General features: G+C 64.1%; 103 protein-coding genes, 5 tRNA genes and 2 pseudogenes (1 of these 110 only partly in view). 58 read left to right on the top strand and 52 right to left on the bottom strand.

Features of this window, described 5'->3' with window-relative positions:
• Both BUE39_RS02615 and BUE39_RS02610 read left to right on the top strand, forming a co-directional pair.
• Nucleotides 1–11: transfer RNA gene (locus BUE39_RS02615), tRNA-Arg, on the top strand; it begins 66 nt to the left of the window's first position.
• 89 nt (nt 12–100) lie between these two features.
• Nucleotides 101–177: transfer RNA gene (locus BUE39_RS02610), tRNA-Arg, on the top strand.
• A 135-nt stretch (nt 178–312) separates the two neighbouring features.
• Here BUE39_RS02610 and BUE39_RS02605 read toward each other — a convergent pair.
• The 5 genes from BUE39_RS02605 to BUE39_RS02585 all read right to left on the bottom strand — a co-directional run bounded on the left by BUE39_RS02605 (nt 313) and on the right by BUE39_RS02585 (nt 5259).
• Nucleotides 313–801, bottom strand: coding sequence for a phage protein NinX family protein (locus tag BUE39_RS02605; protein ID WP_073427088.1), 489 nt, complete (start codon nt 799–801; stop codon nt 313–315).
• Between the two features lie 118 nt (nt 802–919).
• A complete protein-coding gene (locus BUE39_RS02600) occupies nt 920–3277 on the bottom strand; it encodes a RelA/SpoT family protein (RefSeq protein ID WP_073427087.1) in 2358 nt (785 codons plus the stop codon).
• A gap of 95 nt (nt 3278–3372) precedes the next feature.
• Entirely contained in the window at nt 3373–3576 is a 204-nt protein-coding gene (gene rpoZ / locus BUE39_RS02595) for a DNA-directed RNA polymerase subunit omega (protein WP_073427086.1), read from the bottom strand.
• 60 nt (nt 3577–3636) lie between these two features.
• Nucleotides 3637–4317, bottom strand: coding sequence for a guanylate kinase (gene gmk / locus BUE39_RS02590; protein WP_073427085.1), 681 nt, complete (start codon nt 4315–4317; stop codon nt 3637–3639).
• Nucleotides 4318–4335: 18 nt separating this feature from the next.
• Nucleotides 4336–5259, bottom strand: coding sequence for a YicC/YloC family endoribonuclease (locus BUE39_RS02585; protein ID WP_073427084.1), 924 nt, complete (start codon nt 5257–5259; stop codon nt 4336–4338).
• A gap of 209 nt (nt 5260–5468) precedes the next feature.
• On the opposite strand from BUE39_RS02585, the gene rph reads away from it, so the two are divergent.
• From rph to BUE39_RS02565, 4 genes are all read left to right on the top strand, one after another.
• Nucleotides 5469–6209 carry a ribonuclease PH gene (rph, locus tag BUE39_RS02580; RefSeq protein WP_073427083.1) on the top strand — a complete coding sequence of 247 codons (741 nt, stop codon included), beginning with the start codon at nt 5469–5471 and terminating at the stop codon, nt 6207–6209.
• Nucleotides 6202–6849 (top strand): RdgB/HAM1 family non-canonical purine NTP pyrophosphatase, encoded by a 648-nt coding sequence (rdgB, locus tag BUE39_RS02575; protein WP_073427082.1) that lies wholly within the window; start codon nt 6202–6204, stop codon nt 6847–6849. The genes rph and rdgB overlap by 8 nt, the downstream gene beginning before the upstream one ends.
• Nucleotides 6846–8075 (top strand): radical SAM family heme chaperone HemW, encoded by a 1230-nt coding sequence (hemW, locus tag BUE39_RS02570; protein WP_073427081.1) that lies wholly within the window; start codon nt 6846–6848, stop codon nt 8073–8075. Before rdgB ends, hemW begins: the two co-directional genes overlap by 4 nt.
• A gap of 55 nt (nt 8076–8130) precedes the next feature.
• A tRNA-Ser gene (locus BUE39_RS02565) sits at nt 8131–8220 on the top strand.
• A 149-nt stretch (nt 8221–8369) separates the two neighbouring features.
• Here the strand turns inward: BUE39_RS02565 and BUE39_RS02560 are convergent.
• From BUE39_RS02560 to BUE39_RS02550, 3 genes are all read right to left on the bottom strand, one after another.
• A complete protein-coding gene (locus BUE39_RS02560) occupies nt 8370–8774 on the bottom strand; it encodes a RidA family protein (RefSeq protein ID WP_073427080.1) in 405 nt (134 codons plus the stop codon).
• Nucleotides 8775–8999: 225 nt separating this feature from the next.
• On the bottom strand, nt 9000–9230 hold the full coding sequence (locus BUE39_RS02555) for a hypothetical protein (RefSeq protein WP_073427232.1): 231 nt from the start codon (nt 9228–9230) through the stop codon (nt 9000–9002).
• A gap of 117 nt (nt 9231–9347) precedes the next feature.
• Nucleotides 9348–10568 (bottom strand): Bcr/CflA family multidrug efflux MFS transporter, encoded by a 1221-nt coding sequence (locus BUE39_RS02550; protein WP_073427231.1) that lies wholly within the window; start codon nt 10566–10568, stop codon nt 9348–9350.
• Nucleotides 10569–10817: 249 nt separating this feature from the next.
• Between BUE39_RS02550 and BUE39_RS02545 the strand changes: the two genes are divergently transcribed.
• The 4 genes from BUE39_RS02545 to BUE39_RS02530 all read left to right on the top strand — a co-directional run bounded on the left by BUE39_RS02545 (nt 10818) and on the right by BUE39_RS02530 (nt 14820).
• A complete protein-coding gene (locus BUE39_RS02545; RefSeq protein ID WP_227470666.1) occupies nt 10818–11477 on the top strand; it encodes a hypothetical protein in 660 nt (219 codons plus the stop codon).
• Between the two features lie 160 nt (nt 11478–11637).
• Nucleotides 11638–12921: a glutamate-1-semialdehyde 2,1-aminomutase gene (hemL, locus tag BUE39_RS02540; protein ID WP_073427079.1), complete on the top strand. Its 1284-nt coding sequence runs from the start codon at nt 11638–11640 to the stop codon at nt 12919–12921.
• Between the two features lie 84 nt (nt 12922–13005).
• Complete coding sequence (gene ribD, locus BUE39_RS02535) at nt 13006–14175, top strand: bifunctional diaminohydroxyphosphoribosylaminopyrimidine deaminase/5-amino-6-(5-phosphoribosylamino)uracil reductase RibD (RefSeq protein ID WP_073427078.1); 1170 nt, start codon at nt 13006–13008, stop codon at nt 14173–14175.
• Nucleotides 14176–14190: 15 nt separating this feature from the next.
• On the top strand, nt 14191–14820 hold the full coding sequence (locus BUE39_RS02530; RefSeq protein WP_073427077.1) for a riboflavin synthase: 630 nt from the start codon (nt 14191–14193) through the stop codon (nt 14818–14820).
• 42 nt (nt 14821–14862) lie between these two features.
• Here BUE39_RS02530 and BUE39_RS02525 read toward each other — a convergent pair whose 3' ends face one another.
• Together BUE39_RS02525 and BUE39_RS02520 are read right to left on the bottom strand one after the other, a co-directional pair.
• A complete protein-coding gene (locus BUE39_RS02525; RefSeq protein WP_073427076.1) occupies nt 14863–15246 on the bottom strand; it encodes a type II toxin-antitoxin system death-on-curing family toxin in 384 nt (127 codons plus the stop codon).
• Nucleotides 15243–15470, bottom strand: coding sequence for an AbrB/MazE/SpoVT family DNA-binding domain-containing protein (locus tag BUE39_RS02520; RefSeq protein ID WP_009889671.1), 228 nt, complete (start codon nt 15468–15470; stop codon nt 15243–15245). The genes BUE39_RS02525 and BUE39_RS02520 overlap by 4 nt, the downstream gene beginning before the upstream one ends.
• 301 nt (nt 15471–15771) lie before the next feature.
• Here BUE39_RS02520 and ribBA point away from each other — a divergent pair, with 301 nt between their 5' ends.
• The 4 genes from ribBA (at nt 15772) to BUE39_RS02500 (ending at nt 19229) form a co-directional block, all read left to right on the top strand.
• Nucleotides 15772–16908 carry a bifunctional 3,4-dihydroxy-2-butanone-4-phosphate synthase/GTP cyclohydrolase II gene (ribBA, locus tag BUE39_RS02515; protein WP_073427075.1) on the top strand — a complete coding sequence of 379 codons (1137 nt, stop codon included), beginning with the start codon at nt 15772–15774 and terminating at the stop codon, nt 16906–16908.
• 49 nt (nt 16909–16957) lie between these two features.
• Nucleotides 16958–17464 carry a 6,7-dimethyl-8-ribityllumazine synthase gene (gene ribH, locus BUE39_RS02510; RefSeq protein WP_073427074.1) on the top strand — a complete coding sequence of 169 codons (507 nt, stop codon included), beginning with the start codon at nt 16958–16960 and terminating at the stop codon, nt 17462–17464.
• The gene (gene nusB, locus BUE39_RS02505) at nt 17461–17895 is read left to right on the top strand and encodes a transcription antitermination factor NusB (protein WP_073427073.1); all 435 of its coding nucleotides are present in this window, start codon (nt 17461–17463) and stop codon (nt 17893–17895) included. The genes ribH and nusB overlap by 4 nt, the downstream gene beginning before the upstream one ends.
• 137 nt (nt 17896–18032) lie before the next feature.
• Nucleotides 18033–19229 (top strand): pyridoxal phosphate-dependent aminotransferase, encoded by a 1197-nt coding sequence (locus BUE39_RS02500; protein ID WP_073427072.1) that lies wholly within the window; start codon nt 18033–18035, stop codon nt 19227–19229.
• Between the two features lie 214 nt (nt 19230–19443).
• On the opposite strand, the gene BUE39_RS02495 is transcribed toward BUE39_RS02500, so the two are convergent.
• Nucleotides 19444–20628 (bottom strand): lytic transglycosylase domain-containing protein, encoded by a 1185-nt coding sequence (locus BUE39_RS02495; protein ID WP_073427071.1) that lies wholly within the window; start codon nt 20626–20628, stop codon nt 19444–19446.
• A 608-nt stretch (nt 20629–21236) separates the two neighbouring features.
• Between BUE39_RS02495 and BUE39_RS02490 the strand changes: the two genes are divergently transcribed.
• Both BUE39_RS02490 and BUE39_RS02485 read left to right on the top strand, forming a co-directional pair.
• Entirely contained in the window at nt 21237–22805 is a 1569-nt protein-coding gene (locus BUE39_RS02490; protein WP_073427070.1) for a UbiD family decarboxylase, read from the top strand.
• Between the two features lie 52 nt (nt 22806–22857).
• On the top strand, nt 22858–23538 hold the full coding sequence (locus tag BUE39_RS02485) for a LysE family translocator (RefSeq protein ID WP_073427069.1): 681 nt from the start codon (nt 22858–22860) through the stop codon (nt 23536–23538).
• An 84-nt stretch (nt 23539–23622) separates the two neighbouring features.
• Here the strand turns inward: BUE39_RS02485 and BUE39_RS02480 are convergent, their stop codons facing one another.
• The 3 genes from BUE39_RS02480 to BUE39_RS35080 form a co-directional block, all read right to left on the bottom strand.
• The gene (locus tag BUE39_RS02480; RefSeq protein ID WP_073427068.1) at nt 23623–24588 is read right to left on the bottom strand and encodes a threo-3-hydroxy-L-aspartate ammonia-lyase; all 966 of its coding nucleotides are present in this window, start codon (nt 24586–24588) and stop codon (nt 23623–23625) included.
• 231 nt (nt 24589–24819) lie between these two features.
• Nucleotides 24820–25140, bottom strand: coding sequence for a hypothetical protein (locus tag BUE39_RS02475; RefSeq protein WP_073427067.1), 321 nt, complete (start codon nt 25138–25140; stop codon nt 24820–24822).
• Nucleotides 25141–25502: 362 nt separating this feature from the next.
• Nucleotides 25503–25664: a hypothetical protein gene (locus BUE39_RS35080; RefSeq protein ID WP_167363262.1), complete on the bottom strand. Its 162-nt coding sequence runs from the start codon at nt 25662–25664 to the stop codon at nt 25503–25505.
• A gap of 252 nt (nt 25665–25916) precedes the next feature.
• Here BUE39_RS35080 and BUE39_RS02470 point away from each other — a divergent pair, with 252 nt between their 5' ends.
• From BUE39_RS02470 to trmB, 5 genes are all read left to right on the top strand, one after another.
• Nucleotides 25917–26837, top strand: a complete 921-nt coding sequence (locus tag BUE39_RS02470) for a Rossmann-like and DUF2520 domain-containing protein (RefSeq protein ID WP_073427066.1) — start codon at nt 25917–25919, stop codon at nt 26835–26837.
• A 149-nt stretch (nt 26838–26986) separates the two neighbouring features.
• Nucleotides 26987–27307: an EthD family reductase gene (locus BUE39_RS02465; RefSeq protein ID WP_073427065.1), complete on the top strand. Its 321-nt coding sequence runs from the start codon at nt 26987–26989 to the stop codon at nt 27305–27307.
• A gap of 222 nt (nt 27308–27529) precedes the next feature.
• Nucleotides 27530–28093, top strand: coding sequence for a YggT family protein (locus BUE39_RS02460; protein WP_073427064.1), 564 nt, complete (start codon nt 27530–27532; stop codon nt 28091–28093).
• An 80-nt stretch (nt 28094–28173) separates the two neighbouring features.
• Nucleotides 28174–28247: transfer RNA gene (locus tag BUE39_RS02455), tRNA-Gly, on the top strand.
• Nucleotides 28248–28829: 582 nt separating this feature from the next.
• Entirely contained in the window at nt 28830–29609 is a 780-nt protein-coding gene (trmB, locus tag BUE39_RS02445) for a tRNA (guanosine(46)-N7)-methyltransferase TrmB (protein WP_073427063.1), read from the top strand.
• A gap of 100 nt (nt 29610–29709) precedes the next feature.
• Here trmB and BUE39_RS02440 read toward each other — a convergent pair whose 3' ends face one another.
• The 3 genes from BUE39_RS02440 to BUE39_RS33700 form a co-directional block, all read right to left on the bottom strand.
• Nucleotides 29710–30546 carry an undecaprenyl-diphosphate phosphatase gene (locus BUE39_RS02440; protein WP_073427062.1) on the bottom strand — a complete coding sequence of 279 codons (837 nt, stop codon included), beginning with the start codon at nt 30544–30546 and terminating at the stop codon, nt 29710–29712.
• A gap of 82 nt (nt 30547–30628) precedes the next feature.
• The gene (locus BUE39_RS02435) at nt 30629–31222 is read right to left on the bottom strand and encodes a DUF1439 domain-containing protein (RefSeq protein WP_073427061.1); all 594 of its coding nucleotides are present in this window, start codon (nt 31220–31222) and stop codon (nt 30629–30631) included.
• Between the two features lie 55 nt (nt 31223–31277).
• Complete coding sequence (locus tag BUE39_RS33700; RefSeq protein WP_084561348.1) at nt 31278–31613, bottom strand: YkgJ family cysteine cluster protein; 336 nt, start codon at nt 31611–31613, stop codon at nt 31278–31280.
• Nucleotides 31614–31865: 252 nt separating this feature from the next.
• Between BUE39_RS33700 and BUE39_RS02425 the strand changes: the two genes are divergently transcribed.
• A tRNA-Leu gene (locus BUE39_RS02425) sits at nt 31866–31950 on the top strand.
• Nucleotides 31951–32287: 337 nt separating this feature from the next.
• A complete protein-coding gene (locus BUE39_RS02420; RefSeq protein WP_073427230.1) occupies nt 32288–33916 on the top strand; it encodes a methyl-accepting chemotaxis protein in 1629 nt (542 codons plus the stop codon).
• A 229-nt stretch (nt 33917–34145) separates the two neighbouring features.
• Here BUE39_RS02420 and BUE39_RS02415 read toward each other — a convergent pair whose 3' ends face one another.
• The gene (locus BUE39_RS02415) at nt 34146–35531 is read right to left on the bottom strand and encodes an amino acid permease (RefSeq protein WP_073427229.1); all 1386 of its coding nucleotides are present in this window, start codon (nt 35529–35531) and stop codon (nt 34146–34148) included.
• 212 nt (nt 35532–35743) lie between these two features.
• Here BUE39_RS02415 and BUE39_RS02410 point away from each other — a divergent pair, with 212 nt between their 5' ends.
• Nucleotides 35744–36700, top strand: coding sequence for an alpha/beta fold hydrolase (locus tag BUE39_RS02410; RefSeq protein WP_073427059.1), 957 nt, complete (start codon nt 35744–35746; stop codon nt 36698–36700).
• A gap of 81 nt (nt 36701–36781) precedes the next feature.
• On the opposite strand, the gene BUE39_RS02405 is transcribed toward BUE39_RS02410, so the two are convergent.
• The 9 genes and pseudogenes from BUE39_RS02405 to BUE39_RS33985 form a co-directional block, all read right to left on the bottom strand.
• Nucleotides 36782–37615 (bottom strand): M55 family metallopeptidase, encoded by an 834-nt coding sequence (locus tag BUE39_RS02405; protein WP_073427058.1) that lies wholly within the window; start codon nt 37613–37615, stop codon nt 36782–36784.
• A complete protein-coding gene (locus BUE39_RS02400; RefSeq protein WP_073427057.1) occupies nt 37612–38760 on the bottom strand; it encodes a DmpA family aminopeptidase in 1149 nt (382 codons plus the stop codon). The genes BUE39_RS02405 and BUE39_RS02400 overlap by 4 nt, the downstream gene beginning before the upstream one ends.
• Nucleotides 38757–39662, bottom strand: coding sequence for a glutathione ABC transporter permease GsiD (gene gsiD / locus BUE39_RS02395; protein ID WP_073427056.1), 906 nt, complete (start codon nt 39660–39662; stop codon nt 38757–38759). Before gsiD ends, BUE39_RS02400 begins: the two co-directional genes overlap by 4 nt.
• A 7-nt stretch (nt 39663–39669) precedes the next feature.
• Nucleotides 39670–40590 carry a glutathione ABC transporter permease GsiC gene (gsiC, locus tag BUE39_RS02390; protein ID WP_073427228.1) on the bottom strand — a complete coding sequence of 307 codons (921 nt, stop codon included), beginning with the start codon at nt 40588–40590 and terminating at the stop codon, nt 39670–39672.
• Between the two features lie 125 nt (nt 40591–40715).
• Nucleotides 40716–42278: a glutathione ABC transporter substrate-binding protein GsiB gene (gsiB, locus tag BUE39_RS02385; protein ID WP_073427055.1), complete on the bottom strand. Its 1563-nt coding sequence runs from the start codon at nt 42276–42278 to the stop codon at nt 40716–40718.
• Nucleotides 42279–42378: 100 nt separating this feature from the next.
• Nucleotides 42379–44301 (bottom strand): dipeptide ABC transporter ATP-binding protein, encoded by a 1923-nt coding sequence (locus BUE39_RS02380; protein ID WP_073427227.1) that lies wholly within the window; start codon nt 44299–44301, stop codon nt 42379–42381.
• An 82-nt stretch (nt 44302–44383) separates the two neighbouring features.
• A complete protein-coding gene (locus tag BUE39_RS02375) occupies nt 44384–45376 on the bottom strand; it encodes an isoaspartyl peptidase/L-asparaginase family protein (RefSeq protein WP_073427054.1) in 993 nt (330 codons plus the stop codon).
• Complete coding sequence (locus BUE39_RS02370; protein WP_073427053.1) at nt 45373–46383, bottom strand: MurR/RpiR family transcriptional regulator; 1011 nt, start codon at nt 46381–46383, stop codon at nt 45373–45375. The genes BUE39_RS02375 and BUE39_RS02370 overlap by 4 nt, the downstream gene beginning before the upstream one ends.
• A gap of 132 nt (nt 46384–46515) precedes the next feature.
• Nucleotides 46516–46659, bottom strand: a pseudogene (locus tag BUE39_RS33985) (MFS transporter); the annotation flags it as partial.
• Nucleotides 46660–46752: 93 nt separating this feature from the next.
• Between BUE39_RS33985 and BUE39_RS02365 the strand changes: the two are divergent.
• Together BUE39_RS02365 and BUE39_RS02360 are read left to right on the top strand one after the other, a co-directional pair.
• Nucleotides 46753–47463: a pseudouridine synthase gene (locus tag BUE39_RS02365; RefSeq protein ID WP_073427052.1), complete on the top strand. Its 711-nt coding sequence runs from the start codon at nt 46753–46755 to the stop codon at nt 47461–47463.
• 167 nt (nt 47464–47630) lie between these two features.
• Nucleotides 47631–47819, top strand: coding sequence for a hypothetical protein (locus BUE39_RS02360; protein ID WP_073427051.1), 189 nt, complete (start codon nt 47631–47633; stop codon nt 47817–47819).
• 120 nt (nt 47820–47939) lie between these two features.
• On the opposite strand, the gene BUE39_RS02355 is transcribed toward BUE39_RS02360, so the two are convergent.
• A complete protein-coding gene (locus tag BUE39_RS02355) occupies nt 47940–48986 on the bottom strand; it encodes an NAD-dependent epimerase/dehydratase family protein (RefSeq protein ID WP_073427226.1) in 1047 nt (348 codons plus the stop codon).
• Nucleotides 48987–49109: 123 nt separating this feature from the next.
• On the opposite strand from BUE39_RS02355, the gene BUE39_RS02350 reads away from it, so the two are divergent.
• Nucleotides 49110–50141: a CDP-6-deoxy-delta-3,4-glucoseen reductase gene (locus tag BUE39_RS02350; protein ID WP_073427050.1), complete on the top strand. Its 1032-nt coding sequence runs from the start codon at nt 49110–49112 to the stop codon at nt 50139–50141.
• Here the strand turns inward: BUE39_RS02350 and BUE39_RS02345 are convergent.
• Complete coding sequence (locus BUE39_RS02345; RefSeq protein WP_073427049.1) at nt 50110–51042, bottom strand: hypothetical protein; 933 nt, start codon at nt 51040–51042, stop codon at nt 50110–50112. The genes BUE39_RS02350 and BUE39_RS02345 overlap by 32 nt on opposite strands.
• 530 nt (nt 51043–51572) lie before the next feature.
• On the opposite strand from BUE39_RS02345, the gene BUE39_RS02340 reads away from it, so the two are divergent.
• Nucleotides 51573–52757 (top strand): acetylornithine transaminase, encoded by a 1185-nt coding sequence (locus tag BUE39_RS02340; RefSeq protein WP_073427048.1) that lies wholly within the window; start codon nt 51573–51575, stop codon nt 52755–52757.
• Nucleotides 52758–52778: 21 nt separating this feature from the next.
• Nucleotides 52779–53249: a GNAT family acetyltransferase gene (locus BUE39_RS02335; RefSeq protein WP_073427047.1), complete on the top strand. Its 471-nt coding sequence runs from the start codon at nt 52779–52781 to the stop codon at nt 53247–53249.
• 95 nt (nt 53250–53344) lie between these two features.
• Here the strand turns inward: BUE39_RS02335 and BUE39_RS02330 are convergent, their stop codons facing one another.
• The 7 genes from BUE39_RS02330 to BUE39_RS02300 all read right to left on the bottom strand — a co-directional run bounded on the left by BUE39_RS02330 (nt 53345) and on the right by BUE39_RS02300 (nt 60391).
• On the bottom strand, nt 53345–54049 hold the full coding sequence (locus BUE39_RS02330) for an ABC transporter ATP-binding protein (protein ID WP_090518686.1): 705 nt from the start codon (nt 54047–54049) through the stop codon (nt 53345–53347).
• 17 nt (nt 54050–54066) lie between these two features.
• On the bottom strand, nt 54067–54840 hold the full coding sequence (locus BUE39_RS02325; protein ID WP_073427045.1) for an ABC transporter ATP-binding protein: 774 nt from the start codon (nt 54838–54840) through the stop codon (nt 54067–54069).
• Between the two features lie 19 nt (nt 54841–54859).
• Nucleotides 54860–56029, bottom strand: coding sequence for an ABC transporter permease subunit (locus tag BUE39_RS02320; RefSeq protein ID WP_073427044.1), 1170 nt, complete (start codon nt 56027–56029; stop codon nt 54860–54862).
• Between the two features lie 26 nt (nt 56030–56055).
• Entirely contained in the window at nt 56056–57006 is a 951-nt protein-coding gene (locus BUE39_RS02315; protein WP_073427043.1) for a branched-chain amino acid ABC transporter permease, read from the bottom strand.
• 229 nt (nt 57007–57235) lie between these two features.
• Nucleotides 57236–58435 (bottom strand): branched-chain amino acid ABC transporter substrate-binding protein, encoded by a 1200-nt coding sequence (locus tag BUE39_RS02310; RefSeq protein WP_073427042.1) that lies wholly within the window; start codon nt 58433–58435, stop codon nt 57236–57238.
• A gap of 538 nt (nt 58436–58973) precedes the next feature.
• Nucleotides 58974–59933, bottom strand: coding sequence for a 4-hydroxy-3-methylbut-2-enyl diphosphate reductase (gene ispH / locus BUE39_RS02305; protein ID WP_073427041.1), 960 nt, complete (start codon nt 59931–59933; stop codon nt 58974–58976).
• Nucleotides 59934–59935: 2 nt separating this feature from the next.
• On the bottom strand, nt 59936–60391 hold the full coding sequence (locus BUE39_RS02300; RefSeq protein ID WP_073427040.1) for an FKBP-type peptidyl-prolyl cis-trans isomerase: 456 nt from the start codon (nt 60389–60391) through the stop codon (nt 59936–59938).
• 201 nt (nt 60392–60592) lie between these two features.
• Here BUE39_RS02300 and radC point away from each other — a divergent pair, with 201 nt between their 5' ends.
• From radC to nadB, 4 genes are all read left to right on the top strand, one after another.
• Complete coding sequence (radC, locus tag BUE39_RS02295) at nt 60593–61375, top strand: RadC family protein (RefSeq protein ID WP_073427039.1); 783 nt, start codon at nt 60593–60595, stop codon at nt 61373–61375.
• A 239-nt stretch (nt 61376–61614) separates the two neighbouring features.
• Nucleotides 61615–61848: a 50S ribosomal protein L28 gene (rpmB, locus tag BUE39_RS02290; RefSeq protein WP_007180631.1), complete on the top strand. Its 234-nt coding sequence runs from the start codon at nt 61615–61617 to the stop codon at nt 61846–61848.
• 10 nt (nt 61849–61858) lie between these two features.
• On the top strand, nt 61859–62026 hold the full coding sequence (gene rpmG / locus BUE39_RS02285) for a 50S ribosomal protein L33 (RefSeq protein ID WP_008919555.1): 168 nt from the start codon (nt 61859–61861) through the stop codon (nt 62024–62026).
• 247 nt (nt 62027–62273) lie between these two features.
• Entirely contained in the window at nt 62274–63872 is a 1599-nt protein-coding gene (gene nadB, locus BUE39_RS02280) for an L-aspartate oxidase (RefSeq protein WP_073427038.1), read from the top strand.
• Between the two features lie 89 nt (nt 63873–63961).
• On the opposite strand, the gene nadC is transcribed toward nadB, so the two are convergent.
• The 6 genes from nadC to purN form a co-directional block, all read right to left on the bottom strand.
• The gene (gene nadC, locus BUE39_RS02275; RefSeq protein WP_073427037.1) at nt 63962–64861 is read right to left on the bottom strand and encodes a carboxylating nicotinate-nucleotide diphosphorylase; all 900 of its coding nucleotides are present in this window, start codon (nt 64859–64861) and stop codon (nt 63962–63964) included.
• Nucleotides 64861–66000 carry a quinolinate synthase NadA gene (gene nadA, locus BUE39_RS02270; RefSeq protein WP_073427036.1) on the bottom strand — a complete coding sequence of 380 codons (1140 nt, stop codon included), beginning with the start codon at nt 65998–66000 and terminating at the stop codon, nt 64861–64863. The genes nadC and nadA overlap by 1 nt, the downstream gene beginning before the upstream one ends.
• 130 nt (nt 66001–66130) lie before the next feature.
• On the bottom strand, nt 66131–67327 hold the full coding sequence (locus tag BUE39_RS02265) for a DesA family fatty acid desaturase (RefSeq protein WP_073427035.1): 1197 nt from the start codon (nt 67325–67327) through the stop codon (nt 66131–66133).
• A gap of 205 nt (nt 67328–67532) precedes the next feature.
• Nucleotides 67533–68888, bottom strand: a complete 1356-nt coding sequence (locus BUE39_RS02260; RefSeq protein WP_073427225.1) for a mechanosensitive ion channel family protein — start codon at nt 68886–68888, stop codon at nt 67533–67535.
• A 74-nt stretch (nt 68889–68962) separates the two neighbouring features.
• The gene (locus BUE39_RS02255) at nt 68963–70222 is read right to left on the bottom strand and encodes an RsmB/NOP family class I SAM-dependent RNA methyltransferase (RefSeq protein ID WP_073427034.1); all 1260 of its coding nucleotides are present in this window, start codon (nt 70220–70222) and stop codon (nt 68963–68965) included.
• Nucleotides 70219–70872, bottom strand: a complete 654-nt coding sequence (gene purN, locus BUE39_RS02250; protein WP_073427033.1) for a phosphoribosylglycinamide formyltransferase — start codon at nt 70870–70872, stop codon at nt 70219–70221. Before purN ends, BUE39_RS02255 begins: the two co-directional genes overlap by 4 nt.
• Nucleotides 70873–70988: 116 nt before the next feature.
• Between purN and BUE39_RS02245 the strand changes: the two genes are divergently transcribed.
• From BUE39_RS02245 to dut, 6 genes and pseudogenes are all read left to right on the top strand, one after another.
• Nucleotides 70989–71984, top strand: coding sequence for a bifunctional riboflavin kinase/FAD synthetase (locus tag BUE39_RS02245; protein ID WP_073427032.1), 996 nt, complete (start codon nt 70989–70991; stop codon nt 71982–71984).
• A 167-nt stretch (nt 71985–72151) separates the two neighbouring features.
• Entirely contained in the window at nt 72152–74989 is a 2838-nt protein-coding gene (ileS, locus tag BUE39_RS02240; RefSeq protein ID WP_073427031.1) for an isoleucine--tRNA ligase, read from the top strand.
• A complete protein-coding gene (gene lspA / locus BUE39_RS02235; RefSeq protein WP_073427030.1) occupies nt 74989–75495 on the top strand; it encodes a signal peptidase II in 507 nt (168 codons plus the stop codon). Before ileS ends, lspA begins: the two co-directional genes overlap by 1 nt.
• Before the next feature lie 130 nt (nt 75496–75625).
• Nucleotides 75626–76840 (top strand): bifunctional phosphopantothenoylcysteine decarboxylase/phosphopantothenate--cysteine ligase CoaBC, encoded by a 1215-nt coding sequence (gene coaBC / locus BUE39_RS02230; protein ID WP_073427029.1) that lies wholly within the window; start codon nt 75626–75628, stop codon nt 76838–76840.
• A 71-nt stretch (nt 76841–76911) separates the two neighbouring features.
• Nucleotides 76912–77930 (top strand): annotated as a pseudogene (locus BUE39_RS02225) (LLM class flavin-dependent oxidoreductase).
• A gap of 12 nt (nt 77931–77942) precedes the next feature.
• On the top strand, nt 77943–78389 hold the full coding sequence (dut, locus tag BUE39_RS02220; protein ID WP_073427028.1) for a dUTP diphosphatase: 447 nt from the start codon (nt 77943–77945) through the stop codon (nt 78387–78389).
• A gap of 97 nt (nt 78390–78486) precedes the next feature.
• Here dut and clpA read toward each other — a convergent pair whose 3' ends face one another.
• A complete protein-coding gene (clpA, locus tag BUE39_RS02215; RefSeq protein ID WP_073427027.1) occupies nt 78487–80784 on the bottom strand; it encodes an ATP-dependent Clp protease ATP-binding subunit ClpA in 2298 nt (765 codons plus the stop codon).
• Nucleotides 80781–81095, bottom strand: coding sequence for an ATP-dependent Clp protease adapter ClpS (gene clpS, locus BUE39_RS02210; protein ID WP_028197902.1), 315 nt, complete (start codon nt 81093–81095; stop codon nt 80781–80783). The genes clpA and clpS overlap by 4 nt, the downstream gene beginning before the upstream one ends.
• A 549-nt stretch (nt 81096–81644) precedes the next feature.
• Here clpS and BUE39_RS02205 point away from each other — a divergent pair.
• Nucleotides 81645–81851, top strand: coding sequence for a cold-shock protein (locus tag BUE39_RS02205; protein ID WP_007180614.1), 207 nt, complete (start codon nt 81645–81647; stop codon nt 81849–81851).
• Nucleotides 81852–82050: 199 nt separating this feature from the next.
• Here BUE39_RS02205 and icd read toward each other — a convergent pair whose 3' ends face one another.
• Nucleotides 82051–83307, bottom strand: a complete 1257-nt coding sequence (gene icd, locus BUE39_RS02200) for an NADP-dependent isocitrate dehydrogenase (protein ID WP_073427026.1) — start codon at nt 83305–83307, stop codon at nt 82051–82053.
• A gap of 334 nt (nt 83308–83641) precedes the next feature.
• Between icd and BUE39_RS02195 the strand changes: the two genes are divergently transcribed.
• The 11 genes from BUE39_RS02195 to BUE39_RS02145 all read left to right on the top strand — a co-directional run bounded on the left by BUE39_RS02195 (nt 83642) and on the right by BUE39_RS02145 (nt 96412).
• Complete coding sequence (locus BUE39_RS02195; RefSeq protein ID WP_073427025.1) at nt 83642–84211, top strand: pseudouridine synthase; 570 nt, start codon at nt 83642–83644, stop codon at nt 84209–84211.
• A gap of 469 nt (nt 84212–84680) precedes the next feature.
• On the top strand, nt 84681–84887 hold the full coding sequence (locus tag BUE39_RS02190) for a hypothetical protein (RefSeq protein ID WP_073427024.1): 207 nt from the start codon (nt 84681–84683) through the stop codon (nt 84885–84887).
• Between the two features lie 145 nt (nt 84888–85032).
• The gene (locus BUE39_RS02185) at nt 85033–85536 is read left to right on the top strand and encodes a DUF192 domain-containing protein (RefSeq protein WP_073427023.1); all 504 of its coding nucleotides are present in this window, start codon (nt 85033–85035) and stop codon (nt 85534–85536) included.
• A 301-nt stretch (nt 85537–85837) separates the two neighbouring features.
• Nucleotides 85838–87943: an elongation factor G gene (fusA, locus tag BUE39_RS02180; RefSeq protein ID WP_073427022.1), complete on the top strand. Its 2106-nt coding sequence runs from the start codon at nt 85838–85840 to the stop codon at nt 87941–87943.
• Between the two features lie 185 nt (nt 87944–88128).
• Nucleotides 88129–88644: a cupin domain-containing protein gene (locus BUE39_RS02175; protein WP_073427021.1), complete on the top strand. Its 516-nt coding sequence runs from the start codon at nt 88129–88131 to the stop codon at nt 88642–88644.
• A gap of 29 nt (nt 88645–88673) precedes the next feature.
• On the top strand, nt 88674–89693 hold the full coding sequence (locus BUE39_RS02170; RefSeq protein ID WP_073427020.1) for a HoxN/HupN/NixA family nickel/cobalt transporter: 1020 nt from the start codon (nt 88674–88676) through the stop codon (nt 89691–89693).
• A gap of 315 nt (nt 89694–90008) precedes the next feature.
• Nucleotides 90009–91691: an ABC transporter substrate-binding protein gene (locus BUE39_RS02165; RefSeq protein WP_073427224.1), complete on the top strand. Its 1683-nt coding sequence runs from the start codon at nt 90009–90011 to the stop codon at nt 91689–91691.
• A gap of 77 nt (nt 91692–91768) precedes the next feature.
• Nucleotides 91769–92779 carry an ABC transporter permease gene (locus BUE39_RS02160; RefSeq protein WP_073427019.1) on the top strand — a complete coding sequence of 337 codons (1011 nt, stop codon included), beginning with the start codon at nt 91769–91771 and terminating at the stop codon, nt 92777–92779.
• Complete coding sequence (locus BUE39_RS02155) at nt 92776–93645, top strand: ABC transporter permease (protein WP_073427018.1); 870 nt, start codon at nt 92776–92778, stop codon at nt 93643–93645. The genes BUE39_RS02160 and BUE39_RS02155 overlap by 4 nt, the downstream gene beginning before the upstream one ends.
• Nucleotides 93642–95828 carry an ABC transporter ATP-binding protein gene (locus BUE39_RS02150; protein ID WP_073427017.1) on the top strand — a complete coding sequence of 729 codons (2187 nt, stop codon included), beginning with the start codon at nt 93642–93644 and terminating at the stop codon, nt 95826–95828. The genes BUE39_RS02155 and BUE39_RS02150 overlap by 4 nt, the downstream gene beginning before the upstream one ends.
• A gap of 77 nt (nt 95829–95905) precedes the next feature.
• Nucleotides 95906–96412: a Rap1a/Tai family immunity protein gene (locus BUE39_RS02145; RefSeq protein WP_073427016.1), complete on the top strand. Its 507-nt coding sequence runs from the start codon at nt 95906–95908 to the stop codon at nt 96410–96412.
• 42 nt (nt 96413–96454) lie between these two features.
• Here the strand turns inward: BUE39_RS02145 and BUE39_RS02140 are convergent, their stop codons facing one another.
• On the bottom strand, nt 96455–97300 hold the full coding sequence (locus BUE39_RS02140; RefSeq protein WP_073427015.1) for an aldo/keto reductase: 846 nt from the start codon (nt 97298–97300) through the stop codon (nt 96455–96457).
• A gap of 223 nt (nt 97301–97523) precedes the next feature.
• Here BUE39_RS02140 and BUE39_RS02135 point away from each other — a divergent pair, with 223 nt between their 5' ends.
• A complete protein-coding gene (locus tag BUE39_RS02135; protein ID WP_073427014.1) occupies nt 97524–98270 on the top strand; it encodes a GntR family transcriptional regulator in 747 nt (248 codons plus the stop codon).
• 90 nt (nt 98271–98360) lie between these two features.
• Here the strand turns inward: BUE39_RS02135 and BUE39_RS02130 are convergent, their stop codons facing one another.
• Nucleotides 98361–99752 carry a CoA transferase gene (locus BUE39_RS02130; RefSeq protein WP_073427013.1) on the bottom strand — a complete coding sequence of 464 codons (1392 nt, stop codon included), beginning with the start codon at nt 99750–99752 and terminating at the stop codon, nt 98361–98363.
• Between the two features lie 115 nt (nt 99753–99867).
• On the opposite strand from BUE39_RS02130, the gene BUE39_RS02125 reads away from it, so the two are divergent.
• Nucleotides 99868–101097 (top strand): citrate synthase family protein, encoded by a 1230-nt coding sequence (locus BUE39_RS02125; RefSeq protein WP_073427012.1) that lies wholly within the window; start codon nt 99868–99870, stop codon nt 101095–101097.
• 32 nt (nt 101098–101129) lie between these two features.
• On the opposite strand, the gene BUE39_RS02120 is transcribed toward BUE39_RS02125, so the two are convergent.
• Nucleotides 101130–101435, bottom strand: a complete 306-nt coding sequence (locus BUE39_RS02120) for a DUF2917 domain-containing protein (RefSeq protein ID WP_073427011.1) — start codon at nt 101433–101435, stop codon at nt 101130–101132.
• Between the two features lie 198 nt (nt 101436–101633).
• Here BUE39_RS02120 and BUE39_RS02115 point away from each other — a divergent pair, with 198 nt between their 5' ends.
• From BUE39_RS02115 to BUE39_RS02105, 3 genes are all read left to right on the top strand, one after another.
• Entirely contained in the window at nt 101634–103055 is a 1422-nt protein-coding gene (locus BUE39_RS02115; RefSeq protein WP_073427010.1) for an aminotransferase-like domain-containing protein, read from the top strand.
• 95 nt (nt 103056–103150) lie between these two features.
• The gene (gene mdtD / locus BUE39_RS02110) at nt 103151–104602 is read left to right on the top strand and encodes a multidrug transporter subunit MdtD (RefSeq protein ID WP_073427009.1); all 1452 of its coding nucleotides are present in this window, start codon (nt 103151–103153) and stop codon (nt 104600–104602) included.
• A 410-nt stretch (nt 104603–105012) separates the two neighbouring features.
• Nucleotides 105013–106269, top strand: a complete 1257-nt coding sequence (locus BUE39_RS02105) for an EAL domain-containing protein (protein ID WP_073427223.1) — start codon at nt 105013–105015, stop codon at nt 106267–106269.
• Between the two features lie 105 nt (nt 106270–106374).
• On the opposite strand, the gene BUE39_RS02100 is transcribed toward BUE39_RS02105, so the two are convergent.
• Entirely contained in the window at nt 106375–107343 is a 969-nt protein-coding gene (locus tag BUE39_RS02100) for a sigma-70 family RNA polymerase sigma factor (protein ID WP_073427008.1), read from the bottom strand.
• Between the two features lie 270 nt (nt 107344–107613).
• Between BUE39_RS02100 and clpP the strand changes: the two genes are divergently transcribed.
• Nucleotides 107614–108261: an ATP-dependent Clp endopeptidase proteolytic subunit ClpP gene (clpP, locus tag BUE39_RS02095; RefSeq protein WP_073427007.1), complete on the top strand. Its 648-nt coding sequence runs from the start codon at nt 107614–107616 to the stop codon at nt 108259–108261.
• Between the two features lie 212 nt (nt 108262–108473).
• Nucleotides 108474–109916, top strand: a complete 1443-nt coding sequence (locus BUE39_RS02090; RefSeq protein WP_073427006.1) for an NYN domain-containing protein — start codon at nt 108474–108476, stop codon at nt 109914–109916.
• Nucleotides 109917–110047: 131 nt separating this feature from the next.
• Here the strand turns inward: BUE39_RS02090 and BUE39_RS02085 are convergent, their stop codons facing one another.
• From BUE39_RS02085 to xseA, 3 genes are all read right to left on the bottom strand, one after another.
• On the bottom strand, nt 110048–110620 hold the full coding sequence (locus BUE39_RS02085; protein ID WP_073427005.1) for a glycine zipper family protein: 573 nt from the start codon (nt 110618–110620) through the stop codon (nt 110048–110050).
• 416 nt (nt 110621–111036) lie between these two features.
• Nucleotides 111037–111615: a superoxide dismutase [Fe] gene (gene sodB, locus BUE39_RS02080; RefSeq protein WP_073427004.1), complete on the bottom strand. Its 579-nt coding sequence runs from the start codon at nt 111613–111615 to the stop codon at nt 111037–111039.
• 219 nt (nt 111616–111834) lie between these two features.
• Nucleotides 111835–113214: an exodeoxyribonuclease VII large subunit gene (gene xseA / locus BUE39_RS02075; protein ID WP_073427003.1), complete on the bottom strand. Its 1380-nt coding sequence runs from the start codon at nt 113212–113214 to the stop codon at nt 111835–111837.
• Between the last annotated feature and the right edge of the window lie 57 nt (nt 113215–113271).

The raw sequence follows: 113271 nt of genomic DNA, 5'->3' as shown, positions 1-113271 counted from the left end.
CAGCCGCACCACTTATTCGAGGGCCTCCCTCCGGGGAGGCCCTTAGTTTTACCCGGTTTCATCGCAGCATCATTGCGCGAGACGCTACCTGTTTTAGCGTGCGGCTGTAGCTCAGTTGGATAGAGTACTTGGCTACGAACCAAGGGGTCGTGGGTTCGAATCCTGCCAGCCGCACCATCCGCACATGCATAAGGGCCTTCCGATCGGAAGGCCCTTTGTTTTTGTCTGGACTTAATGTCCGGCGTCCGTGATTACGCTAGCTTGAGACCCCGCCACGCCCGGCAACCCCTGTGGCTGTCTATATTCACGCCGTTACCGCGGCGGCGACTTGATATCGCCTATCCGGCCATCCGGCGTCGGTACGTCCTCGGCGAAATCTTCCGCTGTTTGCTCGCCGATCGCATGCGCCCGCTCGCCCATCAGCGTCTGCGCCTGACGTATCACGTCGCCCACGCTATCGCCGAAACGGCTTTCGACGAAAGCCCGCAGCAGCGCAAACCGCAACGACTCGCCTCGCCCTTCCACGGCTCCTCGCCCGCCATCGAATTCGGCGACACAGTGCGCCACGCCGTGGTCGGTCCGCTCACGCACTTCCAGCCGTCGCACCCGGTCGAGGACCGCCGTGGCCGCCTCCCACGAGGTGGAGGGCGTGAAACGGCCGTCCCACGGACGACCGCGGTCATTGCCGATGATCGAAACGGTTTCGCCGCTGTCGGTGAACTGGATTTCGCGCACGAAGTCGTGCAGGCTGCGAGCGACCCAATAGTCGAGCGCAAAGCCGTTGAGGTCAGCTACTTTCATGAGCGTTCTCCCTGATTTTCAGATGAGACTCGCTGGTGGCAGGCGGGTTCAGAGTGGAACGAAGGAGGCCTGAAGCGCAGCGGGCCCAATCCAAAGGCGCCCTGGAGCAAGCCCTAGATCAGTAATCCGCCCGCTCGCGGTCGATCCGCATGCCGCCGTCGTGCCGATGATGCCCTTCCTCGCTCGGCCGTTCACGCGCTATACGCATCACGTCCGGGTTCGTGCGCACCCTGCGCATCACATTGGCGAGATGGACACGATCGCTCACCTGGATCACGAAGCGCAGCACCGTGGATTCCTGCGACAAATCCTCGTCCATCGCAATGTGAACGATGTTCGCGTCCGCCGACGTGATGTCGGCCGCCACGCGGGCAAACACGCCCTTGGTGTTCTTGACCAGCACCTTCACGGCAACGTCGAACAGACGTCCGGGCTGCGGCGCCCAGGCGACGTCGATCCAGCGGCCCGGATCGCGCCGGTGAATCCGCTGCGCGACCCGGCAATCCGTGGTGTGGATCGCCATGCCGAGGCCGATGCCGATATAGCCCATGATGTCGTCGCCCGGAATCGGACGGCAGCAGGCGGACAACTGCACCGACATACCCTCCGTGCCGGTGATGACGACCGGCGGCGCATGAGGCAACCCGGATTCGGAGCGCGAGCCGTCGTCGTCGGCATCGCGGCCGCTCATCAGCACCTCGATGCGTTTGGCCATGACCGCCGCGACACGCCGCCCGAGACCGATGTCCGCGAAGATTTCCTGACGGTTCTTGTTACCCGTCCACTGCACGAGCTTTTCCCACGCTTCCGGCGTCACGTCCGACAACGCGAGGCCGTAGCCCTTCAGCGCCTGATCGACCAGGCGCTCGCCGAGCTGCACGGATTCGTTCAGACGCATCGTCTTCAGATAGTGGCGGATCGCCGAACGCGCCTTGCCGGTGCGCACGAAACCCAGCCACGCCGGATTCGGCTTCGAATACGGCGCTGTAATCACCTCGACGATATCGCCGCTCTTCAACTCGGTACGCAGCGGCAGCAGTTCATTGTTGATCTTCACCGCGACGCACTGGTTACCCAGGTCGCTGTGGATCGAATAGGCGAAGTCGAGCGCGGTGGCGCCGCGCGGCAACGCCATGATCTTCGACTTCGGCGTAAACACGTAGACCGCATCCGGGAACAGATCGATCTTGACGTGCTCGAGGAATTCGCTCGAATCGCCCGCTTCGCTCTGAATGTCGAGCAGCGATTTCAACCATTGATGCGCACGCTTTTGCACGTCGTTCAGATCGGCACCGCCGTTCTTGTACAGCCAGTGCGCGGCCACGCCCGCTTCCGCGATCTCATGCATCTTGCGCGTGCGCACCTGAAACTCGATCGGCGCGCCAAACGGGCCGACCAGCGTGGTGTGCAGTGACTGATAGCCGTTCACCTTCGGAATCGCGATGTAATCCTTGAACTTGCCCGGCACCGGTTTGTAGAGCGCATGCAGCGCGCCGATGCACGTGTAGCATTCCAGTGCGCTGTCGACCACCACGCGAAAGCCGTACACGTCGAGCACCTGCGAGAACGACAGTTGCTTGTCGCGCATCTTCTTATAGATGCTGAAGATGGTCTTTTCGCGGCCGGTGACCTCCGCGTCGAGCTTCGCGTCCGCAATGGCGCGCTGCACCGACTCCAGGATCTTGCCGACCACCTCGCGCCGATTGCCGCGCGCGGCCTTGACGGCTTTTTCGAGCGTGGCGTACCGGTGCGGATTGAAGTTCGCGAAGCTGAGATCCTGCAACTCGCGATAGGTATTGTTCAGACCGAGCCGGTGCGCGATCGGCGCGTAGATATCGAGCGTTTCGCGCGCTACGCGGCGGCGCTTTTCATGCGGCACCGCACCGAGGGTGCGCATATTGTGCAACCGGTCGGCTAGCTTCACCAGAATCACGCGGACGTCGCGCGCCATCGCCAGCAGCATCTTGCGGAAATTTTCCGCCTGCGCCTCCTCGCGATTGCGAAACTCCATCTTGTCCAGCTTCGACAACCCGTCGACCAGTTCCGCGACCTTGGCGCCGAATCGCTCGGCGAGTTCCGCCTTGGTCACGCCCTGGTCTTCCATCACGTCATGCAGCAGCGCCGCCATGATCGCCTGGGCGTCAAGGTTCCAGCCGGCGCAGATTTCCGCGACGGCGACAGGATGCGTGATGTAGGGTTCGCCGCTCTGGCGATACTGGCCGAGGTGGGCTTCGTCGCTGAAATGGAAGGCCGCCTTGACCTCCTTGATCTCTTCCGGCTGCAGATAGCCGGACAAGGCGGACGTCAGCCTGGCAATGGATACGACATCATGCCGGCGCGGTTGCTCCGGCGTGGCGGTCGGCCCGAACAGATGGCGAAACGACTGTTCGAGGACCGCGTCGATGTACTTCCGTGCAGAAGAGGGCGAGTCGGCGTCGTGTTCCACATCCGTGGCGGTGGGCGGGGTAGCACTCATGGTCGCCTCCGTAGCGGTTAGGGTTGGACGCCGATCTGTACGTTGATGCGATTACATGCGGGAGATAAGCCGCGATCGGAACGGAACGGGGCGCCTTAAACCGGCACCTTCTTCAGCATTTCGACGCCGACCATTCCCGCCGCGATTTCACGCAAGGCGACGACCGTGGGCTTGTCGCGGCTCTCGATCTTCGGCGTGTGCCCTTGAGCGAGCTGACGCGCGCGATAGGTTGCGGCAAGCGCCAGTTCGAAACGATTCGGGATCTGTTTGAGGCAGTCTTCGACGGTAATGCGGGCCATGTTGGGTTCCTTCTCAGTATGTTGCTTATTCTACCTTATGTGCTCGACACACCACCGCGCTCACGCGTGCGGCAGGTGAATGCCGAGCTGCACGAAAAGCTGCGTATGACGCGCGTATTGCGAGCCGAAACGCGAACGCGTGGCGGCCACGAGGCACCGCAGTTCACCGAGCGCGCGATCGAAGTTGTCGTTGATCACGACATACTCCGCTTCGGCCGCGTGCGCCATCTCGCTACCCGCAGCGAGCAGGCGGCGCGTGATGACGTTCGGCTCGTCCTGGCCGCGTTTTTTCAGCCGCTCTTCGAGCGCTTCGAGCGACGGCGGCAGGATGAAGATTTCCACTGCATTGTGAAACTGCTTCTTCACCTGCTGCGCGCCTTGCCAGTCGATTTCGAGCAGCACGTCATGGCCGCTTTTCATCTGCTCCTCGATCCATACACGCGAAGTGCCGTAGTAGTTGCCGTGGACTTCCGCGCTTTCCAGAAACTCGCCCGCGTCGTGACGCCTCATGAAATCGTCGACGGTCGTGAAGTGATAGTGCTCGCCGTCCTGTTCCTTCGGGCGCGGCGGGCGCGTGGTGTACGAGATCGACAGACGGATCGCTTCGTCGCCGGCGAGCAGCGCGTTCACGAGCGTCGACTTGCCCGCGCCCGACGGCGCGACCACCATGAACAGGTTGCCCGGATAAGCGCCGGCGTAGGGATTGCGCGGTGCGCCGGTTTCGCGTGTAGGGTCGGTCATGTTCGTGTTGCTCCAGCCTTATTCCAGGTTTTGTACTTGCTCGCGCATCTGTTCGATGAGCAGCTTCAAGGTCATCGACGAATCCGCCAGTTCTTTCGCGGCCGCCTTCGAGCCGAGCGTGTTCGCCTCGCGATTGAGCTCCTGCATCATGAAGTCGAGCCGCTTGCCGACCTTGCCGCCCTTCTCGATCACATGACGCGTTTCGTTCAGGTGAGCCGTGAGGCGCGACAGTTCCTCGGCGATGTCGATGCGGATGCCGTACATCGTCACTTCCTGGCGAATCCGTTCGTTGATCTCCTCGCGCGAGACGATGGTCGCGGCCGTATCCGGCGCGGCGATGCCGAGCGCTTCCTGCAAACGTTCGACGATCTTCTGCTGGTGCCTGGCAATCAGCTCCGGCACGAGCGGCGTGATCTTCGTGACGATCGCTTCCATCTCGGTGACGTTGGCGAGCAGCATCGTCGCCAGTTGCGCGCCTTCGCGAGCGCGCACGTCGATCAGATCGGCAATCGCCTGCTTGCCGCAGGCGAGCACCGCGTCGCGCAGCACGTCCTGCGCCACGCCGGTTTCCGCGAGCACGCCCGGCCAGCGCAGAATCTCGCCGGCGCGCAGACGTTCCGCTTCCGGGAACGTGGAGAGCACCGTGCGCTCGAGCAACGCGAGTTGCGCCAGCGTGTCGTGACTGATCGACCCCGCGTTGGCGGACTGTTCGCTGCGCTGCAGGTTGATGCGGATATCCACCTTGCCGCGCGAAAGCTTGTTCATCAGCATCTCGCGCAGCGTCGGTTCGCACACGCGCACGTCTTCGGGCATGCGAAAGTTCAGATCGAGAAAGCGCGAGTTCACCGTGCGCAGTTCGACCGAGACGCTCACGCCGCCGGTGCCTGCCGCCGCGACGAGTTCGCGTGTCGCGCTCGCATAGCCAGTCATGCTGTAGATCATCGTATTTCTCGCGATTGTGGCCATGCGTTCGACGATGGCCGGAGAGTCGAATCGCCCGGCGTGTACGAGGCGCGGGGCGGGGAATTCGTATTATCCCATCTTTGGCGATAGAACCCCTTTGAGATGCCCGCTGCACGTGGGCAACCGGCCTGCCCGATCGGCTGTAAAATTGCGCTTTTCCTTCCGCCTTCCTCACGACCAAACCCACTATGACCGACACCACCCAACGCCCCAGCGGCCGCCAGGCCAACCAGCTGCGCGACGTGCGCATCACGCGCCACTACACGAAGCATGCGGAGGGCTCGGTGCTGGTCGAATTCGGCGACACCAAGGTGATCTGCACGGCGAGCATCGCGGAAACCGTGCCGTCGTTTTTGCGTGACCGTGGTCAAGGGTGGCTCACCGCCGAATACGGCATGCTGCCGCGCGCCACCCACACCCGCAGCGATCGCGAAGCGGCGCGCGGCAAGCAAACCGGCCGCACGCAGGAAATCCAGCGTCTGATCGGCCGCGCGCTGCGCTCGGTGTTCGATCTCGAGAAGCTCGGCGCGCGCACGCTGCACATCGATTGCGACGTAATCCAGGCCGACGGCGGCACGCGCACCGCCGGCATCACCGGCGCCTTCGTCGCCGCGCACGATGCGGTGACGAAGCTGCTCGCCACCGGCCGTATCGAAACCTCGCCGATCAGCGATTACGTCGCCGCGATTTCGGTCGGCGTGTACGACGGACTGCCGGTGCTCGACCTCGATTACGACGAGGACTCGCAATGCGACACCGACATGAACGTGGTGATGACGGGCGCGGGCGGCTTCGTCGAAGTTCAGGGCACGGCCGAAGGCGTGCCGTTCTCGCGCGCTGAAATGAATGCGCTGTTTGATCTGGCGAGCGACGGCATCAACACGCTGATCGCGAAGCAGAAAGAAGCGTTGGAGCACAAGGGTGAGTGAAGGTCGTCAAGGCAACGGCGCGATTGCATCAGGTTCGCCGTTGACAAAAGTCGTGCTGGCGTCGAACAACGCGGGCAAGCTGCGCGAATTCGCGGCGCTGCTCGGCGCGGCCGGCATCGAATTGATTCCGCAAGGCGAGTTGAACGTGCCGGAGGCGGAAGAGCCGCATCCGACTTTCGTCGAGAACGCGCTTGCCAAGGCGCGTCATGCGGCGAAGCTCACCGGCCTGCCCGCCCTCGCGGATGATTCCGGCCTGTGCGTGCGCGCGCTGCGCGGCGCGCCGGGCGTCTATTCGGCGCGTTACGCGCAACTGGCCGGCGGCGAGAAGAGCGATGCCGCGAATAACGCGCGCCTCGTCTCCCTGTTGAAGGGCGAAGCCGACCGGCGCGCGTATTACTACTGCGTGCTGGCGCTCGTGCGTCACGCGGACGATCCCGAGCCGTTGATCGCCGAAGGCCGCTGGCATGGCGAGATTCTGGACGCGCCGCGCGGCCGGCATGGCTTCGGCTACGACCCGTACTTCTTTTTGCCCTCGCTGAATGCCAGCGCCGCGGAACTGGAGCCGGCGGTGAAGAACGCCGGCAGCCATCGCGCAATGGCGTTGCGGCAACTGCTCGCGCGTTTGACGGAGGAAGCGTGATTCCGATCAGACCGGCGCCGACCGATATCGGCAATGGCGTCATCAAGGCATTCACGTCGCCGGGCAGCATTCGGCTGACGTCGCTGCCGCCGTTGTCGTTGTACGTGCATTTTCCGTGGTGCGTGCGCAAGTGTCCGTATTGCGATTTCAATTCGCACGAGTGGAAAGGCGAGACGTTTCCCGAGAACGACTATCTCGACGCCTTGCGCGCCGATCTGGAGATGGCGCTGCCGCTCGTCTGGGGACGCCAGGTGCATACGGTGTTCATTGGCGGCGGCACGCCCAGCCTGCTGTCGGCGGCCGGGCTCGACCGCATGCTCTCCGACGTGCGCGCGCTGCTGCCGCTCGACGCCGACGCGGAAATCACGCTTGAAGCCAACCCCGGCACCTTCGAGGCCGACAAGTTCGCGCAGTTTCGCGCGAGCGGCGTGAACCGCTTGTCGGTGGGCATCCAGAGTTTCAACGAAGCGCACCTGAAGGCGCTCGGCCGGATCCACGACTCGGCGCAAGCGCGTCACGCCGTCGAAGTCGCCGCGACCACGTTCGACAACTTCAACCTCGACCTCATGTTCGGCCTGCCGCGGCAGACGCTCGCCGAATGCCAGGCGGACGTCGAAACGGCGCTGTCGTTCGCGCCGCCGCACTTGTCGCTGTATCACCTGACGCTCGAACCGAACACGCTGTTTGCCAAATTCCCGCCCGCCTTGCCCGACGACGATGCCTCCGCCGATATGCAGGACTGGATTCACGAACGCACGGCGGCGGCCGGTTACGAGCGCTACGAGGTGTCGGCGTATGCGAGGCCGCATCGTCAGAGCAAGCACAATCTGAACTACTGGCGCTTCGGCGACTATGTCGGCATCGGCGCGGGCGCGCACACCAAGCTGTCGTTTCCGAATCGCGTGTTGCGTCAGGCGCGCTACAAGCATCCCACCACCTTCATCGAGCAGGCCAAGGCCGGCGCGGCAGTGCAGGAAGAGCACGAAGTCGGACCACGCGATCTGCCGTTCGAGTTCATGCTGAACGCGCTGCGGCTGGTGGAGGGGTTTCCGGTGCATCGGTTCATCGAACGCACGGGCATGTCGATGACGTCGATCGAACCGGCTTTACAGGAAGCGGAACAGCGCAAGCTGATTACGCGCGACCATGAAAAGATTGCGCCGACGCCGCTCGGCCAGGCGTTTCTGAACGATTTGCAAGCGCTGTTTCTGAAGGATTCGCAGTGATTGCGGGCTGGCCGGACGCCGCAACGAGGTTTTTTCAGGTTACAATTTGCGGCTTGGAGGTGTGGCCGAGCGGTTTAAGGCACCGGTCTTGAAAACCGGCGAAGGAGCAATCTTTCCGTGAGTTCGAATCTCACCGCCTCCGCCATATCATCAATGCAAAACGGACCGCGAGGTCCGTTTTGCGTTTCTACTGGGCGTGATAGCAATCAACGCGCAGAACGAGTCGGCTCGTCTAATCTGATCGACTTGTGGTCCGCTCCGGTCGCGCCCCTCGCTGTTTTTTGCCACCACCGCCTAAACCAGCGCGGTCGCCTCAACCTCGATCTTCAATCCGTAATGCAGTTGCGGAACCGGCACGACCGCACGCGCCGGCCGTGCGTCGCCGGCCCATTGCGCATAGATCTGATTGAAGCTCACCCAGTATTCGACATCCGCGATATAGACGCGCACCTGCACCAGTTGCGCGATGCTGCTGCCGGCGCCTTCCAATGCGGCCCGCAGATTGGCCAGCACCTGCTCCGCCTGAACCTCGAACGAGGCGCCGGAAAGCTTCTCGCCTTGCGCATTGATCGGCAACTGTCCCGACACGAAAACAAAACCGTTGGCGATCGCGACGTGACTGTAATGACCGCCCGGTTTCGCGAGGTTGACGGGGTTGTCTGTATGCGGCAAACGAAGGGCCTGCTGGCTATCAGCCATGAATCCGACTCCGAAGGTGGTGACCATGCTGCGCATGCCCGCGCATATGCGCCACATGAGCCGCATGCGGCTCGATCGTGCGACCGCAACGGCTTACGCGAAAGCATGAAGAACGCTCGCAGAGAGACAACGCGGCAAACCGACACCGCGCTATTTCGCGCGATCAACCATTCCAGCGAAAGAGCCGGTAAAGACCCGCCCGTCCCCCGCCCCGCGCGTCACACATCACACGCCAAGCGTCTCCAGCTTCTCGCGCGCATCGGCGCAACGGCGATTCAGATCGCGATGCATCAACTGGCTGTCGAGCAATGTCGATACGTCGGACAATCCGTAATCAAAGCGCAAGACGTATTCGATATCGGTGTAGTCGTGATACGCGCCGCTGTCCGCCAGCTTCTGCGCTTCGGCAAAAGCGGCATGCTGCCGTTCGCCATTCATCAAGTCTCTGATCGCCATGATTGCCGCTCCGAGGAACAGTGACACCATCATAGCAATGCAAATCAAACTGCACGGTCGCGCGCGCGCAACACCTGGTGTTTTCCGTAGCCGTCGCGCGGCGAGGTCAACTCGCCATCAAGCGGCGACAACGGGCACCTTCGTTCCATGCCACCGGACGACCAGAATCCGCCCGACGTAGCACAGCGAGCCCGCGACGCCAACGACAATGCCCATGCCCTTGGGCGAGCCGTCCTCCCAAAGTCCGACCGCGAGGCTCGACAACGCGCCCAGCGCCAACTGCATCGCGCCGAACACCGCGGCCGCGGCGCCGGCATTCGCCGGATAGCGGTGCATCAGATCGGTCGTGCAATTGGCGGATAACAGACCCACCACGCCGACCACGAAAAACAGACCGGCCACGATCGACCACAACCCGCCCCATCCCGTCAGCGACACGAGGCAGACGAACAGCGAAGCGATGCAACTGACGCTGGCCGAAAACGAAATGATCGGCAGCGACCCGAGCCGGCCGACGAGACGCGTGTTCATCAAGTTGCCGAGCATGATGCCGACGATATTCAGCGCGAACAGAAAGCCGTAGTGTTGCGCCGACACGTGGAAATATTCGATGTACACGAACGGCGTCGCGGTGATGTACGCGAACATGGAGGCGAACGCCATGCCGCCGCACATCATGTGCCCCCACGCGACCGGATCGCGCAGCAACTTGCCGTATGCGCCGAACGATTGCAGCAAGGCCGAATGCGCACGTTTCTCGCGCGGCCACGTTTCAGGCACCTTGAGGAACGCGGTCACCGCGCACACCGTCCCGAACAGCGTCAATACGACAAACACGACGCGCCAGCCGCCGAGCAGCAGCAACTGCCCGCCGATCAACGGCGCCAGCAACGGCCCGATCGAGGTGACGATGGCGAGCATCGACAGCACACGGGCGGCGTCGGTCGGCCCGTGCGCGTCGCGCGCAATCGCGCGCGCCAGCACCGAGGCCGCGCCCGCGCCCAGCGCCTGCACGAAGCGGAACACGATAAGCGATCCGATCGAGAACGACAGCGCGCACGCCACGCTGGCCACCGCATACATGACGATGCCGCCGAGCAACACGGGTCGGCGGCCATACGTGTCCGACAGCGGACCATAGAGCAGCATGCCGATCGAAAAACCGAACATGAAGCTGGTGAGCGTCGTTTGCGCGGCGCCGGTGCTGATGGCGAACGCCTGCGCGATGGTCGGCAGGCTCGGCAAATACATGTCGATGGAAATCGGTCCGCACGCGGCAAGCGCACCGAGCAACAGAATCAGCCGGCCATCGGGCCGGCGTCTGACGACGTGAGACATGGGAATCCAGATGAAGCGCCGCGCCGTGACCGGCAGCGAAGCGATGAAACCGGGAAAACAGCAGCTTGACGGCCTCGATTGTACGCGACGGTTAAAGCGCCGCCGCGTCGGATCGCGATCGGGCGCCACATGAGAATGCGCCTGCGGCAAGCGCGTCGCCGATCGGTTAAGCTGCCGCCTGAACCACGCGGACGCTACGCCTCGTGTGTCCGCCGTGCCCTTTGCCCACCGTTCCGCCTGGACCTTTCGATGACCGCATTCCTGCTGATCTGGAGCCCCAGGAAATGGCCGTGGCCCGAATTGCCCGACGTCGCAAAGCGTGTCGCCGCTGGTATCGCGGTGACTGACGTATGGGGATGCGGATTCGCTCGCGGCATCCTGCCGGGTGATCGCGTGTTCCTGCATCGCGTCGCCCAGGAGCCGAAGGGCATTTTCGGCTCCGGTTACGTGACGAGCGCGCCCTATGAGGTTCCCGACCCGGCGACCAAACGCGGCTACCGGCTGTGCATCGACTTCGTCTACGACTGGCTGGTCGATGCGCACGAGAGCCCGGTGATCCCACGCGAAGCGTTGCGCGTGCATCCGTTCTCGGTGCAGACATGGGATGCACAGAGTTCCGGCACCGTCATCAAGCCGATCGCCGAAGGTGCATTGGAAAAGCGTTGGGCCGAGCTCACCGGCAAGCGCAAACCGCCGGGATTCGATGCCGCGCCGGCGGGACCCACGCGCTCGAGCAAAGTCACCGCGCATGCGGCCGCTGCTGAAAAAAGCGCGGCGCAAAGTCGCACGGCGATCAAGTCGGACGCGTCGCCAACACCGTCGAACCAAAGCGCGGTTACGGGCGGGACCAAGGCGGCAACCAGGGCTGCGACGAAACCCACGGCAACGACACGCAAGCGGCGTCGATGAGCCACGCGCGCGATGACTGCGTGCAAAGCCCAGCCTGGCAGGGGCTACCGCAAAGCCTGTTCACGCTGACTCCGGTACAATTTCTCCACTCACCCCGGCGCCGCGCGAACCGGCTGCACGCCCCACGCGCCGCCGCGCTACCCCAATTCCATCCATCGTCATGTCCAAAAACGAAACCCTCTTCGACCGCGCGCAACGCACCATTCCTGGCGGCGTGAACTCGCCGGTCCGCGCATTTCGCTCGGTCGGCGGCACGCCACGCTTCATCGAGCGTGCCCAAGGCGCCTACTTCTGGGACGCGGACGGCCAGCGTTACACCGATTACATCGGCTCGTGGGGCCCGATGATCCTCGGCCACGTCCACCCGGAAGTGCTCGAAGCCGTGCAGCGCGTGCTGGTCAACGGCTTTTCGTTCGGCGCTCCGACTGAGTCGGAAGTAGAAATCGCCGAGGAAATCTGCAAGCTGGTGCCCTCGATCGAACAGGTCCGCATGGTATCGAGCGGCACCGAGGCGACCATGAGCGCGCTGCGTCTCGCGCGCGGCTTCACGAACCGCAGCCGTATCGTCAAGTTCGAGGGCTGCTATCACGGCCACGCCGACAGCCTGCTGGTCAAGGCGGGTTCGGGCCTGCTGACCTTCGGCAACCCGACTTCGGCAGGCGTGCCGGTCGACATCGCCAAGCACACCACGGTGCTCGAATACAACAACGTCGCGGAACTCGAGGAAGCGTTCAAGGCATTCGGCAACGAAATCGCCTCGGTGATCGTCGAGCCGGTCGCGGGCAACATGAACCTCGTGCGCGCCACGCCCGAATTCCTGCAAGCGCTGCGCCGTCTGTGCACCGAATACGGCTCGGTGCTGATTTTCGACGAAGTGATGTGCGGTTTCCGCGTCGCGTTAGGTGGCGCGCAAGAGGTCTACGGCATCACGCCGGATCTGACGTGCCTCGGCAAGGTGATCGGCGGCGGCATGCCTGCGGCGGCTTTCGGCGGCCGGCGCGACATCATGGCTCACCTCGCGCCGCTCGGCGGCGTCTATCAGGCGGGCACGCTCTCGGGCAATCCGATCGCCGTTGCCGCCGGCCTGAAAACGCTGCAACTGATCCAGGCGCCGGGCTTCTACGACACGCTGGCCGCGCGCACCACGCGGCTCGCGCAAGGTCTCGCGACGGTGGCGCGCGAAGCCGGCGTGCCGTTCGCGGCCGATTCGCTGGGCGGCATGTTCGGGCTGTACTTCACCGAATCGATTCCGGCGAGCTTCGCCGAGGTCACGAAGAGCGACGTGCCGCGCTTTAACGCGTTCTTCCACAAGATGCTCGACGCCGGCGTGTACTTCGCGCCGTCGGCTTACGAGGCGGGCTTCGTTTCCATCGCTCACGACGACGCGATCATCGACGCCACGATCGACGCGGCGCGCGGCGTGTTCGCCTCGCTCTCGGCCTGAACCCCGCAACGGACGCAACGCAAACCGTACCGAAGCCTGAACCGACGCCCCATACTGCCTAGCCACCGTACCGACCGGACCCCGATGTTCTCGCAAACCGACTTCGTCCATATGGAACGCGCGCTCGCGTTAGCCAAGCGCGGCATGTACACGACCGACCCCAATCCGCGTGTGGGTTGCGTACTCGTCAAGAACGGCACGGTGATCGGCGAGGGCTTCACGCAACCGGCCGGCCAGGACCATGCCGAGATCCGCGCGTTGAAAGACGCGCGCTCGCGCGGTCACGATTTGCGCGACGCCACCGCCTACGTGACGCTCGAACCGTGCAGCCATTTCGGCCGCACGCCGCCGTGCGCGAACGCGCTGATCGAAGCGCAGGTCGCGCGCGTGGTCGCGGCAATGGAAGATCCGAATCCGCAAGTTTCCGGGCGTGGCCTCGCGATGCTGCGCGACGCCGGCATCGAAGTACGCTGCGGGCTGCTCGCCAACGAAGCGCATGAACTGAACATCGGCTTCGTGTCGCGCATGACGCGCCGCCGCCCGTGGGTGCGGATGAAAGTGGCGGCCTCGCTCGACGGCCGCACCGGCTTGCCCTCGGGCATCAGCCAATGGATCACCGGCGAAGCCGCGCGCGCCGACGGTCATGCGTGGCGTGCCCGCGCGTCGGCGATTCTGACCGGCATCGGCACCGTCAGGGAAGACGATCCGCGCATGACGGTGCGCGCCGTCGACACGCCGCGCCAGCCGCGGCGCGTGCTGATCGACAGCCAGCTCGACGTGCCGCCTGAAGCGCAGATCCTGGCCGGCGCATCCACGTTGATTTTTTGCGGCAATCTCGACCAGCGTCATACCGAGCGCGCCAACGCGCTGCGCGATCGCGGCGCCGAAATCGTGCAGTTGGCGAACGCCGCCGGCAAGGTCGACCTGCCCGCCATGCTCACGGTGCTCGGCGAGCGCAACGTGAACGAACTGCACGTGGAAGCGGGCTACAAGCTGAACGGCTCGCTGCTGCGCGAAGGCTGCGTCGACGAACTGCTCGTCTATCTCGCGCCGAGCCTGCTCGGCATGGACTCGATGAGCATGTTCAATCTGAGCGCCCCCGAAACGCTCGAAGGCCGCGTCAAACTGAATTTCCACTCGATCGACCGGATCGGCGACGATCTGCGGATTCTCGCGCGCTTCGTACCCTCGGTCGCGCCTGAGCATACCGCCGGCCCCGGCACCGATCCGGCATCCCCACCCGTTTCGAATTGAGCAAGGAATAGCACGATGTTCACAGGAATCGTCGCGGCAGTCGGCCGCATTGAATCAGTCAAGCCGCTGGGCACGGACGGCGACGCGGGCGTACGGCTGAACGTCGAAGCCGGCGGCCTCGATCTCGAGGACGTGCAGCTCGGCGACAGCATCACGATCCAGGGCGCCTGCATGACGGTGGTCGCGAAAACCGCGCATTCGTTCGAAGTGGACGTGTCGCGCGAAAGCCTGAACTGCACGGCGGGCCTCGGCGAACCCGGCGAAGTCAATCTCGAGAAGGCGCTGCGCGCGCACGACCGGCTCGGCGGCCATATCGTCTCCGGCCACGTGGACGGCCTCGGCACGGTCACGCATTTCGCGCCGGTCGGCGAATCGCACGAACTGCGCGTGCTGGCGCCGCGCGAGATCGGCCGCTATCTGGCGTACAAAGGCTCGATCACTGTCAACGGCGTGAGTCTGACCGTCAACTCGGTTAAAGATCGCGACGATGGCTGCGAATTCTCGATCAACCTGATTCCCCACACGGTTGAAGTCACCGCCCTCAAGCATCTGCGCGAAGGCGCGAAGGTGAATCTGGAGATCGATCTGATCGCGCGGTATGTTGAGCGCATGCTGTCGGCGGCGTCAACCACGGGTCGGTCGTAGTTCGTTGAACCAGGCGGAGTCCCCGGTTCAGTCCTCGCCGACTTACTCGGCGATCCGCTGCCGGAACCACTCCGCCAGCGCAACTTCTTCGAGCGCCCCGGCGGCGACCATTTCCATCGTCTTTACCGCGTCGGCGGGGTCGAACTTCAGCCGATAGCCATTGTCGGCGAGGAAAAGCCGCCCAACCACCCAGGCTGTTCGCTTGTTGCCGTCCGCGAAGCCATGATTCCGCGCCAACCCGTAGACATAGGCCGCTGCCAGGGCAGCCGCATCGGCATCCGCATACACGTCCAGATTTTGCGGCCGTGCGAGCGCCGACTCCACCGCCCCTTTGTCGCGCACGCCATCGAGCCCGCCGTGCTCGGCAAGCTGGCGATCATGCACGGCATAAGTGAGATCCGCGCGCACCCAACGCCATGCTGTCATTTGGCCAGTGCTCGCAAAATATCGCGATCATCGTGCATGATCTCTTCAGCCAGTTTCATCTGGCGTTCAAAGTCCGGGTTGTATGGCGTGATCCGGTACCCGCCTTCGGGTGCCTCGGTCAGATAGACCGTATCGCCCTTCTGTACCTTGAGGCGTGCCATCGCCTCCTTGGTGAGAATGAAGCCAGCCGAAGCCCCCACCGTTGTGACCTTGAAAGTAAGCATGACGCCCTCCTCGCTATATAACTTTTATTATATAACCGCAAATCACCCAAGGAACGAGGCTGTCTCCGCTGACTGAAACACGCCGGAATAACAAACTGCAAAAACCGGCAACACCCGCACACGCATGGGCTGGCGGCGGCGCCTTGCCGCCCTCAACCCGTTCATGCATCCACCGTTCGAACGAGCATAGCAACGGCGGACGGCTCAGCGCCAGCCGGCCAAACGGCCTATGCCGTCCGGCAGAGGCGACGTGGACGGGCGCGTGGCGTAAAATACGCGCTTTCCCGAAAATCTCGCCAACATGACGCTCGCCTCCACTCCAGAGATCATCGCCGAACTGAAAGCAGGCCGGATGGTGATCCTCGTCGACGAAGAAGACCGCGAAAACGAGGGCGACCTCGTGATCGCCGCCGAATTCGTCACGCCGGAAGCGATCAATTTCATGGCCCGCTACGGCCGCGGTCTGATCTGCCTGACGCTCACGCAGGAACGCTGCAAGCTGCTCAACCTGCCGCTCATGACCTACCGCAACGGCACGCAGTACGGCACGGCGTTCACGGTCAGCATCGAAGCGGCCGAAGGCGTGACCACCGGCATTTCGGCGGCCGACCGCGCCCGCACGATCGCCACGGCGGTCGCGCCGGACGCGAAAGCGGAGCACATCGTGCAGCCGGGCCACGTGTTTCCGATCATGGCTCAGCCGGGCGGCGTACTGGTGCGCGCCGGCCACACGGAAGCCGGCTGCGATTTCACGGCGCTCGCCGGCCTCACGCCGGCCGCGGTGATCTGCGAAGTCATCAAGGACGACGGCACGATGGCGCGCCTGCCGGATCTGCTGGAATTCGCCCGCGAGCACGGCCTGAAGATCGGCACGATCGCGGACCTGATCCACTATCGCAGCCGCACCGAGTCGATCGTCGAGCGGATTTGCGAGCGCACCATGCAAACCGCGCACGGCGCGTTTCGCGCGGTGATGTATCTCGACCAGCCGAGCGGCCAGCCGCATATCGCTCTCGTGCGCGGCACGCCGCAACCCGACCACGACACGCTGGTGCGGGTACACGAACCGCTGTCGGTGCTGGATCTACTCGAAGTCGGCGAATCCACCCATTCGTGGACGCTGGACGCGGCGATGAAGGAAATCGCCCAACACGACCTCGGTGTGATCGTGCTGCTGAACTGCGGCGATTCGAAAGATCATCTGATCGACGTTTTCAAGGCGTTCGATTCGAAGGAAAAAGCGGAGGCGCTCAAACGCCGCCCGGTCGACTTCAAGACGTACGGCATCGGCGCACAGATTCTGCGCGAACTCGGTGTCGGCAAGATGCAGGTGCTGTCGAACCCGCGCAAGCTGGGCAGCATGTCGGGCTACGGTCTCGAAGTCACGGGCTTCGTGCCGATGCCGGGCAGCACCTCGCAGGCCCCGCAGCAAGACTGATCCGACCATTCACGCGCTTCGCGCTCACTCAAAACACTACGGAATTCACATGGAAATCGGACAATATCAACCGAATCTCGACGGCGACGGACTGCGCATCGGCATCGTCCAGGCGCGCTTTAACGAACCCGTTTGCAACGGCCTCGCAGACTCCTGCATTGAGGAACTCGAACGCCTCGGCGTGACCGGTGAAGACGTGCTGCTCGTCACCGTGCCGGGCGCGCTGGAAATTCCGCTCGCGTTGCAAAAGCTCGCCGAAAGCGCGCAATTCGACGCGCTGATCGCGCTCGGCGCGGTGATTCGCGGCGAGACCTACCACTTCGAACTGGTGTCGAACGAAAGCGGCGCGGGCATCACGCGTATCGGCCTCGACTTCGGCATTCCGGTCGCGAACGCGGTGCTGACCACCGAAAACGACGAGCAAGCCGTCGCCCGCATGACCGAGAAAGGTCGCGATGCGGCGCGCGTGGCCGTCGAAATGGCGAACCTCGCCGTCGCGCTCGAACAACTCGGCGGCGACGATGAGGAAGAAGACGAAGAAGAGGAACAGGCATGAAGAGCGCACGCCGACGCTCCCGCGAGTTGGCCACGCAGGGGCTCTATCAGTGGCTGCTGTCGGGCTCGCCCGGCGGTGAAATCGACGCGCAACTGCGCGGCGCGCAGGGCTACGACAAGGCCGACCACGAGCATCTGGACGCCATTCTGCACGGCGTGATCCGCGATTCGGAGGCGCTCTCCGCCGCTATCGCACCGTGCCTCGATCGCCCGCTCGAGCAGCTTTCGCCGGTCGAACGCGCGGTGCTGCTGGTCGCCGCCTTCGAACTGAAGAACCATCTGGACATTCCCTATCGCGTGGTCATCAACGAAGCGGTCGAGCTCGCCAAGACGTTCGGCGGCTCCGACGGCTACAAGTACGTGAACGGCGTGCTCGACAAGCTGTCGGCGCAACTGCGCGTCGCTGAAACACAGGCCGCCCGCAAGCATTGAAGTGTCGCGCGCATGGCCGTGTCGCGCGCCATGCGCCGTATTCGAGCAGGGCCGAACGCTGCAAGGACGCCGTCGAACGCATGAACCTGATGCACGAGACGCCGTCCCGCCCTTGCTTCTGAACTGGATTTGATCGTATGAACTCCGTGACCGAACCCTTGGTGCGGCTTGCTGCGCGCGTCCACGCCATCCAGCCTTTCTACGTGATGGAACTGGCCAAGGAAGCCGCGCTGCTCGAGCGCGACGGGCGCGACATCATTCACATGGGAATCGGCGAACCCGATTTCACCGCGCCCGAGCCGGTCATCGAGGCGGCTGCGAGCGCGTTGCGCCGCGGCGTCACGCAATACACCAGCGCGCTCGGCCTGCATGCGCTGCGCGAGGCGATTTCCGCGCATTACACCGAGGTCCATGGCGTGAGCGTCGATCCGGCGCGGATCGTCGTCACCGCCGGTGCTTCGGCCGCATTGCTGCTGGCTTGCGCGGCACTGGTCGATCGCGACGACGAAGTGCTGATGCCCGACCCCTGCTATCCGTGCAACCGTCATTTCGTGATGGCCGCCGAAGGCAAGCCGGTCATGGTGCCGAGCGGCCCAGCCGAGCGTTTCCAGTTGACCGCCGCGGACGTCGAGCGCCTGTGGAACGAGCGCACCCGTGGCGTGCTGCTGGCGTCGCCGTCGAACCCCACCGGCACGTCGATCGAACCGGCCGAACTGGAACGCATCGTCAAGGCGGTGCGGGCGCGCGGCGGCTTCACGATCGTCGACGAGATCTACCAGGGCCTGAGCTACGACGCGAAGCCCGTGTCGGCGCTCTCGTTCGGCGACGACGTGATCACCGTCAACAGTTTCTCGAAGTACTTCAACATGACCGGCTGGCGTCTGGGCTGGCTGGTGGTGCCGCCCGGCATGGTCGGCGCGTTCGAAAAGCTCGCGCAAAACCTGTTCATCTGCGCGTCCGCGCTCGCCCAGCATGCGGCGCTAGCGTGCTTCGAACCGGAAACGATCGCGATCTACGAAGCGCGGCGGCTCGAATTCAAGCGCCGCCGCGACTTCATTGCGCCGGCCCTGGAATCGCTCGGCTTCTCGGTGCCGGTGATGCCGGACGGCGCGTTCTACGTGTACGCCGACTGCCGCACGGTCGCGCATCCGGCGGCCGGCGACAGCGCGGCGCTCACCAAGGCGATGTTGCACGATGCGGGCGTGGTGCTGGTGCCGGGCATGGACTTCGGCACGCACGCGCCGAAGCGGTACATCCGGCTGTCGTACGCAACCGCCTATCCGAAACTGGAAGAAGCGGTCGACCGGTTGGCGAGGCTCTTCGGGTTACATTGACCGGAAAAAGCGGCACGCCGCGCGGGTCACGGCCGACAGGAGCCAGGGGCCGTATGAGTCATATGAGCCATCAGCCATGAGCCATGAGCCATGAGCCGCGGCCAGTCGAACCAAACGCCGTTCCCCAAACGCAAAAAGGACACCTCTCGGGTGTCCTTTTTCGTAACCATCGCTATCGCTATCGCAATACGCGATCAGCGTAACGCCGTGAACCTCAGGCGCCCATCTCCGAAGCCGATGCCACATGCTTGGGCGCATTCGAGCTCGCGTCGTCCTGCTCGGAAACCGGCGTCTTCGGCGCTGCCGCGCTCAGCGGACGACTGCCTTCCAGCGTCACCTGCACGCGCTTGCCGTTGTTCGTGCCAGCCGCGGCAGGCGCATTGTTCGAGGCTGTCAGGACCGGCGCCTGCGGGGCATTGACCGGCACCTTGCGGCCGCGCGCCACGTCGCGCAGACGGCCGCGCTCGGCCATCACCTTGGCGCCGTAACCGCCGTCGTCCTGCGAGGTCGAGCCGACGTACAGGCGCAAGCCGCCCGGCAGCGAACCGCCGCGCGCGATGCAGTCCTTCAGCACCAGCGCGCCCACCTTGATGTTCGCGACCGGTTCGAGCGCCGCGCTCTGCCCGCCGAAATACTGGAACTTGTCCGAATGCACCTTGGACATCACCTGCATCAGCCCTTGCGCGCCGACGCCGCTCTCAGCGTAGGGATTGAAGCCCGATTCGATCGCCATCACCGACAGCAGCAGCAGCGGATCGAGACCGACTTCGCGGCCGGTGTCGAACGCGGCCTTCACGAGTTCGCTCACCGGCTCTTGCGCCACGCGATAGCGGCGCGCGAGGTACGACGCCACCAGATCCTGCTCGCGAGTCGAGATGAGCACGCGGTCGTCGCGTGCGTCGGCCGAGACGCGCTGCGACGGAATCAGCTCCGCCAGCGCGGCGACGCTGTGCATGGTGCGCGGGTCGAGCCCGTTCAGCGCGGCCACGCCCATGCCGGCCGAGCCCGTGCCGTCAAAGGCGCCGTCGTAGCCGGTATTGCTGGTGCTCACGATGATGTTAGCGTTGCTCGCCCCGCCGATCGCGTCGGCAGCGCCCGAATTCGCGGACAACGAGTCGTCGGAAGCCGCGCTTCCAGCCGGTCCGAAGGCCGGCAGCGGATGGCCCTGCAGCAGACGTGCGGGACCGGCTTGCACAGCGGCGGAAATGACCGGCATCAGCTTGGCGGCCACGGTGCCGCGCCAGGCGGCCGGCATCAGCCACAGCGCGAGCGCCACCACGACGGCGATACCGCCGACGATGCTGAACAGGTGATGACTCATTCGGGTCCCGCGACGCAGCACACCGCGCACAACTTGCGCGATACGCTCATCGGGACGCCACGATAACCAGGCGTTCATTCAGATCTCCCATGTTGCATGATCCGCGAACTCCGCCAGTTCAACAGGCGGTAACACACATTCGCAGAGTCAAGACGTCGCGTGCTCTGTCTGGTTAGGCCAGCAGCGGCGTCGGGAAAACGGCACATACCGTTTGTGGGGAGCCATCCTGGAAAGAGCCCGCGGCATACCAAAAAGCAGGCGGGCGGCGGCTCCCACGCGAAAAACCAGCGTCAGTCGGACGCTGGCGAGGACTTCAACAAGGCCGTCAGATACCGTGCAGGGGGTCGGCAAAACGGTGACGCGTTGCGTCTGATGGGACCGGGGGCAGTGGTAAAAAGGTTCACGCCCTGCAACCAACGTGGACGGATTCTATTCAGCGTTTTATAGATCGTCAACACTATAGATAGGCAAAACTATAACTAATTGTAATAATGAAAGGCGCTCAGGCCACTCGAAACCGCGCGCCAAGCCCTTCTCGAGCTATCTCGATTCTCTCGTTCGAACCTGGCCGTTTGGCCGATCCACGTGCGTCAGCCAACACAGGTAAAATCGACAATCGTTTTGGTGCCGCAAATGCTTGCCGCGCCCTCCTTTTTCGCCGCTTGCGCGGCTCTGAACCGCAACAGATGAAATACAAAGACCTGCGCGATTTCGTCGGCCGCCTGGAACAGATCGGTGAACTCCGCCGTATCTCGCAAAACGTCTCCCCCGTCCTGGAAATGACCGAGATATGCGATCGCGTGCTGCGCGCCGGGGGCCCGGCCGTGCTGTTCGAGAGCAGGCAGCGGCATGCGTTTCCCGTGCTCGGCAACCTGTTCGGCACCCCGCGCCGCGTCGCGCTCGGCATGGGCATCGACACGCAAGCCGGTGAAGGCGACGGCGCCGCACTCGAATCGCTGCGCGACGTCGGCCGTCTGCTGTCCGCATTGAAGGAACCGGAGCCGCCGAAAGGGTTCAGGGATGCCGGCAAGCTGTTCTCGCTCGCGAAGGCGGTTTGGGACATGGCGCCCAAAACGGTGAGCGCGCCGCCCTGCCAGGAAATCGTCTGGGAAGGCAACGATGTCGACCTCGAAAAACTGCCGATTCAGACCTGCTGGCCGGGCGATGCCGGCCCGCTGATCACATGGGGTCTTACCGTCACAAGAGGCCCGAATAAGAGCCGACAAAATCTAGGCATATACCGCCAGCAACTGATCGGCCGTAACAAACTCATCATGCGCTGGCTTGCGCACCGCGGCGGCGCGCTCGATTTCCGCGAGTTCGCATTGCGCAATCCTGGCAAGCCCTATCCGGTGGCCGTGGTGTTGGGCGCCGATCCGGCGACCATCCTCGGCGCGGTCACGCCGGTGCCGGACACGCTGTCCGAATACCAGTTTGCCGGGCTGCTGCGCGGCGGGCGCACCGAACTCGCGAAGTGCATCACGCCAGGCGTCGACGGTTTGCAGGTCCCGGCGCGCGCGGAGATCGTGCTCGAAGGCTTCATCCATCCGCAGGAAGGCACGCCCTCGGCCGCTCCCGCAGGCGCTCCGCCGCGTCCGGCCAAGGGCGCGTCGGCCGGCTATGAACATGCGCTGGAAGGTCCATACGGCGACCACACCGGCTACTACAACGAACAGGAGTGGTTTCCCGTCTTCACGGTCGAGCGCATCACCATGCGGCGCGACGCGATCTACCACTCCACCTACACCGGCAAACCGCCCGATGAACCGGCCGTGCTCGGCGTCGCGCTCAACGAAGTGTTCGTGCCTCTGCTGCAGAAGCAATTCACCGAGATCACCGACTTCTACCTGCCGCCCGAAGGTTGCAGCTACCGGATGGCGATCGTGCAGATGAAAAAGAGCTATCCCGGCCACGCCAAGCGCGTGATGTTCGGCGTGTGGAGCTTCCTGCGGCAATTCATGTATACGAAGTTCATCGTCGTGGTCGACGAGGACGTGAACATCCGCGACTGGAAGGAGGTGATCTGGGCGATCACCACGCGCGTCGACCCGTCGCGCGACACGGTGCTGGTCGACCGCACGCCGATCGACTACCTGGATTTCGCCTCGCCCGTGGCCGGGCTCGGCTCGAAGATGGGACTCGACGCAACGAACAAATGGCCTGGCGAAACCGACCGCGAATGGGGCCGCCCGATCGTGATGGACGACGCGGTCAAGCAGCGCATCGACACGCTGTGGAACGAGTTGGGCCTGTAGGGCGATCGGTACAACAAGACTGAATAACGAAGCTGACGGAGCCGTTGCGCGGATGCATGCCTTTTCAATGATGTCGGACGGTTTTTTCCTGTCCTTGTCGCTGTGCCTGGATATCGGTCTCGTGAACGTCGCCATGATTTCGCTGACGCTGTCGCACGGCTTCAAGCCGGGCTTCTGGCTGGGCCTCGGTTCCTGCATCGGCGATCTGATTTACGCGGCGCTCGCGCTCGCGGGCATGGCCGCGTTGTTGCAGTTCGAGTCGGTGCGCTGGGTGGTGTGGATCGGCGGCGCGGCGATCCTGCTTTTTCTGACGTGGAAGATGGCGCGCGAGGCGATGTTCCCGGCCTCGGCGCCGCCCGTGGCCGGCGAGGCGGATGCCGATGCGCCGCATCTGTCAGCGTGGCGCGGTTTTCTGCGCGGCGTGTTGCTGGCGATGTCGTCGCCCTCGGCGATTCTGTGGTTCGCGGCGGTGGGCGGCGCATTGATCGCGAAAGCCGGCGCCACGAGCGCGACGACCGCGCCGGTGTTTTTAGGCGGCTTCTTTCTCGGCGGTCTGTGCTGGACGGTCTTTATCTGCGGACTCGGCAGCCACGGGCGCAAACGCGCCGGCACCGGTTTGCTGCGCGCCTGTCATGTGCTGTCGGCGCTGCTGTTCGCGTACTTCTCGTATAGCGTGATCGTCAACGGGTATCGCGATCTGATCGTGCAGACCGCGCACGCGGCAAGCTCATAACGACGGTTCGCAGCCGAGGCTGACGAGCCGTCTTCGCTTTAGATGCAGCAAGCGTGGCAGCGGAAGCCTGCTCACGAACCAGGCTCAGGCGAGAAACTGCGCGAGCTTCTCGAGATCGACGTTGCCGCCGCTCACTACCACGCCCACGCGTTTGCCCTTCACCGGCACGACGCCGTTCAGCACCGCGGCTGCGGCGAGGCAGCCCGTCGGCTCGACCACCATCTTCATGCGCTGCGCGAAAAAACGCAGGGTCTCGATCAACTGCGCGTCGCTGACCGTTTCGATTCGCGCAACCAGTTTGCGGATGATCGCAAACGTGTAATCGCCCAGATGCGTGGAAGCGGCGCCGTCGGCGATCGTGCGCGGCGCGTCGATATGCACGATCTCACCGCGCGCGAGCGATTGCTGACCGTCGTTGCCCGCCTCGGGCTCGACGCCGATCACCGTGCACGCCGGACTCAGCGCCGCCGCCGACAACGCGCTGCCGCCGATCAGCCCGCCCCCGCCGAGGCAAACGAACAGCATGTCGAGCGGGCCGGTTTCGTCGATCAGCTCTTTCACCGCGGTGCCCTGCCCTGCGATCACATGCGGATGGTCGTATGGCGGGATCAGCGTCATGCCGCGCTCTTCGGCGAGCCGCCGGCCGATCTCCTCGCGATTCTCGGTATAGCGGTCGTAGGTGATCACCTCGCCGCCATAGCCTCGCGTCGCCGCCACCTTGGCCGCGGGTGCGTCGTGCGGCATCACGATCGTCGCCTTGATGCCCGCGAGGCGCGCCGACAGCGCGATCGCCTGCGCATGATTGCCCGACGAATACGTCAGTACGCCGGCCTTGCGTTGCTCCGCGTCGAAATGCGAAATCGCGTTGTAGGCGCCGCGAAACTTGAACGCGCCCATGCGCTGAAAGTTTTCACATTTGAAGAACACCGACGCCCCGGTGCGCTCGTTGAACGTGCTCGAAGTCAAAACGGGGGTGCGGTGAGCGACGCCTTCAAGACGCACAGCGGCGTCGAGTACGTCGTCGAAGGTGGGAGCGGGAAGCGCTTGCATCGGCGAAACTCTCCAGAGCGGTGGCGAAGCCGCCATTCTCCCAGCTTCCACAATGCTTTGGAACGTGAACCGCGCGATGATCTTTTACCTGGGCCGGCGGCGCGAAACACCGCGAGCGCGGACTCAAGGCTTCATCGCTGCAACAACTCAAAAGGCCCGCATAAAAACAAACGGCGTAACCCGGCGATCAAGCCGGCGTTACGCCGTTGGTACATTCCGTTGTTGCCGCGATCAATGACGATAGTAGCCGCGACCGTGCCCGTAATAACCACCATAACCACCGCGATAGTAGCCGCGGCCATAGTAAGGACGGCCATAGCCGTAGTACCCGCCACCCACCACCACCGCAGGGGGCGGACCGTAGACCACAGGCGGCGCATACACCACCGGCGGGGGCGGCGCGTAATAGACAGGCGGCGGTGCGGCATAGACCGGGTACGCCGGCGCGATCGGCACCCCGATGCCGATACCCACGGAAACATGCGCCTGCGCGGCGCCGACAAGCCCCGCGCCGAGCGCGGCGGCAACGACAAACGGAACGATCTTTTTCACTTCTATTCTCCTGGCGCGGCCCACTGTGGTCGCCGACTTCGCATGCCTTGCATGCTACAAAATCAATGTATCGAAAAAGATCGCATAGCGCTGTTTGCATTTGTTGCAAATTGCAATTCGCGGCAAGGAGCGGCTCTTGCGGCTTGCGTTGCCCGCAACAGGCGGGCCGCGCGGTGAGTTGCCCACCAAGGGATTGCATGTCTTCTTAACGCGCGCCGGTCTATAGCTTTTCCACCACGCCGCCCCGGCCGACCGGCAACCGGTAATCTTTGATTACAAATTAGATTCAATCCGACGCCCAAAACCCAAAATGCCCGACGCAATCGCGCCGGGCATTCCCTGGCTGTCGAGACGGCGCTGTTTCAACCGACTTTCACATAGACGAATTCGCGCGACACGCTGGGTGGAACATACGCGCCGCTGATCCGCACGCGCGGCGTAAGACGCTTTTTCTGTTCCCACCAACGGCGGCGCTGCGCATGTGTCAGGAACCGCAAGTGTTTTCGGTAAGAAAAAATGCTCATGGTGACCTCCCGAATCTGACTGCGAGACAAATACCCGGAACAACAACTGCGAAACCGGTTCATGGTCCAATCTCATGGTCCACTTTAAGCAGTTTGCGAGCCCACCGGGTGCGCGCCGCCCGATGAGCGCTCAGCCACGCCATATCGGGCGCGAACTGATCAGAGGAAAGCCGGCACGGCCATGCCGCAGGGCGGACGGATGCGCGATACTGCGGCATTCCCTTCAAACGTCCCAGTCTGGAGCAGGCACCTATGTCCCAGTCTTCTTTGCCGCGTCTCGGCTTTATCGGTGCGGGCCGCCTCGCGCGTTGTCTCGCGCTCGGTTTTTCACGCGCCGGCTATCCGGTCACCGCGGTGGCGAGCCGCACGGCGGCTTCGGCCAGCCGGCTCGCCAGTCAAATCGGGCAGTGCGCGGCGTTCGACGATCCCCAACAGGTGGTCGACGCCGCGGACATCGTCTTTTTAGCCGTTCCCGACGACAGCATCGGTACGTCAGCGCACACACTGCGGTTCGGGCCGCACGGCCAGGCGCTCGTACATTGCAGCGGCGCATCGCCGGTCGAACTGCTGACGCCGGCGCGCGATCAGGGCGCGGCGGTCGGGGGCTTTCATCCACTGTACCTGTTTGGCGGCGATCTCGCCGACCTCGACAGGATCGCCGGCTGCTCGGTCACGATCGAGGCCGACGAGCCGTTGAAGGGCTCGCTGACGGCGCTCGCCGTCGCGCTGGGCTGCCATCCGCTGTCCATTCCGGCGGGCGGCCGCATGCTGTATCACGCCGCCGCGCACTATGCCGCGAGTTTTGCGCTGTGCAGCCTCGCCGAATGCGTCGCGCTGTGGCGCACGCTGGGCTTTGCCGAAGACGACGCGCTGCGCGCGCTGCTGCCGATGCTCGCCGGCACCATTGAAACCGCACGCGACAAGGGTTTGCCCAACGCGCTCGCGGGCCCGGTGTCACGCGGCGACACGGGCGTCGTGCGCAAACAGCTCGCGCTGCTCGAAGGCTTCGGCGGCGACCATGCGGCGCTGTACGGCTTGCTGTCGCGGCGCGCGGTCGAACTCGCCCGACGCCGCGCCGCGCCGCCCGTCGCGATCGAAGCGATCGCCGAGGCCGTGGAGGAATCGCTCACCCGCTCCCTAAATGCGGCTGCGGCAGGTGCAAGCGTCAAGTAAGCCGTGATAATGTGACGTCCGGCGCCGCGCGCAATCCGCCAGCGACGCGCTTAGGAGCCGGCTTAGGACCAGCTTAGGACCGGGGTTAAGGGCAGGTTAAGGACCACGCTCAGGGACCAGGCTTCGGCATCAACAGACGAGAACCAACAATGATCAAGGTCAGCATCCTTTATCCGTACCGGGAAAACGGCCATTTCGACGTGAACTATTACTGCGTCACGCACATGCCGCTTGCGGCGAAACTGTTTGGGCGGTCGCTGAAGGGCTGGTCGGTCGACGTCGGCATCAACGCGGGGCCGCCGGGCACGCCGCCGCCGTATGTCGCGGCAGGCCACTTTCTGTTCGACAGCGCGGATGACTTCTACAAGGCGTTCAAGCCCGCTTCCGAGCAACTGGTCGCGGACATCCCCAATTACACCGATGCTGGCAACGGCACGATCCTGATCAGCGAGATCAAGGTTTCGGCTTGATGTCGAACGGCTTGGGTCGGGTCGCGACGCGCTGGTTCGACGTTGAACACGACTCGCGAGGCGCTGAATCGGAGCGCCGCGCGATTGCTTGAGAAAAGATGCTTGACGCGCCGCTCCCGCGAGAGAGCGCTTGAACCCAAATGAAACCGCCGGCGCGTCGATGGACAGCGCCGGCGCCCCGCGGCCGGTGAACGGCCGTTATTCGAAGGATAAGGACACGAGATGTTTGGCGATATCGCCCGTTTTCTACTCAATACCATCTTCACGCTGTTCGGCGCCGCCCTGCTGCTGCGCGCATGGCTGCAAGTCGTGCGCATGCCGCCCTACAACCCGGTCACGAACGCCGTGCTGCAAGCCACCAACTGGATCGTGCTGCCGCTGCGGCGCATTCTGCACAGCACGCGCAACGTCGACTGGGCGAGTATCGTCGCGGCTCTGCTTGCGGCGATCGTCTATGTGGTGCTGATGGTGGTGCTCACCGGCGCCGATCCGCTCACGCTCGCGCCGACGCTGCTGATCGTCGCCGTGCTGACGCTCGTCAAGTGGGCGCTGAATCTGATCATCTGGTTGACGATCCTGATGGCGTTGCTGTCATGGCTCAATCCGCGCTCGCCGGCCATGCCGATCCTGTATCAACTGACCGCGCCGTTTCTGAATCCGCTGCGCCGCGTGATGCCGCAACTCGGCGGCATCGACCTCTCGCCGATCCTGCTGTTCGTGATCGTGCAGGTGCTGCTGATGGTGGTGACGCGCGCGGCCGTTCAGTTGACTTACTTCGTGATCTGAAGGCGCTCGCTGCGCCAGTGAAAGCGGGCGGCGGCGCGATTTGCGCTAACCGCCTGTTCCCGAGTAAAATAGCGCGCTCTGCGGGCGTCGTATAATGGTAATACCCTAGCTTCCCAAGCTAGAGCCGTGGGTTCGATTCCCATCGCCCGCTCCAGATACTTTCCATCCCGCCTGGTGACGAACCAGATAGACAGATAGAAACCAGGCGGCCACGCGAAAGAATCTGCATCTACCGCATGTCCCGCCTGTTGCATCCTCTTGCGCTTGTCACTCAAAAAGAATCAGCGTTTTTCAGCATCTCAAACCCACTGATTCACTTCCCATAACCGGCGAGCAAACGCGGCATTGTGATACCGGCCGAGAACATAGCGAATGCCGCCGCGGCATTCTTCCACCGCATTCCCAAACGATTTTTCTCCCTCGGGATTCAACGCATATTGCGCCGGCAATAACTGATAAAGCCCGCGTGCCGAAGACCTCGGATTGCGTGATCCCACTTACGGATGGCCATGACGGTGACCAAAACGTCATCATGCCGGCGATGCCGAAGCCAGCCGCAAGCACCCTCGTCTGGACGCCGCCTTTTGGGTTGTGCTACCTTACGCGCACTTGCAACGCCCGCTCCACCTTCCTGCTAAGCCTCGAGCCTCTAGCGGAATCCAGCACGAGCCGCCTCGATGAAGGCGGCTTTTTTGTAGTGGCGGCACGAAGTCCTCACCTTGTAGCAGTCTCGACAATGATCCACGATCCAAACGACGCCGGCTTGCCCGACGAACTCACGACGCCCGCGAGCGAAACCGACGGCCAATCCGCCGGCGACACGCTGCAACAGGAAGCCCCGCACCGGCGCCGTATCCGCAGCTTTGTCACACGCGCCGGCCGCGTCTCGACCGGCCAGCGCCGCGCGATGGATGAACTCGGTCCGCGTTTCGTGGTTCCGTTCGCCCCGCAGCAACCCGACTGGAACAGCGTGTTCGGCCGTGAAGCACCGCGTGTGCTGGAAATCGGCTTCGGAATGGGCGCGACCACCGCGGAGATCGCCTCGCACCGTCCCGACGACGACTTCCTCGGCGTCGAGGTGCACGAGCCGGGCGTCGGCGCGTTGCTCAAGCTGATGGGCGAGCAGCAGTTGTCGAACATCCGCATCATTCAGCACGACGCGGTCGAAGTGCTCGAACAGATGATCGCGCCGGACAGCCTCGACGGCGCGCATATCTTCTTTCCCGATCCGTGGCACAAGGCGCGTCATCACAAGCGCCGGCTGATCCAGCCGAAATTCGTCGCCTTGCTGGTTTCGCGCCTGAAGCCTGGCGCGTATCTGCATTGCGCGACCGACTGGCAAAACTACGCCGAACAGATGCTGGAAGTGCTCAGCGCGGAGCCCGCGCTCGAGAACACCGCCGACGGCTACGCGCCGCGCCCCGAGTATCGTCCCGTGACGAAGTTCGAACGCCGCGGGCTGCGGCTCGGACACGGCGTCTGGGATCTGGTGTTCCGCAAACGCGGCGCGCTCTGATCGCTGATCGCGCCTCGCAAGCTGCAACGAAAAAGGTCCGCAAACGCGGACCTTTTTTCATGGCACTCATGGCACTCATGGCAACGGGGTTAAGACAAACTCAACTGGTCCAGCTCAACGCGCCGCTATAGCCGACCAGCAAGATCAACAACCCGAAGCCGATCCGATACCACGCGAAAGCGGTGAAGTCGTGCGCGGCGACATAGCGCAACAGCCAGCGCACGCAGGCGAACGCGCTGATGAAGGCCGCCACGAAACCGATCGCCAAGGTGCCGAGCACATCCGCGGACAGCAGTTGCCAGCCTTTGTGGAGCTCGTAACCGGTCGCGCCGAACATGATCGGAATCGCGAGGAAGAACGAGAACTCCGTGGCGACCCGCCGGTCGAGCCCGAACAGCATTCCGCCGATGATGGTCGAGCCCGAGCGCGAAGTGCCTGGAATCAGCGCGAAACATTGAGCCAGGCCCACTTTCAGCGCATCCAGCGCGGTCAGATCGTCCACGCTCTGCACGCGCGCCGCCCTCTCGCCTTGCGCGCGCTGGCGCGCTTCGGCCCACAGGATCACCACCCCGCCCGCCACCAGCGCGAACGCGACCGGCACCGGCGAAAACAGCGCGGCCTTGATGGACTTTTCCAACAGCAAACCAAGCACGATTGCCGGAATCGTCGCGATGATCACGTTCAGCGTGAAGCGGCGCGCATCGGGTCGGCTCGGCAAGCCGACCACCACACTGACGATGCGGCGGCGGAACTCCCAGCACACGGCGAGAATCGCGCCGAGCTGGATCACGACATCGAAGGTTTTCGCGTGTTCATCGGTGAAATTGAGCAGACTGCCCGCGACGATCAAGTGGCCGGTGCTCGACACCGGCAAGAACTCCGTCAACCCTTCGACGACGCCCAGAATCAGCGCCTTGCAAGCCAATAGCCAGTCCATCCGTGCCCCTCATCGCTGTATGTAGATAGTTGGAACAAGGGCCGCACGATAACGCTGCGGCCCTGACGACCGCGCGCTTGCGTCATTTCTCGACGATTTGCACACGTATGCCGTTTGTAAGGATGGTGATTGTACCGGGTTCGTAATTCACACCGGCGAATTGCAGTTGTTCGGGCTTGAAAGTGTAGATCGGATAATTGGTCAGCAACTGCGTGGCGAGCAGTCCCGCCGCGGCGTTGATCTGCTGCGTGTAGGCCTGCGCCTGTCCGGTCACGCTGACGTTGTCGACGTTCGGCGACTTCAGCACGACCGACTTGCTGGCGGCATCGTAAGCGAGTTCGCTGGAAAGCGTGAAGACGCCGTCGACCGGCTGCGGCATGAACGGACTCGCGAAGCGCGCGTCGAGCTTCACCGAGACGCGGTTCGCATCCGGCAGAAGGCCGACCACCGGATGCGTCAGCACGACATCGAACACTTGCGACACCGTGCGCTGATACGGAAACTTGCGCTGCACCGCGTCTTGCACCTGCTGCTGCGAAAACGTGTAGTGCGACGGGATGAACGGAAAGATCGATGCGGCGCAGGCTGCCAGCGACACAGTGATGCCAAGCGCGCCGCAGCCTGTCAGCGCTGCGAGCAGGAAGCGGCGCCGGGTCGGCGCAGCGGATCGGGTCATGCGAAATCTCCTTGGGGAAGCTTTTTCTGACATCGGTTGCGGCGCGCCGTTCGCGCTATCGGCGTGCCGACGCTTGCGCTTGCGGCTGAGTTTGCGTTTCGAGCCGGGTTAGCCACGCGAGTGCTTCGTCGCGGTTCGCGCCACACATTTCCGTCTGCGGTTGCAGGCCCGAACAGCAGGCCGGCCGCTCCGGCTGCCCGAAGATCGCGCAGCGCAAATCGTCACCGAGTTGCACGCAGCGCACGCCCGCCGGCTTGCCGTTCGGCATGCCCGGAATCGGACTCGAAATCGACGGCGCGATACAGCACGCGCCGCAATCGGGTCGGCAGGCGTGACCCGCCACATGGAACGGGGAGTCGCGCTTCGCAACGGTGTTTGGCACATCTTTCACGGCATTTTTCCTGACGCTCGACAACACGCAATGCATAAGCAGAACCGCATTGTGCCATCGCATTCCGTGCGGGCTTTTGCATAATTGCGCGCGTATGGCATCCGCTTCACCGATACGTTCGAGCCTGAACGGGAACGCTTGCGTGAAGGCTTCGCGCGAACCCAAAGCGGCCGGCTTGCCCGTCGCCGGATTTTCGGCCATAATCTGCGTCTTCGCCGCGCGCCATGTTCCAGCGCGTGCGCTGCAAGATCTGCCCAGGTGGTGAAATTGGTAGACGCAGGGGACTCAAAATCCCCCGCCGCAAGGCGTGCCGGTTCGATTCCGGCCCTGGGCACCAAACAAAATCCAAGCGTTAGCGTCCCCGCTACCGTTCAGTACCCACTCCCGCGAAATCCCCTCCACTCGCGGAAAAATTCCCCAAGCTTGTCACACCGCCACACGTCGATGCTCAACGCGTTCGTCGGCAATCGCAATCAGCTTCTGATCGAGCGTTCGAAACCGCAAGAAGTCCCACCGCGGGTTTAACTCTAGAAACTTTATTCCCGCCGCGCCGATAACGCGGACAGGAACCGTTTGCCAGTCAGTCCGCCGGCAAATCGGCCGCGCTGGTTTCGGGTGCCGCATTGCGCGGCGCCGCGGCGCGAACTTCACCAACCTCGATGAAGAAGGCGCAGATGCGAAAGCTCCGTTTTACGCAGAAGTTATGGCTGCCGCTGCTGATCAGTCTCGTTGCGTTGCTGGCGGTATCGGTATTCGCCGCCTGGCAATCGCGCGAGACCCGCATCGAGGAGCGCAAGCACGATCTCATGAACGTCGGGCAGGTCGGCGTGAGTATCGTCAAGGAATATGCGGCGCTGGCGCAAGGCGGAGCGATGTCCGAAGCGGACGCGCAAAAGCAGGCGCTCACCCGGCTGCGCGAGATCCGCTATGGCGAGGACGGCTATTTCCTCGTGATCAACTCGAAGCCGCGGATGGTCATGCACCCCATCAAGCCGGCGCTCGAAGGCCGCGACCTCGCCGCAACGGCCGATGCCGACGGCCGTCACCATTACGTGAGCTTCGCCTCGGTGGCGCAGGCGCCCGAAGGCGGCTTCGTGGATTACGTGTTTCCGCACCCGAACGTGACGCCGGTGAAGGCGGTCGCCAAGATCGGCTACGTGCTGCGCTACGCGCCGTGGGACTGGATCATCGCGACGGGCGCCTACGTCGACGACATCGACGCCGCTTTCATGCGCTCGCTGTGGATGCTGGGCGCGATCTTCGTCGGGATCTCCCTGCTGCTGGTGGCGCTCGTCACCGTGACGAACCGCAGCATCCTCCGCACGATCGGCGGCGATCCGGCCTACGCGGCGGAGGTCGCCGAGGCGATCGCGTCCGGCGACCTGACCGTTGCGATCGCCACGCGCAGCGGCGACACGTCGAGCCTGCTGCACGTGATGCAGCGCATGCGCGACGCGCTCACCGGCACGATCCGCCAGATCAAGCGCGCCTCCGACAACGTCGCGTGCGGCGCGAACGAAATCGCGAACGGCAACGCGGACCTGTCGGCGCGCACGGAGAACCAGGCGGCGTCGTTGCAGGAAACGGCTTCGAGCATGGAGCAGATGACCGCGATGGTCCGGCAGACCGCGGAGCACGCGCGCACCGCCAGCGAACTCGCGGCCAACGCGGCGCACATCGCCAACCGGGGCGGCGACATGATCACCGAGGCCGTCGGCGCGATGAAGGACATTTCGAGCGAATCGGGGCGCATGGTCGAGATCATCGCGACGATCGAAGGCATCGCATTCCAGACCAATATCCTCGCGCTCAACGCGGCCGTCGAAGCGGCGCGCGCGGGCGAGCAGGGCCGTGGATTCGCGGTCGTCGCGAGCGAGGTCCGCAGTCTCGCGCAACGCAGCGCGACCGCGGCGAAGGAAATCCGCGAGCTGATCAGCCATGCGGTGGAACGCGTCGGCAGCGGCGCGACGCTGGTCGAAAGCACCGGCTCGACGATCGACGACGCGCGAGACGCGATCCTGCGGGTGACCGGCGTGGTGCAGGAGATCGCGGCGGCGGCGGCCGAGCAGAGCGCGGGCATCGATCAGGTCAATCTCGCGGTCACGCAGATGGACAGCATGACCCAGCAGAACGCGGCGCTCGTCGAAGAAGCGGCGGCCGCGGCGCAGTCGCTGAAGGAGCAGGCGCTGCATCTGCAGCACACGGCCGCGGCCTTCCGGCTCGATACGCGCGACGTCGGCGAGGAAGCCGGGAGCGAACCCCAGGCAGTGTCGCGTCGCGCGCGCGAGCCGGCGTTCGCGTGAGCGCCGGCTGCGCGGCGCGCAGGTCGTTCGCGGATCGGCTTCGTTCCACGCGGAGGCGGCAAGCCATCATGCGAATTCAAAGCGGCACGCCCTCCGAATCCGCTATGTCAGCGCGCAAATAAAAACCGCTCCCGCAGCCATTTCAGCGGCATGCGTGGAGCGGCTTGGATCGCGCGACGCCTGCGCCGACGTGAGAGCGCAACACTCGCCGCCCCCACCGCCGCGGGCTTTATCGCTCGGCCATTCGCGCGCCGACAAGCATCGCCGCGCGCCGGCGCTTGAACACATAGCCGCCCCACATCACGACCAGCCACGCGGGCACGAGCCACACCGCGGCCGACAGGCCCGGCGTCATCGCCAGAATCACGAGGATCATCGCCATGAAGGCGAGGCAGATCCAGTTGCTGACCGGAAACCAGAACGACTTGAAGACGAGCGTCTCGCCCGCCGCCATCATCGCCTTGCGCGACTTCAGATGCGTCAGGCTGATCAACGCCCAGTTCAGCACCAGTGCGGCCACCACCAGCGCCATCAGCAGGCCGAGCGCTTCGGCGGGAATCAGATAGTTGAGGATCACGCAGGTGAAGGTGGCGAGCGCCGACAAACCGATCGCCATATACGGCACGCCACGCCGGTCGACCTTCATGAGCATACGCGGCGCGTTGCCCTGCTCCGCGAGACCGTAGAGCATGCGGCTATTCGCATACACGCCGCTGTTGTACACGGACAGCGCCGCCGTCAACACGACGACGTTGAGGACGTTCGCGGTCAGTGTCGAGCCGATCTGCGAGAAGATCATGACGAACGGGCTGCCGCCGGCCGCGACCTGGTTCCACGGATATAGCGAGAGCAGCACTGTCAGCGAGCAGATGTAGAAAATCAGAATCCGGTAGATCACCTGATTCACGGCCTTCGGAATGCTCTTCTGCGGATCGGCGGCTTCGGCCGCCGTGATGCCGATCAGTTCGAGCCCGCCGAACGAGAACATGATGACGGCCAGCATCATGAAGAGGCCTTGAAACCCATGCGGGAAAAAGCCGCCGTGGCTCCAGAGATTGGTGAGCGAGGCTTGCGGGCCGCCGCGTCCGCTGATGAGCAGATAGCCGCCGAATACGATCATGCCGATCACCGCCACGACCTTGACGATCGAAAACCAGAACTCGGTTTCGCCGTAGGCTTTGACGTTGGCGAGATTGATCGCGTTGATCAGCGCGAAGCACACCAGCGCCGACACCCACGTCGGCACACCGGGCCACCAGTAATGGACATAGGTGCCGACCGCGGTCAGCTCGGCCATGCTCACGAGCACGTACAGCACCCAGTAGTTCCAGCCGGACAGAAAGCCGGGAAAGTCGCCCCAGTACTTGTACGCGAAGTGGCTGAACGAACCGGCAACCGGTTCCTGCGCGACCATCTCGCCCAACTGCCGCATGATCATGAAGGCGATGACGCCGCCGATCGCATAGCCGAGAATCATCGACGGGCCGGCTGCCTGAAGCACGCTGGCCGAGCCGAGAAACAGGCCGGTGCCGATCGCTCCACCCAGCGCGATCAACTGGATGTGGCGATTCTTGAGCCCGCGCTTCAGGCCGTCCTGCTGTTGTGCACTATTCAAATTGCGCCCCAGTGTATGGATTTCGATCACCCGGACAGACTCGTGGTCCGTCCCGGCAGAACCAAAAATTTTACCGTGACCGAAAGGGCCTAAATACTGGGAGCAACCCGCGCCTGGTTCCGCACCTTATTGACGTGCAACGATATTGATTGACACCGCGAGCCGCTTCGGTATGTTGCGCTAGTCGAGGTTTCAGCCTTCGGAGATTCAACATGTCGCCCAAACGCCTGCTCCGCGCCGCTGTTTTGTGTCTCTGTTTCGCTGGCGCGGGTGCGCTCGCGCAAAGCACGGCGCCTGCGGCGTCACTCATCATGGCACCCGAGGCTAGGCCGGCCAGCGCACCGGGCACGGCAGTTCCGGATCAAGCGGCGCCCACCGCAGCATCTGCGCCGGCGGCGACCGACGCGCCAACCGCGGCGCCCGCCACGCCTTTCGCCACAGTCCCAACGCCGTCCGCCGCGCCGATGACCGGCCCCGTGCGCAATGTGGTGCTGGTGCACGGCGCTTTCGTCGACGGCTCGAGCTGGAACGGCGTCGTCGCGAAACTGCAGCAGAAGGGTTATCACGTGAGCTCGGTGCAAAACCCGCTCACCTCGCTCGCCGACGATGTCGCCGCCACGCGCCGCGTCCTCGCGCGCCAGGACGGTCCGACCATGTTGGTCGGACATTCATGGGGCGGCGTCGTGATTACCGAAGCGGGCGCGAATGCGCCGAACGTCGCCGGCCTCGTGTATGTCGCGGCGATCGCGCCGGACTTGCACGAGTCGACCGCCGATCTGATGAAGCGCGCCGCGCCGATGCCGGCAGGCAAAGGCATCACCACGGACGCGAGCGGCTTTCTCTGGCTCGACCGCGCGAAATACCGCGCCGACTTTGCCGCCGATGTGCCCGAAAACCTGACGCGCGTGCTCTCCGCCGCGCAGCAGCCGATCGCCGCGAAGGCGTTCGGCGAAACGGTCAGCCAGGTGGCGTGGAAGGAGAAGCCGTCGTGGTACGTGTTGACCACGAAGGACCGCGCGGTATCGCCGGACGTCGAAAAATTCATGGCCGAGCGGATGGGCGCCAAAGTCGTGCCGATGGCGTCGAGCCACCTCGCACCCGTGTCGCATGCGGGTGCGATCGCCGACGTGATCGATCGCGCGGCGCGGGAGTTGAGCCGGCAGCAATAGCCGGCCGATAGCGAAGGATTAATCTGGCGGCAGAAATCGGTGGTTGCGAGGGCTCGGGCAAAACAACCGACCGTTGCCCGCCTAGCGCAGCATGAACGACATCGCCGACAAACAATTCAGCATCCTCACCGCATCTTCCGCCGACGCCGCATCAAAACGCAGCGTGACGGCATCGACACGCGTGAGCGTCGGCCATTGGCAAAACAGATCAGCGAGCGCGGTGGTTTGCACACGCAGTTCACACTCGACGGGTTTCGCCCCGGCGCGCGTGGCGTGCGGCGCATGACCCTCGGCGAGATGCTGCCGCACCACTTCGCGCGCGGCCGTTCCGATCGCATCGCGCGCGTAGGCCGGGCTTTGCGTGACGCCGCTGGCATGCCCCGTCGCGCTCTTCGTCACGACGAAGCGCGCGCCCGGAAAACGCGGCGCGGTTTCCTCGGCAAAAACGTCGTCGCCGGATAAAAGCGCCACACGCGCGCCGTATTCTTCGGCCAGCGCGCCATACAAACCCGCCTCGCCCACTTCGACGCCGTTCAGCGAAACCCGCGCGAACGCGAAGCTGTTGATCGTATGCGCAAGGATGCCGCGCGTTTGCGACTTTGCGTGATAGCCGATCATGAACACGAGCGCCGCGCCGTATTCGAGCCCGGCCATCATGCCGAGCGTGCGCGGCTTGCCGAGCACCACCTGGGCGCGTGCGTCGAGCAGATCGGGCAGCAGGTTGCGAAAGCCGCCGTGCGAATCGTTGACCCATACCTGGGTCGCGCCGCCGGCGAATGCGCCTTCGATTGCGGCGTTGGCTTCGAGCGTCATCCAGCGGCGCGCGGCTTCGTATTCGCCGTTGCCCGCGCGCGTTTGCTCGGGATGGAACACGCCGGCCACGCCTTCTATGTCGGCGGAAATGAGGACTTTCATCGGTAAGATTGCTTGAGGAGTTGAGCGAGGTCGGGGACGCTGTCGTGCAGCGAGAGCCGCTTGCGGCCGTCGCGGCCCGTCACGGAAGTGGCGCGCCATAAGGCATCGACGATTGCCTGCTCGACGCTGTCCGCGCAAGCCTGGAACAGTGGATCGAGGCACGCGTCGGCGAGTAACGGCGGCAGCGTGACGAAGTCGGCATCATGCGGCACGGTATAGGCGGTTGAAAACGCCAGCGCGATGTCGCCGCTGCCGTGACCGTAGACGGAGCCGGTTCGCGCAAGACCGGCTGCGGCGCGCAACGACAGACGCTTGAGTTGCCGCGCGTCGAGCGGTGCATCGGTGGCGACGATCATGATGATCGAGCCTTGCTCGGGTTTTGCTATCGGCGCTGTCGCGGCGTTCGTGTTCGCGGCGCAGCCGGCGCCGGCCGCATCGACGGCATCGGCGGCTTTCGCCGCGCGCTCCGCCAGCACACGACCAAGCGGCGCACCGTCGATCGTCAGCATCGGCAACCGGCCGAAGTTCGCCAGCACGAGCGCGCCGACCGTATGCCGTTGACCGGCCACCTCGATCACGCGCGATGCGTTGCCGATTCCGCCCTTCAGATCGAAGCACGACATGCCCCGCCCCGCGCCGACCGAGCCGCTCACGACATGTGTGCTTGCGGCATCGAATGCGTCGTCGAAATGCCGTTCGTTGACGGCCAGCGCCTGGATATCGTTCAGGTATCCGTCGTTGCATTCGAACACCAGCGGATTGACCGTCGGCCACTCGCGCCCGATTCGCGGATTGGCCTTGATCGCCGCGCGAATCTGCGCCTGCGCGAGCGCCGCGACGCCGAAGGTATTGGTCAACGCAATCGGCGTTTCGAGCACGCCGAGTTCCTCGACCTGCACAAGCCCGATGCTTTTGCCAAAGCCGTTGACCACCGACGCCGCCGCGGGCACCTTGTGCAGAAACGGATCGCCGCGATGCGGACGAATCACGGTCACGCCGGTTTGCACGGCGCCTTCGTCGAGCGTGCGGTGACCGACCGTGACGCCATCGACATCGGCGATCGTGCCAAGCGGACCGCTCGTCAATACGCCGATATGCGGCGCGCCTTCGCCCACGTTTCCGCCCACGTTTTCACCCACACTCATGCCCGATCCAGCTTCGGATCGAGCGCGTCGCGCAAGCCGTCGCCGAGCAGGTTGAACGCCAGCACCGTCAGGAAAATCGCGAGACTCGGAAACAGCGCGATATGCGGCGCGGTCACCATATCGGCGCGCGCTTCGTTGAGCATCGCGCCCCACTCGGGCGTCGGCGGCTGCGCGCCGAGTCCGAGAAACGACAGGCTCGCCGCCGTGATGATCGAGGTGCCGATGCGCATGGTGAAGTACACCACCACCGACGAAATCGTCCCCGGCAAGATGTGACGCACGATGATCGTCCAGTCCGACGCGCCGATGCTGCGCGCCGCCTCGATATACGTGAGCTGCTTGAGCATCAGCGTATTGCCGCGCACGAGCCGCGCGAACGCGGGAATGCTGAAGATCGCCACCGCGCAGATCACGTTGATCATGCCGTTGCCGAGAATCGCCACCACGCCGATCGCCAGCAGTATGCCGGGGAACGCGAACAGCACGTCGGCCACGCGCATCGTGATGCGATCCCACCAGCCTTCGTAGTAACCGGCCAGCAGCCCGAAGAACGTGCCGATCACCGCACCGATCGCCACCGACAAAAAGCCGGCTTCGAGCGAGATGCGCGAGCCCGCCAGAATGCGGCTGAAAATATCGCGGCCCAGCGAATCGACGCCGAACCAGTGCGCCGCGGAAGGACCCGCGTTCAACGCGTCGTAGTCGAAGAAATTTTCCGGGTCGTACGGCACGATGTGCGGCGCCGCGAGCGCGACCACGATCAGCAGCAATACGAAGATGCCCGCGGCGAGCGCCACGCGCTGCTTACGGAATTTGCGCCAGAACTCGCTCCACGGCGTGCGGATCGCGCGTTCTTCGTTGACGGACTTGGCCGCATTCGGCTCGGTGGCTGTCGTGCTCATGCGGGCCTCACTTGAAACGGATGGTCGGATTGATCACGGCGTACAGCACGTCCACGATCAGGTTGATGATGATGAATTCGAGCGAGAACAACAGCACCTCGGCCTGAATCACCGGGTAGTCGCGCATCGACACGGCGTCGACCAGCAGGCGTCCGAGGCCCGGCCAGTTGAACACGACTTCGACCACGATCGAGCCGCCCAGCAGAAAGCCGAATTGCAAACCCATCATCGTGATCACGGGAATCATCGCGTTGCGCAGGCAGTGCTTGACGATCACGAGCCGCTCGGGCACGCCCTTGGCGCGCGCGGTCCGCACGAAGTCCTCGTTCATCACTTCGACGAACGACGCGCGCGTGAAGCGCGCCATCACCGCCGCGACGGCCGCGCCCAGCGTGAGCGAGGGCAGCACGTAGCTCTGCCACGAACCGTCGCCGACGATAGGCAGCCAGCCGAGCTTCACCGAAAAGATTTCCATCAGCAGCATGCCGAGCGCGAAAGCGGGAAACGAAATACCCGAGACCGCGAGCGTCATGCCGAGCCGATCGGGCCAGCGGTTGCGCCACACCGCCGAGACGATGCCGATGGCCATGCCCAGCACGACCGCCCACACCATGCTGGCGAGCGTGAGCCACAGCGTCGGCATGAAACGCTCGGCGATTTCCTGGCTCACCGGCCGCTTGCTGCGCGTGGAGGTGCCGAAGTCGCCTTGCGCGATCCTCGCGAAGAAGTGGGCGAACTGCTGCGGCATCGGCTTGTCGAGGCCGAGGTCGGCGCGCACCAGCGCGACGGTCGCCTCGTCCGCGTCGGGACCGGCGGCGAGCCGCGCCGGGTCGCCGGGCAACAGATGCACGAACAGGAACACCAGCACGGCGACGATGAAGAGCGTCGGCAGCAGGCCAAAGAGACGTTTGACGATGAAGTTCAGCATGAAACCCAATCCGGCAATGATGCGGGCAACGAGAAATCGTTCTGTGCGACGGGCCGCCGTTCGTCCAGCGTTCCGGTGTATTTCAGCGAATACGCCGGAGCGGAACGGTCAGCCCATCGCGCGAATCACTTGATCGCGATCTCGTCGAAATTGAACGAGCCGTCCGGCGCGACATACGCACCCGACAGACGCTTGCTGCGCGCGTACACGACCTTTTCCTTCACGAGGAAAATCCACGGCGCGTCGGCCCAGATGCGCTTTTGCGCATCCGCGTAAAGCGACGTCTTTTGCGCGCGGTCGGTGGTTTCGAGCGCCTGCTTCAGATCGCTGTCGACAGCGTCGTTCTTGTAGTACGCGACGTTCATCATCTTCGGCGGGAACGAGACCGAGCCGAGCAGCGGCGTGATCGCCCAATCCGCTTCGCCCGTCGACGACGACCAGCCCATGTAGTACATCCGCACCGGCGCCGTGACCGGGTCTTGCGCGCTCTCCACCCGCGCCACGCGCTGGCCCGCCTCGAGCGCCTCGATCTGCGCCTTCACGCCGACTTGCGCCAGTTGCTGCTGCACGAACTGGATCACCTTCTGCGCGGTCGAGTAGTTATAGGCCGACCACAGCGTGGTTTCGAAACCGTTCGGATAGCCCGCTTCCTTCAGCAGCGCGCGCGCCTTGGCCGGGTCATAAGGCCAGGGTCCGAGCTTCGTCGCGTAATCGACGCCTTCCGGCACCACGCCGTCGGACGGCGTCGCATAGCCGGCGAACACGACCTTCGTCAGCGCTTCCTTGTTGATCGCGTAGTTCAGCGCTTCCCGCACCTTCGGGTTGTCGAACGGCTTCTGGTTCACGTTCAGGCTGATGTAGCGCTGAATGATCGAGGGCGACGCGATCAGATCGACCTTCGGGCTCGACTGCAATTGCGCGGCCTGTTCGAACGGCACCTGGAAGGCGAAATCCGCTTCGCCGGTGCGCATCAGCGCGGCGCGCGTGTTGTTGTCGACCACCGGCTTCCAGTCGATCGCGTCGATCTTCGGGTAGCCCTTCTTCCAGTAGCCGGCGAACTTCTTCACCGTCAGATCGCCCGCCGGGTCCCACTTCACGAATTCGAACGGACCCGTGCCGACCGGATGGAACGCGACGTCCTTGCCGTACTTCTTCAGCGCGTCCGGCGAGATCATCACCGCCGACGGATGCGCCAGCACGTTCACGAATGCCGAGAACGGCGCCTTCAGGGTGATCTTCACCGTGTACGGATCGACCACTTCGGTCTTCTCGATACGGTTGAACATGTTGTAGCGCTTGAGCTTGTTCGCCGGATCGATCACGCGGTCGAAGTTCGCTTTCACCGCGGCGGCGTTGAAGTCGGTGCCGTCCTGGAACTTCACGCCCTGGCGCAGCTTGATCGTGTAGACGCGCGCATCCGGGCTCGCCGTGTAGCTGTCGGCGAGCACGTTGACGAGCTTCATGTCCTTGTCGAAGCCGAACATGCCCTGATAGAACGACTTGGCGACGGCTTGCGAGAGCGTGTCGTTGGAGTCGTACGGATCGAGCGTCGTGAAGGTGGAGGCGACGGCCATCACAGCCGTGGTATCGGCGTGCGCCGCGTTGCCCGCGAGCATCGCGAACACCACCGCGCCGCCGCTGACCAGCGCGCGCAAACGAAACGGAGAAGACGGGACCAGCAGGTTCATGAGTTGGCTCCAGGCTGCGAAATGAAACAGGTTGAGGTGCTGCGAGAAAGGTCTGGTACGTCGGGTTGCTTTGGGTTGCTTTAGTTTCGGTTTATTCGGTTCAGTAGGCACCGCCGACGCGATGCCGGGCGACGAAATGGTCCGGTCCCACCGCGATCAGCGGCGCCACGGCCGGTTCGTCGTTCAGCGCGCGGATCGGGCTCGGAATCTCATCGGCGGCGAGCATCCGTTTCGCGTGACGGCGCGCCGGATCGGCGACCGGCACCGCGCCCATCAGCTTCTTCGTGTACGGATGCTGCGGCGCCTCGAACACCGCGCGGCGCGGGCCGATCTCGACGATCTGCCCGAGATACATCACCGCGACGCGATGACTGACGCGCTCGACCACCGCCATGTCGTGCGAAATGAACAGATACGCCACGCCGAGTTCGCGTTGCAGATCGAGCATCAGATTGACGATCTGCGCCTGCACGGAGACGTCGAGCGCGGACACGGATTCGTCCGCGATCACCACCTTCGGATTCAACGCCAGCGCGCGCGCAATCGCGATCCGTTGCCGTTGACCGCCGGAGAACTCGTGCGGATAACGGCGCGCGGCTTCCGGCGGCAAGCCGACTTTTTCGAGCAACCAGGCGACGCGCGCCTGCGCTTCGGCGCCTTGCGCGACGCCGTGCACGAGCAGCGGCTCCATGATGGAAAAGCCGACCGTCAGGCGCGGATTCAGCGACGCGAACGGGTCCTGGAAAATGAACTGGATATTGCGGCGCAGCGCCTGCAACGCGGGGCCGGTGAGCGAGCTGATTTCCTTGCCGTCGAATTCGATCGAACCGCTTTGAGTTTCGACGAGGCGCAACAGCGAGCGGCCGGTGGTCGACTTGCCGCAGCCCGATTCGCCGACCAGCGCGAGCGTTTCGCCCGGCCGTAAATCGAAGCTGACTTTTTCGACCGCATGCACGCGGCCCGTCACGCGGCCGAACACGCCGCTCTTGACCGGGAAGCGCGTGACCAGATCGCGCACCCGCAGAATCGGCGGCGTGCTGACGAGCACGAGCGGCTGCGCTTCCTGCGCGACCGCGGCGGCGGGACGCACGGCTTCGTCCGCGCCGGTGAGGCCCGCCTGCTCGACCGTCAGGATCGGAAACCTGGCGGGCTGATCGGTGCCCTGCATCGAGCCGAGGCGCGGCACCGCCGCGAGCAGCGCCTTCGTATAAGGATGCGACGGCGCGGCGAAGAGCGCATCCGACGCGCCCTCTTCCACCTTCTCGCCGCGATACATCACCAGCACGCGATCGGCCACTTCGGCCACCACGCCCATGTCGTGCGTGATGAAGATCACGCCCATGTTCATCTCGTCCTGCAAGCCGCGGATCAGTTGCAGGATCTGCGCCTGAATCGTCACGTCGAGCGCGGTGGTCGGTTCGTCGGCGATCAGCAGCGCGGGCTTGCACGAGAGCGCCATCGCGATCATCACGCGTTGGCGCATGCCGCCCGACAGTTGATGCGGAAACCGCGCCGCCACCCGGCGCGCTTCGGGAATCCGCACGAGTTCGAGCAGACGCAGCGTTTCCGCGTGCGCGGCCGAACGGCTCTTGCCCTGATGCAAGGCGATCGCCTCGCTGATCTGATCGCCGACCGTGAAGACCGGATTGAGCGAGGTCATCGGCTCCTGGAAGATCATCGCGATGTCGGCGCCGCGAATCGAGCGCATCGTGCCCGACGACGCTTTCGCGAGGTCGAGCACGCTGCCGTCGCGGCGCCGGAAGGCGATGCCGCCGCCGGCAAGGCGCCCACCGCCATGCTCGATCAGCCGCATCAACGCGAGCGAGGTCACCGATTTGCCCGAACCCGATTCGCCGACGATCGCCAGCGTCTCGCCGCGCTCGACGGTGAACGACAGATGGCGCACCGCGTTGACGGTTGCGTCGCCGCTGCGAAACGCGACCGACAGATCGTCGACCGCGAGCACGCGTTGCGGCGGCAAGGTTTCGATAAGCGGACGGGCGGTGTGCGATGAAGTCGGCACGGTGGTTCCTTTGAATTCAAACGCGGCTAGCGAAAGTTCAGGCGATAACGCGGGCATACCAGGCGATAACCCGGCGAGCGGATCAGCGATAGATCGCCGTCACCGGCGTTTCGCCGGGACGCGCGAAACCGCGATACATGCCCTCGGTATTGAACGGCAGCGTGACGTTGCCGCGCGCATCGACGGCGATCAGGCCGCCACGGCCGTCGATCCTCGGCAGGCGGTTCATCACGACGTCGTGCGCCGCCTCTTCCAGCGAAACCTGGCGATAGGCCATTTGCGCGGCGACGTCGTAGGCGGCGACCATGCGCATGAACATCTCGCCGGAGCCGGTGGTCGAGACCGCGCACGTCGCGTCGTCCGCATAACAGCCCGCGCCGATCAGCGGCGTGTCGCCGACCCGGCCCACCTGCTTGTTGGTGACGCCGCCCGTTGAAGTAGCCGCCGCCACGTGGCCATGCCGATCGAGCGCGACCGCGCCGACGGTGCCGAACTTGCGGTTCGGGTCGATCGGCTCGTGCGGCGCGGGATCGTCGTCGTTCGTGGACGACGCGCCGGCGAGCGTCGCGCCGTCGTGGTCGAGCATCGCGCGCTGCCGGTCGCGCGCGAGCAGCCATTGATGGTGGCGCGCCTCGGTATGGAAATACCCGGGCTCGACGAATTCGAGTCCGTGCGCGGCCGCGAAGGCTTCCGCGCCTTCGCCGGTGAAGAGCACATGCTCGCTGCTTTCGAGCACGCGGCGCGCCGCCAGAATCGGATTGCGCACGCGCTTCACGCAGCAGATCGCGCCGGCTTCGAGCGTGCCGCCGTCCATGATGGCGGCGTCGAGTTCGTGCGTGCCGGCCGCCGTGTAGACCGCGCCGCGACCCGCGTTGAAGAGCGGGCAATCCTCGAGCAGACGCACGGCTTCGCTCACGGCGTCGAGCGCGCTGCCGCCGTCGGCGAGGATGCGCTGGCCGGCGCTCAGCACGGCATGCAAGGCTGCGTGATATTCGGCTTCGGCGCCGGACGACATCGACGCGCGCAGGATGGTCCCTGCGCCGCCGTGAATGGCAATGACTGCGTTGGAGTTCATCGTTTGGATTTGCTGGTGCGGGTGGCGCTGCTGGTGCGGGCGGTGCTCGCGCCGCGCTTGTCGCGGGCCGCGCCGCTGGAGGCGCGCGCGGGTTTGTCCATTGCGGCGATCGGCGCGGGCTGAGGATCGGTGAGCCAGGGCAGCACGAATTCGGTGACGTCGGCGGCCGCTTTCACCGAGCGCTTGGCGCGATACGCGACCGCGTCGCAAAGTGCCTCGATCACGGCGAGCACGGCGGAGTCGGCATTGGCCGCGAGCCGCCGCTCGGAGCGCACGTACAGCGAGAGATCGGCGAAATGCGCGAGCGGCGAGCGCGGGCTGTCGGTTAGCGCAAGCACGCGCGCGCCGCGGCTCGCGGCACGGCGCGCGAGTTCGATGGTGTCCTCGACATAGCGCGGGAATACGATGCCGATCACCAGATCGCCTTCGTCGGAATTGAAGAGACGCCGCGCGGCATGCGACGGCCCGCCGATCAGCGCGAGCGATTGCACGTTGTCGTGATACGGCATCAGCCCGTGCTCCATCAGGCCGGCGAGAAACGAGCTGGTGCCCGCGCCCAGCACGAACACCCGGCGCGCGGCGAGGATCGCCTCGACGGCGGCTTCGGCCGCGGCGCTATCGATCGCGCTGCGCGTGGAGTGCAGGTTGGCGGCGGCCTGTTCGAGCGACGCGTCGATCAGGTTGTCGCCGGCCGCGAGCGATTCCTGCGCGCTGCGCAATCGCTCGACCGGCGCAAGCGTCGCTTCGAAACCGCGCACCAGCGCCTCACGAAACTGCGGATAGCCGTCGAAGCCGAGCGTGCGCGCAAAGCGATTCGCCGTCGCCACGGACGCGCCGACCACGCTCGCCAGTTCGTCGATACGCATGGTGGCCGCGCGAAACAGATTGGCCAGCACGTATTCGCCCATGCGCCGGTGAATCGGCGTGAGAGTCGGCATGGCCGCGGCAATGCGCGAGGCGATGGCCTGCTCGGCGGAGTTGGGAGCAACGGATGGGTGATGAATCATACGAGCGAGGCGGACCACCTGATGTAAGCCAAATGCATGAAAGTATGTTTACATAGAAAACGCCTGGAAAAAAATTCATTTTCATCCGCGCGGGTTTTCCCGAGCGTTTCAGGGGCACGCAAGGCGGCTCACCACGGCGACGAGCGGCGCGGCGGCGAGACTGATCTGTCCGGCGGACTGCGCGACCCGATTCGACCACGCGAGCCGCTGAAATGCGGCGGGAAAACCGGGAAAACGGATCGCGGACGAAGCCGGCGAAGAGGACTGGGCGTGCATCGATGAACTCCCGCAACGAGGTAGGGGAGACCGTCGTCGCCGCTATCGCGCGGCGCGGCGCTCCACTTCTTGCGGTGTTATTCTTCGCTCGCCATGAATCTCGAAAGCATCCTCTTCACTCAAGGTTTCGGCTCGCGCCGCCAATGCCGCGCGCTGATCGCCGACGGCCGCGTGAGCGTCGGCGGCATGGTCCGCACCGATGCCGACGCCGATTTTTCAATCGACGACAGCGCGTTCGGCTTCAGCGTGGACGGCGTTGCCTGGCCGTATCGCGAGCGCGCCTATCTGCTTCTGAACAAGCCCGCCGGCTATGAATGCTCGCGCGAGCCGCAGCATCATCTGAGCGTGTTCAGCCTGTTGCCGCCGCAATTCGCCGAGCGCGGCGTGCAGTGCGTGGGCCGCCTCGATCAGGACACGACCGGCCTCTTGCTGCTCTCCGACGACGGCAAGTTCGTCCATCTGTTCACGTCGCCGAAACGCAAGGTGCGCAAGGTGTATGTCGCGACCACGCGTCATCCGGTCGACGACGCGCAATTGGCCGCGCTGCGCGACGGCGTGTTGCTGCACGGCGAGCCCAAGCCGATCGCCGCCGTCGAAGCGGAGGCGCGCGGCGACCGTCAGTTGGCGCTCACCGTGATGGAAGGCAAATACCACCAGGTCAAGCGGATGATCGCGGCAGCGGGCAATCGTTGCGAGGCGCTGCATCGCGAGCGGATCGGCGGGCTCGCCTTGCCCGCCGCGCTGGCACCCGGCGCATGGCAATGGCTCGACGAAACCGACCTCGGATCTTTACGAAGCGGGTAAACCGGTAGCGTCCCCTTTAACGCATTGATGCAGCACGAAAAACATGGGCGCGATCGCGCACATAGGCTGCGGGACGCGCATCGATGCGCTGCGTCGCAGCATGCCCTTCCTTTCAGCGCCCTCTATACTCGATTAAACAAGGACTAAAAAAGTTCAAGGAGGGTGCCATGGTCGTCCACGACACAAGCGGGATCTGGTACATGATGGTTGCTTTCGCCGGCCTCGGGCTGGTGGTGATCGGCGGACTGCTGATCGTGATGCGGCGGCGGCACAAATACCAACCTAATCTGATCGGGGCGTTGATCGGCGCGATGCTGTGCTTCCTGCTGCTGGAAGCGTTGCCGGCGTTGACCTGATGCATTGACGCCGCTCGGCGCCGGCTCGTTCGGCCGGCGTGATGTGGTGTGAGTGGCCGAGGATGTCCGGCACCGTGGTTCGTCGACCGTGGGTCGATTAACCCTCACGCGGCCACATGCTCATGGCGCGCGCGTTGCGCTCCCACGCAAGAAATCTTCGACGCTCGGATAACGAAAGCGCACGCGCAATTCCTCCTTGAGGCGCCGGTTCACGAGCCGCCTCGATTCACGCATGAAAGACAGCAGGGTCGGCTCGATCTCCTGTTCCGCTTGCGCGCGCGTGATGCGAGGCGCGCGCGGCAAGCCGAACGCGTCGGCGACCCGGTCGAAATACTCCCCCATCTTCAGCGACGTGTCGTCGGACGCGTGGATCGCGCGCGCCGGACGGCCGTGCGTCGCGAGACGCACGAGGATCGCGGCGAGATCGTCGGCGTGGATATGGTTGGTGTAGACGTCGTCGGCATCGATCAAGGCGGGCGTGCGCTTTTCGAGGCGCGCCAACGGCAGACGATTGCGCGCATAGATGCCAGGAATGCGCGCGATGCTGGCGGCGAGCGTGCCGCGCGCCGTCGCGCGCCGCAATTGCCGCTCGGCCGACATGCGCCGTTTCGCGCGAGCGTTGGCCGGTTGCGTGTTGCGCGTTTCGTCGATCCACGCGCCGCCGCAGTCGCCGTAGACGCCCGTCGTGCTTGCGTAGACGAGCCGTATCGGCGCGCGTGAGCCGGCGGTCCGGCGCACCCCGTCGGGTACAATATTGGCTGCTTCAGATTCAGGCCACGAGGCAGCGCTCAGGTTGCGCAACCCGCGGCGCAGCCGCCCTACCGGCGCCACCGCGCCGCGTGCTGCGCGCAGCGCGCGATCGCGGCGAGTGCCCAGCGTGGCGAGCAAGGCGCGAGTCCGGCGATCGTCGTCGCCGGTTTTTTGCGGCGGCGCGAGGTGCAGCACCGTCGGCGCGAGACCGGCGAGCCGTTTCAGACTGCGGCGCTCATCGAGGTCGCCGACCAGCGGTGTGACGCCCGCGGCGCGCAATTCGGCGCTGCGCTCGGCGTGGCTGGTCAGCGCGAAGATATGCGCGCGCGGTCGCAGCAAGGGCACGCAGCGCATGCCGACGTCGCCGCAACCTACGATTAACACGCGCGGCCGGCGTAAATTTCGTGTCGCTTTCATGGTGCAGGCATTGTAGCCGTCAAGCGCGGCAGGTATCGCGCAGTTGAGACCGCGCGTTCCATGACGCCGGTCCCATCGCGCGGGTCCGATAACGATTACCGACTTTTCGATTTCGAACACTCTATGGCATTTAACGTCACGCTCCGGCAAAGCGGCCGGCAGTTTCAGGTAGAACAGGATGAACCGGTGCTCACCGCCGCCTTGCGCCAGGGCATCGGCCTGCCCTACGGTTGCAAGAACGGCGCCTGCGGTTCGTGCAAGGGCACCGTGGTGAGCGGTGAGATCGAACAGCGCTCGCATTCGTCATCGGCTTTGTCGAACGACGAGAAAACGCGCGGCATGGCGCTGTTCTGCTGCGCCACGGCCTGCTCCGATCTCGAAGTGGACATCCGCGAAGTGGCCGGTGTCGGCGACGTGCAGGTCAAGAAGCTGCCCTGCCGCGTGAACGCGATCGAACGGAAAGCCGACGACGTGGTCGTGCTGAAGCTGCAACTGCCCGCCAACGAACGTCTGCAATATCTCGCCGGCCAGTACCTCGAATTCATCCTGAAGGACGGCAAGCGCCGCAGTTATTCGATGGCGAGCGCGCCGCACACCGAAGGCCCGATCGAATTGCATATTCGTCACATGCCTGGCGGCGCCTTCACCGATCACGTATTCAACGCGATGAAAGAGCGCGACATTCTGCGCTTCGAAGCGCCGCTCGGCACGTTCTTCCTGCGTGAGGAATCGGACAAGCCGATCGTGCTGCTCGCCTCGGGCACGGGCTTCGCGCCGCTGAAGGCGATCGTCGAGCACGCGGTGTTCAAGAACCTCGACCGGCCGATGACCTTGTATTGGGGCGCGCGCCGCAAGAAGGATCTGTATCTGCTCGACCTGGCCGAGCAATGGGCTCGCGAGATTCCGAACTTCAAGTTCGTGCCGGTGCTCTCGGAGCCGGACGCGAGCGATGCGTGGACGGGCCGCGTCGGCTTCGTGCATCGCGCGGTGGTCGAGGATCTGCCTGATCTGTCGGCTTACCAGGTGTATGCATGCGGCGCGCCGGTGATGGTGGAGTCGGCGCAGCGCGATTTCACGCAGCATCATCGGCTGCCGGAAGACGAGTTTTATGCGGATTCGTTTACTAGCGCGGCGGATCTGGCGAATCCGGTTTGAGCGGTAACGCAGCGTCAGCGTACACGCGTCGATGCTCACGGAGCTGAGTTCGGCAAGCGCGGCTGTGCACGCGGCTGCGCTTGGCGCATGGATGGCTGATGCCGATAAACGCGTCGATTTTGACCTGCAGTGCGCGCGCCTGATTTTCAAGCGCCGCATGCTCGGGCAAAAGCAATTTGCGCAAGGGCGTATGGCCGTCTGTTCCGGCTACACCGAGATTGGATGCGACAAAGTCGACTGCCGCCAGCGTGTCGAACAGCATCTCACCCCACACGGGTTCGTGATGCGCGACACGATTACGCGTCTGATAAATGCGTTCCAACCGGATGGCCACCGCCGACCGGTTTATCCGCTTGTTGGGGAAAATGCGCTTGAGCGCCGACTTCCATAGCGTCTGTTCATAATCGCTGGAAAAGAGCCGCTTCCAGAAGTACATCGTGAGCTGAGTGATAACTTGCCCGCTCCGAACAGAGATTGCTCTTTGCCGTGCATCGAGCCGAAACTCATGGCGCAGCGCGGCCGGCACGCCGCGGCGAAATGCTGCCTCGTCCAATGCGTGTTTCTCAGTGGGCTTAAGTTTGGCGTAGGCGGCACGCTGGGCACCGCGCACCGCCGCTTCGATCTTGGCGCGCTCCTCGTCCTTCCATGTAAAAGGCCCCGGTGGGCGACGCAACCAGCCGCCAACGCCGAAATGTTCGGTCAGCCTGTCGCATACTGCGTTGCGCAGTGCGATTTCGACCACCGCGGTTACGCTCATCAGCGCGCCCGCCACTTGCAGCATCTGCTGATGAAGCGCGACCGCCGCGCGCGTGGTGCCCGCCAGCGACTGAAAGGTGTTGAGGCGTTCGCCCGAAAGCAGCGCGGCGACTGCCGCAATGTCTTCGTCAGTCAGATGTTCCATTGACGTTTGGCTCCTGGGCTTTTAGAATCGTCGGCGATAAGTCGGGATCAGCGTCGGCAGCTATCCTCGGATGGGCGGACCCCCGGCTTCCTCATTCAAAACGGGCGCTCACTCGAGCGCCCGTTTGCATTTCCAGCGGTTGTTTTCATGCGCCACCGATTCCGGCACCGCCCGCGCAGAAATGATCCGCGTCACATTTTAGTCAGCCATACGTCTCATAATCGGTCTGCGACCTGAACTCGCGCTGCCCACAAAAATATCGGCACAACGCAAATTCACGGTTTACACCAGCGCTTTCCTTGTCGTATTCTTTCGCGCATGAACCGCATCCAATCCGAACTTCGACGTCGCCGCTCGCCGCTCCCTTAGGGACGCCGCCGGCTTCGTCACGGATTCGCGCCGCACAACGGCGCAAGCTGTTCGAATCATGAAAGCCACGGCATGCCGTGGCTTTTTTGTTTTTCCTGGCCTTCTTCCCTACCGGGCCACCCTTCATTCACTTTTCACCCTGCTGTCTGGAGCCTGCCGTCATGAACTTCACTGAGTACCCGATCGAGTCGCTGATGTACATCACGAACCGGCCCGAAATCGTTTTCACGCACGGCAAGGGCTCGTGGCTCTACGACAACGACGGCAAGCGATATCTGGACTTCATCCAGGGCTGGGCGGTCAACAGTCTCGGCCACTGCAATGAAGGCATGATCGAAGCACTCAACAAGCAGGCGCAACTGCTGATCAATCCTTCGCCGGCGTTCTACAACGAGCCAATGGCAAAGCTCGCCGCTCTGCTCACGCAGCACAGCTGCTTCGACAAGGTGTTCTTCGCGAACAGCGGCGCCGAAGCGAACGAAGGCGCGATCAAACTCGCACGCAAGTGGGGCAGGAAATACAAGGACGGCGCGTTCGAGATCATCACGTTCGATCACAGCTTCCACGGCCGCACGCTGGCCACCATGTCGGCGAGCGGCAAGCCGGGCTGGGACACGATCTACGCACCGCAAGTGCCCGGCTTTCCGAAGGCGGATCTGAACGACATCGCATCGGTGGAAAAACTCATCAACGCGAAGACGGTCGCCGTGATGCTCGAGCCGATCCAGGGCGAAGGCGGCGTGATTCCCGCCACGCGCGAATTCATGCAGCAACTGCGCGCGCTGACGAAGCAACACAACATCCTCTTGATCGTCGACGAAGTGCAAAGCGGTTGCGGCCGCGCGGGCACGCTGTTCGCCTATGAGCTGTCGGGCATCGAGCCGGACATCATGACGCTCGGCAAGGGCATCGGCGGCGGCGTGCCGCTCGCGGCGCTGCTCTCGAAAGCGGACGTCGCCGTGTTCGATGCCGGCGATCAGGGCGGCACCTACAACGGCAACCCGCTGATGACCGCGGTCGGCTATTCGGTGATCTCGCAACTGACCGCGCCGGGTTTCCTCGAAGGCGTGCGTGAGCGCGGCGACTATCTGCGCACGAAACTGCTCGAGTTGTCGGAAGAACGCGGCTTTATCGGCGAACGCGGTGAGGGTCTGCTGCGTGCGCTGCTGCTCGGCAAGGACATCGGCAACCAGATCGTCGAGAAAGCGCGCGACATGCAGCCCGACGGTTTGCTGCTGAACGCGGCGCGTCCGAACCTGCTGCGCTTCATGCCGGCGCTGAACGTGACGAACGAGGAAATCGACCAGATGATGGCGATGCTGCGTTCGATCCTCGACACGCTGTAATCAATCGGACACGACACGCCTATGACGACGAGCGCCGCGCTATCGATTCGCCGCTTCGACGCGAGCGACACCGATGCCGTGGTCGCGCTGTGGCAGGAAGCGTTCCCCGAGTATCGGGACGTGACGCGGCCGCAGCGCAACCCGCATCTGTCGATCGCCAACAAGCTGGCGACGCAACCGGAACTGTTCTTTGTGGCGGTGCTCGGCGGGCGAATCGTCGGCACGGTGATGGGTGGGTATGACGGACATCGAGGCTGGCTGTATTCGCTCGCGGTGGATGCGTCGCTGCGTCGTCATGGCATCGGCACGCGTCTGGTCGCGCATGTCGAAACCGCGTTGACCGAACGTGGCTGCCCGAAGCTGAACCTGCAAGTCCTGTCCGCGAAGGCGGACGTGCGCGCGTTTTACGAAGCGCTCGGTTATCGCGCCGACGCGGTGATCAGTCTCGGCAAGCGTCTCGGCGAATTCGCGGACGCCGCGCCGGCTGCGTAAAGCCGCGCCGCCCGAATGAAAAAGACCGCATGCGTTTATCACGCATGCGGTCTTTTTCATCGGCATGGCAAACCTGGCTCGGGTCTATGACCCACTCATTCGCCCAGGTAAGCCGCCCGCACCTTCGGATCATCCAGCATCTGCTTCGCGTCGCCGGACATCGTGACGAGCCCCGAGTCCATCACGTAGCCGCGGTTCGCGGCCTGCAACGCGAGACGCGCATTCTGCTCGACCAGCAGCACGGTCATGCCTTCAGCCGAAATAGCGCGCACCACCTCGAAGATCTTCTCGACCATGATGGGCGACAGACCCATCGACGGCTCGTCGAGCAGCAGCAGCTTCGGCTTCGAGATGATCGCGCGCGCCATCGCCAGCATCTGCTGTTCGCCGCCCGAGAGCGTGCCCGCATACTGCGTCGCGCGTTCCTTCAGGCGCGGGAAAAAGCCGAACATGCGATCGACGTCCGCCTTGATGCCGTCGGTGTCGTTGCGCAGATAGGCACCCATCTGCATGTTTTCGACGATCGACATGCGCGCGAAGATGCCGCGGCCTTCCGGCACCATCGCGAGGCCGCGCTTGAGCAGCTCGTGCGCCGGGATGCCCTTGATCGACTGGCCCATGTACTCGATGTCGCCGGCCGAATACGGCTTCAGACCCGTGATCGCCTTCATCGTCGTGGTCTTGCCCGCGCCGTTCGCGCCGATCAGCGTGACGAGTTCGCCCTGCGCGACTTCGAGGTCGATGCCCTTGACTGCCTGGATGCCGCCGTAATTGACCTGCAGGCCCTTGATTTTCAACATTGCTTGCGTTGTGGACATCAGTGGACTCCCGCACCCAGATAAGCTTCGATCACCTTCGGATCCTTCTGCACGTCTTGCGGCAGACCTTGCGCAATCACCTTGCCGTAGTCGAGCACCGTCATCTGGTTGCACAGACCCATCACGAGTTTCACGTCGTGTTCGATCAGCAGGATCGTCTTGCCGTCCGTGCGGATCTTGTCGAGCAGCTTGGTCAGCTCGACCTTTTCCGTTGCGTTCATGCCGGCCGCCGGTTCGTCCAGCGCGAGCAGCTTCGGATCGGTTGCCAGTGCACGCGCGATTTCCAAACGGCGCTGGTGGCCGTACGACAGGTTGCGCGACGTGTAGTCCGCGTACTGCGCGATGCCGACGTATTCCAGCAGTTCGATCGCGCGCTCCTTGATCTCGCGCTCTTCGCGGCGCTCGGCCGGCGTCTGGAACACCGCGCCCACCAGGCCGTGCTTCGTGCGCACGTGGCGTCCGACCATCACGTTTTCCAGCGCGGTCATGCCGCCGAACAGACGGATGTTCTGGAACGTGCGCGCGATCCCGGCCTTCGCCACCTGATAGACGGCGGTCGGCGTGTAGTTCTCGCCGTCGAGCTTGAAGTCGCCCGAATCCGGCGTGTACAGCCCCGTGATCACGTTGAAGAAAGTGGTCTTGCCGGCGCCGTTCGGGCCGATCAGACCGTAGATCTGGCCGGCCTTGATTTCGAGGCCGACGTCGGACAGCGCCTGCAGGCCGCCGAAGCGTTTGTTGACGCCCTTCACCGACAGTCGAATGTTGTCGCTCATGTGTTTTCTCCCTGCCGGTTTATGCGCGCACCGGCTTCTTGCCGGCCCGTTTCGCAATCTTCGCGATCTTGTCCTCGTGCTTCGGCGACGGCCACAGGCCTTCCGAGCGGTACAGCATGATCACGACCATCGCGAGGCCGTACAGCAACTGACGGATCACTTCGGTATCGACGATTTCATGGCCGAAGATCATGTTCTGCAACGGACCCATCGTCGAGCGCAGGAATTCCGGGAACACGGCGAGCAGCACCGCGCCGAGAATCACGCCCGGAATGTGGCCCATGCCGCCGAGCACCACGCACGCGAGCACCACGACCGATTCCCAGAACGTGAACGATTCCGGCGACACGAAGCCCTGGAACGAACCGAACATCGCGCCCGACAGACCGCCGAACGACGCACCCATGGCGAACGCCAGCAGCTTCACGTTACGAGTGTTGATGCCCATCGCCTTCGCGGCGATTTCGTCTTCGCGGATGGCGGCCCACGCGCGGCCGATACGCGAGTGCTGCAAGCGCGTGCACGTCCAGATCACGAACAGCGAGCAGATCACGAACAGGTAGTAGTACATGTACACCGACGGGAACGAGAACCCGAGGAAGGTGTGCGTCTGCGCGAGACTGAAGCCGCCGACGTTGACCGGATCGATCCCCGTGATGCCCTTCGGTCCGTTGGTGATGTTCACCGGACGGTCGAGGTTGTTCATGAAGATCCGCACGATTTCCCCGAAACCCAGGGTCACGATCGCGAGGTAGTCGCCCCGCAGACGCAAGGTCGGCGCGCCGAGCAGAACCCCGAAGAGCGCGGCGAGCGCCATCGCGCACGGCACGATGATCCAGATCGGCGTATGCAGCCCGTTCGGCGCCAGATGCGCGATCCACTCGAACTGCGAGGCCAGGTGCGGCGAGCTCAGCAGCGCCGCGGTGTACGCGCCGATTGCGTAGAACGCGATGTAGCCCAAATCCAGCAGGCCGGCGAAGCCGACCACCACGTTGAGACCGAGCGCGAGCATCACGTACAGCATCGCGAAGTCGAGCACGCGGACCCAGTAGTTGCCGCCGGCGGCGCCGATGATCATCGGCGCGGCGATCACGAAGATCGCGGTGATGATGCCGACGACCAGCGTCTTCGTGAGGTTCTTTTCAGGGATGAGCGTCGTGGACGGCTCGATCGGTTGAATTGAGGTCATGTCTGTTTACTCCTTATGGCCCGGGATCAAGCGCGATCCGCAACGCGTTCGCCGAGCAGGCCCGACGGACGGAACACCAGCACGATGATCAGCACGATGAACGCGAACACGTCCTGGTAGTTACTGCCGAACACGCCACCGGTCAGGTTGCCGATGTAGCCGGCGCCCAACTGTTCGATCAGGCCGAGAATCACGCCGCCGACCATCGCGCCGCCGAGGTTGCCGATGCCGCCCAGCACCGCTGCGGTAAAGGCCTTCAGGCCGGGGATGAAGCCCATGTAGAAGTGAGCGTTGCCGTATTCGGACGCGATCATCACGCCGGCGAGCGCGGCGAGCGCCGAGCCGATCATGAAGGTCGCCGAAATCACGAAGTTCGGGTTCACGCCCATCAGGCTCGCGACGCCGGGGTTCTCGGCGATCGCGCGCATCGCGCGGCCGAGCCTGGTCTTGTGAACCAGCAGCAGCAGGCCGCCCATCACGAGGAACGCCACCACGATGATCACGATTTCGGTCATCGAGATCACGGCGCCGGGCGTCGTCTCGGTGGCCTTGATCACGTTGATCGGATCGGTGGGCAGCAGTTGCGGGAACGGCAGCGGGTTGCGCGACCAGATCATCATCGCGAGCGTTTGCAGCAGGATCGACACGCCGATCGCGGTGATCAGCGGGGCGAGACGCGGCGCCTTGCGCAACGGCCGGTAAGCCACGCGCTCGATCGTGTAGCCGACCGCCGCGCACACCACGGCGGCGATCGCCAGCGCGATGCACAGCGTCGGCACGTTGCCTAAGCCGGGGAAGTGGTTCTGCAGCACGCCTATGGCGGAGAGCGCGACCATCGCGCCCACCATCAACACGTCGCCATGAGCGAAGTTGATGATGCCCAGAATGCCGTAAACCATCGTATAGCCCAGTGCGATGATGGCGTAAACGCTGCCAAGCACCAGCCCGTTGAGGACCTGCTGGATGAAGATATCCATTTAATGCTCCTTAGCCCGTGCGGCCGGATTCGCGTTCTTCATCAGCCGGTGGGCGGTGATGCGTTACGGAATCTCAACGGCACTGCGGGTACTGATGTAAAAGACCGGTAAGGGTTATCCGCCGCCGGTTAGCCTTGACGACCGGGATGCGGTCGCGGGCTCGCCTTGAGCGGATGCAAAAACGGCACCGTTGGGTGGTTTCGGTGCCGTCAGGCTGAACGTCCCGTCATCACATCTTCACGACGTCGAGAACCGCTTTCTTGCCGTCCTTGAAGTCGTAAAGCGTAATGGCGCCCTCTTTCAAATCACCCTTGTCGTCGAACGCGATGTGGCCGATTACCCCGGTGTAATCGGTGGACGGCATCGCAGCCAGCACCTTGGGCGCCTCGATCGAATTAGCGCGCTTCATTGCATCGACAATCACATACACAGCGTCGTACGTGAACGGTGCGTAAATCTGCACCGGCGTGTGGAAGCGGTCGACGTACTTCTTTTCGAAGTCCGCTCCCCTGTCCATTTTCGAAAGCGCGAGTCCCGCTTCCGAACAGACCAGGTTTTGCACGGCGGTTCCCGCCAGCTCACCCACCTTGTCGGTACACACGCCGTCGCCGCCAAGGATTTTTGCCCTGATTCCGAGCGCCGCCGCCTGCTTCGTAAACGGCCCGCCCGTCGCGTCCATGCCGCCGAACATGATGACGTCCGGATGAACACTCTTGATCTTTGTGAGGATGGCCCGGAAATCCGTGGCCCGGTCGTTCGTCGCTTCGCGCGCGACGATCTTTGCTCCGCTCGCCTCCACGGTCTTCGCGAATTCGTCCGCGAGCCCCTTACCGTAGGCGGTCGCATCGTCCACTACGGCGATGCGTTTGGCGCTCAACGCCTTCGTGGCGTAATTGGCGAGCGCCGGCCCTTGTTGTGCGTCGGTGGCGACGACCCGGTAGGCCGTCTTGAAACCCTGCTGCGTGTACGCCGGATTCGTCGACGACGGCGAGATCTGCACGATGCTCGCATCGCTATAGATCTTCGAGGCCGGAATCGACACGCCCGAATTCAGATGCCCGACCACCGCCACGACGTGATCGTCGACCAGTTTCTGTGCGACCGCCGTGCCCGTTTTCGGATCCGCGGCATCGTCTTGCGCGTCGAGCTGCAACTGGATCTTGCGGCCGTCGATCGTCAAGCCCTGCGTATTGATTTCCTCGACCGCCAGGCGCGCGCCGTTTTCATTGTCCTTGCCAAGATGCGCGATGCCGCCCGTCAATGGGGCCGCATGGCCGATCTTCACGATCGTCGCTTCACTAACCGGTGCGCTTGCCGCCGTCGCAGCCGATGCACCCGCTCCCGCCTCGCCATCCTGTTTCTTGCCGCACGCGGTCAACATCGCAACCGCGGCCGCGATGGACACGGCGTAAGCAAACTTGACTCGCATTAAGTAGGTCTCCCGCGCCTTGCAAAAATCTATTGTCCGGGACCCGGAGGCCTTGAGAACGCGCGCATTGTAACTCCAATTTTGCGACGGGCAATATTGTTGAACCGGCAGGGTTTTCCTGCATTGCAACCTTATTTTGAGAGCGGAATCCGTCAATGGGTGCAACCGGGTTGCGACTGTTTTTCGTGCATCAGTTGCACCATCGTCGCGCCCACTGGCATCAAGTGTTGCGGCCGATTCGCTCAGCGCCCGATTCCGCCGTGGCTCGCATTAGGTATTACGTTTTTGCGCCCATTCAGAATGACGCACTATTTTAGTGCGCCAAAAATCGGCGTAGCGGTTTCGACGTCGTTTAAATGGGGCGCTACCGTGCGAAACACGCTAATACTCGGGTCGGATTTCAAAAAAATTTGCGCGCCAGCGCACGAAAAACGAGCGAAAGGCGCGATCCGGCACTTTATCTTTTGGGCGCAGCGCGAACCGGACGGCGAAAAAAAACGCGCCCTGGGGCGCGCTTCTTGTGAGGAGATATTTGCTCTTAGGCCGGCAAGCCCAAGCCGCGCGGCAGCGGAAAAGCGATGTTTTCCTCGATACCGTCGAGCGCGCGCACATTGCGCACGCCGAGTTCACGCAAGCGGGCGATCACCGCTTGCGCCAATACTTCCGGCGCCGATGCGCCGGCCGTCACGCCGATCCGGCGCTTGCCCTCGACCCAGACCGGGTCGATCTGGTCCGGCGAATCCACCATGTAGGCGGGCACCCCGAGCTTTTCGGCAAGTTCGCGCAGCCGGTTGGAGTTGGAACTGTTCGGGCTGCCGACCACGATCACGACGTCGCACTGCGGCGCCATGAACTTCACCGCGTCCTGGCGGTTTTGCGTGGCGTAGCAGATGTCCTGTTTCTTGGGCTCGCGGATCGACGGGTATTTGGCTTTCAATGCGCCGATGATTTCCGCTGCGTCGTCGACCGACAAAGTGGTTTGCGTGACGAACGCGATCCGCTCGGGATCGGCCAGTTGCAAAGCCTGCACATCTTCAATGTCCTCGACCAGATGCATGCCCTCGCCGGCCTGCCCCATCGTGCCTTCCACCTCGGGGTGGCCCTTGTGGCCGATCATGACGATGTCGAAGCCGTCCTGGCGCATCTTCGCGACCTCGATATGCACCTTGGTCACGAGCGGACAGGTGGCGTCGTAGACACGCAGCCCGCGCGACTCGGCTTCCGAACGCACGGCCTTGGAGACGCCGTGCGCGCTGAAAATGACCGTATTGCCGGCCGGCACCTCTTCGAGCCGCTCGATGAAGATCGCGCCCTTCTTGCGCAGATCCTCGACGACGTAGGCGTTGTGGACGATTTCGTGGCGTACATAGATCGGCGAGCCGTGCAGCTTGATGGCCCGCTCCACGATCTCGATCGCCCGATCGACGCCGGCACAGAACCCGCGCGGCTGCGCCAGCAGGATCTCGGTTTCGGCAAGAGTCGTATCCGTGATGCTCATGTTCACAAAATCCCGATGATTTTCACTTCAAACGCCAGCGCCTGGCCGGCAAGCGGGTGGTTGAAATCGAACAGGGCCGACGTTTCGCCGACTTCCTTCAGAACGCCGGCGTAACGGCCGCCGCCCGGCGCGTTGAATTCGACCAGGTCGCCTGGCGAAAAATCCTCGCCGATCATGCTGTTTTCGCGCAGCGTGGCCAGCGAGACGCGCTGAATCAGTTCGGGATTGCGGGGACCGAACGCCTGAGCTGGCGCTAGCTGAAAGGTCGAATGGTGGCCCACCTTCAAACCTAGCAGAATATCTTCCAGCGGCGGCGCCAATTGACCCGCACCGAGCAGAAGCGTGGCGGGTTTGTCGGTAAACGTATTGATGACTTCGGCGCCATCGGCAAGGGAAAGCCGGTAATGAAGCGTCACGTGGGAACCGGGCTTCACTTCGGAAATGTCGATGATGCTCATGCAATGCTCGCTCTGTCGAAGCGCGCTGCACGCGTGCGCCGCGGGCGCAGGCGACGCGTGTGGCAAACCATCGGGGTGCCGTGCGCAAAGCGCTTATTGTAAGCCACATAGCGTGCAGCGGCTTGCGGCCGTCGCGCGCACCGCGAGGTGCCAGCGGCGTCGCCCGCCGCGCCGAACCCGAAACCGGAGGACTCTATTTATATGGCCGATCACGCCTGCACGATTGATAAAACGACGCTGGAATCGGCCTCGCCGGAGCCGGACGCTCGTGTGTGTTCACCGGAGTCCGCCGCGCGCTCGTCGCCGGCGCTCCTGCGAGGCAAATGGCACAAGAACGACATGCCGCGCGAGCGGCTGATCGAGCAAGGGCCTGGCGTGCTATCGGATACGGAAATGATCGTACTGGTGCTGGGTGCGGGCTTGCCGGGCCACGACGTATTCAGCGTCGCGGGTGCCTTGCTCGACCGGTTCGGCTCGCTGCGTGCGATGCTCGACGCGACGTATGCGGACTTCGACGGCCTGCGCGGCATCGGGCCTGCGAAAAAAGCGCAATTACTCGCCATCATGGAAATGGCGCGGCGCTCGCTGGTCGATAAAATGCGCAAGCGCTCGCTGATGAACTCGCCCGAAGCCGTGGAAAACTACCTGCGGCTGCTGATCGGCGGTCGGCAACAGGAAGTTTTCGTGTCGCTCTTTCTCGACGCCCGGCATCGGCTGATTCGTTGCGAGGAAAGCGCGCAGGGCACGCTTACGCGCATGGCGGTATATCCGCGCGAGATCGTGCGACGGGCGCTGAATCTGAATGCCGCCAGCCTGATCGTCGCGCATAATCACCCGTCCGGCGCGGTTCAGCCGAGCGCGAGCGACTGCAGCCTGACGCACACGCTGCGCGACGCCCTTGCGTTGATCGACGTGCAACTGGTCGATCATCTGGTGATCGGCGCGGATAGCACCTACTCGTTCGCCCGCGCCGGCTGGCCGTGACACGGCCTGAGCGCGGATCGGAAAGGCGTTGCGCCGTATGCGGAGTCCAAATAAGGTTTGATTTTGCGGCTTTTTTTCTGCTAGAATTCCGGTTTGCCTATTTCCAACCCCCTGTTCCGAAGCCACCAAGGCGTTCCAGAAAGGAAAAGCGACTGCGGTTTCAATAAACTTCAGCGCGGCTCTTTTCAGGAAACTTTCACGGCGTTCGAACTCAGAATTAGCGTATTAGGAGTGCTCTCATGGCACGCGTATGCCAAGTAACTGGGAAAGCGCCGATGAGCGGCAACAACGTTTCCCACGCGAATAACAAAACCAAGCGCCGGTTCCTGCCGAACCTGCAAAACCGCCGCATTTGGGTGGAAAGCGAAAACCGTTGGGTGCGTCTGCGCGTTTCGAACGCTGGCCTGCGCCTGATCGACAAGAACGGTATCGACGCTGTGCTCGCAGACCTGCGCGCACGCGGTGAAGCCTAAGGAGTAAATCATGGCGAAAGGCGCACGCGACAAGATCAAGCTGGAATCGACCGCAGGCACGGGTCACTTCTACACGACGACGAAGAACAAACGCAACATGCCGGAAAAGATGCTGATCAAGAAATTTGATCCGGTCATCCGTAAGCACGTTGACTACAAGGAAACCAAGATCAAGTAAGCCTTGGTTCCTGCCTGACGAAGACAAAGACATGCAAAAAGCCTCGCATTCGTGCGGGGCTTTTTTGTTTTTGGCACGCCGTCGCATTGCGCGGTGCTTACCCGTTCATCGAGCCCTCTCATCTCTCAAGACGGTCCTATCCTGTTCGGCCAGCTTTCCCTAGTCCGTCGCGGCGCGTATCCTTTCTCGTTTTAGCGGCGAGCAAATGGCGCGCCGTCACGGCAAAACGAAAGACGGAGATGTGGGCATGGAATTCGATGTGGCGATTGTCGGTAGCGGCTTGGCCGGGTTGAGCGTCGCGCTCAATCTCGCTCAAACCCGGCGGGTTGCGGTGGTCGCCAAGCGATCGATGACCGAAGGCGCGAGTGACTGGGCGCAAGGCGGCATTGCCGCGGTTCTGGATTCGGCGGACAGCATCGAAAACCATGTGCGCGATACGCTGATCGCCGGCGGCGGCCTGTGCGACGAAGCCGCGACCCGCTTCATCGTCGAGCACGGGCGTGCCGCGATCGAATGGCTGATCGGGCAAGGCGTACCCTTCACCAAGGACGACGCCGCCGAACTCGGCTTTCATCTGACGCGTGAGGGCGGCCATAGCCATCGCCGGATCATTCATGCCGCGGACGCAACCGGCCACGCCGTGGTCGCCACGCTCAGCGAGCGTGTGCGCCGTCATCCGAACATCACGCTCCTCGAAGATCATTACGCGATCGACCTGATAACGTCGGACCGGCTCGGCTTGCCGGGGCGCCGTTGCCACGGCTTGTACGCACTCGATCTGCAGAGCGGCCGCACCGTCACGATTGAAGCGCCGCACACGGTGCTCGCCACCGGCGGCGCCGGCAAGGTCTACCTTTACACCACCAACCCCGATACGGCGACCGGCGACGGCATTGCGATGGCATGGCGAGCCGGCTGCCGCGTGGCGAACATGGAGTTCATCCAGTTCCACCCCACCTGCCTCTTCCATCCATACGCGAAGTCGTTCCTGATCTCCGAGGCGGTGCGCGGCGAAGGCGGCATCCTGAAGCTGCCGGACGGCACGCGCTTCATGCCGAACCACGACGAACGCGCCGAACTCGCGCCGCGCGACATCGTCGCGCGCGCGATCGATTTCGAGATCAAGAAGCGCGGCATCGATTGCGTGTATCTCGACATCAGCCATCAACCGCCTGAATTCTTGCGTGAACATTTTCCAACGATCCTGGCACGCTGCCTGGAGTTCGGCATCGACATCACCAAAGAGCCCATTCCCGTCGTGCCGGCCGCGCACTACACCTGCGGCGGCGTGGTGACCGATTTGGCGGGGCGCACCGATCTGGCGGGCCTCTACGCGGTTGGTGAAACCTCGTGCACCGGCCTTCACGGCGCAAACCGGCTTGCCAGCAATTCGCTGCTCGAATGCCTCGTGATCGGACGCTCCGCCGCGCAGGCCATCGAGGAAGAAGGCTTCTGTGCAGCCGTCCACGCGCCGCTGCCGGACTGGGACGAAAGCCGCGTATCGGATCCGGACGAGGAGGTCGTGGTCGCGCACAATTGGGACGAACTGCGCCGGCTGATGTGGAATTACGTCGGCATCGTGCGTACCGACAAACGGCTCGCGCGAGCCCGGCATCGGCTTGCGCTGCTGCGCGACGAGATCCACGAGTACTACGCGAACTTCAAGGTAAGCCGCGATCTGCTCGAACTGCGCAATCTGGTCGACGTGGCGTCGCTGATCGTCGACGGCGCACGTTCGCGGCGCGAGAGCCGCGGCCTGCACTTCAGCCGTGATTGGCCCGCGACCTTGCCGAAAGCGCTGCCGACGGTTCTCTCGCCGGAACACGTGCGCAACCGCAACGTGTGATCGATGCGAGCCCGAAATGAAAAGGCCACCGCTGGTTTTAACCGGCGACGGCCTTTTATCGGTGGATACGGTCGCTTCGGCGACGCGCGTTAGACAATCCGCATCGAGTAATCCGTTGCGTGGACGTCTTTCGTCAGCGCACCGATCGACACACGATCGACGCCCGTTTCGGCGATCGTCCGCACCGTCTCGAAGTTCACGCCGCCCGAGACTTCCAGCACCGCTCTGCCCGCCGTAATGCGGACCGCTTCGCGCATCGCATCGAACGAAAAATTGTCCAGCAGAATGGATTGCGCACGATGGGCCAGCGCGGTTTCGAGTTGCTCGATCGTCTCGACTTCTATCTGGATCGACACACCCGCATTCAGAGCGAGCGCCGCATCCATCGCCGCGCCGACACCGCCCGCCGCGGCGATGTGGTTTTCCTTGATAAGAATGCCGTCGTACAGCGCGAGCCGTTGATTCGCGCCGCCGCCGACGCGCACAGCGTATTTCTGCGCGAGCCGCAAGCCCGGCAAAGTCTTGCGCGTATCGAGAATGCGCGTTCGCGTATGCGCGATCGCGTCCACATAGCGGCGCGTTACGCTCGCCACACCTGAGAGCAGTTGAAGGAAGTTCAGCGCGTTACGTTCAGCGGTCAACAATGCACGCACCGGACCGCGCAGTTCGCAAACCGTGCTGTCCGACATCATGCGATCGCCCTCGCGATACCGCCACCGCACCTCGATCCGTGGATCGACCTCGTGCATCACCGCGTTGAACCAGGGCACGCCGCACAGCACCGCATCCTCGCGCACAATAATGCGCGCATCGCGCACTTCGTCTGCGGGAACAAGGCGACCGGTCTGGTCGCCGGCGCCAACGTCTTCGATCAACGCATCGGCAACATTGCGAGCCAACGCAGCATCGAACGCGGCACCGTACTGGGCGTGAATGTCAGCGAACAGCGGCGACACCGCATCGGTCGGATTGCGCTCCATCGCCCCCATTACGCTGCTCCCACGTTCGAATAAAGTTGTGCGTCCCGCGCGAGATCGCCGCTTGCCTGCACGCGTTTCTTGTGACGCGCCGCGAAATCCAGCATCCGGTCGATCGGCAGACGCGCCCGCTCGCCAATCGCACGGTCGACGAAAATTTCGTTATGACCGCGCTCGAGCACCTCGGCCAGGTTCGCGAGGCCGTTCATGGCCATCCAGGGACAATGCGCGCAACTCTTGCACGTTGCGCTGTTGCCCGCCGTCGGCGCGGCAATCAAGACCTTGCCCGGCGCGGCGAGCTGCATCTTGTGCAGAATGCCGAGATCGGTTGCCACGATGAAATGCGTCGCGTCGAGCTTTTGAGCGGCGTCGATCAGTTGCGTGGTCGAACCGACCACGTCCGCTTGCGCGACTACATTAGCCGGCGACTCCGGATGCACCAGCACTTTCGCGCCCGGATATTCAGCGCGCAGCAGATCCAGTTCGATGCCCTTGAATTCATCGTGAACGAGACAGGAGCCCTGCCACAACAGCATGTCGGCACCGGTTTTGTTCTGGATATAGCTGCCGAGGTGCCGATCCGGCGCCCAAATGATCTTTTCGCCACGCGCATGCAGATCGGCGACGATCTCCAATCCGATCGACGACGTCACCATCCAGTCCGCGCGCGCCTTGACCGCCGCGCTTGTGTTCGCATACACGACCACCGTGCGATTCGGGTGCGCGTCGCAGAACGCCGAGAATTCATCCACCGGACAACCGAGATCGAGCGAACACGTCGCGTCGAGATCCGGCATCAGAATGCGCTTGTCCGGGCTGAGGATTTTGGCGGTCTCGCCCATGAAGCGCACGCCCGCGACCACCAGCGTTTGTGCCTCGTGATCACGGCCGAAGCGCGCCATTTCGAGCGAATCGGCCACGCAGCCGCCGGTTTCGTCGGCAAGTTCCTGCAGTTCCGCGTCAACGTAGTAATGGGCGACGAGCACGGCTTTCTCGCGCTCGAGCAATGCGCGAATGCGCGCCTTCAACGCCACCTTCTGTTCCGCCGACGGCATGTCGGGCACCTTCGCCCACGCCTGCCCGATTCCGCAGGTAGTGCCCTGCGCCTGTGGCCGGTCGTATTCGACGGTCCTGATCGCCTGCTGATCCATGATCTCCTCTGCCCTCGCTCTGCCGCTGCGGACTGTCAATCGTACGTCGTTGCGGTTTCCGCAGCCCAAAAAGCAAAACCCCGCCAACGCGGGGTTTTGTGACGTAACGAAATTTTAATGGATTTCGGGATCAAGCATAGCGACGCAGACGCATGGCGAATTCTTGCAGCGCTTTAATGCCGCTTTGTTCAGCGCGATGACACCAGTCTTGCAACTGCACCAGCAATTGGTCGCGCGACGCATTCGAGCGCTCCCACATTGCCGCAAGTTCGTTGCGCATGTCGATGTACGTCTTGAGCTTCTGGCTACTCGCGAAGATTTGCGGCAACTGACGCTTCTGCGGTTCGTCTAGACCGGCTTCTTCCTTGTGGAACCAGCTACGCGCACCGCGCATCAACTGGTATTTCTCACGCGCACCCACTTCCTTCAGATGCGCCAGTTCCTGACGATAAGCGCGCTTGAGCGCCTTGCCGTAACGCGCCATCACTTCATAGCGATTTGCCAGCACGGCTTGCAGGGTATCCTGGTCGAGCACCATTTTGCCGGTGGTCAGACGCGGCGTAGGCGCGATCTTCTTCACCTTAGCGAGGCGAAACGCCGACATGATGCGGATGTACATCCAGCCGATATCGAACTCGTACCACTTGTTCGAGAGCTTGGCCGAGGTCGCATACGTATGGTGATTGTTATGCAGTTCCTCACCGCCGATGATGATGCCCCACGGAAAGATGTTGGTGCTGGCATCCGAGGAGTTGAAATTGCGGTAGCCCCAGAAGTGCGCGAGACCGTTGACCACGCCAGCTGCCCAGAACGGGATCCACACCATCTGCACGGCCCAGATCGTCAGCCCGACAACGCCGAACAGTCCGACGTTCAGCACCATCATCAGGCTCACGCCGAGAATCGGGTACTTCGTGTACACGTTGCGCTCCATCCAGTCGTTCGGCGTGCCGTGACTGAACTTGCGCATCGTTTCTTCGTTCTTCGCTTCAGTGCGGTACAACTCCGCGCCTTCGAGCAGCACCTTCCAGATGCCGCGCGTTTGCGGGCTGTGCGGATCTTCTTCGGTCTCGCACTTGGCGTGGTGCTTACGGTGAATCGCGGCCCACTGGCCGGTCAGCATGCCCGTGGTCATCCACAGCCAGAAGCGGAAAAAATGACTGACGACCGGATGCAACTCCAGCGCGCGGTGCGCCTGGCAGCGATGCAGATAGACCGTCACGCCAATGATCGTGATGTGCGTCACGACGAGTGTGTACACCACGAGTTGCCACCAGGAAAAGCGCAGCAGACCGTGGGCAAGGAAATCAAGCAAGGAATTCAACAAGGCAATTTACCTGTGGAACGAGAGACACGAGGCACACGCAAAGTTACGCGTGTCAAGAAAGTGAAAGCATACAGCGGGATTGGACGACATTCTACTGGAAGCGTTCCAAGTGTTTGTAACAAATAGGGATTTTTTGCGCCGCATCAACGGGTCGTGGCGCGCCGCCGTGTTCTTCAAGACAGGTTAGCGCGCGCAAATTCCCCGTTCAACCGGCCTTGTCGGCCTGGTTGGCAGCAGGAGCGGTTATTGTTACCGGTCGCGACAACGTGTCGCCGACGTTGCCGACAATCCGCACTTCGCGTTGCGCATAAGGGATCGAGATGCCGTGTTCCGAAAAGAGCCGCCAGATGTTCCGGTTGACGGCCGAGCGCACGGCGGACGTACCGGTTGCTGCGTCCTCGATCCAGAAACCCAGTTCGAGATTGATGCCGTCTGCACCGAAGCCTGCCAGATAAGGCGTGGGCGCCGGCTCCTGCAGCACTCGTGCAACGCCTTCCGCGGCTTGGGCCAGCAGCGTCATGGCGTGCTCGACGTCAGATGTATAAGCGACCTGCACGGCGGCTTTCGCATACCCGCGCGTCAGATAGGACGACTGGTTCTGCACCACGTCTGTAATGAGCTTCTCGTTTGGAATCAGCGTTTCGATGCCGTCCAGTCCGCGCACCACCGTGTAACGCGTGCGGATCTGCGTGACCATGCCTTGCAGGCCGGTCACGTTGATCGTGTCGCCGATCCGCAGCGACCGGTCGATCAGAATGATGAAGCCCGACACATAGTTGCTGGCGATCTTCTGCAGCCCGAACCCCAAGCCGACGCCGAGCGCGCCGCCGAACACGCCCAGCACCGTGATGTCGATGCCGACCAGTGACAGGCTGATCAGCACTGCCGCCAGCACGAACGCCGCGCGGCCGACCCGCGCCACCACCACCTTCAGATTGGCGTCAAGCGTTTTCGCGCGCATCAGGCGGTCTTCGAACGCGGCGCCGAGCCACATCGCGACGATCATCGTCACGCACACCCACAGCAGGCCCGTGGTGAGCGAAAGCAGCGTCAGGTGCGCGTTGGCGACGCGAAACTTCACGCTGGCCATCCACGCGATCACGTCGTCCTGAATGCCCATCACGGTGAGCGCCATCGCGATCCAGACGACCAGCGAAACGATCTTTTCGACCAGAAAGAGCCACGCATGCGTTTCGCCGTCGTGGCTAAAGACCCGCCGCGCGAAGAAAAACACGATGTAGATAAAGCCGATGCCGAAAAGCGGCACCAAAGCCAGATCCAGCAGCGACGTATGCATGAACTGGGCGGTGATCGCCCGCGCGAGCCACACGAGCGCCGCGCCGGTCAGCGGAAAAAACGCGCGATTCAGGCTTTCCGCGCCGAAGCGCAGCGTCTGGTAGCGCGTTTGCCGGCGCAGATCGAGCGTTCTGCGCAACAGACGCGCGAGCAGCCACGCCACGGCGAGCGTCGCCAGCAGCACGCCGACTTGCCACAGCATCACCGGCTCGCCGAAATCGCGCGCGAGGTCGCCGAACATATGAGAAAAAATGCGGTTTTGCATGATGTTCACGAATTCGCCGGCGCGCCGGATTCAGGAGACGAACCCGTGCGCGCCGGCATAAAGCGCCTTCCGGCTTAGCTCTGGCGTTCGAGCACGGCGGCGAAGAAGCCGTCGGTTGCGTGGCGGTGCGGCCAAAGCGACAGGTAATCGCCCATTTCCATGTCGATGCGCTGCTCGGCCAGCACGTCACGTGCGGGCACGAGCGCGAAATCGGGGTGATCAGCGAGGAATTGCTGCACGACCGCTTCGTTTTCGGCTTCGAGGATCGAGCAGGTCGCGTAGACGAGCCGGCCGCCCTTCTTCACCAGACGCGCCGCGCTCGCCAGAATCGACGCCTGCTTCGGCGCCAGTTCCGCGACCGACTCCGGCGACTGGCGCCACTTCAGATCCGGATTGCGGCGCAGCGTGCCCAGGCCGCTGCACGGCGCGTCGACCAGCACACGGTCGATCTTGCCGGCAAGACGCTTGATCTTGGCGTCGTGCTCGCTGTCGATCAACACCGGATTCACGTTCGACAAGCCGCTGCGCGCGAGGCGCGGCTTGAGCTTGGCAAGCCGCCGCTCCGAAATGTCGAACGCATAAAGGCGCCCGGTGGAGCGCATCGCCGCGCCGAGCGCCAGCGTCTTGCCGCCCGCGCCCGCGCAGAAGTCGACGATCATTTCACCGCGTTTGGGCGCGACCAGCGAGCAGAGCAACTGGCTGCCTTCGTCCTGCACTTCGACCCAGCCGTGTTGAAAGGCGTCCAGCTTGGTGAGCGGCGGCTTGCCGACCACCCGCACGCCGAACGGCGCGAACGGCGTGGCGCCGCCCTCGATACCGGCTTTCGAGAGCGCGTTCAGCACGTCGTCGCGGCTCGCCTTGATCGGGTTTGCGCGCAGGTCCAGCGGCGCCGGGTAATTCAGCGCTGCGGCCAGCTGCGCCAGTTCCGCGGCCTCGAAGCGCTTCGAAAGCGCCTGATAGATCCAGTCGGGCAGATTCAGGCGAATCCGCAGCGGCAGGCTCTCCGGGTCGATCATCGCGACGTGTTCGAGCCATTTGGACTCGGCATCGGACACGAACGGCTTGAGCGCCGTGCGGCCCGCCGTCTGCATGAGTCCCAGCAAGGCCATGCGGCGCGCCGGACTGCCCGCGCCGCTCTCGGCCAGATGAGCGAATTCCATGCGCCGGCGCAGCACCGCGAACACCGCCTCGGCGATCACGCCGCGCTCGCCGTGTCCGAGCTTCGGATGAGCGCGGAAAAAGCGGCTGGTGGTGGCGTCAGCCGGGCCATTTAGTTTTAGGACTTCGGCCAGCAAAGTCTCAGTTTGTCCAATCAAAAAACCATGCAATCTCATGCGCCCTCTCCGGCGGTGTGACCGGCAAAGAGCCATTGCGGCTCCGGCGGCGTAAGCGTGACACGCAAGCCGTCGAGAGCAAGACGCCCTTCGACGAACCAGCGCACCGCGCGTGGATAAATAATGTGTTCGGTTGCCAGCACGCGTTCGGCGAGCATGGCGGGCGTGTCGCCGGCCTGCACCGGAACCGCCGCCTGCGCGACGATCGGCCCGTGATCCAGCTGCGACGTGACGAAATGCACCGACGCGCCGTGCAGCCGCACGCCCGCGTCGAGCGCCTGTTGATGCGTTTTCAGCCCCGGAAAACTCGGCAGCAGCGACGGATGCACGTTCAGCATGCGCCCGGCGTAATGGTCGACGAAACCGGGTGTAAGCACGCGCATGAAGCCGGCAAGTATGACCAGATCCGGCGAGAAACTGTCGATGAGTTCCGCCAGCGCGGCGTCGAAGCGCTCGCGATCGGGGAACTGGCGGTGGTCGACCACGGCCGTGGCAATGCCATGCGACGCCGCGAACGCAAGGCCCGCTGCGTCAGGACGGTTGGCAATCACGGCGGCGACTTGCGCTGGCCAGGCTTCGTTCGAGCAGGCTCGAACGATCGCTTCCATGTTGCTGCCCCGCCCGGAAATCAGGATGACGAGTTTTTTCATCCGCGGATTTTATCATTCGGGGCCACGGAATCCGCGAGGCGCCGCCGTCTCAAGCGCCGAACGTTTATAATCGTTTGTTTTGCGGCACCCCGGCCGCCTATCCCCAACCCGCTATCGTGAGAGTCTTCCGCGGTCTTCCCAATGCTGAAAGCCGTGCGCCTTGCGCACTGACCATCGGCAACTTCGACGGTGTCCACCGCGGCCATCAGGCTTTGCTCGCCCACGTGCGGGCCGCGGCCGACGCGCGCGGCCTGCCCGTCTGCGTGATGACCTTCGAGCCTCACCCGCGCGAGTTCTTCAACCCGGCCGGCGCGCCGCCGCGCATCGCCATGCTGCGCGACAAGCTCGAGGCGCTGCGCACCAACGGCGTCGATCGCGTGGTGGTCGAGCATTTCAATCACACGTTCGCGAGCCAGTCGCCGGATGCGTTCGTGGAACGGATCATCGTCAACGGGCTGCACGCGCGCTGGGTGATGATCGGCGACGACTTCCGCTACGGCGCGAAGCGCGCCGGCGACTTCGAGTCGCTCAGGGCCGCGGGGCAGCAGTACGGTTTCGAGGTCGAGCAAATGGCGACGGTGGCCGATCCGTCCGGCGCGCGCATTTCCAGCTCGGGCGTGCGCGCCGCGCTGGTGGCGGGCGACCTCGATTCGGCGCGCGCCGCGCTGGGCCGCGATTATCTGATCAGCGGCCACGTCGTGCACGGCATGAAGCTCGGCCGCGATCTCGGCTTCCCCACGCTCAACCTGCCGATTGCGCATAAGCGTCCGGCGCTCGCCGGCATTTTCATCGTGCGCGTGCATGGCGTGACGGACGAACCGCTGCCGGGTGTCGCGAGTCTCGGCCTGCGTCCCACCGTCTCCGATTCCGGGCGCGTGCTGCTCGAAGTGCACCTGCTCGATTGGCACGGCGACGCGTATGGCAAACTCGTGCGCGTCGAATTCCTGAAAAAGCTGCGCGACGAGGAGAAGTACGTCGACCTCGAAACGCTGACCGCCGCAATCGCGCGCGACGTCGCCAACGCGCGCGCGTGGTTCGCAGCCGTCGGCGCCGGCACGCCGGGCAGCCGTTCCACCGGTTTCGCCACCTCGGCCACCGACCGAATTAGATAACCGCCGCGGTACGCGCGAGCGCCGCCGGCGCCGCGCGTACCCTCGCCGCGCGCATCGAAGGGCGTCCGTGGATCACGGCACATGCCTGCCGGGCGCGCCCAACGCCCTCGCGCATCGAGCGCAAACCGCGCACGCTGCGCATAGAAAGAATTCACCGCGACCTCATCATGAGCAACAAGAAAGCCGATTCGAAACCGCAGTCACGCTATCCGGTCAACCTGCTCGACACGCCGTTCCCGATGCGTGGCGATTTGCCCAAGCGCGAGCCGCAATGGGTCAAGGAATGGCAGGAACGCAAGGTCTACGAGAAGATCCGCGCCGCCTCCAAAGGCCGCAAGAAATTCATCCTGCACGACGGCCCGCCGTATGCGAACGGCGACATCCACCTCGGCCACGCGGTGAACAAGATCCTCAAGGACATGATCGTCAAGGCGCGCAACATGGCCGGCTTCGACGCGGTCTACGTGCCGGGTTGGGACTGCCACGGCATGCCGATCGAAATCCAGATCGAAAAGCAGTTCGGCAAATCGCTGCCGGCCGCCGAGGTGATGCAGAAGGCCCGCACCTACGCGACCGAGCAGATCGAAAAGCAGAAGGCCGGCTTCCGGCGTCTCGGCGTGCTCGGCGACTGGGACAATCCGTACAAGACCATGAACTTCGCGAACGAAGCCGGCGAAATCCGCGCGCTCGCGAAGATCATCGAAAAGGGTTATGTGTTCCGCGGCCTGAAACCGGTGAACTGGTGCTTCGATTGCGGCTCGGCGTTGGCCGAAGCGGAAGTCGAGTACAAGGACAAGACCGACCCCACCATCGACGTGCTGTTCAGCTTCGCCGAGCCGGAAAAAACGGCGCAAGCCTTCGGTTTGAACGCGCTGCCGCGCAACGAAGGCGGCATCGTGATCTGGACCACCACGCCGTGGACCATCCCCGCCAACCAGGCGTTGAATCTGCATCCGGAAATCGTCTACGCGCTGGTCGATACGCCGCGCGGCCTGCTGATCCTGGCCGCGGAGCGCGTCGAAGCCTGCCTGCAGCTATACGGCTTGCAAGGCTCGATCGTCGCCACCGCGCCCGGTGCGAAGCTCGCGAACCTGCGCTTCAATCATCCGCTCGCGTCCGCGCATCCCGGCTACAAGCGCACGGCGCCGGTCTATCTCGGCGAGTATGTGACGACCGAAACGGGCACGGGCATCGTGCACTCGTCGCCGGCCTACGGCGTGGAAGACTTCGTGTCGTGCAAGGCGCACGGCATGGCCGATTCGGACATCATCAATCCGGTAATGGGCGACGGCCGTTACATCGAATCGCTCGCGCTGTTCGGCGGCCTGTCGATCTGGGCGGCCAATCCGCAGATCGTCGAAGCGCTGCAGGCGGCCGGCTCGCTGCTGCGCACCGAGAAATACACGCACAGCTACATGCACTGCTGGCGCCACAAGACGCCGATCATCTACCGCGCGACGTCGCAGTGGTTCGCCGGCATGGACGTCAAGCCGAACGACACCGACAAGACGCTGCGCGAAACCGCGCTCGAAGGCATCGAGAACACGGCGTTCTACCCGTCGTGGGGCAAGCAGCGTCTGTTCAGCATGATCGCGAATCGCCCGGACTGGACGCTGTCGCGTCAGCGTCAATGGGGCGTGCCAATGGCGTTCTTCGTGCACAAGGAAACCGGCGCACTGCATCCGCGCACGCTGGAGTTGCTCGAAGAAGTCGCGCAACGCGTCGAGAAAGCCGGCATCGAAGCGTGGCAAACGCTCGATCCGCGCGAACTGCTCGGCGACGACGCCAACATGTACGAAAAGAACCGCGACACGCTCGACGTGTGGTTCGATTCGGGCACCACGCACTGGCACGTGCTGCGCGGCTCGCACAAGGACGAACTGCAATTCCCCGCCGATCTGTATCTGGAAGGCTCGGACCAGCACCGCGGCTGGTTCCATTCGTCGCTGCTCACCGCCTCGATGCTCGACGGACGCCCGCCGTACAACGCGCTGCTCACGCACGGTTTCACCGTCGACGGCGAAGGCCGCAAGATGAGCAAGTCGCTCGGCAACGGCATCGACCCGCATGATGTGGCGAACCGGCTCGGCGCGGAAATCATCCGGCTGTGGATTGCGTCGACCGATTATTCGGGCGAACTGGCCATCTCCGAGGAAATCCTGAAGCGCGTGACGGAAAGCTATCGCCGCATCCGCAACACGCTGCGCTTCCTGCTCGCGAACCTGTCGGACTTCGACTTCGCGCAACACGCGCGTCCGCTCGAAGACTGGCTCGAGATCGATCGCTATGCGGTGGCGCTGGCGGCGAATCTGCAGAACGACATCCTCTCGCACTACGACAAGTACGAGTTTCACCCGGTGGTCGCCAAGCTGCAGACGTTCTGCTCGGAAGACCTCGGCGGCTTCTATCTGGACGTGCTGAAAGACCGCCTGTACACCACGGCGGCGGATTCCGTCGCGCGCCGCTCGGCACAAACCGCGCTGTATCACATCGCGCACGGTCTGCTGCGTCTGATGGCGCCGTTCCTGTCGTTCACCGCCGAGGAGGCGTGGAAGATCTTCTCGCCGAACAGCGAAACGATCTTCACGGAAACCTACCACGCGTTCCCGCCCGTGCCGGACGCCGGCGCGCTGCTCGACAAATGGACGCTGCTGCGCGCCGCGCGCGGCGACGTCACGAAGGCGCTCGAGGAAGCGCGCGTGGCGAACCTGATCGGTTCGTCGCTGCAGGCGGAAGTGGAAATCCGCGCGAGCGGCGCGCGTTACGATGCGCTCGCAAGCCTCGGAGACGACCTGAAGTTCGTGCTGATCACGTCGGCGGCGAACGTAGTCAAGGTTGACAGCGAAGCCGAGGAAAGCGTCGACGTGATCGCCTCGGCATACCTGAAGTGCGAACGCTGCTGGCATTACCGCGCGGAAGTCGGCGCGAACGCCGAGCACCCCACGCTGTGCGGGCGCTGCTTCAGCAATCTGTTCGGCAACGGTGAAACGAGGAGCGCGGCATAATGGCACGAAGCCTGTCGAAATCGTCGTCCGCAAGCGGTTCGCTCGCACCGTGGCTCGGCGTCGCGCTGATCGTGATCCTGTTCGATCAGCTGACGAAAATCGCGGTCCAGAAGGTGTTCGCCTACGGCGTCGCGCACGAGGTCACGTCGTTTTTCAACCTGATCCTCGTGTACAACCGCGGCGCCGCCTTCAGCTTCCTCGCGATGGCGGGCGGCTGGCAGCGCTGGGCGTTCACCGCGCTCGGCGTGGTCGCGGCGCTCGTGATCTGCTATCTACTCAAGCGCCACGGCGCGCAAAAGCTGTTCTGCACGGCGCTCTCGCTGATTCTCGGCGGCGCGCTCGGCAACGTGATCGACCGGATTGCGTACGGCCATGTGATCGACTTCCTCGATTTCCATGTGCGCACCTGGCACTGGCCGGCATTCAACCTCGCCGACAGCGCGATCACGATCGGCGCGGCGCTGCTCGTGATCGACGAGTTGCGCCGGGTGCGCGGTTCGCGGTAACGCCGCGTCGGTCCGCGAACGGGCGTCCTCGCAGCACGCTCCGTCCGCGCGTCTGGTCTGACTCGGGCGAATCGCAGCGGTGCGCTGCAAGCACCGCTCGTCCGCCACCATGCTTTGTCGGAGGCTTTCGTTGGCAACCGCAGAACTCGCAGGCAAACACCTCGTCCTCGGCATGACGGGCGGGATCGCCTGCTACAAGATCGCCGAACTCACACGCTTGCTCACCAAGGCCGGCGCGACCGTGCAGGTCGTCATGACCGAAGCGGCCACGCAGTTCATCACCGCCGTCACCATGCAGGCGCTGTCCGGCCGCCCCGTCTACACCAGCCAGTGGGACGGGCGCGTGCCGAACAATATGGCGCACATCGATCTGTCGCGTGAAGCGGATGCGATCGTGATCGCGCCCGCCTCCACCGACTTCCTCGCGAAACTCGCGCACGGCATGGCCGACGATCTGCTGTCGACGCTGTGCGTCGCGCGCGATTGTCCGCTGCTGGTCGTGCCGGCAATGAACCGGCAGATGTGGCAGAACCCGGCCACGCAGCGCAACGTCGCGCAACTGCGCGCGGACGGCGTTGAAGTGCTCGGCCCGGATTCGGGTCCGCAAGCATGCGGCGAAATCGGCGACGGGCGCATGCTGGAAGCGTCCGCCACCTATGAAGCAATCGCCTCGTTCTTCGCGCCGAAGATTCTCTCCGGCCGGCGTGTCCTGCTGACCGCGGGTCCGACGTTCGAGCCGCTCGACCCGGTGCGCGGCATCACCAATCGATCGAGCGGCAAGATGGGCTTCGCCTTGGCGCGCGCCGCGCAGCAGGCCGGCGCCGATGTGCATCTGGTGGCCGGTCCCGTCGCGCTGGAAACGCCGTGGGGTGTGGTCCGCGAGGACGTGCAAACCGCCCAGCAGATGCACGCCGCGGTCATGCGCGCGGTCGCCGACGCCGATATCTTCATCGGCGTGGCGGCGGTGGCCGACTGGCGCGTCGATCACGCCAGCGAGCACAAGATCAAGAAAGCCGCCGATCGCGCCATGCCGACGTTCGCGTTCGTCGAAAACCCGGACATCCTGGCCTCCGTCGCGAAGCTCCCGCATCCGCCGTTCGCGGTCGGTTTCGCCGCGGAAAGCGGCGACCTGGAAATACACGGCGAAGAAAAGCGCGTCCGCAAAAACGTGCCGCTTCTGATCGGCAATCTTGGCCCTCAGACCTTCGGCCTCGACGATAACGAAGTGATCCTGTTCGAAGCAGGCGGCGCCACGAAGCTGCCGCGCGCCGACAAGCAGACGCTCGCGCGCGCGTTGATCGCCGAGATTGCCAGGCGTCTGCCCGACACGAGTCTGATTCGCTGAACGCCACTTACAGCGATGCCCGCTGAAGCGCCGGGTTCAAGCGAAAACGAATCACCTGGAGCCGTACTGCCATGACGCGACTTTCCGTGCTGGATCAAACGCCCGTGATCGACGGGCACACGGTGGCGGACGCGATCGCCGCCACCGTCGAACTGGCGCAGCTCGCCGACGATCTCGGCTACACACGCTACTGGTGCGCCGAACACCACGGCTTGCGCGGCGTGTCGAACCCTTGCCCCGAAGTGATGCTGGCGCATCTCGGCAGCGTCACGAAACGCATTCGTCTGGGTTCGGGCGGCGTCATGCTGCCGTACTACAGCCCGTTCAAGGTCGCCGAGCAATTCATGATGCTCGAGGCGCTGTTTCCGAACCGGATCGATCTCGGCGTGGGACGCGCGCCGGGCGGCGATATGCGCACGGCGCAAGCGGTCGCAGCGGGCGCCTATAATCGCGGCGATATTTTTCCGCAGCAGGTGGCCGACCTGCTGGGGCTGTGCATGGCACCTTGCCCGACGATCACCTTGCGCACGGTGCGCTGCTGCAACCGCAAGTCGATACGCGTCCGCAATTGTGGATGCTAGGCTCCAGCGAATTCGGCGGACTGCTGGCGGCGCAACTCGGCATCCGCTTTGCGTTCGCGCATTTCATCAATGCACATTTCGGGCACCAGGTGGCGCAGGCGTATCGCGAGCGATTCAAAGCCAGTCAGGAAACCCAGCAGCCGTACCTCGCCGCCGCCGTGTTCGTGATCTGCGCAGACACCGAACAGGAAGCCGCCGATCTGGAGAAAGCCGTCGACTTGCGTCGCGTGCAAATGGCCTATGGCCTGAACGAACCCATTCCGACGATCGCACAAGGCGTGGCGCAGGAATATGGCGAGCGCGAGCGGCTGGTGATCGACCGCGAGAAGCCGCGCAGCATCATCGGCACGCCGGAAAAAGTGACCGCGCGCATGCGCGACTTGCAGGCCGAATTCCAGGCCGACGAATTGATCGTGCTCACCGTCGCGGGCAGTTATCGCGCGCGGCTGCGCTCCTATGAACTCCTCGCCGACGCGTTCCAACCCGGAAGCGAGACTCCCACTTCTTAACCCCGAACCTGCATGAAACTCGACCTGAAGATTCTCGATGCGCGCATGCGCGACCAACTCCCGGCCTACGCGACCACCGGCAGCGCGGGCCTCGACCTGCGCGCCTGCCTCGACGAACCGCTGACGCTGAAGCCCGGCGAAACCGCACTCGTGCCGACGGGTCTCGCGATTCACGTCGGCGATCCGGGTTATGCAGCAATGATTCTCCCGCGCTCGGGATTGGGACATAAGCACGGCATCGTGCTGGGCAATCTGGTCGGCCTGATCGATTCAGATTACCAGGGGCAGTTGATGATCTCGACCTGGAACCGCGGCGAAACCACGTTCGTGCTGAATCCGATGGAGCGTCTCGCGCAACTCGTGATCGTGCCGGTCGTGCAAGCGAAGTTCAATATCGTCGACGATTTCGAAACCAGCGAGCGCGGCGCGGGCGGGTTCGGCAGCACCGGCAAGCATTGATCCGGCGGCGAGGCAGTTTGGTCGCCGAGGCAGAAAGAAAAACGGCGCGGGTTTGAGCCCGCGCCGTTTTTTGGGTCACTACTAATCTGACTGAACGTTACTCGACTTCGACCGCTTCCGGATTCGGATTGCGCGGCGCCGGATGCTCGTCGAAGGTCAACTGCACCTTGTCTTCCGCATCCACGTCCACCGAAACGCGGCCGCCGTTCATCAGCTTGCCGAACAGCAGCTCGTCGGCGAGCGCGCGACGAATCGTGTCCTGAATCAGACGCTGCATTGGCCGTGCGCCCATCAACGGATCGAAACCGTGCTTGGCGAGATGCTTGCGCAACGCGTCGGTGAAGAGCGCATCGACCTTCTTCTCATGCAACTGATCTTCCAGTTGCATCAGGAATTTGTCGACCACGCGCATGATGATTTCCTCATCGAGCGAGCGGAAGCTGATCGTCGCGTCCAGACGGTTACGGAACTCCGGCGTGAACATGCGCTTGATGTCGACCATTTCGTCGCCGGTTTCCCGGCGATTCGTGAAGCCGATCACCGACTTGCCCATTGCCTCGGCGCCCGCATTCGTCGTCATGATGATGATGACGTTGCGGAAATCCGCCTTGCGGCCGTTGTTGTCCGTCAGCGTGCCGTGGTCCATCACCTGCAGCAGCACGTTGTAGATGTCCGGGTGCGCCTTCTCGATTTCGTCGAGCAGCAACACGCAATGCGGTTTCTTCGTGACGGCTTCGGTCAGCAAGCCGCCCTGGTCGAATCCGACATAGCCCGGCGGCGCGCCGATCAACCGGCTGACCGCATGACGTTCCATGTATTCGGACATATCGAAGCGGATCAGTTCGATTCCCAGCGTGAACGCCAGTTGCTTCGCCACTTCGGTCTTGCCGACGCCCGTGGGACCGGAGAACAGGAACGCGCCGATCGGCTTGTCGAGCTTGCCGAGACCCGCGCGCGCCATCTTGATCGCGGCCGACAACGCGTCGATAGCGGGGTCTTGCCCGAACACCACGCTCTTCAGGTCACGGTCGAGCGTTTGCAGCTTGCTGCGATCGTCTTGCGACACGCTTTGCGGCGGGACGCGAGCGATCTTCGAGATGATTTCCTCGATCTCGTTCTTGCCGATGGTCTTCTTCTGCTTCGACTTCGGCAGGATGCGTTGCGCTGCGCCCGCTTCGTCGATCACGTCGATCGCCTTGTCCGGCAGATGCCGATCCGTGATGAAGCGCGCCGACAACTCAGCCGCCGCCGACAGCGCACCCGACGAGTACTTCACGCCGTGATGCTCCTCGAAACGCGACTTCAGCCCGCGCAGGATCGCCACCGTCTGCTCGACGGTCGGCTCGGTCACGTCGACCTTCTGGAACCGGCGCGACAATGCCGCGTCTTTTTCGAAAATGCCGCGATACTCGGTGAAGGTCGTCGCGCCGATGCACTTGAGCGTGCCCGACGAGAGCGCCGGCTTCAGCAGATTCGAAGCGTCCAGCGTTCCGCCGGAAGCCGCGCCCGCGCCGATCAGCGTGTGAATTTCGTCGATGAACAGAATCGCGTGCGGACGTTCCTTCAATTCCTTGAGAACCGTCTTGAGACGCTGTTCGAAGTCGCCGCGATACTTGGTGCCGGCGAGCAACGCGCCCATGTCGAGCGAATACACCTGCGCGTCCGCCAGAATGTCCGGCACTTCGCCGCGCGTGATGCGCCAGGCAAGGCCCTCGGCGATCGCCGTCTTGCCGACGCCCGCCTCACCGACCAGCAGCGGATTGTTCTTGCGGCGCCGGCACAGCACCTGCACCACGCGCTCGACCTCCGACTCGCGCCCGATCAGCGGATCGATGCGGCCGTCTTTCGCCATCTGGTTCAGGTTCTGCGTGAACTGGGCGAGCGGCGTTTCCTTCTGCGCGGCGGCGTCGTCGGACTCGGCATTCGCGTCGCTCGCTTTCGCGGCGTCGGTGCTGCTGGTCTTGGCGATACCGTGCGAGATGAAATTCACCACGTCCAGCCGCGTCACGCCCTGCTGTTGCAGGTAGTACACCGCATGCGAATCCTTCTCGCCGAAGATCGCGACCAGCACGTTCGCGCCGGTCACTTCCTTCTTGCCGTTCGAGGTGGATTGCACATGCATGATCGCGCGCTGGATCACACGCTGGAAACCCAGCGTGGGTTGCGTGTCCACGTCGTCCGTGCCGGGCACGGTAGGCGTGTTGTCATGAATGAAGTTGCGCAGGTTCTGGCGCAGATCCTCGATATTGGCCGCGCATGCACGCAACACCTCCGCCGCTGTCGGATTGTCCAACAGTGCCAGCAAAAGGTGTTCGACCGTTATGAACTCGTGCCGCGCCTGGCGTGCTTCCATGAACGCCATGTGCAGGCTGACTTCCAGTTCCTGGGCAATCATGCTTCCTCCATCACACACTGCAGCGGATGCCCGGCCTGCCGTGCGTGGGTAACGACTTGCTCGACTTTGGTCGACGCGATGTCCCGCGTATAGACCCCACAAACTCCCCTGCCCTCGCGATGCACCTTCAACATAACCTGTGTTGCGGTTTCACGATCTTTATTGAAATATTCCTGCACGATCATCACGACAAATTCCATTGGCGTGAAGTCGTCGTTCAGCAGCACCACCTTGTACATGGACGGCGGCTTGAGCTTTTTCTCCTGCCGCTCCAGTACGGTGCTGTCCTGCTTGTCCGGGATAATCGCCATACACCCATTCTAAACAACTAGGACAGGCCCGCAATCCTGTCAAAACCCGGCCACGTGCGGCCGGTGAGCCCGTTCGCTACCGCATGATGGGAAATCGCCCTTCACGCGTGCGTCATTCGACGAGCCGATTGCGGAGCCGGCCCCTATCCAGTGATGCGTCGCGGCTGTGTTGCGCCGCAGTCGGATCGAGTATCGCACAACCTGCCGTGACCGGCTGGGACTCGCCCAAGCCGGCTGGCGCCGGGCGACCGCTGAACAGCAGGTGAGTCGATTATGCGACTTTTCAAGACCGCCCGCTTGCGCCAGCGCACACAACGGAAGCGGGAAAAACCCTGGAAAGTGCCGTGTTTGCAACGCGGCAACGGCGTCTCAAAATTTTCTTGACACTCGAATAAAGAGCCCCAACAATCAAGCTGGCACTTTTTTCACTGAGCCATAATTTCGAAAAAATGCCGATGGTGAGCTTGTGAGGAGGGAGCGGCTGCATCGCGCGGTCGTCGAGCTTTTCGAGGGCTCGTGGTAGTGACATGAGTTACAGGGGAAGTTGGAATGGCAACTGGTACGGTCAAATGGTTCAATGACGCAAAAGGTTTCGGATTCATCACGCCTGACGAGGGTGGTGAGGATCTGTTTGCACACTTCTCGGCCATCCAGATGAATGGGTTCAAAACCCTCAAGGAAGGTCAAAAGGTGACCTTCGAGGTCGTGCAAGGCCCGAAAGGCAAACAGGCATCGAACATCCAGGCACCTGCCTGAAACTGCTCGATCCCGTCCTTTGAAACCCGGCTTCGTGCCGGGTTTCTTTTTTGGGCGCCGCGATGCCCGTCGTGCTGGCGGCACGAGACGTCCCAAATAACGGGTGACTGGTCGCTTTCCCGGCACCGGCGCATAAAAAACCCGGCCGCCTCGCGACGCCGGGTTAATCGATGCAAGCCGGATCAGCCCGGCGAGCGGCTTACATGTTTTCGATCAGCACCTGTCCGAACCCGGAACACGACACCTGGGTCGCACCTTCCATCAGACGCGCGAAGTCATACGTCACCCGCTTTTGCAGGATCGATTTTTCCATCGACTTGATGATCAGGTCCGCCGCCTCGGTCCAGCCGAGGTGCCGCAGCATCATTTCCGCCGAAAGAATTTCCGAGCCGGGGTTCACGTAATCCTTGCCCGCATACTTCGGCGCGGTGCCGTGCGTGGCTTCGAACATCGCGACCGAATCCGACATGTTCGCGCCCGGTGCGATGCCGATACCGCCGACTTGCGCGGCGAGCGCGTCCGAAACGTAATCGCCGTTCAGGTTCAGCGTGGCGATCACATCGTATTCAGCCGGACGCAGCAGGATCTGCTGCAGGAACGCGTCGGCGATCACGTCCTTCACCACGACGTCGCCACCCGTCCTGGGATTCTTGATCTTCATCCACGGACCACCGTCGATCAGTTCCGCCGCGAATTCCTTTTGCGCCAGCGCATAACCGTAGTCACGGAACGCGCCTTCCGTGAACTTCATGATGTTGCCCTTGTGCACCAGCGTGACCGAGCGGCGATCGTTGTCCAGCGCATACTGGATCGCCTTGCGCACCAGACGCTCCGTGCCTTCGCGCGACACCGGCTTGATGCCGATCCCCGAGGTTTCCGGGAAGCGGATCTTCTTCACGCCCATTTCCTCGCGCAGGAACTTGATGACCTTTTTGGCCTGCTCGGATTCAGCCGGCCATTCGATGCCGGCATAGATGTCTTCCGAGTTCTCGCGGAAGATCACCATGTTGGTTTTCTCGGGCTCACGCACCGGCGAAGGCACGCCCTTGAAATACTGCACCGGACGCAAGCACACATACAGGTCCAGTTCCTGGCGCAGCGCGACGTTCAGCGAACGGATGCCGCCACCCACCGGCGTGGTGAGCGGACCCTTGATCGATACCACATATTCCTTGAGCACCTGCAAGGTCTCTTCGGGCAGCCACACGTCCGGGCCGTACACCTTGGTCGACTTCTCGCCGGCGTAGATTTCCATCCAGTGGATTTTCTTCTTGCCCGCGTACGCTTTTTCCACCGCGGCATCCACGACCTTGAGCATCACCGGCGTGATATCGACGCCCGTGCCGTCGCCTTCGATAAACGGAATGATCGGCTGGTCGGAAACGTTGAGCGAGAAATCGGCGTTGACGGTGATCTTGTCACCGCCGGTCGGAACCTTGATGTGCTGATACGGCATGATCGGACTCCAGTGAAGGCTGTGCTGAAAGCTGATGGGAGACTGCGAAAATGGGCGCTCCTCGCTACGCGCAATGCCGGACGCCCGCAAGCGGCCTGGCCGCTATTCTAGCCCACGCGGGTGCCGCAACGAGGCCGCGACGGCTCGGGGTTTTCCAACATGGCGGCAAGGCCGGCCGGCGAGAACGCCGCGCTCATCTCTTACATAAGACCACGAACTTGCCGTCAGCGCTTATGCATTATGATCCCGCCATTCGCGACTGAAGCGGCGGCGCACGAGGCCTGAACGATGGCTCGCGCCGCGGCCCGCGCAACTCGCCCTTCTTCGATTCCCCATGCGTCTTCTTGCTCTGAACAAACCGTTCGGCACCATCTGTCAGTTCTCGCCGCATGAAACGCGCGCGTCGCTGGCCGACTGGGTCAAGGTGCCGGGCGTCTATCCGGCGGGACGGCTGGATTCCGACAGCGAAGGACTGCTGCTTCTCACCGACGACGGCGCGCTTCAAGCGCGCATCGCCGAGCCGCGTCACAAGCTCGTCAAGCGTTACTGGGCGCAAGTTGAAGGCGCGGTCGACGCGGCCACGTTGAAGAAGCTGGCGCGCGGCGTCGATCTCGGCGATTACGTCACCCGGCCCTGCCGCGCGGAGTACGTGGAACCGGGCGACTCGCTCTGGACGCGCACGCCGCCGATCCGCTTTCGCGCGGCAATCCCGACGACGTGGCTCGAACTCTCGATCACCGAAGGCAAGAACCGCCAGGTGCGACGCATGACCGCGGCGGTCGGCTTTCCGACCTTGCGTCTCGTGCGCGTCGGCGTCGGCGCGCTCGACATTTTTTCGCTGGGACTTCAACCGGGCGAAAGCGTCGAATTGCCGCCGAAGGCGCCGTGGGACGGCGTCGTTTGAACGCCTCGCCCTGCGCGACAAACCCGCACGGTTGCGCATCAACGCCCGCGCTCGATGGCGGCAAGAAAAGCCAGGCCGTTGTAAAAGCCAAGCCGTTGTATCGGTAGCCAAAAGCACGCGTGAAACCATGATGAAAAACGCGTGAAACAATCGCATGCGCCGCCATGCGGCAGCAGGCCTTCGCATCGATACATCCGCTAATAAACTTTCCACGAAATTCGCGTCAACCGGTGCGCGAGCTCACGCGTTATTCGACGCAGATGCCGCCCGAAGCTATCCGGCATTCAGCCCTAAGGGCCTTTGTGCAAGCCGCTCTCGCGGTGAAGCGCAGGGAGTCTGAGCGCTAGGCAGACGCGTCGGAAAATTTGTTCGATGCGCATGTCAACCGAAAGGTGGATGGCACGTTTACCGACATGACTCTCATATAACCGGGTCATTGGGTTAATCAACTAAAGCTGAGGATTTCAAAATGAACAAACTGATCGCCGCTCTGGTCGCTGGCCTCTTCGCAACGGCAGCATTCGCACAAGCTTCGGCACCGGCAGCTCCGGCAGCCGCTTCGGCAGCTCCGGCAGCAGCAGCTTCGTCGGCAAAGAAGACCACGAAGCACGCTCACAAGAAGTCGCACAAGAAGGCAGCATCGGCTGCTGCTGCAGCTTCGGCCGCTTCGGAGTAAGTTTGTTGTAAAAACGCAGTCAAGAACTAGCTTCATTGCCGTTCTTACGGCGTTGAAAGGCAGATCGCCGCAAGGCTTTCTGCCTTTTTGTTTTTGACGCGCTCGCGTAACATTCGCGGGTTAATTTCCAGCAAGGAGTCATGCCGTGCGATTTTTCATGCGCTCGTTGGTTGCGCGTTTCGCCGTTGCCGTCGCATTGCCGCTCGCCGCGATAACGCTTGCGGCCACCGCCGCCCCCGCTCACGCGCAGCCGATACCGGCCGGCGCGAAGCAGCCCGGCGACTTCCCGCGCGCGAAGCTGACCGCGGGCATGTTCGTGATCGACGCCGCCGTCGCCGCCAACGATGCGGACCGCGAGCAAGGCCTGATGTACCGCACGAGCCTCGCGCCGAACGAAGGCATGCTGTTCGTCTTCAACGAGAACGCCGTGCATTGCTTCTGGATGAAGAACACGCTGATCCCGCTGTCGATCGCGTTCATCCGCGCCGACGGCACGGTCACCGATATCGACGAGATGCAGGCCGAGACCACCAACAATCACTGCCCGAAGAACAACGGCGTGTATGCATTGGAAATGAGCAAGGGCTGGTTCACGTCGAAAGGCATCAAACCGGGGATGAAAATCCAGGGCTTGCCGGCCGCGCAATAGTTTCAGGCGGCCACGGCGGCCAACGCCGCCGCGTCGCCCGCCGCTTTTCCGGAAAAGCCGGCGCCTTCACCAGGCGCCGGCTTTTTCATTGGCGTGGCCAGGTGCGCCGGCGGCGCCGCACCGCTATCCAATGGGCCGAAGCCCCGCCGGCAGGCGTTCCCACCCGGCTGGCAAGATTCCTGCAAAAGACGGGCCGACGCGCTATCCTAGTATTCTTAGCAAAAGCAGCACTCAAGCTCTCCGGGCAGCACAGGCTGCCGCCCGGCCAGCGTTTCAGGCGCGCCATTCCAAGGAGGTTCACGTGCCCCGCAAGACTCCCATCGAGCGCTACCGGAATATCGGCATCAGCGCTCACATCGATGCCGGCAAAACCACCACTACTGAACGCATCCTGTTCTACACCGGCGTGACCCACAAGATCGGCGAGGTTCACGACGGTGCGGCGACGATGGACTGGATGGAGCAGGAGCAGGAGCGCGGCATCACCATCACGTCGGCGGCCACCACCGCTTTCTGGAAAGGCATGGCCGGCAACTACCCCGAGCACCGCATCAACATCATCGACACGCCGGGTCACGTCGACTTCACGATCGAGGTGGAACGCTCGATGCGCGTGCTCGACGGCGCCTGCATGGTGTACGACTCGGTCGGCGGCGTGCAGCCGCAGTCCGAAACGGTGTGGCGCCAGGCAAACAAGTACAAGGTGCCGCGCATTGCGTTCGTCAACAAGATGGACCGCGTCGGCGCGGACTTTTTCCGCGTGCAGCGGCAGATCGGCGATCGTCTGAAGGGCGTGGCGGTGCCGATCCAGATTCCGGTCGGTGCGGAAGATCATTTCCAGGGCGTGGTCGATCTCGTGAAGATGAAGGCGATTTACTGGGACGAAGAGAACCAGGGGATCAAATTCGAGTATCGGGACATTCCGCCGGAACTCGCGGCCACCGCGAAGGAATGGCACGACAAGATGGTCGAGGCCGCGGCGGAAGCCAGCGAAGAGCTGCTCGACAAGTACCTGCATGGCGGTACGCTGAGCGAAGAGGAAATCAAGCACGGCATTCGCGTGCGCACCATCTCCAACGAGATCGTGCCGATGCTGTGCGGCAGCGCGTTCAAGAACAAGGGCGTGCAGGCGATGCTCGACGCGGTGATCGATTATCTGCCGTCGCCGGTCGACGTGCCCGCGATCTCCGGCCACGACGAGCACGACAACGAAATCGAGCGTCATCCGAAAGACGACGATCCGTTCTCCGCGCTCGCGTTCAAGATCATGACCGACCCGTTCGTCGGGCAACTGATTTTCTTCCGCGTCTACTCGGGCGTGGTGAATTCGGGCGACACCGTCTACAACGCGGTCAAGGAAAAGAAGGAGCGCCTCGGCCGGATCCTGCAGATGCATGCGAACGAGCGCAAGGAAATCAAGGAAGTCTACGCGGGCGACATCGCCGCGGCGGTCGGCCTGAAGGAAGCGACCACCGGCGACACGCTGTGCGACCCGGCGCACGTGATCATTCTCGAACGCATGATCTTCCCCGAGCCGGTGATTTCGCAGGCCGTCGAGCCGAAGACCAAGGTCGACCAGGAAAAGATGGGCATCGCGCTGAACCGTCTCGCGCAGGAAGACCCGTCGTTCCGCGTGCAGACGGACGAGGAATCCGGCCAGACCATCATCTCCGGCATGGGCGAGCTGCACCTGGAAATCCTGGTCGACCGGATGAAGCGCGAATTCGGCGTCGAGGCCACCGTCGGCAAGCCGCAGGTGGCTTACCGCGAAACGGTGCGCAACAAGGTCGAGGACGTCGAGGGCAAGTTCGTCAAGCAGTCGGGCGGCCGCGGCCAGTACGGCCATGCGGTCCTCACGCTGGAGCCGGCGCCGCAAGGCAAGGGCTACGAATTCGTCGACGCGATCAAGGGCGGCGTGATTCCGCGCGAATACATTCCGGCGGTCGACAAGGGCATTCAGGAAACGCTGAAGGCCGGCGTGCTGGCGGGCTATCCGGTGGTCGACGTGAAGGTCACGCTGACCTTCGGCTCGTACCACGACGTGGACTCGAACGAAAACGCGTTCCGCATGGCCGGCTCGATGGCGTTCAAGGAAGCGATGCGCAAGGCCAGGCCGGTGCTGCTCGAACCGATGATGGCCGTCGAGGTGGAAACGCCCGAAGACTTCATGGGCAACGTAATGGGCGATCTGTCGAGCCGCCGCGGCATGGTGCAAGGCATGGAAGACATCGCCGGCGGCGGCGGCAAGCTGGTGCGCGCGGAAGTGCCGCTCGCGGAGATGTTCGGCTACTCGACCTCGCTGCGCTCGGCCACGCAAGGCCGCGCCACGTACACGATGGAGTTCAAGCACTACGCTGAAACGCCGAACAACGTGGCCGAGGCCGTGATCAACGCGAAGCACAAGTAAGCACCGCCACGCCATATCGCCATATCGCCATGCAAGCAAACACGAAAGCCCGTTCCCTGTGGACGGGCTTTTTTTATGCCACGACGCCGCTCGAACCGCCCGGCCACACGCAACGTTTTTGACCGTGCAAGAATGCCGGACGGCGTCGCGTCCCCACAGGACATTCGCCAATCAGGAGACACGCCATGAGCCACGACCACGAACATCCGCACTACAACGACGAACAACCCGCGCCGCCCGTCGACTGGCGCGAGCATGGCGTGAAGGTGATCAAAGGCGATCAGCTCGACAGCAACACCGCGCAAACGCCCGGCATGAATCGCGCGGCCGCGATCAACGCGGCGCGAGTCGGCGCGCAAAAAATCTGGGCCGGCATGGTCACGATCCATCCGAACGCGAAGACCGGCGCGCATCATCACGGCGCGCTCGAAAGCGTGATCTACGTGCTGCGCGGCCAGGCCCGCATGCGCTGGGGCGAGCATCTCGAATTCACCGCCGAGGCCGGCCCCGGCGACTTCATCTTCGTGCCGCCCTATGTACCGCATCAGGAAATCAACGCCAGCACCGACGAGCCGCTCGAATGCGTGCTGGTGCGCAGCGACAACGAAGCGGTAGTGGTGAATCTGAACATCGACGCCGTCGAGGCGCCGGAAACGGTCTACTGGGTCGATCCGATTCACAAGCATCCGCACGATCACTAATCCTTCTTCATGCCTTGTTCACGCGACTCATGACGCCGACCGCTTCGCTGCGCCCTCGCCTCCTCACGCTGTACGCCGTGCTGATCGCCGCCAACCTCGGCGCGTGGGCATGGGCGCTGATCGCGTTGCGCGACTATCCGCTGCTGCTCGGCACCGCGATGCTCGCCTACGGCTTCGGCCTGCGCCACGCGGTGGACGCGGACCACATCGCGGCGATCGACGCCGTCACGCGCAAGCTGATGCAGGCAGGCAAGCGGCCGCTCGGCGTCGGCCTCGCGTTTTCGCTAGGTCATTCGACGATCGTGATCGTGGCGACGCTCGGCATTGCGTGGACCGCGCATTCGCTGCACGGACACCTGGAAAGTTTCAAGGCGGTGGGCGGGACGATCGGCACCCTCGTGTCGTCGGTGTTTCTGCTGGTGCTGGCTTGCGTGAACCTCGTGATTCTGCGCGACGTATGGCGCCGCTATCGGCACGTCCAATCCGGCGGCGAACCGCTCGCTCAAACAACCCAGACGATCGCCCCCGCCGGCTTGCTGTCGCGCGCATTGCGCCCGCTGTTCCGGCTCGTCACGAAAAGCTGGCACATGTACCCCGTCGGCGTGCTGTTCGGCCTCGGCTTCGACACCGCGACGGAGATCGGGCTGCTCGCGATTGCCGCGTCCGAAGCGGGCAAGGGTCTGCCGCTCTATTCGATTCTCGTGTTCCCGGCGCTCTTCACGGCGGGCATGACGCTGGTCGATTCCACCGACAACGTGCTGATGGTCCATGCCTACGGCTGGGCGCTCGACGACCCCAAACGCAAGCTCTACTACAACGCGAGCATCACGTTCGTCTCGGCCGTGGTGGCGATCGCGATCGGCGGCGTGGAAGCGCTCGGCCTGCTGTCGGACAAGCTCGGCTTGAACGGCGGCGCATGGGACGCGGTGGCGAGCGTGAACGCGCGCTTCGGCGTGCTCGGCTACGGCATCGTCGCCAGCTTCATGGCGTGCTGGATCGGCTCCGTGCTGTTTCACCGCTGGCGGCGTCCGAACGCCGTGGCGCGGTAAATCCAACTCGTCGCGCGTGGCGTGACCGGTAAGGATGTCGTCGTGATGTCGGCGGTTCATCCGTTAGCGCATCGGCCGCCATCGCCATTCGCCGGCCAGGAACTTCGCAAGCCTTGCTCGATGGCTTCGCGGAACGTTGCGATGACGATACACACCCGCCCCTTTATCCGCCAATCGGGAACCCGGCGCCACTCCGGGCGCTCCGAATCCGCGGTCAATCGCTTACACTGAAGCCGCTTTTGCGTCATCGCCCTGTCGCGCGTGTTCGGCGCGGCGCTTCAGAACCGGCAACAGAACGGACTGGATACTCCCTCGATGAAGACTCCCGCGGACCGCTTTCCCGATCTCGACCTAGCCCGCCACTCCGCCGACACCTACGGCAACCACGCCATCGACGAATGCCTCGCCGGCCGTATCACGCGCCGCGAACTGCTGCGCTATGCAAGCGTGATCGGTTTGTCGCTGGCGGGCGGCGGTGTACTGAATGCGCCGCATGCGCGCGCCCAAGGCACATCGGGCACACCGGGCACACCGGGCCCCTCCAACCAGACGATCCGCGTCGCTCACCTGACGCCTGCGGGCGCCGTCGATCCGCTCACCGTGACGGACGCCGCGAGCCTCGCGCTGCTGAACCAGACCGGCGAATTCCTGATCGACGACGACGGCGAAAAGCGCGTGCTGAGACCGGCGCTCGCGCTCTCGTGGAAACCGAACGACAAGGGCGACGTGTGGACCTTCAAGCTGCGCCCGAACGTGAAATTCCACGACGGCCAGCCGTTCACCGCGAAAGACGTCGCCGCCACCTTCGACCGTCTCGCCGACCCGGCCAGCGGATCGGCGGCGCTATCGGTGCTCAAGGGCGTGTTGTCGAAAGGCGGCGCCAAGGTAGTCGACGACCACACGATCGCGTTTCATCTGGACGCGCCGAACGGCAACTTCCCCTACTACGTATCCTCGGACAATTACAACGCCGTGATTCTGCCCGCGAGCTACGCGGGCGGTTATGAAAAGAGCTTCATCGGCACGGGCCCGTTCAAGTTCGAAAAGTATCAGCCGAAGGTCGGCGCGTCGTTCGTGCGCAACCCCGACTACTGGGGCGAAAAAGCGTTACCGCAGCGCGTGCAGTTCTCGTTCTACGCCGACCAGCAGGCGCAGTTGCTCGCCTTGCAAGGTCATCAGGCGGACGTGATGGGCACCTTCACCGTGCAGGGCGGCGCGGCGATCCTGAACAATCCGGACTTCAAGACCATGGGCGTGAAGTCGAGCGCGCATCGGCAGATTCATATGCGCACCGACAGTCCGCTGTTCAAGGACAAACGCGTGCGCCAGGCGCTGGCCTTGTCGCTCGATCGCGATCTGCTGGTGCGTGGCCTCTTCAAGGGCCGCGCGCAACTCGGCAACGACAGTCCGTTCGCGCCGGTGTTTCCGTCATCGGATGCGGGGGTCGCGCAACGCCGGATCGACGTCGCGAAGGCCAGGCAACTGCTCGCGCAAGCGGGCGTGCCGAACGGCTTCGACGTCACGCTCACCACCGAAAAATACATGGAGATTCCCGATCTCGCGGTCGTCGTGCAGAACGCGGCGAAGGCGATCGGCGTGCGCATCAATCTGAAGGTCGAGAGCCAGTCGCTGTATTACGGCGCGGGCACGCCGGGCAAATCGGATTGGCTGGACTCGCCGCTCGGCATTACCGACTACGGCCATCGCGGCGTGCCGAACGTCTTCCTGAACGCGCCGCTCACCAGCAACGGCACGTGGAACGCCGCGCACTTCAAGAATCCGCAATACGATCAACTGGTCGCGCAATTCGTCGCGGCGATCGATCTCGGCTCGCAGAAGAAAATCGCCGGACAGATTCAGACGCTGTTGCTCGACGAAACGCCCGTGATCATTCCGTTCTTCTACGATCAACTGATCGCGATGCGCAAGGGCGTGAACGGCGTGCGCTTCACCGCGATCGCGCAACTGTATTTCGACCGCGCGGTGCTGAGCGCGTGATGTCGAACGCAGATGCGCTTTGACGCGGAAGCGCTCGAACGCATGAGCGCACGGTGCTTCCCCGGCTGGAGATCACGATGTCGACCACGGTGACCCCTTCCGCCTCCCCCGGCTCGAACGGCAACGCGGGCCGCGTCGCGCGCTTTCTGGCGACGCGCGTCGGCTTGTCGTTGATCACGCTGTGGCTGCTCTCGGTGATCGTGTTCGCGGGCGGCCAGTTGCTGCCCGGCGACATCGGCCGCGCGGTGCTGGGCCCGCTTGCCGACGCGCGCGCGGTCGCCGCGCTCAATCATCAACTCGGCGCCGACCGTCCGCTGATGACGCAATACATCGAGTGGATCTCGCATTTCGTGCGCGGCGACATGGGGCTCTCGTATGCGTACCGTGAGCCGGTCGGGCCGTTCATCGCCGACGCGCTCGCGCATTCGGCCAAGCTCGGCCTGCTCGCGTTCATCGTCGTCGTGCCGCTCGGCATCGCGGGCGGCGTGTGGTCGGCGATGCACGCGGGGCGCTGGCTCGACCGCACGATCAGCATCGTGGGATTGTCGGCGACGGTGGTGCCGGAATTCGTCTCGTCGATCGTGCTGATCCTGGTGTTCGGCGTGTGGCTGCGCTGGCTGCCGATCGAGGCGTCGTATCCGCCCGACGCCGGCGCGCTCGAACAGTTGCGCTATCTGATCCTGCCGGTGTTGCCGCTGGTGCTGGTGTTCTTCGGCTACATTGCGCGCATGGCGCGCGCGGGCACCGTCGAGGCGCTCGACGCCGACTACACGCGCACCGCGATCCTCAAGGGCCTGCCGCGCCGCATCGTGATCTGGCGGCACGTGTTGCGCAATGCGCTGCTGCCGACCATCACCGTGGCGGCCACCCAGCTCGGCTACATGATCGGCGGCCTGGTTGTCGTAGAGACGCTGTTCCACTATCAAGGCATCGGCTCGCTGATCTACAACGCCGCCAAGGCGAAGGACTTTCCGATGCTCGAAGCGGGCGTGCTGACCATCGGCGTGGTCTACACCGTCGCCAACCTCGTCGCCGACGCGTTGCACGTGCTGCTCAATCCGCGGCTGCGAGTAAGGAGCGCCGAATGAGCACCATCGTTCCGCCGGCCGCGCCGCGTGCCGTCGCCGAGCCGCGCTTCGATCAGTTGCGCGTGCTGCTGCGCTCGCCGACCTTCGTGATCGGCGTATTGATCGTCGGCTGGTGGATCGTCTGCGCGATCGCCGGGCCGTGGCTCGTGCGGATCGATCCGTATGCATCCGATCCGCTCAACTCGCTGATGCCGCCCGATCGCACGCACTGGTTCGGCACCGATCAACTGGGCCGCGACGTGTTCTCGCGCGTGATCGTCGGCGCGCGCGACATCCTGACCATCGCGCCGCTCGCCACCTTGCTCGGCACGCTGGCGGGCACCGCGCTCGGCTTGATCGTCGGCTACTTCGACGGCTGGGTCGACAACGTGGTCGGCCGCGCGATCGACGCCGTGCTCGCGCTGCCGCTCGTGATCGTCGCGCTGCTCGCGCTCGCCGCCGTCGGCGCGTCGAACTTCACCGTGATTCTCGTGATCGGCGTCACCTTCACGCCGATCACCGCGCGCACCGTGCGCGCCGCCGTATTCGCCGAACGGCATCTCGACTACGTCGCCGCCGCGCAACTGCGCGGCGAACGCGCGCCGTACATCATGTTCGCCGAGATCCTGCCGAACGTGCTGCCGCCGATCATCGTCGAGGCGACCGTGCGGCTCGGCTATGCGATCTTCGCGGTCGCCACGCTGTCGTTCCTCGGCTTCGGCATTCAGCCGCCTTCAGCCGATTGGGGACTGGCGCTCTCCGAGTCGTACACGCTGATGGCGGGCGGCGCGTGGTGGACCGTGGTGTTCGCGGCCGGCGCAATCGCCAGTCTGGTGGTCGGCGTGAACCTGATCGCCGACAGCGTGCAAGGAGTGCTCGACCGATGAACGGCCCGCCGCCCGCCTCGTTCCCCGCCTTCGACGTGTCGAAGAGCGACCGCACGGATGCGCTGACCGTCGTCGGCCTGACGGTCACGTACCGGATTCGCGGACGCGATCGCGAAGTGCTGCAAGACGTCTCGTTTCGCGTGCGTCGCGGCGAGGCGTATGGTCTCGTCGGCGAATCGGGTTGCGGCAAATCGACGGTCGCAATGGCGGCGCTGCGCTATCTGCCGCGCAACGGCAAGGTGAAGGCGGGCAAGATCGTGATCGCCGGCAAGGACGTGCACAAGCTCGACGCCGACGCGTTGCGCACGATGCGCGCGAACGCGATTTCGATGGTCTACCAGGACCCGGGGCGCGCGCTGAATCCATCGCTGACGATCGCGCGCCAGGTGACCGAAGCGTTCGAGGCCGCCGGCGTCTCGCGCGAGCAAGCCGTGGAGCGCACGCTCGACATGCTGAAGCGCGTGCGCATCGCCGCGCCCGAGCGCGTGATGGACAGCTATGCGCATCAGTTGTCGGGCGGCATGCAGCAGCGCGTGGTGATCGCGATGGCGCTCGCCTCGAACCCCGCGCTGCTGATTCTCGACGAGCCGACCACCGGCCTCGACGCCACCGTCGAAGCCGAAGTGCTCGACCTCGTGGCGCAGTTGCGCGAGGAACTCGGCACGGCCGTGCTCTTCATCAGCCATAACCTCGCGGTGATCGGGCGGATGTGCGAGCGCGTCGGCGTGCTGTACGCGGGCAAGCTGGTGGAGGAAGGCGCGACGCAGGATGTGTTCGCGCGGCCGCGCCATCCCTATACGGTCGGGTTGCTGCGCTGCTTGCCGACCACCGGGCGCAGCAAGGACACCGAGCGGCTCGATACGATCGCGGGCAGTCTGCCCTCGCCGGGTTCGGTCACGCAAGGCTGCATTTACGCGGATCGCTGCCGCCTCGCCGACGACCGTTGCCGCCGCGAAGCGCCGCCGCCCTATCGGGTGAGCGCCGCGCACGGCGATCAGATGTCGCGCTGCCATTACCACGAACGCGCGATCGAGTTGCCGCGCGCGAGCGCCGAGGCATTGGCGGAGCACGGCAACGCCGCGACAGCGACAAACGGCGGCCGCGCGAACATCGTGCTGCGCGCGGAAAAACTGTCGAAGACGTTCCACGTATCCGGCGCGCCGCTGCGCGCGGTGGACAATGTCTCGATCGACCTGGCGAGCGGCGAGACGCTCGGCCTCGTCGGCGAATCGGGCAGCGGCAAGACGACGCTCGCGAAACTGCTGCTCGGCCTGCTCGCACCGGACGCCGGCGGCGTGCTCGAACTCGACGGCGCGCCGCTCGCCGCGCGCGTGACGCGACGCAACGACGAGCAGGTCAAGTCGTTGCAGATCGTGTTTCAGAATCCCGACTCGGCGCTCAATCGCGCGCATTCGGTAAAGCGGCTGATCGGCCGCGCGTTGTCGCGCCTCACCGCGCTGCGCGGCCCCGCGATCGACGAACGGCTCGCCACGTTGACGGCGGCCGTGCGCCTGCCCGAACGCTACCTCGGCTCACGCACGCGGCAACTGTCCGGCGGGCTCAAGCAGCGCGTGGCGATCGCGCGCGCGTTTGCCGGCGAGCCGCGCGTGGTGGTATGCGACGAGCCGACTTCCGCGCTCGACGTCTCCGTGCAGGCGGCCATTCTCAACCTGCTCGCCGATCTGCAACGCGAGCGCGGCGTGAGCTATGTGTTCATCTCGCACGATCTGCACGTGGTGCGCTATCTGTCGGACCGCATCGCGGTGCTGTACCTCGGCAGGCTGCTGGAAATCGGGCCGGCCGCCGCCGTGTTCGACGGGCCGCAGCATCCTTATACGGAAGCGTTGCTGTCGTCCGTGCCGACGCTCGACGCTCGCGCAAGCCGCGCGCGCATCCGCCTGTCCGGCGATCTGCCGAGCGCGGCGTCGCCGCCGTCCGGCTGCGTATTCCATACGCGCTGTCCGCGCAAGCTCGGCGCGATCTGCGAGCAGCAAGACCCGCCGTTTCTCGAGGCGGGGTCCGGCTCAGGCGACGCGGGTCGACGGGCCACGCATCGCATCCGCTGCCATATCCCCGTCGATGAATTGCGCGTCCTGCACGCCGCCTCAAGACGCGACGACGCAGGCAAGGTCGGCGGCGACGGCTCGGGAAACCCATCGGAAAGCGCCGCGCGCAACGAATAGCGCCTACGTCTGACCGGAACCAAACCGGCGCGATAGCCTCATATCAGATTCAACGTTCGATATGAGGGCACCACAACATGCAACGAAACGTCCCCCGCCTTGCCGCGCGCGCGGCCACCGGCCTCGTGATGGCCGGCGCTCTCGGCCTCGCATCGCTCGCTCATGCGCAAACCGCGGCGCAACCTCCGGCACCCGCACCCGCGCAAACCCCGGCGCAAGCCGCGCAGCCGCTGCCACAAACGCTGTCGCAAGCGGCACCGCCGGTCGATCCCAGCTTTTCCGCCTACTCGCTCGTGCAAACCTGCAAGAAGAAAAACGACAACGTCGCGCAGGGCCAATGCGTCGGCGCGATCCGCGGCATCATCCACGGCTATCAGTACGGCGTGCTGTTCCTCGGTCAGCGCGTGTCGCTGCCGGCCAATGAAACGCAGCGTGTGTCGCTCTGTTTGCGCAACGCGCAGGTGTCGTCGATCGTCGAGGAATTCGTCGCGGACGCCGCCCAGGTCAACGAAGACTCGCTCAAGCACACGCCCGCCGAAGTCGCCGTGCTGGGTTCCGTGCACATGCATCACAGTTGCAATTGATAACGCGCGCGCGGCGAGCCGCTCAACGTTGCGCCGCGCTCATCAAAGCATTTCCAGCGGACGCTTGCCGCGCGGCGGCTTGAAGTAAGCGTCGATAGCCGCGAGTTCGCCGGCATCGAGTTGCAGTTGCGAAGCAAGGTGGTTGGCACGCACGTGCTCGACGCGGCCCGCCTTCGGAATCGCGAACACGCGGTGATCGCGCAGCACCCACGCGAGCGCCAGTTGGACAACCGAAACGCCGCGCGCACCCGCGATGTCGTCGAGCGGCGAGCGTTTCGGCAAGCGGGCGTGATCGACGGGGCTGTAGGCCATCGTCGGCATCTTGCGCGCGGCGAGCCACGGCAGCAGATCGAATTCCGCCCCGCGGCGCGCGACGTTGTAGAGAATCTGATTAGTCGAGCACGCGTCGCCGCCCGGCGTGGCCAGCAGTTCTTCCATGTCGTCGGTATCGAAGTTGCTGACGCCCCAATGGCGGATCTTGCCGGCGCGGCGCAGCGCCTCGAACCCCTCGACGGTTTCGGCGAGCGGCACCGAGCCGCGCCAGTGCAGCAGGTACAGATCGAGCCGATCCGTTTTCAGGCGCTTGAGACTCTGTTCGCAGGCCGCGATCACGCCGCGCCGGCTCGCGTTGTGCGGATACACCTTGCTGACCAGAAACACCTGCTCGCGCAACCCGGCCAGTGCTTCCGCAAGCAGCGATTCCGTCGCGCCGTCGCCGTACATTTCGGCGGTGTCGATCAGCGTCATGCCCAGGTCGACGCCGCAGCGCAGCGCGGCGATTTCAGCGGCTCGGCGCGCCGGCTGTTCACCCATCTCCCAGGTGCCCTGCCCCAGTTTCGGAATGCGCTCGCCGTCGGGCAGGCTCACGCTTGCGATCTCGCTCGTCATGCTGACTCCTTGAAGTGGCTGAATTGAATGGACGGTAAGGCGTGGTCCGAATGCGTATGAAGATGCAGCGGCTCACGCGAACGCTCACGCCGCATGCTACGGAAATCATAGCGACGAGTTTAGCCGTTGCCCGGCTCTCGCATCGGCCACCAGGCAAAAGCCCGCTATAACAACGGCGCGCCGATGTCTTAGAATTGCCGCTTGCCCTTCTTGCGTGAGCCCCATGACCTCTGCCTCGGAAGACCGCTGGCGCGATCTGCGCCCGGACCCGGAAAACGACACGCCGCTGTATCTGCAACTCGCTCGCAAGCTCGGCACGGCGATTCACGAGAACCGCTGGAACGCGGGCGAAGCGCTGCCTTCGGAGCGCGTGTTGTCCGAGGCGCTCGGCGTCTCGCGCATCACGTCGCGCAAGGCGATTGCGTTACTGGTCGAGCAGGGTTTGATCCGGCGCACCCAAGGCGCGGGCAGTTTCATCACGCCGCGCTACGAAGATCCGCTGTCGCGTCTGTCGAGCTTTAGCGAAATGCTGCGGCGGCGCGGTTTTACGCCAAGCTCGAAGTGGCTGTCGCGCGAAATCTCGCCGGCTAACCGCGATGAAGTGATTCAGCTCGGTTTGTCGCCGGCGGCGGCGGTGACCCGGCTGCGGCGCTTGCGTCTGGCCGACGGCATCGTGATGGCGGTGGAGAATTCCACGTTCCCCGCCGCGGTGATTCCCGATCCGCAGGCGATCGGCGACTCGCTGTACACGTTCCTGGAAAATCGCGGACTGACGATCGTCCGCGCGCTGCAACATTTTCGCGCGGTGAATGCGAGCGACGAAATCGCACAGCAGATGAGCATCGCCCCCAACGAGGCGCTGCTGTTGATCACGCGCGTGGGCTACACCGCCGATCAGCGGGCGATCGAGTTGACCGACACGTACTGCCGCAACGATTACTACGATTTCGTGGCGGAGTTGAGGAAGTAGGCTTTTTACTTCGCGGCGCTTGCGGGCAAGCGCACCGTCATGCCGACTGGCGCGACGCCGCCCACGAAGCGCCGAACCGTCAATCAAGCGTCATACCCATTTGGCCTCGTGAGCGCCGACCCTCGCCGGCGGCAGCGCAAAAAAAGCAGGCGTTTCATCGAGGCGCTCGGCGGGCAACGCGGCCAGAACATGGCCGAATTCGGATTGCACGGTCCCAAGACAATCCCGCACATCGTCGATGGAAACGTCGGGCGTTTTCCAGCCGTCGGCAAGCAAGCCAAAAGACTGCAACCATCGGCCGGTCTGCGCGAGCGAGACTCTGACATGCCAACTGCCGCCTTCGGTGGCGCGCCGCGCTAGCGCGGCCATCGCGCCAAAGGCAGCCAGATAGCCGGTCGCGTGGTCCAGCGCCTGACACGGCAGATGCCGGGGCTCATCCGCGCCTGCCGCCTCGCGTTCAGTGAAAGCGAGGCCGCTTGCCGACTGCACCAGACTGTCGAACCCGCGCCGACGAGCCCAAGGTCCCTCGTGCCCGTAGGCTGAGACCGACACATAAACGATTCCGGGCCGCACGCGCGCCAGAGCGTCGGGACCGAAGCCTCGCGCCGCCAGGGCGCCGGGGCGATACGCCTGCAAGAACACATCGGCGTCGCCGGCGAGTCCGCGTAAGGTGTCGCGTCCAGCCGCGTCGCGCAGGTCGAGCAGCGCCGAACGCTTGCCGCGTCCGTTGTCGATTACGAGCGGCGCGATGTTCGGCAAGTGCGGCCCGTTGATCATCAACACGTCCGCGCCGTGCTGCGCGAGTGCCCGTCCGGCCACCGGCCCCGCAATGATGCGCGACAGGTCCAGCACGCGCACACCCGTCAGCGGACGATCCGCGCCGCCCTCTCGCGGCGGCTCGGCCGGCGCGTCGCCGATGCGCTCGATCTCGAACAACGGCAGTCCCGTAATCGCTTTCGCCTGGTCGAGCGCGGCCCACTCGTCGGGCGAGCGGATCAGCGCGGCGCACAAGCCCGCGTCGGCGAGCGTCTGATCGAGCGCCGCGCCATCCCAGCCGCGAATCGCCTCGGCCACCGCGGCGCGATCGTTCTCGCAGCCGAGCACCTTCAGCACGCCGTGCAGGTGATGCGCGAAATTCGTATGCAGTTGAATCCAGCGGCCGTCTCGCGTTTCGTAGAAGCCCGTCACCGGATCGCGCAAGGCGGGCGGCGGCCCATCGTCGATGCGCAAATAGCGTTCGCTGCGAAACGACGCTAGCGCGCGCCGCATCTCGACCGTGACGTGTTGCCCGCTCCCGCTACGCAAGCGCCGGTATTCGGCCGCCGCGAGGCCGGTCGCGGCGATGGTCGCCGAGGCGAGCGTGCCGACCCGATAGACCGACGGCAGGCCCGGATCGGCGCCGGTCAGCGAGACCGAACGAAGCGCCGCCGGGTCGCATCCCGCGACGGTCCAGATATGTTCGAGCGCGAGTTCAGGCGTCATGGCGTTGCACCAAAGTCAAGGGAAGGTGCACCGAGTCTAGGTTTTCGTCCCGCGTGGATCAATCTTGATTATGATAATCAACATATACTGATTTCTTGGGTTTTTGCTTCTCGCCATGCCGACATCGACCTTCCTCACCGCGCCGCAAGCCGCCGCCGAGCTCGGCGTCAGCCTTCCCACGCTGTATGCGTATGTGAGCCGCGGCATGCTGAGTTCGTCACCGAATACGGACGCGCAAGGCAAGCACCGGCTTTACGACGCCGGCGAAGTGCGGCGCCTCGCGCGGCGCAAGAAAGACGGCAAGCGCGCCGGCAAGGTCGCGCAAAAGGTGTTGGACTGGGGCGTGCCGGTGCTCGAATCGTCGATCACACTGGTCGCCGAGGGCCGTCTGCTGTATCGCGGGCACGACGCGATGGAGCTGGCGCGCACCGCATCGCTGGAGGATGTCGCCGCGTTGCTGTGGGAATGCGGCACGCGGCGCATTGCCGATGCGCCCGCCGTGCCGCTCGGCAATGCGCAGTGGGCGGCATGGCTGAAACTCTGGAGCGACAGCACGCCGCTCGACCGCGCGCTCGTGCTGCTGCCGGCCGCCGCGGCGCAGATGCCGCGGGTATGGGCGCTCGGCCGCGACGCCGAACTCGACAATGCCTGCGCCGTCATGCGGCTGCTGGCGGCCGCGATGATCTCGGCGGCGCCGTCGAACGAGCCGCTGCATCGGCAACTGGCTTCAGCGTGGCATGTGCGCAACCGGCAGCAGGCCGGGCTGCTGCGCGCGGCGCTGGTCGCCTGCGCGGACCATGAACTGAACGCGTCGACCTTCACGGTTCGCTGCATCACGTCGACGGGCACGCATCTGTTCGGCGCGGTGGCGGGCGGCCTGGCGGCGTTGGCCGGGCCGCGTCACGGCGGCGAGACCGCGCGCATCGCCGCGCTGTTCGACGAAGCGTCGCGCTCGTCCGATCTCGACCGCTATCTGGCGAACCGTCTCGCGCGCGATGAACACCGCGCGCAGGGGCCGGTGTTGTCGGGCTTCGGCCATCCGCTTTATCCCGCGGGCGACCCGCGCGCGCGACTGCTGCTGCAGATGCTGGCCGACTGCGCGCCGGCGCGCTCGCCGCTCGGCGAAGTGCTCGCGCTGGCGCGCGCGGTACGGGACACAACAGGCGCGGAGCCGACCCTCGACTTCGCGCTCGCCGCCATCGAGCGGGTGCTGGCTCTGCCGGCCGGCGCAGCCTTCACGCTGTTCGCGACGGGCCGGGTAGTCGGCTGGATTGCCCACGCAATGGAACAGACGCGCGACGGCCGCTTGATCCGGCCGCGCGCGCGGTACATCGGGAATATGTGAGCGCGTGGCGATCGCGTCACCACGGCCCGTTGTCAGGCAACGCCTAACCAGCGCGGCAGCCAGCGCAACACCGGCAAGTGGAGCACCGGACTCGTGGCCGCCCGCTCCGAGCCGCTCGCCAACGCGAAACGCGCGCCGGTCTGCCCGGCGCTGACCCAGGCCACCGCCTTGCGCGGCAACTCGATCGACTGCCCCGTTGCGAGCCAGTGATCCTCGCTGTCGCCTTCCACGGTCAGCCAGATCTCGCCCGAGATCACCTTGAAGATCGACGGACGCGCGACACGCCAGGCCGCCGCGGGCTCGCCATGTTCCAATTCGAAAATCCGGACCTCACGCATCGCTTCCTCCTTCAGAGAACTTTTCCGTTGAATTGATTATTGACGTGCGATCATCGGAAACCCATGCACAGTTCCGAACAGTTCCATCGGAACTGTTCAGTCGAAAAACCAGACAGTTGGCGACGCCTGCGCGTGACGAAACCACGCGTTGAACGCTTCGCGCGCACACCGGAGGCCAGAGGCGAAGGAAAGAACCGCATGAAACTCGACATCTCAATCGATCGCGACAACGGCGTGCCGCTCACCGAGCAGATCGTCACGGGCGTCACCGCGTGGATCCGCTCGCGCACCGCGCGTCCCGGCTCGAAGCTGCCGTCGATCCGCCAGTTCGCGGCCGACTACGGCGTGAGCCGCTTTCCGGTGATCGAGGCTTACGATCGGCTGGTCTCGCTCGGCTACGTGGACTCGCGCCACGGCTCGGGCTTCTACATCGCCGATCGCCAGCCGGCGAACACGCCGTGCCAGGGCACCTCGGACCCGCGCCGCGCCGAGGACGAATCGGATCATCTCCTCCAGCAGTTCAACCATCCGGGCGAGACGCTCAAGCTCGGCAGCGGCTTCATTCCCGAAAGCTGGCGCGACACGGACGGCATCGCGCAGGCGATCCGTCACGTCTCACGCACGGACCCGGCGAGCATGGTCGACTACGCCACCCCGCTCGGCAACGTCGCCTTGCGCGAGCATCTGCAAGGCCGCATCGGCCAGTTGGGGATTCACGCGGACGCGTCGCAAATCCTGATCACCAACGGCGCGAGCCAGGCATTCGATCTGCTGATGCGCTACATGCTCAAGGCGGGCGACACGATCTTCGTCGAGGACCCCGGCTACTACAACCTGTACGGCCTGTTGAAGTTGCACGGCGTGAAACTGGTCGGCATTCCGCGCACCCGCACCGGTCCCGATCTGGACGTGATGCAGGCGCAGTTGAAGCTGCACCGGCCCAAGCTGTTCTTCATCAACACCGTCTTCCACAATCCGACCGGCACCACGGTCGCGCCGCCCGTGGCGTTCCGGCTGCTGCAACTGGCGCGCGAGCACGGCTTCTCGATCATCGAGGACGACGTCTACGCCGACTTCCAGGCCGACCCCACCGACCGGCTCGCGACCCTCGACCAGCTCGAACACGTGATTTACATCGGCGGGCTGTCGAAGACGCTGTCGTCGTCGCTGAGGATCGGCTGCGTGGTGGCGAGCCACGCGATCATCAAGGATCTGGTCGACATCAAGATGCTGACGAGCATCGGCGGTTCGCGCTTTGCCGAAGCGGTCGCGGTATCGCTGCTGGAGCGCGGCGCGTACCGCAAATATCTGGAGCGCCTGCGCCGCCGCATGCGCGACGCGCTCGGCTCGACCATCCAGACGCTGGAAGACGCGGGTTGGGAACTGTTCGAGAAGCCGGTCGGCGGCAAGTTTCTGTGGGCGCGCGTGCCGCATGTGGAGGACGCGCAACGGCTGGTGGAATGCGGCGCGCCGTTGGGCGTGACGGTGGCGCCCGGCAACTACTTCCGCCCGAGCATGGAGGTGAGCCCGTGGATCAGGATTCACGCGGCGTTCGGCAACGAGCCGCGTGCCCAGGCGTTCTTCCGTGCGGCGGCGGCGTTGCCGGATCTGCGCGGCTGACTTGCGCGATCGCAAGGGCACGGCGCCTGCGCGGGGCCGGGCTTTTCCCTAGAATGGCGAGTCCCAGCCAGCCCCTGCGCGCCTAAGCGCTCTCCATGTCCACGCCGACTCCGCCCCTCGCCGACATCTCCGCAACGCCATCGGCCCGCTCGCTCACCGTGATGCTGTGGCTCGTCGCCACCGGCTTCTTCATGCAGACGCTCGACGCGACGATCGTCAACACCGCGCTCCCCGCAATGGCGACGAGCCTCGGCGAGTTGCCGCTGCGCATGCAATCGGTGGTGATCGCCTATTCGCTGACGATGGCGGTCATGATCCCGGTGTCCGGCTGGCTCGCCGACAAGTTCGGCACGCGGCGCGTGTTTTTCAGCGCGATTCTCGTGTTCGCGGTCGGTTCGTTGCTGTGCGCGAACGCGCATACGCTGAATCAACTGGTGGTCTTTCGCATCGTGCAAGGCGTGGGCGGCGCGATGCTGCTGCCGGTCGGACGGCTGGCCGTGCTGCGCACCTTTCCGGCTGAACGCTATTTGCCGGCCTTGTCGTTCGTCGCGATTCCGGGCCTGATCGGTCCGTTGATCGGCCCGACGCTCGGCGGCTGGCTCGTGAAGATCGCCTCGTGGCACTGGATCTTTCTGATCAACGTGCCGGTGGGCATCGTCGGTTGCATCGCCACGTTCATCTTCATGCCGGATAGCCGCAACGAAAACGTCGGCAAGTTCGACATGAAGGGCTACCTGCTGCTGATCGTCGGCATGGTGGCGATTTCGTTCGCACTCGACGGCCGCACCGAGTTCGGCATTCAGCACGCCACGGTGCTCGTGCTGCTGATTCTGAGCCTCGCCTGTTTCGTTGCATACGGGTTGCATGCGGTGCGCGAGCCCGCGCCGATCTTCTCGCTCGACCTCTTCAAGATTCACACGTTCAGCGTCGGCCTGCTCGGCAATCTGTTCGCGCGGATCGGCAGCGGCGCGATGCCGTACCTGATTCCGCTGCTCTTGCAGGTGAGTCTCGGCTATAGCGCGTTCGAGGCCGGCATGATGATGCTGCCGGTAGCGGCCGCGGGCATGGCGTCCAAACGCCTCGTGACGACGCTGATCCTGAAGTACAGCTATCGGCGCGTGTTGATCGTCAACACGGTGCTGGTCGGCTTGACGATGGCCAGCTTCGCGCTCACCAGCACGGGCCAGCCGCTGTGGCTGCGGCTCGTGCAACTGGCGTTCTTCGGCGGCGTCAACTCGATGCAGTTCACCGCGATGAACACGCTGACGCTCAAGGACCTCGGCACCGGCGGCGCGAGCAGCGGCAACAGCCTGTTCTCACTGGTGCAAATGCTCTCGATGAGCCTCGGCGTGACGGTGGCCGGCGCCCTGCTCGCCACCTTCACCGGCTTGCTGCCGCGCGTGACCGCCGCCAACTCGCTGCCCGCGTTTCATGCCACTTTTCTAGCTGTGGGCATCATCACGGCGGGCTCGTCGTGGATCTTCGCGCAACTGTCGCCGGACATCCGCACGCCGGCGAAAAAGACCGATCCGTCGGAGCGCACTTGATGCTTGCGCGGGCGCGCTCATGAATGAGCGATGAACCGGCGATAAGCCGCTGACGAGCTTGTGACGAGAACAGTTGAGGAGCCGCCGACGATCTTGCGATGCGGGCCGCTGACGAAGCGCCGACGATCTTGCGATGCGAGCCGCTGAGGAGCCGCTGATGAGCGCGGACGAACCGCCAAGGAGCCGCCGACGAACCGCAGCGGGGCGAGCGTCGCACCAGCGAAGTGCGAACAATCGCCTTCGCGCCCGCGCTGACGCCCAATCGACGCCTGCAAGCGTGACGGGCGCGCACGGAGGCTGTGTCTCAGCACTCGCATAGTTCTTGCTGGCTATCCTATAAACTTATGCTTTGCGCGTGCTGACCCGGGCCGAGCAGGCAAGCGCGCCGCCACCAACACACGACTGACATGATGAGCATGATCGAACTCGATCCACCCGGCTTCCAGCCGCCGCGCCCGATGGCCGGCGACGAAGGCTCGCGGCGCACTGTTCTGTACGGCGGCTACACCGTTTTCAGCGTGTTTCAGCCGGTTTTCTCGGTATCGCACCGGCGTGCGATCGGTTATCACGCGTCGCTGCGCGCCCACGACGAACATGCGCTGCAAGTGCCCTCCCACGAAGTGTTCACGCAAGCCGCGCGGCGCGGCGACCTGCTGGAACTCGGACGGCTCGCCGAATCGCTGCATCTGGGCAACTTCAACGCGTTCGACAGTCACGACGAATGGCTCTTCCTGAGCCTTCATCCGGCCGCGCTGATGGACACCAGCTACGGCGACGCGCTGCTTGCCGGCCTCAAGGCGATGGGTTTGCCGCCGCAGCGCGTGGTGCTGGAGGTATCCGAGCAGGCCGGCGGCGAAACCACCCGCTTCGCCGAGATCATCGACGCGCTGCGCAAATCCGGCTTCCTGATCGCGCTCGACGGCTTCGGCGCGAAGCATTCGAACATCGACCGCGTATGGAATCTGCGGCCGGACATCGTCACGCTCGACCGCTGCATTCTCGCGCAGGCCAGCGAACACTCGCATATCGAACGCGTGCTGCCGGGCCTCGTCTCGCTGCTGCACGAATCCGGCCAACTGGTGCTGATGGGCGGCCTGACCACCGAACGCGACGCGTTGATCGCGCTGGAATGCAACGTGGACTTCGTGCAAGGCGCGTTCTTCGCGGGTCCGAGCGTGGAACCGGTCAAGCCGCAAGCGGCGGCCGGTTTGATGGACTCGCTCTCCGCGGCGCTGCGCAAGCGCGTGACCGAACGCGAACGCGCGCAGTCCGCGCGGCTCGCCCCCTACGTGACGGCGCTGGAAACCGCGGCCGCGCAACTCGTCGCGGGCGAGCCGGTTTCCCGCGCGACGGCGCCGCTGCTCACGCTCGGCGAAACGGCGCGCTGTTTCGTACTCGACGGTTCAGGCCGGCAGATCGGCGACAACCTGCTGCCGCCGGGGCGCGCCTCGCAACGCGCCAAGCGCTTTCGCCCGCTGCTGCATTCGGAGGGCGCGAGCTGGGAGCGCCGGCCCTACTTTATCCAGGCGATGCGCCTGCCTGACCATGTGCATCTCACGCCGCCCTATCTGTCGATCAACGAAGCACACCTGTGCGTGACGGCCTCGATCGCCGCGCACACGCCGCACGGCACCCAGGTGCTATGCGTCGATATCAACTGGAAGTAGCGGCTCCGCGTAATCGAGGCGGCTGCGGAAACCGAGGCGGCCAAGACGGATGGCACAACGGAACGACCAAGCAGGACGGCCAAGCCCGCCCGCCGCCCAGGCCACTTAGACCGGCACAGCCATTGAGCCCGCCGGGGCCGCCACGGCTGCCGGGCCGTGCTGGATTCGCGCGAGTAATCGGGTGACGGCCGGGCGGCCCAGCACACGGTTGGTTGCCTGCAAACGCGCGGCGCTGGTCACGACGCGCAACGCGACGATCTTCGCCGAGCCGTCCGCGAAGCGATTCGTGGACACCTCGATCAAGCCGACCACCTCGCCCTCGGAAAGCAACGCGATACACATCGCGCCCTCCATCGACAGCACCTCCGCATGGCTCGCCTGCCGCGCGAGCGACGTCACCTTGTCCATCCAGCCCGTCACTGCCGGTTCGCGCGTGCACACCGGCGCGTCGCTGACGACTTCCGGGGCGTCGCTGAAGAGGCGCAGCAAGCCGGCCCTGTCTTGTGCCTCCAACGCCGTGCGCAAGCGCTCCACGATCCGCGCATGGGCGGCGGAGTCGGGCCGGCCGATCGGCGCACCCGCACGCCGCAAGCGCTCTCTCGCCCGATGGACGATCTGCCGGCATGCAGCCGGCGTGCGCTCGAGGATCGCGCCGATCTCCTTGTAGTCGCAATCGAACGCTTCGTGCAACACGAACGCCGCACGTTCGTCGGGCTTCAGACGTTCGAGCAGCAGCATCACGCCATAAGACATGTCCGCCGCGCGCAAGGCCAGTTCCTCGGCCGAGGGCGCCAGTTCGTCGAGCCACGGCTCCGGCAACCAGCCGGCGGCTTGCGACGCGCGCTCGCGCCGCGCATGCCGCAACCGGTCGATCGCCGCGCGCGTGGCGACCGTGGTGAGCCAGGCGGCGGGCGTATGCAGTTCGCGCGCATCGGCGAGATGCCATTTGAGCCAGACGTCCTGCACCACGTCTTCCGCTTCGGCGCGGCTGCCCAGCATGCGGTACGCCAACGCGAGCAGGCGGGCGCGCGCGGCCTCGAAACTGGATGCCTTGTCGATTTCTTGTTTCGTCATGGGTAGACCTCCAGATCGTGCGTGGTGAAAAGACGCGGCGCGCCGCCTGCGGGTTTGTCGGGGCGCGCGACGCTGCCGGCAAACGCTGCCGGCATCTCTCAGCTTGACGGCTGGGCACCGGCCGATGTGACAGCTCGGCGCAAAAATATTTCGGTCACGCCGGATCACGCCGCCTCGTCATAAGGACAACAAGCGGCGCAATTCGTGCGCCCTTTCGAGTCAGGTGCCGCTACGGCTATCGGCGCGGCGCCGCATCACCTGGGGCAACTCATGCACTTCAACTATTCGCAGATCACCGGCCTCGGCCTCGTGCCCACCGTCATCGAACAGTCCGGGCGCGGCGAGCGCGCGTACGACATCTATTCGCGTCTGCTGCGCGAGCGCATCGTCTTTCTGGTCGGCCCCGTCAACGAACAGTCAGCCAGCCTGATCGTCGCGCAGTTGCTGTTTCTCGAGTCCGAGAACCCCGACAAGGATATTTCCTTTTACATCAATTCGCCGGGCGGCTCCGTGTACGACGGCCTCGCCATTTACGACACCATGCAGTTCATCAAGCCGGAGGTGTCCACCTTATGCACCGGCTTCGCCGCAAGCATGGGCACCTTCCTGCTCACCGCGGGCCAGCGCGGCAAGCGGTATGCGCTGCCGAACGCGCGCATCATGATTCACCAGCCGTCCGGCGGCAGCCAGGGCACCGCCGCCGACGTCGAGATTCAGGCAAGGGAAGTGCTGTATCTGCGTGAACGCCTGAACGGCATGATGGCCGAACGCACGGGGCGCAGCGTCGAGGAGATCGCGCGCGATACCGATCGCGACAACTTCATGTCGGCGGAGGGCGCGAAGGCGTACGGGTTGATCGACGACGTGCTGGAAAGCCGCGCGGCGCTCGCCGGCATGACTCGTCATCAGCACATGTAGCGCGGCACGTCCGCCCTGCGGTTCCGCCAACGGAAGCGGGCTTCGCGAAACGATTCTCCCGCGCCTGAATTTTCGCGGGAAAACGCTCGCTGCCGGAAAGCTTTCGCTTGCCGCATCGGTGCGCCTGGAACACAAAAGCTGATCACCCTCGCTGGAATCGCTATCATGATCGCGATTCGTCGAATTCGACGTTCGCTTCAATGGAGAGATATATGGCGTCATCCAACGAAACCGTCAGCATGGCGCTATTCTGCGACTTCGAAAACGTCGCGCTCGGCGTGCGCGACGCGAAGTACGACAAGTTCGACATCAAGCTGGTGCTCGAACGGCTGCTGCTCAAGGGCAGCATTGTCGTGAAGAAAGCGTATTGCGACTGGGACCGTTACAAGAGCTTCAAAGGCGCGATGCACGAGGCGAATTTCGAATTGATCGAGATTCCGCACGTGCGCCAATCGGGCAAGAATTCCGCCGACATCCGGCTCGTGGTCGACGCACTCGACCTCTGCTATACGAAATCGCACGTCAATACGTTCGTCATCATCAGCGGCGATTCGGATTTCTCGCCGCTCGTGTCGAAGCTGCGCGAGAACGCGAAGCAGGTGATCGGCGTCGGCGTGCAGCAGTCCACTTCCGATCTGCTGATCGCGAATTGCGACGAGTTTTTCTTCTACGACGACCTCGTGCGCGAGAGTCAGCGCACGGTCGCCAAACGCGAGTCATCACGTCCGCAACAAGCGGCGCAGCCGGCGGCCAAACGCTCGCCCGACGAAGAGAAAGGCCGCAACAAGGAAGACCTGGAAAAACGCCGCACCAAGGCGGTCGAAATCGCAGTGCAAACGTTCGACGCGCTCGCGTCCGAACGCGGCGACAGCGGCAAGATCTGGGCTTCGGTGCTGAAGAACGCGATCAAACGCCGCAAGCCGGATTTCAACGAGACGTACTATGGTTTTCGCGCCTTCGGCAATTTGCTGGAAGAGGCGCATGCGCGCGGGCTGCTCGAGTTCGGCCGTGACGAGAAATCCGGCGCCTACGTGTATCGGAGCACGGCGGCGAACGTAGCGGGCGAACACGCGAGCGAGTCGAGCGAAGCCGCGGAATCGGCGGAACAACTGTACGAGGCGCAGGTTGCCGAAGCGGCGATCGCCGAGTCGAGCGGCAAACACGAATCACGCCGGCGCGGTCGCGGCAATCGCAAGACAGGACGTGGTCAGCAGGAAGCCGTTCACGAAGAACGCACGTCGGCCGAACACGGCGAGAGCGCGCAAGCTCAAGCCGAAGAAGCGCACTGGCAAACGCCCACGAGCAGCGAGCCGATTTCTCAGCAGCCGGAAGAGCAGTGGGCGCAGCCGTGGGCGCAAGCGGAAAGCGCGCCAGTCGAACCGGTCAACGAGGAGAACACCGGCGAGCAGCCGGCGAACGCTGCGCCGCCCAAGCGTCGCAACGAACGCACGCCGCGCAAGACGGCAGCCAAAAAGGCGAGAAAGAACGCGCCGCGAGCAATCGACGAGATACCGGAAATCGCCGCGCCCGCTGAAGCACCGGCGCAGCCCGCCAGGGAAGAACAGGCGCCCGCGCCGGCAAAAAAGGCCGCGCGGAAAACCGCGCCGCGCAGCCGCCGTCCGCGTAAGACCGCGGCCACGAGCGACGCGGAGTAAGCGTCCGGTTTGCGTGATGTGCGCGGCGCCGCATCACCGCATGCGGAATACCGCGCGATACCGTTGGTGGCGCGTATGTATTTTTGCCGCGCGCGATCATCGGTGTGGTGAACGTGTTGCACCAGGTTTCGTTAGTAATACGGATACGGGGCGTACATGACCGGCGGCCCGTAGTAACGCGGCGGCGGCGCGACGTACACCGGCTGAGGCGCATAGACCGGCTGCGGCACGTAGACCGGCATTTGCGGCTGCGAAATCGTGTTGCCCTTCGACGTCATGCATTGAGCGTACGCGGCGTCATACCGGGCCTGGAGGCTATTGGCCGAATACTGCGCGCCGTTCGCGCCGGCCGCGCCACCGAGCAGCAGGCCACTGCCCGCGCCGATGGCCGCGCCCGTGCCGGCGTTGCCGGCTGCCGCGCCGATCAGCGCGCCGACCGCGGCGCCGCCGAGCGTGCCGACGGCGGCGCTGTTGACGCTGTTCGCGGTCGAGCCTTGCGACGCGCCGGTCGCGTCGGACGAACGGTAGGCGTAATCGCGGCAAGCGTAGTCGTCCTGCTGGAACTGGTTGAGCGACTGCCCGCTGCGCGGCAGCGCGACCACGGAGGGACCGCTCGGCGGCACTACCGCACAACCGCCGAGGAACGCGAGTGCGACGGCGCCGACAGGTAACGCGACGCGCATCGGTTTAAGACTTGAGATCATGGTGGCGCAGCTTGCATGGGATGAGAAACATACGTTAGGCCAATCCACGTGAAGCATGTTTACCAGATGGTTACCGTATGTTTTTCATCCGCACTACACGCGCCGCCAGGGGCTTGCGCGAGAGTCGCGCGCGTCGGCTGGGGTGCTGGTGCACGCATTGCTCTGCCTGCCGTTGTCGTTACTAACTGTGACAAAGATGCGTCGCCACGCGCTTCACGACGCCGTCAGAAGAGCGATGGCCGGACGGTTCTACTGACGAATCCGGCTCCCCCGATAACCACTCCAGATCCGGCGCCACAAAAAGAAAAGCCCTCGCATTCGAGGGCCTTCTTGTCAGCTATCGAGCTTTACCGTGCAACGCCGCGTCTGGATCGCCCAGCCTGTTTATCGCGCCGCACTTGATCTCACCGGCAATCTCACGCGAAGTTCTTCGCCGCGAATTCCCAGTTGACGATGTTCCAGTATGCCTCGACGAACTTCGGACGCGCATTGCGATAGTCGATGTAGTACGCGTGTTCCCACACGTCGATCGTAACCAGTGCTTTTGCGTCGGTCGTGAGCGGCGTGGCGGCGTTGCTCGTCGACACGAGATCCAGCGAACCGTCTGCCTTCTTCACCAGCCATGCCCAGCCCGAGCCGAAGGTGCCGACCGCGGTCTTCGCGAACTCTTCCTTGAACTTGTCGAACGAACCCCACTTGGCGTTGATCGCGTCAGCCAGTGCGCCGGTCGGCGCGCCGCCACCTTGCGGCGACAGGCTGTTCCAGAAGAACGTGTGGTTCCACACTTGAGCCGCATTATTGAAGATGCCGCCGGAGGACTTCTTGACGATTTCTTCGAGCGACAGATTCTCGAACTCCGTGCCCTTGATCAGATTGTTCAGGTTGGTCACATAGGTCTGGTGATGCTTGCCGTAGTGAAATTCGAGCGTCTCTTCCGACATGTGCGGAGCGAGTGCGTTTTTCGCGAACGGCAGCGGCGGGAGCGTATGTTCCATGGTGCTTTCCTTCTGTCTGTATCTGTTGTGGGGAGTCTGCGGATAACGCTATAGAGCACTCGATTGTAGGCGAGTTGGAATAACCCCGCAAACCAACGGACTTTATGCACGGCATGGGTGAAACCGCCGTGAATAAAGCGTATTGAGTGCTCTCGCATCGCGTGTGCCCGCTCCGTGCGAGAGCTCGAAATCCCGCTGCCGCAACCTGTCGGCGAAATGTCAGAAACCGTCGGTAAGACGCGGCTGCACATCGGCGAGCGCGATGTCCGCGGCGCCTTCCGCGAGATGCACCGTCAGGCGCCGGCCCGGTTTCAACGACGACGGCGCGCGTATCGCGCGTCCGCTTTGCGCATCCAGCACGGCCGCATAACCACGCTCGAGCGTGCGCTGCGGACTCAGCACTTCGAGCCGTGCGGCGAGCGTTGCGATGCGAGCGGTCTGACGTTCGTGGTGGCGCAACAATGCGGCGTCCAGCCGCTGCGTGAGATTGCCGAGCTTCGCCTGATGCGCGGCAAGGTCCGGACGCCAACGCTGCCAGCGCATCTGCAGCAACGAAAACCGCGCTCGTGCGTCACGCACCGGCCGCGCGCCCGCCGACGCGAGGCGCATGCTCAGTTGCTGCAAATGCGTGCGTTGCCGCGCGAGGCGCTCGCTCGGCGGCACGAGCCTGCGCGCGAGCCAGTCGAGTTGTTGCGCGCGCCGCTCCATCATGCGGCCGAAGCCGCGCGCGAGCGTCGCATGCCGGTGATCGAGCTCGCGCAACAACAGGACGCGCTGCGGACTGACGAGTTCGGCGGCGCCGGTCGGCGTGGGCGCGCGCACGTCGGCGGCGAAATCAGCGATCGTGAAATCGGTCTCGTGACCGACGCCGCTCACCACCGGTATCGCGCTTTCCGCGATCGCGCGCGCCAGCACTTCTTCGTTGAAAGCCCACAGATCCTCGATCGAGCCGCCGCCGCGGCACATGATCAGCACGTCGACTTCGCGCCGCGCGTTCGCCTTGTCGACCATCGCGGCGAGTTTGACGCTCACGCCCGCGCCTTGCACGGGCGCGGGGTAGACGATCACCGGAATATGCGGCGCACGGCGGCACAAGGTGGTCAATACGTCGCGCAACGCGGCGGCTTGCAGCGACGTCACGATGCCGATCGCGCGCGGATGCGCCGGCAACGCGCGTTTGCGCTCGGCGGCGAAGAGCCCCTCGGCTTCGAGTTTCGCCTTGAGCCTCAGGAACGCCTCGTACAGACGCCCCTGCCCTGTGCGGCGCACCGCCTCGACATTCAGTTGCAGTTCACCGCGCGGCTCGTACATGGTGACGAGCGCGCGCACCTCGATGCGGTCGCCCTCGCGCGGCGTGAACTCCGCGTACTGCGCCCGGCCGCGGAACATCACGCAGCGCATCTGCGCCTGCGCGTCCTTGATCGAGAAATACCAATGGCCGCTCGCGGCGCGCGTGAAGTTCGACACTTCGCCGGCCACCCAGACGAGCGGAAACGAGCGTTCGAGCATCGTGCCGATCGCTCGATTGAGCGCGGAGACGGGGACGACAACCTCACCGCCCGGCGTGGCGGACGAAGAAAAAGGACTTTCGGGATTCATGCGGGGACTATCCGTGACTGGCCGGACAGACGATAGACCGAGTGGCTATCGTCGTCC

This window comes from Paraburkholderia terricola (assembly GCF_900142195.1).
Classification (GTDB): domain Bacteria; phylum Pseudomonadota; class Gammaproteobacteria; order Burkholderiales; family Burkholderiaceae; genus Paraburkholderia; species Paraburkholderia terricola.
The sequence above is the reverse complement of the archived record's forward strand: the minus strand, read 5'-3'. Positions and strand labels throughout refer to the sequence as shown.

What these genes read in the sequence shown, in the direction of transcription:
- BUE39_RS02325 (WP_073427045.1), bottom strand. Translation starts at nt 54,840, where the DNA reads ATGAGCGACAACATTCGACTGTCGGTGAAGGGCGTCAACAAACGCTTC.
- BUE39_RS02500 (WP_073427072.1), top strand. Translation starts at nt 18,033, where the DNA reads ATGAACTCCGTGACCGAACCCTTGGTGCGGCTTGCTGCGCGCGTCCAC.
- BUE39_RS02375 (WP_073427054.1), bottom strand. Translation starts at nt 45,376, where the DNA reads ATGAACTCCAACGCAGTCATTGCCATTCACGGCGGCGCAGGGACCATC.
- clpP (WP_073427007.1), top strand. Translation starts at nt 107,614, where the DNA reads ATGCACTTCAACTATTCGCAGATCACCGGCCTCGGCCTCGTGCCCACC.
- hemL (WP_073427079.1), top strand. Translation starts at nt 11,638, where the DNA reads ATGTCCAAAAACGAAACCCTCTTCGACCGCGCGCAACGCACCATTCCT.
- BUE39_RS02175 (WP_073427021.1), top strand. Translation starts at nt 88,129, where the DNA reads ATGAGCCACGACCACGAACATCCGCACTACAACGACGAACAACCCGCG.
- rph (WP_073427083.1), top strand. Translation starts at nt 5,469, where the DNA reads ATGACCGACACCACCCAACGCCCCAGCGGCCGCCAGGCCAACCAGCTG.
- BUE39_RS02315 (WP_073427043.1), bottom strand. Translation starts at nt 57,006, where the DNA reads ATGGATATCTTCATCCAGCAGGTCCTCAACGGGCTGGTGCTTGGCAGC.
- BUE39_RS02465 (WP_073427065.1), top strand. Translation starts at nt 26,987, where the DNA reads ATGATCAAGGTCAGCATCCTTTATCCGTACCGGGAAAACGGCCATTTC.
- purN (WP_073427033.1), bottom strand. Translation starts at nt 70,872, where the DNA reads ATGAAAAAACTCGTCATCCTGATTTCCGGGCGGGGCAGCAACATGGAA.
- BUE39_RS02190 (WP_073427024.1), top strand. Translation starts at nt 84,681, where the DNA reads ATGAACAAACTGATCGCCGCTCTGGTCGCTGGCCTCTTCGCAACGGCA.
- BUE39_RS02135 (WP_073427014.1), top strand. Translation starts at nt 97,524, where the DNA reads ATGACCTCTGCCTCGGAAGACCGCTGGCGCGATCTGCGCCCGGACCCG.
- BUE39_RS35080 (WP_167363262.1), bottom strand. Translation starts at nt 25,664, where the DNA reads ATGAGCATTTTTTCTTACCGAAAACACTTGCGGTTCCTGACACATGCG.
- dut (WP_073427028.1), top strand. Translation starts at nt 77,943, where the DNA reads ATGAAACTCGACCTGAAGATTCTCGATGCGCGCATGCGCGACCAACTC.
- ribD (WP_073427078.1), top strand. Translation starts at nt 13,006, where the DNA reads ATGTTCTCGCAAACCGACTTCGTCCATATGGAACGCGCGCTCGCGTTA.
- BUE39_RS02545 (WP_227470666.1), top strand. Translation starts at nt 10,818, where the DNA reads ATGACCGCATTCCTGCTGATCTGGAGCCCCAGGAAATGGCCGTGGCCC.
- BUE39_RS02320 (WP_073427044.1), bottom strand. Translation starts at nt 56,029, where the DNA reads ATGACCTCAATTCAACCGATCGAGCCGTCCACGACGCTCATCCCTGAA.
- BUE39_RS02555 (WP_073427232.1), bottom strand. Translation starts at nt 9,230, where the DNA reads ATGGCGATCAGAGACTTGATGAATGGCGAACGGCAGCATGCCGCTTTT.
- BUE39_RS02155 (WP_073427018.1), top strand. Translation starts at nt 92,776, where the DNA reads ATGAGCACCATCGTTCCGCCGGCCGCGCCGCGTGCCGTCGCCGAGCCG.
- BUE39_RS02480 (WP_073427068.1), bottom strand. Translation starts at nt 24,588, where the DNA reads ATGCAAGCGCTTCCCGCTCCCACCTTCGACGACGTACTCGACGCCGCT.
- BUE39_RS02495 (WP_073427071.1), bottom strand. Translation starts at nt 20,628, where the DNA reads ATGAACGCCTGGTTATCGTGGCGTCCCGATGAGCGTATCGCGCAAGTT.
- lspA (WP_073427030.1), top strand. Translation starts at nt 74,989, where the DNA reads ATGGCACGAAGCCTGTCGAAATCGTCGTCCGCAAGCGGTTCGCTCGCA.
- BUE39_RS02120 (WP_073427011.1), bottom strand. Translation starts at nt 101,435, where the DNA reads ATGCGTGAGGTCCGGATTTTCGAATTGGAACATGGCGAGCCCGCGGCG.
- trmB (WP_073427063.1), top strand. Translation starts at nt 28,830, where the DNA reads ATGATCCACGATCCAAACGACGCCGGCTTGCCCGACGAACTCACGACG.
- BUE39_RS02205 (WP_007180614.1), top strand. Translation starts at nt 81,645, where the DNA reads ATGGCAACTGGTACGGTCAAATGGTTCAATGACGCAAAAGGTTTCGGA.
- BUE39_RS02490 (WP_073427070.1), top strand. Translation starts at nt 21,237, where the DNA reads ATGAAATACAAAGACCTGCGCGATTTCGTCGGCCGCCTGGAACAGATC.
- BUE39_RS02145 (WP_073427016.1), top strand. Translation starts at nt 95,906, where the DNA reads ATGCAACGAAACGTCCCCCGCCTTGCCGCGCGCGCGGCCACCGGCCTC.
- sodB (WP_073427004.1), bottom strand. Translation starts at nt 111,615, where the DNA reads ATGGAACATACGCTCCCGCCGCTGCCGTTCGCGAAAAACGCACTCGCT.
- BUE39_RS02140 (WP_073427015.1), bottom strand. Translation starts at nt 97,300, where the DNA reads ATGACGAGCGAGATCGCAAGCGTGAGCCTGCCCGACGGCGAGCGCATT.
- BUE39_RS02330 (WP_090518686.1), bottom strand. Translation starts at nt 54,049, where the DNA reads ATGTTGAAAATCAAGGGCCTGCAGGTCAATTACGGCGGCATCCAGGCA.
- BUE39_RS02255 (WP_073427034.1), bottom strand. Translation starts at nt 70,222, where the DNA reads ATGAGATTGCATGGTTTTTTGATTGGACAAACTGAGACTTTGCTGGCC.
- BUE39_RS02360 (WP_073427051.1), top strand. Translation starts at nt 47,631, where the DNA reads ATGGTCGTCCACGACACAAGCGGGATCTGGTACATGATGGTTGCTTTC.
- BUE39_RS02125 (WP_073427012.1), top strand. Translation starts at nt 99,868, where the DNA reads ATGCCGACATCGACCTTCCTCACCGCGCCGCAAGCCGCCGCCGAGCTC.
- nadA (WP_073427036.1), bottom strand. Translation starts at nt 66,000, where the DNA reads ATGGATCAGCAGGCGATCAGGACCGTCGAATACGACCGGCCACAGGCG.
- BUE39_RS02470 (WP_073427066.1), top strand. Translation starts at nt 25,917, where the DNA reads ATGTCCCAGTCTTCTTTGCCGCGTCTCGGCTTTATCGGTGCGGGCCGC.
- radC (WP_073427039.1), top strand. Translation starts at nt 60,593, where the DNA reads ATGGCCGATCACGCCTGCACGATTGATAAAACGACGCTGGAATCGGCC.
- gmk (WP_073427085.1), bottom strand. Translation starts at nt 4,317, where the DNA reads ATGACCGACCCTACACGCGAAACCGGCGCACCGCGCAATCCCTACGCC.
- BUE39_RS02440 (WP_073427062.1), bottom strand. Translation starts at nt 30,546, where the DNA reads ATGGACTGGCTATTGGCTTGCAAGGCGCTGATTCTGGGCGTCGTCGAA.
- BUE39_RS02435 (WP_073427061.1), bottom strand. Translation starts at nt 31,222, where the DNA reads ATGACCCGATCCGCTGCGCCGACCCGGCGCCGCTTCCTGCTCGCAGCG.
- clpS (WP_028197902.1), bottom strand. Translation starts at nt 81,095, where the DNA reads ATGGCGATTATCCCGGACAAGCAGGACAGCACCGTACTGGAGCGGCAG.
- BUE39_RS02165 (WP_073427224.1), top strand. Translation starts at nt 90,009, where the DNA reads ATGAAGACTCCCGCGGACCGCTTTCCCGATCTCGACCTAGCCCGCCAC.
- gsiB (WP_073427055.1), bottom strand. Translation starts at nt 42,278, where the DNA reads ATGAACCTGCTGGTCCCGTCTTCTCCGTTTCGTTTGCGCGCGCTGGTC.
- ribBA (WP_073427075.1), top strand. Translation starts at nt 15,772, where the DNA reads ATGACGCTCGCCTCCACTCCAGAGATCATCGCCGAACTGAAAGCAGGC.
- BUE39_RS02195 (WP_073427025.1), top strand. Translation starts at nt 83,642, where the DNA reads ATGCGTCTTCTTGCTCTGAACAAACCGTTCGGCACCATCTGTCAGTTC.
- gsiD (WP_073427056.1), bottom strand. Translation starts at nt 39,662, where the DNA reads ATGAGCACGACAGCCACCGAGCCGAATGCGGCCAAGTCCGTCAACGAA.
- ispH (WP_073427041.1), bottom strand. Translation starts at nt 59,933, where the DNA reads ATGAGCATCACGGATACGACTCTTGCCGAAACCGAGATCCTGCTGGCG.
- rpmB (WP_007180631.1), top strand. Translation starts at nt 61,615, where the DNA reads ATGGCACGCGTATGCCAAGTAACTGGGAAAGCGCCGATGAGCGGCAAC.
- BUE39_RS02530 (WP_073427077.1), top strand. Translation starts at nt 14,191, where the DNA reads ATGTTCACAGGAATCGTCGCGGCAGTCGGCCGCATTGAATCAGTCAAG.
- icd (WP_073427026.1), bottom strand. Translation starts at nt 83,307, where the DNA reads ATGCCGTATCAGCACATCAAGGTTCCGACCGGCGGTGACAAGATCACC.
- gsiC (WP_073427228.1), bottom strand. Translation starts at nt 40,590, where the DNA reads ATGCTGAACTTCATCGTCAAACGTCTCTTTGGCCTGCTGCCGACGCTC.
- BUE39_RS02355 (WP_073427226.1), bottom strand. Translation starts at nt 48,986, where the DNA reads ATGAAAGCGACACGAAATTTACGCCGGCCGCGCGTGTTAATCGTAGGT.
- BUE39_RS02485 (WP_073427069.1), top strand. Translation starts at nt 22,858, where the DNA reads ATGCATGCCTTTTCAATGATGTCGGACGGTTTTTTCCTGTCCTTGTCG.
- nadC (WP_073427037.1), bottom strand. Translation starts at nt 64,861, where the DNA reads ATGGGGGCGATGGAGCGCAATCCGACCGATGCGGTGTCGCCGCTGTTC.
- BUE39_RS02460 (WP_073427064.1), top strand. Translation starts at nt 27,530, where the DNA reads ATGTTTGGCGATATCGCCCGTTTTCTACTCAATACCATCTTCACGCTG.
- ileS (WP_073427031.1), top strand. Translation starts at nt 72,152, where the DNA reads ATGAGCAACAAGAAAGCCGATTCGAAACCGCAGTCACGCTATCCGGTC.
- BUE39_RS02340 (WP_073427048.1), top strand. Translation starts at nt 51,573, where the DNA reads ATGAACTTCACTGAGTACCCGATCGAGTCGCTGATGTACATCACGAAC.
- BUE39_RS02605 (WP_073427088.1), bottom strand. Translation starts at nt 801, where the DNA reads ATGAAAGTAGCTGACCTCAACGGCTTTGCGCTCGACTATTGGGTCGCT.
- BUE39_RS02170 (WP_073427020.1), top strand. Translation starts at nt 88,674, where the DNA reads ATGACGCCGACCGCTTCGCTGCGCCCTCGCCTCCTCACGCTGTACGCC.
- nadB (WP_073427038.1), top strand. Translation starts at nt 62,274, where the DNA reads ATGGAATTCGATGTGGCGATTGTCGGTAGCGGCTTGGCCGGGTTGAGC.
- BUE39_RS02105 (WP_073427223.1), top strand. Translation starts at nt 105,013, where the DNA reads ATGAGCATGATCGAACTCGATCCACCCGGCTTCCAGCCGCCGCGCCCG.
- BUE39_RS02300 (WP_073427040.1), bottom strand. Translation starts at nt 60,391, where the DNA reads ATGAGCATCATCGACATTTCCGAAGTGAAGCCCGGTTCCCACGTGACG.
- BUE39_RS02405 (WP_073427058.1), bottom strand. Translation starts at nt 37,615, where the DNA reads ATGAAAGTCCTCATTTCCGCCGACATAGAAGGCGTGGCCGGCGTGTTC.
- BUE39_RS02365 (WP_073427052.1), top strand. Translation starts at nt 46,753, where the DNA reads ATGAATCTCGAAAGCATCCTCTTCACTCAAGGTTTCGGCTCGCGCCGC.
- rpmG (WP_008919555.1), top strand. Translation starts at nt 61,859, where the DNA reads ATGGCGAAAGGCGCACGCGACAAGATCAAGCTGGAATCGACCGCAGGC.
- BUE39_RS02115 (WP_073427010.1), top strand. Translation starts at nt 101,634, where the DNA reads ATGAAACTCGACATCTCAATCGATCGCGACAACGGCGTGCCGCTCACC.
- BUE39_RS02420 (WP_073427230.1), top strand. Translation starts at nt 32,288, where the DNA reads ATGCGAAAGCTCCGTTTTACGCAGAAGTTATGGCTGCCGCTGCTGATC.
- BUE39_RS02525 (WP_073427076.1), bottom strand. Translation starts at nt 15,246, where the DNA reads ATGACAGCATGGCGTTGGGTGCGCGCGGATCTCACTTATGCCGTGCAT.
- nusB (WP_073427073.1), top strand. Translation starts at nt 17,461, where the DNA reads ATGAAGAGCGCACGCCGACGCTCCCGCGAGTTGGCCACGCAGGGGCTC.
- BUE39_RS02400 (WP_073427057.1), bottom strand. Translation starts at nt 38,760, where the DNA reads ATGAGTGTGGGTGAAAACGTGGGCGGAAACGTGGGCGAAGGCGCGCCG.
- BUE39_RS02550 (WP_073427231.1), bottom strand. Translation starts at nt 10,568, where the DNA reads ATGTCTCACGTCGTCAGACGCCGGCCCGATGGCCGGCTGATTCTGTTG.
- BUE39_RS02310 (WP_073427042.1), bottom strand. Translation starts at nt 58,435, where the DNA reads ATGCGAGTCAAGTTTGCTTACGCCGTGTCCATCGCGGCCGCGGTTGCG.
- BUE39_RS02350 (WP_073427050.1), top strand. Translation starts at nt 49,110, where the DNA reads ATGGCATTTAACGTCACGCTCCGGCAAAGCGGCCGGCAGTTTCAGGTA.
- clpA (WP_073427027.1), bottom strand. Translation starts at nt 80,784, where the DNA reads ATGATTGCCCAGGAACTGGAAGTCAGCCTGCACATGGCGTTCATGGAA.
- BUE39_RS02150 (WP_073427017.1), top strand. Translation starts at nt 93,642, where the DNA reads ATGAACGGCCCGCCGCCCGCCTCGTTCCCCGCCTTCGACGTGTCGAAG.
- BUE39_RS02090 (WP_073427006.1), top strand. Translation starts at nt 108,474, where the DNA reads ATGGCGTCATCCAACGAAACCGTCAGCATGGCGCTATTCTGCGACTTC.
- BUE39_RS02100 (WP_073427008.1), bottom strand. Translation starts at nt 107,343, where the DNA reads ATGACGAAACAAGAAATCGACAAGGCATCCAGTTTCGAGGCCGCGCGC.
- mdtD (WP_073427009.1), top strand. Translation starts at nt 103,151, where the DNA reads ATGTCCACGCCGACTCCGCCCCTCGCCGACATCTCCGCAACGCCATCG.
- BUE39_RS02410 (WP_073427059.1), top strand. Translation starts at nt 35,744, where the DNA reads ATGTCGCCCAAACGCCTGCTCCGCGCCGCTGTTTTGTGTCTCTGTTTC.
- BUE39_RS02370 (WP_073427053.1), bottom strand. Translation starts at nt 46,383, where the DNA reads ATGATTCATCACCCATCCGTTGCTCCCAACTCCGCCGAGCAGGCCATC.
- ribH (WP_073427074.1), top strand. Translation starts at nt 16,958, where the DNA reads ATGGAAATCGGACAATATCAACCGAATCTCGACGGCGACGGACTGCGC.
- BUE39_RS02560 (WP_073427080.1), bottom strand. Translation starts at nt 8,774, where the DNA reads ATGGCTGATAGCCAGCAGGCCCTTCGTTTGCCGCATACAGACAACCCC.
- BUE39_RS02085 (WP_073427005.1), bottom strand. Translation starts at nt 110,620, where the DNA reads ATGATCTCAAGTCTTAAACCGATGCGCGTCGCGTTACCTGTCGGCGCC.
- xseA (WP_073427003.1), bottom strand. Translation starts at nt 113,214, where the DNA reads ATGAATCCCGAAAGTCCTTTTTCTTCGTCCGCCACGCCGGGCGGTGAG.
- BUE39_RS02345 (WP_073427049.1), bottom strand. Translation starts at nt 51,042, where the DNA reads ATGGAACATCTGACTGACGAAGACATTGCGGCAGTCGCCGCGCTGCTT.
- BUE39_RS02130 (WP_073427013.1), bottom strand. Translation starts at nt 99,752, where the DNA reads ATGACGCCTGAACTCGCGCTCGAACATATCTGGACCGTCGCGGGATGC.
- BUE39_RS02335 (WP_073427047.1), top strand. Translation starts at nt 52,779, where the DNA reads ATGACGACGAGCGCCGCGCTATCGATTCGCCGCTTCGACGCGAGCGAC.
- BUE39_RS02160 (WP_073427019.1), top strand. Translation starts at nt 91,769, where the DNA reads ATGTCGACCACGGTGACCCCTTCCGCCTCCCCCGGCTCGAACGGCAAC.
- BUE39_RS02585 (WP_073427084.1), bottom strand. Translation starts at nt 5,259, where the DNA reads ATGATCTACAGCATGACTGGCTATGCGAGCGCGACACGCGAACTCGTC.
- BUE39_RS02600 (WP_073427087.1), bottom strand. Translation starts at nt 3,277, where the DNA reads ATGAGTGCTACCCCGCCCACCGCCACGGATGTGGAACACGACGCCGAC.
- BUE39_RS02260 (WP_073427225.1), bottom strand. Translation starts at nt 68,888, where the DNA reads ATGCAAAACCGCATTTTTTCTCATATGTTCGGCGACCTCGCGCGCGAT.
- rpoZ (WP_073427086.1), bottom strand. Translation starts at nt 3,576, where the DNA reads ATGGCCCGCATTACCGTCGAAGACTGCCTCAAACAGATCCCGAATCGT.
- BUE39_RS02520 (WP_009889671.1), bottom strand. Translation starts at nt 15,470, where the DNA reads ATGCTTACTTTCAAGGTCACAACGGTGGGGGCTTCGGCTGGCTTCATT.